The organism is Streptomyces brevispora (assembly GCF_007829885.1).
Taxonomy (GTDB): domain Bacteria; phylum Actinomycetota; class Actinomycetes; order Streptomycetales; family Streptomycetaceae; genus Streptomyces; species Streptomyces brevispora.
Window position 1 is genome coordinate 110997 of the sequence record NZ_VIWW01000001.1, and the last position, 115343, is coordinate 226339.

At 69.5% G+C, this 115343-nt stretch carries 94 protein-coding genes, 3 rRNA genes, 6 pseudogenes and 2 riboswitches (1 of these 105 only partly in view); of the genes and pseudogenes, 42 read left to right on the forward strand and 61 right to left on the reverse strand.

Annotated elements, in window-relative coordinates; all coding sequences use genetic code 11:
• Positions 1-118: 118 nt before the first annotated feature.
• Positions 119-1123 (reverse strand): EamA family transporter, encoded by a 1005-nt coding sequence (locus FHX80_RS00570; protein WP_145762279.1) that lies wholly within the window; start codon positions 1121-1123, stop codon positions 119-121.
• Between the two features lie 428 nt (positions 1124-1551).
• The gene (locus FHX80_RS00575; RefSeq protein ID WP_145762280.1) at positions 1552-2094 is read right to left on the reverse strand and encodes a Clp protease N-terminal domain-containing protein; all 543 of its coding nucleotides are present in this window, start codon (positions 2092-2094) and stop codon (positions 1552-1554) included.
• Between the two features lie 241 nt (positions 2095-2335).
• Here FHX80_RS00575 and FHX80_RS00580 point away from each other — a divergent pair, with 241 nt between their 5' ends.
• Both FHX80_RS00580 and FHX80_RS00585 read left to right on the forward strand, forming a co-directional pair.
• Positions 2336-2530, forward strand: coding sequence for a hypothetical protein (locus FHX80_RS00580; protein ID WP_145762281.1), 195 nt, complete (start codon positions 2336-2338; stop codon positions 2528-2530).
• A 78-nt stretch (positions 2531-2608) separates the two neighbouring features.
• A complete protein-coding gene (locus tag FHX80_RS00585; protein ID WP_145762282.1) occupies positions 2609-3040 on the forward strand; it encodes a type II toxin-antitoxin system Rv0910 family toxin in 432 nt (143 codons plus the stop codon).
• 100 nt (positions 3041-3140) lie between these two features.
• Here FHX80_RS00585 and FHX80_RS00590 read toward each other — a convergent pair whose 3' ends face one another.
• Positions 3141-3767, reverse strand: a complete 627-nt coding sequence (locus FHX80_RS00590) for a PadR family transcriptional regulator (protein ID WP_145762283.1) — start codon at positions 3765-3767, stop codon at positions 3141-3143.
• A 355-nt stretch (positions 3768-4122) separates the two neighbouring features.
• Between FHX80_RS00590 and FHX80_RS00595 the strand changes: the two genes are divergently transcribed.
• Positions 4123-4533, forward strand: coding sequence for an Imm10 family immunity protein (locus FHX80_RS00595; protein WP_145762284.1), 411 nt, complete (start codon positions 4123-4125; stop codon positions 4531-4533).
• Between the two features lie 252 nt (positions 4534-4785).
• The gene (locus FHX80_RS00600) at positions 4786-5301 is read left to right on the forward strand and encodes a DinB family protein (RefSeq protein WP_145762285.1); all 516 of its coding nucleotides are present in this window, start codon (positions 4786-4788) and stop codon (positions 5299-5301) included.
• Between the two features lie 1057 nt (positions 5302-6358).
• On the opposite strand, the gene FHX80_RS00605 is transcribed toward FHX80_RS00600, so the two are convergent.
• From FHX80_RS00605 to FHX80_RS00615, 3 genes are read right to left on the reverse strand one after another with little or no spacing between them, the layout of a single operon-like run.
• Positions 6359-7417, reverse strand: coding sequence for a TniB family NTP-binding protein (locus FHX80_RS00605; protein ID WP_145767010.1), 1059 nt, complete (start codon positions 7415-7417; stop codon positions 6359-6361).
• A 2-nt stretch (positions 7418-7419) separates the two neighbouring features.
• A complete protein-coding gene (locus tag FHX80_RS00610; RefSeq protein WP_145762286.1) occupies positions 7420-9552 on the reverse strand; it encodes a Mu transposase C-terminal domain-containing protein in 2133 nt (710 codons plus the stop codon).
• Positions 9540-10301 (reverse strand): TnsA-like heteromeric transposase endonuclease subunit, encoded by a 762-nt coding sequence (locus FHX80_RS00615; protein ID WP_145762287.1) that lies wholly within the window; start codon positions 10299-10301, stop codon positions 9540-9542. The genes FHX80_RS00610 and FHX80_RS00615 overlap by 13 nt, the downstream gene beginning before the upstream one ends.
• A gap of 865 nt (positions 10302-11166) precedes the next feature.
• Between FHX80_RS00615 and FHX80_RS00620 the strand changes: the two genes are divergently transcribed.
• The 3 genes from FHX80_RS00620 to FHX80_RS00630 all read left to right on the forward strand — a co-directional run bounded on the left by FHX80_RS00620 (position 11167) and on the right by FHX80_RS00630 (position 13946).
• Positions 11167-11841, forward strand: coding sequence for a HEAT repeat domain-containing protein (locus tag FHX80_RS00620; RefSeq protein ID WP_145762288.1), 675 nt, complete (start codon positions 11167-11169; stop codon positions 11839-11841).
• A 3-nt stretch (positions 11842-11844) separates the two neighbouring features.
• Positions 11845-12849, forward strand: a complete 1005-nt coding sequence (locus FHX80_RS00625) for a MerR family transcriptional regulator (protein ID WP_145762289.1) — start codon at positions 11845-11847, stop codon at positions 12847-12849.
• 275 nt (positions 12850-13124) lie between these two features.
• The gene (locus FHX80_RS00630) at positions 13125-13946 is read left to right on the forward strand and encodes a PhzF family phenazine biosynthesis protein (protein ID WP_145762290.1); all 822 of its coding nucleotides are present in this window, start codon (positions 13125-13127) and stop codon (positions 13944-13946) included.
• A gap of 102 nt (positions 13947-14048) precedes the next feature.
• Here FHX80_RS00630 and FHX80_RS00635 read toward each other — a convergent pair whose 3' ends face one another.
• Positions 14049-14828, reverse strand: a complete 780-nt coding sequence (locus FHX80_RS00635; protein ID WP_145762291.1) for a CPBP family intramembrane glutamic endopeptidase — start codon at positions 14826-14828, stop codon at positions 14049-14051.
• A gap of 184 nt (positions 14829-15012) precedes the next feature.
• Between FHX80_RS00635 and FHX80_RS00640 the strand changes: the two genes are divergently transcribed.
• Positions 15013-16158, forward strand: a complete 1146-nt coding sequence (locus FHX80_RS00640; RefSeq protein ID WP_145762292.1) for a VWA domain-containing protein — start codon at positions 15013-15015, stop codon at positions 16156-16158.
• Between the two features lie 166 nt (positions 16159-16324).
• Here FHX80_RS00640 and FHX80_RS00645 read toward each other — a convergent pair whose 3' ends face one another.
• Positions 16325-17830: a glutamate-cysteine ligase family protein gene (locus FHX80_RS00645; protein WP_145762293.1), complete on the reverse strand. Its 1506-nt coding sequence runs from the start codon at positions 17828-17830 to the stop codon at positions 16325-16327.
• A 481-nt stretch (positions 17831-18311) separates the two neighbouring features.
• On the opposite strand from FHX80_RS00645, the gene FHX80_RS00650 reads away from it, so the two are divergent.
• Together FHX80_RS00650 and FHX80_RS00655 are read left to right on the forward strand one after the other, a co-directional pair.
• A complete protein-coding gene (locus FHX80_RS00650) occupies positions 18312-18905 on the forward strand; it encodes a hypothetical protein (protein WP_145762294.1) in 594 nt (197 codons plus the stop codon).
• 316 nt (positions 18906-19221) lie between these two features.
• A complete protein-coding gene (locus FHX80_RS00655) occupies positions 19222-19428 on the forward strand; it encodes a DUF5999 family protein (RefSeq protein ID WP_123528417.1) in 207 nt (68 codons plus the stop codon).
• A 97-nt stretch (positions 19429-19525) separates the two neighbouring features.
• Here the strand turns inward: FHX80_RS00655 and gcvP are convergent, their stop codons facing one another.
• Positions 19526-22411 (reverse strand): aminomethyl-transferring glycine dehydrogenase, encoded by a 2886-nt coding sequence (gene gcvP, locus FHX80_RS00660; protein ID WP_145762295.1) that lies wholly within the window; start codon positions 22409-22411, stop codon positions 19526-19528.
• A 194-nt stretch (positions 22412-22605) separates the two neighbouring features.
• Positions 22606-22702, reverse strand: a riboswitch (glycine riboswitch).
• Positions 22703-22816: 114 nt separating this feature from the next.
• Between gcvP and FHX80_RS00665 the strand changes: the two genes are divergently transcribed.
• The gene (locus tag FHX80_RS00665; protein WP_145762296.1) at positions 22817-23185 is read left to right on the forward strand and encodes a PRC-barrel domain-containing protein; all 369 of its coding nucleotides are present in this window, start codon (positions 22817-22819) and stop codon (positions 23183-23185) included.
• On the opposite strand, the gene FHX80_RS00670 is transcribed toward FHX80_RS00665, so the two are convergent.
• From FHX80_RS00670 to FHX80_RS00730, 13 genes are all read right to left on the reverse strand, one after another.
• A complete protein-coding gene (locus FHX80_RS00670; RefSeq protein WP_145762297.1) occupies positions 23110-24585 on the reverse strand; it encodes a DNA polymerase IV in 1476 nt (491 codons plus the stop codon). The genes FHX80_RS00665 and FHX80_RS00670 overlap by 76 nt on opposite strands.
• A gap of 93 nt (positions 24586-24678) precedes the next feature.
• The gene (locus tag FHX80_RS00675; RefSeq protein WP_375884616.1) at positions 24679-25182 is read right to left on the reverse strand and encodes a MerR family transcriptional regulator; all 504 of its coding nucleotides are present in this window, start codon (positions 25180-25182) and stop codon (positions 24679-24681) included.
• A 283-nt stretch (positions 25183-25465) separates the two neighbouring features.
• Positions 25466-25939: a bifunctional nuclease family protein gene (locus FHX80_RS00680; protein ID WP_006123076.1), complete on the reverse strand. Its 474-nt coding sequence runs from the start codon at positions 25937-25939 to the stop codon at positions 25466-25468.
• Between the two features lie 53 nt (positions 25940-25992).
• Positions 25993-26736, reverse strand: coding sequence for a transcriptional regulator FtsR (gene ftsR, locus FHX80_RS00685; protein ID WP_145762299.1), 744 nt, complete (start codon positions 26734-26736; stop codon positions 25993-25995).
• A gap of 17 nt (positions 26737-26753) precedes the next feature.
• Positions 26754-27533 carry an FHA domain-containing protein gene (locus FHX80_RS00690; protein ID WP_145762300.1) on the reverse strand — a complete coding sequence of 260 codons (780 nt, stop codon included), beginning with the start codon at positions 27531-27533 and terminating at the stop codon, positions 26754-26756.
• A 190-nt stretch (positions 27534-27723) separates the two neighbouring features.
• The gene (locus FHX80_RS00695; protein WP_145762301.1) at positions 27724-28515 is read right to left on the reverse strand and encodes a DUF881 domain-containing protein; all 792 of its coding nucleotides are present in this window, start codon (positions 28513-28515) and stop codon (positions 27724-27726) included.
• Positions 28516-28520: 5 nt separating this feature from the next.
• The gene (locus FHX80_RS00700) at positions 28521-28853 is read right to left on the reverse strand and encodes a small basic family protein (RefSeq protein WP_003970459.1); all 333 of its coding nucleotides are present in this window, start codon (positions 28851-28853) and stop codon (positions 28521-28523) included.
• On the reverse strand, positions 28850-29773 hold the full coding sequence (locus tag FHX80_RS00705; RefSeq protein ID WP_145762302.1) for a DUF881 domain-containing protein: 924 nt from the start codon (positions 29771-29773) through the stop codon (positions 28850-28852). Before FHX80_RS00705 ends, FHX80_RS00700 begins: the two co-directional genes overlap by 4 nt.
• Before the next feature lie 155 nt (positions 29774-29928).
• On the reverse strand, positions 29929-32424 hold the full coding sequence (locus tag FHX80_RS00710; RefSeq protein WP_145762303.1) for a mannose-1-phosphate guanyltransferase: 2496 nt from the start codon (positions 32422-32424) through the stop codon (positions 29929-29931).
• A gap of 113 nt (positions 32425-32537) precedes the next feature.
• Positions 32538-33146, reverse strand: coding sequence for a cardiolipin synthase ClsA (gene clsA / locus FHX80_RS00715; RefSeq protein WP_145762304.1), 609 nt, complete (start codon positions 33144-33146; stop codon positions 32538-32540).
• A gap of 149 nt (positions 33147-33295) precedes the next feature.
• Positions 33296-33412, reverse strand: a 5S ribosomal RNA gene (gene rrf, locus FHX80_RS00720).
• Between the two features lie 79 nt (positions 33413-33491).
• Positions 33492-36616 (reverse strand): 23S ribosomal RNA (locus FHX80_RS00725).
• Positions 36617-36924: 308 nt separating this feature from the next.
• Positions 36925-38450, reverse strand: a 16S ribosomal RNA gene (locus FHX80_RS00730).
• The 16S, 23S and 5S rRNA genes sit together here, the layout of an rRNA operon.
• 701 nt (positions 38451-39151) lie before the next feature.
• Here FHX80_RS00730 and FHX80_RS00740 point away from each other — a divergent pair.
• Positions 39152-39601, forward strand: a complete 450-nt coding sequence (locus FHX80_RS00740; protein ID WP_145762305.1) for a PTS sugar transporter subunit IIA — start codon at positions 39152-39154, stop codon at positions 39599-39601.
• Between the two features lie 76 nt (positions 39602-39677).
• Positions 39678-41348 (forward strand): phosphoenolpyruvate--protein phosphotransferase, encoded by a 1671-nt coding sequence (ptsP, locus tag FHX80_RS00745; protein WP_145762306.1) that lies wholly within the window; start codon positions 39678-39680, stop codon positions 41346-41348.
• 69 nt (positions 41349-41417) lie between these two features.
• Here ptsP and FHX80_RS00750 read toward each other — a convergent pair whose 3' ends face one another.
• Both FHX80_RS00750 and FHX80_RS00755 read right to left on the reverse strand, forming a co-directional pair.
• Complete coding sequence (locus FHX80_RS00750; RefSeq protein ID WP_145762307.1) at positions 41418-42335, reverse strand: hypothetical protein; 918 nt, start codon at positions 42333-42335, stop codon at positions 41418-41420.
• Between the two features lie 67 nt (positions 42336-42402).
• Positions 42403-44379, reverse strand: a complete 1977-nt coding sequence (locus FHX80_RS00755; RefSeq protein WP_145762308.1) for an acetoacetate--CoA ligase — start codon at positions 44377-44379, stop codon at positions 42403-42405.
• A 250-nt stretch (positions 44380-44629) separates the two neighbouring features.
• Between FHX80_RS00755 and FHX80_RS00760 the strand changes: the two genes are divergently transcribed.
• Positions 44630-46981, forward strand: coding sequence for a glycoside hydrolase family 31 protein (locus tag FHX80_RS00760; RefSeq protein WP_145762309.1), 2352 nt, complete (start codon positions 44630-44632; stop codon positions 46979-46981).
• A 6-nt stretch (positions 46982-46987) separates the two neighbouring features.
• Here the strand turns inward: FHX80_RS00760 and FHX80_RS00765 are convergent, their stop codons facing one another.
• Entirely contained in the window at positions 46988-47497 is a 510-nt protein-coding gene (locus tag FHX80_RS00765; RefSeq protein ID WP_145762310.1) for an NUDIX domain-containing protein, read from the reverse strand.
• A 116-nt stretch (positions 47498-47613) separates the two neighbouring features.
• On the opposite strand from FHX80_RS00765, the gene FHX80_RS00770 reads away from it, so the two are divergent.
• From FHX80_RS00770 to FHX80_RS00785, 4 genes are all read left to right on the forward strand, one after another.
• Positions 47614-48420, forward strand: coding sequence for a M15 family metallopeptidase (locus FHX80_RS00770; RefSeq protein WP_145762311.1), 807 nt, complete (start codon positions 47614-47616; stop codon positions 48418-48420).
• Between the two features lie 118 nt (positions 48421-48538).
• Positions 48539-48886: an Mpo1-like protein gene (locus FHX80_RS00775; RefSeq protein WP_145762312.1), complete on the forward strand. Its 348-nt coding sequence runs from the start codon at positions 48539-48541 to the stop codon at positions 48884-48886.
• 49 nt (positions 48887-48935) lie between these two features.
• Positions 48936-49421: a Zn-ribbon domain-containing OB-fold protein gene (locus FHX80_RS00780; RefSeq protein WP_145762313.1), complete on the forward strand. Its 486-nt coding sequence runs from the start codon at positions 48936-48938 to the stop codon at positions 49419-49421.
• A complete protein-coding gene (locus tag FHX80_RS00785) occupies positions 49418-50608 on the forward strand; it encodes a lipid-transfer protein (RefSeq protein WP_145762314.1) in 1191 nt (396 codons plus the stop codon). The genes FHX80_RS00780 and FHX80_RS00785 overlap by 4 nt, the downstream gene beginning before the upstream one ends.
• Positions 50609-50725: 117 nt before the next feature.
• Here the strand turns inward: FHX80_RS00785 and FHX80_RS00790 are convergent, their stop codons facing one another.
• The 4 genes from FHX80_RS00790 to FHX80_RS00805 are packed head-to-tail and all read right to left on the reverse strand — an operon-like array spanning position 50726 to position 55060.
• On the reverse strand, positions 50726-51331 hold the full coding sequence (locus tag FHX80_RS00790) for a GTP-binding protein (protein WP_145762315.1): 606 nt from the start codon (positions 51329-51331) through the stop codon (positions 50726-50728).
• Entirely contained in the window at positions 51312-51734 is a 423-nt protein-coding gene (locus FHX80_RS00795) for a DUF742 domain-containing protein (protein ID WP_145762316.1), read from the reverse strand. Before FHX80_RS00795 ends, FHX80_RS00790 begins: the two co-directional genes overlap by 20 nt.
• Before the next feature lie 9 nt (positions 51735-51743).
• Positions 51744-52187 carry a roadblock/LC7 domain-containing protein gene (locus FHX80_RS00800; protein WP_145762317.1) on the reverse strand — a complete coding sequence of 148 codons (444 nt, stop codon included), beginning with the start codon at positions 52185-52187 and terminating at the stop codon, positions 51744-51746.
• Entirely contained in the window at positions 52184-55060 is a 2877-nt protein-coding gene (locus FHX80_RS00805) for a sensor histidine kinase (RefSeq protein ID WP_167523343.1), read from the reverse strand. The genes FHX80_RS00800 and FHX80_RS00805 overlap by 4 nt, the downstream gene beginning before the upstream one ends.
• A gap of 403 nt (positions 55061-55463) precedes the next feature.
• Here FHX80_RS00805 and FHX80_RS00810 point away from each other — a divergent pair, with 403 nt between their 5' ends.
• A complete protein-coding gene (locus FHX80_RS00810) occupies positions 55464-55958 on the forward strand; it encodes a hypothetical protein (protein ID WP_425281670.1) in 495 nt (164 codons plus the stop codon).
• Positions 55959-56064: 106 nt separating this feature from the next.
• Here the strand turns inward: FHX80_RS00810 and FHX80_RS00815 are convergent, their stop codons facing one another.
• The 5 genes from FHX80_RS00815 to FHX80_RS00835 form a co-directional block, all read right to left on the reverse strand.
• Positions 56065-60996 (reverse strand): hypothetical protein, encoded by a 4932-nt coding sequence (locus FHX80_RS00815; RefSeq protein ID WP_145762318.1) that lies wholly within the window; start codon positions 60994-60996, stop codon positions 56065-56067.
• Between the two features lie 159 nt (positions 60997-61155).
• Positions 61156-62076, reverse strand: a complete 921-nt coding sequence (locus tag FHX80_RS00820; RefSeq protein ID WP_145762319.1) for a hypothetical protein — start codon at positions 62074-62076, stop codon at positions 61156-61158.
• Positions 62077-62290: 214 nt separating this feature from the next.
• Positions 62291-63817, reverse strand: a complete 1527-nt coding sequence (locus FHX80_RS00825) for a hypothetical protein (protein WP_145762320.1) — start codon at positions 63815-63817, stop codon at positions 62291-62293.
• Between the two features lie 251 nt (positions 63818-64068).
• Positions 64069-65487: a HEAT repeat domain-containing protein gene (locus tag FHX80_RS00830; protein ID WP_145762321.1), complete on the reverse strand. Its 1419-nt coding sequence runs from the start codon at positions 65485-65487 to the stop codon at positions 64069-64071.
• Between the two features lie 219 nt (positions 65488-65706).
• The gene (locus FHX80_RS00835) at positions 65707-66099 is read right to left on the reverse strand and encodes an ankyrin repeat domain-containing protein (RefSeq protein WP_145762322.1); all 393 of its coding nucleotides are present in this window, start codon (positions 66097-66099) and stop codon (positions 65707-65709) included.
• Positions 66100-66412: 313 nt separating this feature from the next.
• Between FHX80_RS00835 and FHX80_RS00840 the strand changes: the two genes are divergently transcribed.
• Positions 66413-66607 carry a hypothetical protein gene (locus tag FHX80_RS00840; RefSeq protein WP_123468223.1) on the forward strand — a complete coding sequence of 65 codons (195 nt, stop codon included), beginning with the start codon at positions 66413-66415 and terminating at the stop codon, positions 66605-66607.
• Between the two features lie 37 nt (positions 66608-66644).
• Positions 66645-68237, forward strand: coding sequence for an ATP-binding protein (locus tag FHX80_RS00845; protein WP_145762323.1), 1593 nt, complete (start codon positions 66645-66647; stop codon positions 68235-68237).
• Between the two features lie 73 nt (positions 68238-68310).
• Here FHX80_RS00845 and FHX80_RS00850 read toward each other — a convergent pair whose 3' ends face one another.
• Positions 68311-69810, reverse strand: a complete 1500-nt coding sequence (locus tag FHX80_RS00850; RefSeq protein WP_145762324.1) for an SCO1417 family PLP biosynthesis transcription factor — start codon at positions 69808-69810, stop codon at positions 68311-68313.
• 102 nt (positions 69811-69912) lie between these two features.
• Between FHX80_RS00850 and yczE the strand changes: the two genes are divergently transcribed.
• The 4 genes from yczE (at position 69913) to FHX80_RS00870 (ending at position 73404) form a co-directional block, all read left to right on the forward strand.
• Positions 69913-70575 (forward strand): membrane protein YczE, encoded by a 663-nt coding sequence (yczE, locus tag FHX80_RS00855; RefSeq protein ID WP_145762325.1) that lies wholly within the window; start codon positions 69913-69915, stop codon positions 70573-70575.
• Complete coding sequence (locus tag FHX80_RS00860; RefSeq protein WP_145762326.1) at positions 70572-71336, forward strand: glycerophosphodiester phosphodiesterase family protein; 765 nt, start codon at positions 70572-70574, stop codon at positions 71334-71336. Before yczE ends, FHX80_RS00860 begins: the two co-directional genes overlap by 4 nt.
• A 45-nt stretch (positions 71337-71381) precedes the next feature.
• Entirely contained in the window at positions 71382-72755 is a 1374-nt protein-coding gene (locus FHX80_RS00865; protein WP_145762327.1) for an MFS transporter, read from the forward strand.
• A 274-nt stretch (positions 72756-73029) separates the two neighbouring features.
• On the forward strand, positions 73030-73404 hold the full coding sequence (locus FHX80_RS00870) for an RNA polymerase-binding protein RbpA (RefSeq protein ID WP_003959706.1): 375 nt from the start codon (positions 73030-73032) through the stop codon (positions 73402-73404).
• A gap of 260 nt (positions 73405-73664) precedes the next feature.
• On the opposite strand, the gene fxsA is transcribed toward FHX80_RS00870, so the two are convergent.
• From fxsA to FHX80_RS00890, 4 genes are all read right to left on the reverse strand, one after another.
• Positions 73665-74240, reverse strand: coding sequence for an FxsA family membrane protein (gene fxsA, locus FHX80_RS00875; RefSeq protein ID WP_145762328.1), 576 nt, complete (start codon positions 74238-74240; stop codon positions 73665-73667).
• A gap of 66 nt (positions 74241-74306) precedes the next feature.
• On the reverse strand, positions 74307-75074 hold the full coding sequence (locus tag FHX80_RS00880) for a polyprenol monophosphomannose synthase (RefSeq protein WP_145762329.1): 768 nt from the start codon (positions 75072-75074) through the stop codon (positions 74307-74309).
• Positions 75075-75601: 527 nt separating this feature from the next.
• Positions 75602-77242: an amidohydrolase gene (locus FHX80_RS00885; RefSeq protein ID WP_145762330.1), complete on the reverse strand. Its 1641-nt coding sequence runs from the start codon at positions 77240-77242 to the stop codon at positions 75602-75604.
• Positions 77243-77289: 47 nt separating this feature from the next.
• Entirely contained in the window at positions 77290-77730 is a 441-nt protein-coding gene (locus FHX80_RS00890) for an Lrp/AsnC family transcriptional regulator (RefSeq protein WP_024493538.1), read from the reverse strand.
• A gap of 202 nt (positions 77731-77932) precedes the next feature.
• On the opposite strand from FHX80_RS00890, the gene FHX80_RS00895 reads away from it, so the two are divergent.
• Positions 77933-78334, forward strand: a complete 402-nt coding sequence (locus FHX80_RS00895; protein ID WP_145762331.1) for a hypothetical protein — start codon at positions 77933-77935, stop codon at positions 78332-78334.
• Between the two features lie 473 nt (positions 78335-78807).
• Here FHX80_RS00895 and FHX80_RS00905 read toward each other — a convergent pair whose 3' ends face one another.
• Positions 78808-79980, reverse strand: a complete 1173-nt coding sequence (locus tag FHX80_RS00905) for an acyl-CoA dehydrogenase family protein (protein WP_145762333.1) — start codon at positions 79978-79980, stop codon at positions 78808-78810.
• Between the two features lie 322 nt (positions 79981-80302).
• Here FHX80_RS00905 and FHX80_RS36310 point away from each other — a divergent pair, with 322 nt between their 5' ends.
• Complete coding sequence (locus tag FHX80_RS36310) at positions 80303-80428, forward strand: hypothetical protein (protein WP_280118736.1); 126 nt, start codon at positions 80303-80305, stop codon at positions 80426-80428.
• Positions 80429-80521: 93 nt separating this feature from the next.
• On the opposite strand, the gene FHX80_RS00910 is transcribed toward FHX80_RS36310, so the two are convergent.
• A complete protein-coding gene (locus tag FHX80_RS00910) occupies positions 80522-80863 on the reverse strand; it encodes a DDE-type integrase/transposase/recombinase (protein WP_280118767.1) in 342 nt (113 codons plus the stop codon).
• Positions 80861-80956, reverse strand: a pseudogene (locus FHX80_RS36315) (IS3 family transposase); the annotation flags it as partial. The gene FHX80_RS00910 and the pseudogene FHX80_RS36315, both read right to left, overlap by 3 nt.
• A gap of 20 nt (positions 80957-80976) precedes the next feature.
• On the opposite strand from FHX80_RS36315, the gene FHX80_RS00915 reads away from it, so the two are divergent.
• Positions 80977-81168 carry a hypothetical protein gene (locus tag FHX80_RS00915; RefSeq protein ID WP_145762335.1) on the forward strand — a complete coding sequence of 64 codons (192 nt, stop codon included), beginning with the start codon at positions 80977-80979 and terminating at the stop codon, positions 81166-81168.
• A 120-nt stretch (positions 81169-81288) separates the two neighbouring features.
• Here the strand turns inward: FHX80_RS00915 and FHX80_RS00920 are convergent, their stop codons facing one another.
• Positions 81289-82290 (reverse strand): Acg family FMN-binding oxidoreductase, encoded by a 1002-nt coding sequence (locus FHX80_RS00920; RefSeq protein WP_145762336.1) that lies wholly within the window; start codon positions 82288-82290, stop codon positions 81289-81291.
• A 285-nt stretch (positions 82291-82575) separates the two neighbouring features.
• Between FHX80_RS00920 and FHX80_RS00925 the strand changes: the two genes are divergently transcribed.
• From FHX80_RS00925 to FHX80_RS00935, 3 genes are all read left to right on the forward strand, one after another.
• Positions 82576-83439, forward strand: coding sequence for a universal stress protein (locus FHX80_RS00925; RefSeq protein ID WP_145762337.1), 864 nt, complete (start codon positions 82576-82578; stop codon positions 83437-83439).
• Positions 83440-83521: 82 nt separating this feature from the next.
• Entirely contained in the window at positions 83522-85936 is a 2415-nt protein-coding gene (locus tag FHX80_RS00930; RefSeq protein ID WP_145762338.1) for a phosphoketolase family protein, read from the forward strand.
• A 29-nt stretch (positions 85937-85965) separates the two neighbouring features.
• On the forward strand, positions 85966-86616 hold the full coding sequence (locus tag FHX80_RS00935) for a CBS domain-containing protein (protein ID WP_145762339.1): 651 nt from the start codon (positions 85966-85968) through the stop codon (positions 86614-86616).
• 42 nt (positions 86617-86658) lie between these two features.
• Here FHX80_RS00935 and FHX80_RS00940 read toward each other — a convergent pair whose 3' ends face one another.
• On the reverse strand, positions 86659-87414 hold the full coding sequence (locus tag FHX80_RS00940) for a helix-turn-helix domain-containing protein (protein ID WP_145762340.1): 756 nt from the start codon (positions 87412-87414) through the stop codon (positions 86659-86661).
• 389 nt (positions 87415-87803) lie between these two features.
• Positions 87804-88385: pseudogene (locus FHX80_RS00950) on the reverse strand (zinc-binding dehydrogenase); the annotation flags it as partial.
• A gap of 173 nt (positions 88386-88558) precedes the next feature.
• Between FHX80_RS00950 and FHX80_RS00955 the strand changes: the two are divergent.
• Positions 88559-89986 (forward strand): MBL fold metallo-hydrolase RNA specificity domain-containing protein, encoded by a 1428-nt coding sequence (locus FHX80_RS00955; protein WP_145762341.1) that lies wholly within the window; start codon positions 88559-88561, stop codon positions 89984-89986.
• Positions 89987-90007: 21 nt separating this feature from the next.
• Entirely contained in the window at positions 90008-90676 is a 669-nt protein-coding gene (locus FHX80_RS00960) for a CBS domain-containing protein (RefSeq protein ID WP_145762342.1), read from the forward strand.
• A 122-nt stretch (positions 90677-90798) separates the two neighbouring features.
• Here the strand turns inward: FHX80_RS00960 and FHX80_RS00965 are convergent.
• The 4 genes and pseudogenes from FHX80_RS00965 to FHX80_RS00980 form a co-directional block, all read right to left on the reverse strand.
• Positions 90799-91372, reverse strand: a pseudogene (locus FHX80_RS00965) (glycoside hydrolase family 65 protein); the annotation flags it as partial.
• Between the two features lie 2 nt (positions 91373-91374).
• Positions 91375-91584: pseudogene (locus FHX80_RS35360) on the reverse strand (hydrolase); the annotation flags it as partial.
• A gap of 164 nt (positions 91585-91748) precedes the next feature.
• Positions 91749-92631 (reverse strand): annotated as a pseudogene (locus FHX80_RS00975) (universal stress protein).
• A gap of 71 nt (positions 92632-92702) precedes the next feature.
• Positions 92703-93587: a universal stress protein gene (locus tag FHX80_RS00980; protein ID WP_145762344.1), complete on the reverse strand. Its 885-nt coding sequence runs from the start codon at positions 93585-93587 to the stop codon at positions 92703-92705.
• Between the two features lie 241 nt (positions 93588-93828).
• On the opposite strand from FHX80_RS00980, the pseudogene FHX80_RS00985 reads away from it, so the two are divergent.
• A pseudogene (locus tag FHX80_RS00985) lies at positions 93829-95515 on the forward strand (SulP family inorganic anion transporter).
• Between the two features lie 61 nt (positions 95516-95576).
• Here FHX80_RS00985 and FHX80_RS00990 read toward each other — a convergent pair.
• Positions 95577-96608 (reverse strand): zinc-binding alcohol dehydrogenase family protein, encoded by a 1032-nt coding sequence (locus FHX80_RS00990; protein WP_145762345.1) that lies wholly within the window; start codon positions 96606-96608, stop codon positions 95577-95579.
• Positions 96609-96952: 344 nt separating this feature from the next.
• Between FHX80_RS00990 and FHX80_RS00995 the strand changes: the two genes are divergently transcribed.
• The 5 genes from FHX80_RS00995 (at position 96953) to FHX80_RS01010 (ending at position 100554) form a co-directional block, all read left to right on the forward strand.
• A complete protein-coding gene (locus FHX80_RS00995; RefSeq protein ID WP_208764556.1) occupies positions 96953-97213 on the forward strand; it encodes a hypothetical protein in 261 nt (86 codons plus the stop codon).
• Positions 97189-97425: a hypothetical protein gene (locus tag FHX80_RS35060; protein ID WP_208764557.1), complete on the forward strand. Its 237-nt coding sequence runs from the start codon at positions 97189-97191 to the stop codon at positions 97423-97425. The genes FHX80_RS00995 and FHX80_RS35060 overlap by 25 nt, the downstream gene beginning before the upstream one ends.
• Before the next feature lie 71 nt (positions 97426-97496).
• Positions 97497-97892 (forward strand): DUF6233 domain-containing protein, encoded by a 396-nt coding sequence (locus tag FHX80_RS35365; protein ID WP_425281671.1) that lies wholly within the window; start codon positions 97497-97499, stop codon positions 97890-97892.
• 494 nt (positions 97893-98386) lie between these two features.
• Positions 98387-100204: a multicopper oxidase family protein gene (locus FHX80_RS01005; RefSeq protein ID WP_208764558.1), complete on the forward strand. Its 1818-nt coding sequence runs from the start codon at positions 98387-98389 to the stop codon at positions 100202-100204.
• Entirely contained in the window at positions 100201-100554 is a 354-nt protein-coding gene (locus FHX80_RS01010; RefSeq protein WP_145762346.1) for a hypothetical protein, read from the forward strand. Before FHX80_RS01005 ends, FHX80_RS01010 begins: the two co-directional genes overlap by 4 nt.
• Before the next feature lie 606 nt (positions 100555-101160).
• On the opposite strand, the gene FHX80_RS01015 is transcribed toward FHX80_RS01010, so the two are convergent.
• Complete coding sequence (locus tag FHX80_RS01015; RefSeq protein WP_145762347.1) at positions 101161-102531, reverse strand: peptidase C39 family protein; 1371 nt, start codon at positions 102529-102531, stop codon at positions 101161-101163.
• Between the two features lie 174 nt (positions 102532-102705).
• On the opposite strand from FHX80_RS01015, the gene FHX80_RS01020 reads away from it, so the two are divergent.
• Both FHX80_RS01020 and FHX80_RS01025 read left to right on the forward strand, forming a co-directional pair.
• Entirely contained in the window at positions 102706-103335 is a 630-nt protein-coding gene (locus tag FHX80_RS01020) for a uridine kinase family protein (protein WP_145762348.1), read from the forward strand.
• A gap of 358 nt (positions 103336-103693) precedes the next feature.
• A complete protein-coding gene (locus FHX80_RS01025) occupies positions 103694-105610 on the forward strand; it encodes an AAA family ATPase (protein WP_208764559.1) in 1917 nt (638 codons plus the stop codon).
• 99 nt (positions 105611-105709) lie between these two features.
• Here the strand turns inward: FHX80_RS01025 and FHX80_RS01030 are convergent, their stop codons facing one another.
• The 10 genes from FHX80_RS01030 to ribD all read right to left on the reverse strand — a co-directional run bounded on the left by FHX80_RS01030 (position 105710) and on the right by ribD (position 114245).
• Positions 105710-106807 (reverse strand): hemolysin family protein, encoded by a 1098-nt coding sequence (locus FHX80_RS01030; protein ID WP_145762350.1) that lies wholly within the window; start codon positions 106805-106807, stop codon positions 105710-105712.
• The gene (locus tag FHX80_RS01035; protein WP_145762351.1) at positions 106804-108174 is read right to left on the reverse strand and encodes a hemolysin family protein; all 1371 of its coding nucleotides are present in this window, start codon (positions 108172-108174) and stop codon (positions 106804-106806) included. The genes FHX80_RS01030 and FHX80_RS01035 overlap by 4 nt, the downstream gene beginning before the upstream one ends.
• A 182-nt stretch (positions 108175-108356) precedes the next feature.
• The gene (locus FHX80_RS01040) at positions 108357-108821 is read right to left on the reverse strand and encodes a PH domain-containing protein (protein ID WP_145762352.1); all 465 of its coding nucleotides are present in this window, start codon (positions 108819-108821) and stop codon (positions 108357-108359) included.
• 22 nt (positions 108822-108843) lie between these two features.
• Positions 108844-109692, reverse strand: coding sequence for an ATP phosphoribosyltransferase (gene hisG / locus FHX80_RS01045; protein ID WP_145762353.1), 849 nt, complete (start codon positions 109690-109692; stop codon positions 108844-108846).
• Positions 109693-109751: 59 nt separating this feature from the next.
• Positions 109752-110024, reverse strand: a complete 273-nt coding sequence (locus FHX80_RS01050) for a phosphoribosyl-ATP diphosphatase (RefSeq protein ID WP_145762354.1) — start codon at positions 110022-110024, stop codon at positions 109752-109754.
• A 34-nt stretch (positions 110025-110058) separates the two neighbouring features.
• Complete coding sequence (gene ribH / locus FHX80_RS01055) at positions 110059-110544, reverse strand: 6,7-dimethyl-8-ribityllumazine synthase (protein ID WP_145762355.1); 486 nt, start codon at positions 110542-110544, stop codon at positions 110059-110061.
• Between the two features lie 46 nt (positions 110545-110590).
• Complete coding sequence (locus FHX80_RS01060; protein WP_145762356.1) at positions 110591-111889, reverse strand: bifunctional 3,4-dihydroxy-2-butanone-4-phosphate synthase/GTP cyclohydrolase II; 1299 nt, start codon at positions 111887-111889, stop codon at positions 110591-110593.
• Entirely contained in the window at positions 111886-112530 is a 645-nt protein-coding gene (locus tag FHX80_RS01065) for a nicotinamide mononucleotide transporter family protein (RefSeq protein WP_145762357.1), read from the reverse strand. Before FHX80_RS01065 ends, FHX80_RS01060 begins: the two co-directional genes overlap by 4 nt.
• A complete protein-coding gene (locus FHX80_RS01070) occupies positions 112527-113144 on the reverse strand; it encodes a riboflavin synthase (RefSeq protein WP_145762358.1) in 618 nt (205 codons plus the stop codon). Before FHX80_RS01070 ends, FHX80_RS01065 begins: the two co-directional genes overlap by 4 nt.
• A complete protein-coding gene (ribD, locus tag FHX80_RS01075) occupies positions 113145-114245 on the reverse strand; it encodes a bifunctional diaminohydroxyphosphoribosylaminopyrimidine deaminase/5-amino-6-(5-phosphoribosylamino)uracil reductase RibD (protein WP_145762359.1) in 1101 nt (366 codons plus the stop codon).
• A 154-nt stretch (positions 114246-114399) separates the two neighbouring features.
• Positions 114400-114530, reverse strand: a riboswitch (FMN riboswitch).
• A 265-nt stretch (positions 114531-114795) separates the two neighbouring features.
• Here ribD and FHX80_RS01080 point away from each other — a divergent pair.
• Positions 114796-115343 carry the 5' end (the start) of a chitinase C-terminal domain-containing protein gene (locus FHX80_RS01080; protein ID WP_145767014.1) on the forward strand. Its footprint extends 1789 nt past the window's final position, so only the first 548 of its 2337 coding nucleotides appear in the window; the start codon lies at positions 114796-114798; its stop codon lies beyond the right edge, outside the window.

Sequence of the window (115343 nt, forward strand, 5' to 3'; positions counted from 1 at the left end):
CTCCGCACGCGACCAGCGACGAACCGCTCGGGACTGCCCGAGCCCGGTCTTCGTCAGATGTGGCCGCCCGCGCTAGGCGGCAGGCGGCGGAAGTACGGTCAAACGCATGATCGTCACCCTACGAGGCGGGGCGGTCGGCGGACAACTCCCCCTCCGTCCCGACGAGCTCGCCGCCGGGCCCCGAAGCGAAGGGCCCGGAGGGCCCCTTCGGTGTCGAGGACTGCGCGATGAAGGCGCCGAACAGCACCAGGGCGCCGCCGATGAGCTGCGGGGCGGCCAGATGTTCCCCGAGCAGCACCCAGGCCAGCACGGTCGCGATGACCGCCTCCAGACAGGCCACGACACCCGCGACAGCCGGGGACAGCATCCGCACCGAGATCACGCCGGTGACGTACGCGATCACGGTGGCGAGCAGCACGATCCAGAGGAGCAGCAGCCAGGCGGGCACATCCGTGCCGTTCATGGTGGTGCTTCCGCCGAGCAGGGACCAGTCCATGTCCCACGGCCGGGCCACCACGGTGAGAACGGCGGCGCCGATCAGCAGCCCGTAGGCGATGACCCCGACCGGGTGCGGGGATTCGGCGCCCGCCGCCGACTCGCCGCTGCCCTGATCGGAGAGGACGAAGTAGCCGACCTGGCAGCAGGCGGCGCCGAGTGCGAGGAGCAGTCCGACGACGTCGAAGCTCAGCCCGGCCCACACCTCGACCACGCACGCCAGACCGCCCACCGCCAGGACCACACCGACGGCGGCCGCCCGCGTCACCGGGCGGCGCTGGACGAAGCGCACCCAGCCGAGGACGAGCGCCGGTGCGAGGTATTCGACCAGCAGGGCGACCCCGACCGGGACGCGGGAGATCGCCGCGAAGTAGAAGGCCTGGACGCCCGCGACGGCGAGCAGGCCGAATCCCAGCAGCAGCACGGGCCGGCTGCGTACCAGAGCGCGATGGCGCCAGGCCACGGGCAGCATGACGAGCGCGGCGCCCGTCACCCGTAGCCACACCACATGGAGCGGGTCGAGCCCCGCCTCGATCAGCGGCTTGGCCGCCACTCCGGAACCGCCGAATGCGAAGGCCGAGGCGAGGGCGAGTCCCAGGCCGGCGCTTCTCCCCTGAGACGCGTGCATCGGCACATCATGACAGTTGCAGTCAGGAGCGTCACCCCTATGACGCCTGACGCGGGTAACACTCCGATGTCACTGTCGCCCCTGACATGCACGCCCCGGCAATACACGGACGCCCCACACGGCCCGTCCGTCTCCTACGTGTCGGCGCCCCCGGCGGCCGACGCAACCCGCACGGGCCACACCCGGCGCGTCCATGGAGTCGCGGACCCGCGTGATCAGACCGCCCCCGGCGTCGACGTTCAGCAGCTTGGGGACAAGTGCATGCCCCCCGGCCGCCTCCACCACAGCCGCGCGACCACGACGCCGGGCGTCACCATCGGTCATCGACTGCTGAAGCTCGACGCCCTGCGGGGTGCCCCGCCGACCGCTTCGGCGCCCTGCCCCGCCCGGCCGTCGCCACTCTCGCACCGCCGGACCGATCCCGGCGGTCACTCCCGGCCGGAGGCCTCGCCGATCCGGTCCGCGAGCAGCGCCGCGTCCACGCCCGCCCGCTCCAGCACCTCGACGGCCCGGCACCGCCGGTCCGCGGCCAGTGCGGCGATCAGATCGAGGCCGCAGGCCTGTTCCCTGCCCCGGAGTCGCGCGCGCCGGTGCGCGTCGTCCATCGCGGAGGCCGCGGAGGGAGACCAGTGCTCCACCCCCGTGTCCGGCGTGCCCGACACCACCGGAATCGCTCCGGAGTCCTCGATCGCGCCCTGCCAGCGGAGCCCATAGCCGATGCTGCGCTGGACGAGGTAGCCGAGCACTCTGGCCAACTGCGGTCCACCGGCGAAGGCGGTGCGGACCTCGGGGTCCGATTCGATCAGGGAGTGCAGCAGATGGGCCGTGTCGATCTGCTGGTCGCCGTCGCGGAGCGCGCGCCTGCGCGCACCCGTCACCACGGCGGCCAGCTCCGCGGTGAGTCCGGCATCGGTCTCGGCACGGTGATTCGGTGCGGGCTGCTGAGGAATCCGCGGTGTCCGGTTCTGCACACTCCCACCTCATCAGTCCTTACGGGCCGGAACGTCCCCGGAGAGGCCCATTGACGCATCCCACCCGAGTTGGGCACGGAAGCGCGACTCCTCCTCCTTACGGATGAGATCGCGCCGTTCTGCAATCCGATCCCGGCAATCGGCGCGCGCCGCCTTGCCATGCACGCCCGGAGCAACCGGAGCCCGCCCGTACACGTCCCACAGCCCGGAGCACTGTTGTGGCGGCGGGAGGGTGCGGAAGGTGAGCTGGCTGGTCGCCCTGCCCGCGCTCGACGGGCGCGATTACCTCTACCGGGTTCACGCGCCCTTCGACGCGCTGCCCTCGGACCTCTTCTGGACGGCGTTCCACTGCCACGCCGACGGGCCGCACCCGCGCGCCTCCGACCGCTTCGACTCGGCGCGGATCTGGCGGCCCGGAGCGGAAGCACGAATCTGACGCTTCATCAGCATTGAATGTTCAAGCCGCTGCGGCTACGTTCCGCGACACCGTAACCCGTCGAGAAGGGGTGGTCTCATGGCCGAAGTCAGTGCAGAGGCGCGCATCGAGGCACCGGCCGAGAAGGTCTGGGCCCAGCTGACGGACTTCAGCACGTACGGGGAGTGGAACGCCACCCACACCAGCTTCCCCAAGGGCGGCCCGGCCGTGCTGGAACTGGCGGGCACCTATGAGGAGAACATGAAGCTCATGGGGTTCCCGGCCGAGGTGACCTGGACGGTCTCCGAGCTGGAGGACTGCCGCCTGCTGACGACCACCGGGAAGGGCCCGATGGGCGTCAACCTGAAGATGCGCTATGCGCTGACGCCGGACGGGGACGCCACCACGGTCCGCATCGACGGCGAGTTCACGGGGGCGGCGGTCTCCCTGATGGCCGGCAAGCTCAAGGACTCGGCCACCGCGGCCCTCATCGAGTCACTGCGCAAACTGGACGGACTGATCGTCGCCTGACATCCGGCGGACCGGTCGCCGCACACCGGCGTCGAAAGAGCCCCGCGGCAACCCGCGGGGCTCTTCGACGTACAGCTCATCGGCCAACGCACCGGCCGGCTCAGTGCTCGCCGGCGAGAATCAGATAGAGCTTCTTGCGGGCGTCGTTGATGACCGTGAGCGCCTTCTCGCGCTGATCGGCCGAACCGGTCTTCCAGACCTGGCCGAACGCCTCCATCAGACCGAACCCGGCCTGCCGGATCTCGTTCACGCCCTCCCAGTCGACGCCACGACCGGCCTCCTCCCAGGGCGCCTCGGCGCCCGACTCCGCCTCGGCGCGACCGGTCTCGGTCAGCGTGAACAGCTTCTTGCCGCCCTCGCTGGCGCTGACGATCAGGCCCTCGTCCTCCAGGAGCTGAAGGGTCGGGTACACCGAGCCGGGACTGGGCCGCCAGGCCCCGCCGCTGCGCTCGCCGATCTCCTGGATCATCTCGTAGCCATGCATCGGCCGGTCCTTCAGCAGGGCCAGGATCGAGGCGCGTACGTCACCGCGGCGCGCCCTCCCCCGGCCGCCACCCCGGCCGCGCCCGCCACCGAACGGGCCACCGCCGAAGGGTCCGCCACCGAACGGCGGACCGAACTGCCCGAAGGCCGCGCGGCGCCCCTCGAAGTCACCCCGCCCGCGCTCGCCGGGCCCGCAGGGGCCGTGCACATGTCCGTGTCCATGCTCATGTCCATGCGAACGCATCACTGCACTCCTTCTATCGTTGATCTGTCGCGATGCGTCAACGATATATCGGAACCGGTCGCTTGACAAACCCCTTCCGCACGGCTTCAATGACCTGTCTCAGCGAAGGTTGCTCAGGTCTCACCGAAGCTGCTCAGATCCAGCTTCGTCTCAGCGAGTGCGCTATCTCAGCTGTTCGTCTCAGTGAATCTGCTCTGCCGAGCGGTCCCGGGTGACGCAGCCTCAGGCCCGTTCCAGCACCTTGACCTGCGGGTTTTTGTTGGGGTGACGGTGGTGACGCACTTTCCGCCCATTCCTCTGCTCCTGCCTTGCCCCTGCCTGGAAGCGCAGATGGACGCGCTGATAGAACGCCGTCATGACGTACCGATTCACCGCCCGCGCCGCCAGAACCGAGATCGACCCCGACGGCTACTTCACTGAAGCAGCCCTTGCCGAGCGAGAGGACGGCAGCGGCTTCATCCTGATGTTCATGGCGGGAGAGGACGAGCCCGACGACCAGGAGATAGCCCTCGGGATGGACACGCACTGCCTGGTCACAGCTGGCCAGGGGACCGCATACGGCTGTGTGCGTGAAGCCGTTCTGACGGGCAACGTCCTCCATGTCTCACTGAACCCTGACGCTCTGGAAGACCTGCGATTGGATGACAGCGAGATCGAGGCCGTCATCGAAGCACCGGCCGAAGACGTCGTCCAGTTCCGTGAAGTCCTTGCCCAGGTACTCAACTACGGGCGTGCGGACGCCGTACCCAGCCGCCTCGCCGTCTGAGCCGATGTCCCCGCCGACTGCCCAGGCACCAAGGCGAAGACGAGGCCCCGTGCTCAGTTGCCGCTACTGAGGTTTGATGCGTGATGTCGCTGGGTCGACGCCTTGCACTGCGAAGAGGAGGGCCCGCCCCGCGGCATCATGCGAAGATCACCAGTAACACCCCGATGTCCCCAACCGTGACCGAGATCGTAAATCGCGGAAGAGCCCGTCATCCAGGGCCCCCTCCCGACCGCCCTGGTAGCGTGCGCCGGCATGTCATTGGAACTGGAACGCCCCCCGCGCCAAGCGGACGAACGCACCGCGCTCATCGGCTGGCTGGACCTGCAGCGGCAGATCCTGCGCTGGAAATGCAAAGGGCTGAGCGACAAGGACGCGCGCCGCCCGGTCATCCCGACCTCACCAGCCATGACGATGGCCGGTCTCATCTCCCACATGCGCTGGACCGAGCACATATGGCTGGAAGTGCTGTTCCTCGGCGGCGACAAGAAGCAGAACCCCGCATTCGACGAGTCAAGCAAGAACGCCGACTGGCACACCGACGGCCGCCCCCTCGCAGAGCTCCTCGCGGAGTACAAGGCCCAGTGCGCCCGCAGCAACGAGATCGTTGCCGCGGCCGACCTGGACGACGCCGGCCGCCACCCCGACTTCCGCGACGGCAGCGCCAACCTCCGCTGGATACTGATCCACCTCGTCGAGGAGACGGGGCGACACGCGGGGCACGCGGACATCGTCCGGGAGCTACTCGACGGCACGAAGGGCTACTACTAGCGCAGCTCCGTGAAGCGGGCCCTTCCCTCAGGAGCCAGGCCAACACGCCTCACGACCAATGCGGAGAGCCCGTTACTGGTGATTTTCGCATGATGCCCCGCGGTGAACCCTCGTCTTCGCAGTTCAAGGCGTCGACCCAGCGACATCACGCATCAAATCTCAGTAACAGCGAGTTTGCGACGGCGGCGCTGGGCTTTCTCCCGGCAGCTCCTCGAGCACCATCGACGGACTCGTCCGAACCTGTCGCTCTCGATGGGGTCCTGACAGTGCTCGCAGATCCGGATCCTGTAAGGAGCTGGGTCGAGTCCGCGGCGGGCTCGTTGGCCGCAGAGATATGAACACCAGCGTCGCTGGCCAGCTGTCGGCTTCGCTTTCGGCAGTGGCTCCTGGCAGAACTCACAGGTCTCGGCTGGTGGGCGGAGAAACAGTTCGGGCGAATCGAGTCGACTCCAGCGGCGGGCGTGCTGCCGGCAGGCCGCTGAGCACGTCTGGCGGTGCGATCGCGAGCCCGGAGGCAGCGGTTTTTCGCAGGCTATGCAGCGACGGTCTCCTTGATGGGCAGGTTCATCGTCGCCTCTGGAAACCGTCGAGGAGAGGCGTCCCTGCTGGCGTTGGAGGTAGGCGGTGCGGCGGCATGCCGATGAGCAGAGCCGGTGGCGCTGTCCGGTCTGGATCTTCATCGGCTTCTGGCAGATGCGGCAGGGCTCCGTGGTTTGCCGTCGGCGGTGGGCCCGGGTCCTGCAGCGCATGGAACAGAGGATTGCCCGCCGCCCGAAGGTATCGCTGGGCGGGATATCTGTGCTGCATTCCACGCATTTCTTCGTCTCGAGTGTTGTTCGCAGAAGGTCAGGATCACGGCCGGTGATCGCGGCGAGGCGGGCCCACGACGGTTTGCCCCGAGGGCCAGGCGGTTCGTTGAGGAATTTCCGCAGGTAGGGGGGCGGCAGGTGGTTGGCCTGCGCGAGACGCCGGATGAACATGGGACCGCCCTCTCCCGCCTTCGGCCGGACCTGGAAGGGAAGTAGGACGAGCTGCGGCTCGGCGTCGGCGGGTGCTGTCACCCTGTCCCGCCCGCTGTTGGCGGGTTGTTCGGGCGATTGCGCCCGGAGGCGATGTCCAAGTCGACAGCCAGCAGTCCGCTTTTAGTGATCTTCTCGGTGCCGCTCAGGATGGCGTCGACGGCAGCCCCGCGGATCTGGTGGGCGAGGGTGCCGATCATGCCGCTGGTCCGGGTGTGGAGGAAGCGGTCAAGTCGGGCCAGGGTGCCGCGTTGGTGCCGGTGCAGGAGGAGGGTTTCCTCCATCTGCGCCACAAGCCCTTTCCATTCCTTGTTGTAGGGGAACTGGTGGGTGATCACAGAGGTGAAGCGTCCTGCAATCTGGTCACCGCGGGTGCCGGAGAGAAGCCCCCCGGATTCGATGTCGATTCCGGCGTAGGCGAACGTAGCTGGGATGCGCTCGGAGAAGTATTTGAGGGTGTCGGACGCCTCAGCTCCCGTGCGGGTGTGCAGGGAGATGTTATGGATCTCGTCGACCAGGACCAGGCCGGTGCGGGCGGTGGTGCAGACACCGACCACGGCTTCGGTCAGGTCGGTGAAGTTCAGGCTGCGGGTGACGGGGAGGCCGAGGAAGCGAGCGAACTCGGCGGCGATCATGCGGGAAGTCGCGGATGGCGGGACGGTGACGTAGATGACCGGAATGCGTTCGTCCTGGTCCGGGTGCCGGCGCCGGTCCACGAGTTCGTGGGCCAGGCCGAGTTGGGTGAGAGCGATCGTCTTGCCGGTGTTCGCTGGCCCGGAGACGAGCAGGCCGCGGCGGGCGCTCACCGCGCCGCGGTTCAGGATGATCAGGCGACGTCCGCAGGTCACGCTGTGCCGGACTGTGGACGTGGCGATCACTTGCAGGCGCGCATGATGGTCCAGCCGGTCGTCGTCGTAGGCGTTCTTCTTCTCCTTCGCCGACGGATCCGACTCAGCCGCCGCAACGAGGGCCTCGTACTCGGCCTCGCTCGCGATGGCCATCGGCTGGCCCAGGGATGTCGCGATGAACTTGCGCCATCCGAGCAGGGTGGTCAGATGCCGGCCGAAGTCGTCGCCAGCCTGGCCGGGTATTGGCATGATCACGAACGTCTCCAGGGGTCCTCAAGAGGGTCGAAGAGTCCCAGCGGGATCACCTCGGCCATCTCCTCTTCGTCCATGGGGTCCTCGGTGGCTGGCGCGTCTGCGGGCTGCGGCTCGGGAAGGACGACAGGGGCAGGAGCCGTCACCTTGGTCCGGGCCGCCACTTGACGGTCGCGCTTGGAGGGCCTGTTCTTCTTCCTCTTCCGGCCGGGCTCAGCCGGATCCGGTCCGGCGTTCGCACGGGTCAGCAAAGCGGCCACGGCCTCAGCGAGTTCTTCCTCGGTGGCCTTGGGAAGTTGGTGACTGACGTGGTCCCAGGCGAGGTCACCGAAAGGAACAGGCGTCCGCTTCAGGTACTTCCACGTCGCCTGGACCCACTCGTCTTCACCGCGGTGGTTACGTACCCAGACGCGCGAGACGTCGTAGGGGTCCCGATGGACCTCCCAGAGCCCGCGCTTGGCCGTGACACCTGAATCGCGCCGACGCATGGGCCCGAGTTCCGGAGCGTCGTAGGTGCGGTTATTGATGCGAACGCCGTAGGAGTTGACGGCCCGCCAGGCAGCGGGCAGAAGCTCGGTGTAGTCGTCTGCGCTGAGCGCGACCGGGACGTAGCCGCTGGACTCCACCAGCGCGGCGTACTTCTGGTTCGGAGTGAAAAGCCGCCCGGGGTGGTCGGGTTCTCGCAGCCCGTCGTGTGGGCGGTTCTGCCACTTGGCGATCACCCATTCATCGAGGAGATCCTGCAACTCGGGCAGTGACCACAGGTTTTCCTTCTCCGGGTGTCGGCCGCGTCGGTCAGTGTTTCGGCCGGTGTATCCGGGGAGGAACTGCACGAACATCGTGGCAACCGAGCCCAGCATCTTCTCGATGTGGCCCTTCTCGAAGGGCGAGCCTTTGTGGGTCGGCTGGAACTCGATCTCCAGGAACCTGCACGATGCCCGGAAGTTGTGCGAGATGAACGCCTTGCCGTGATCGCAGACGATCATCTCCGGGACGATCACCGGCTTGGCAGCCGCATGCTCCAGACGCTCATCCAGTGTCAGCAGCCTGCGGTGAGGCAGCACGGAGCGGGACATCTTGAGGGCATCCACCCAGCCCGGCCGCATCAACTCGGGCGTGACCGTCCTGGCCAGCAGCACGCTGGCATCGACGGACTTCGTCGACGGCCGCAGGACAAGCGCCGTCGGGGTCCGGGTCGCGACATCGATCATGCCTGTGAGCTCGACTTTGCCGACCACTCCGTTGTCGAGACGGACCATCACGTCCAGCGGGGTGGAGTCGATCTGCATGACCTCACCCGGAGCGCTCACCGTCAGCTCTCCCAAGGTCGTGCCCGCCGTATGAGCTTTCGACCGGCGCGTCACCGCCGAGCCCAGGGTGTGAGTACCCGCCGTCAGTTTCTCCACCAACCGGTAGAGCGTGGCCCGAGAGGGCCACTCGGGCTCCGCCTGTCCGTCCTCGGTCTCATCCTCGGGCTCGTCCCCGCTCTCCGTCTCGTCTTCGTCCTCGGTCTGCGTGAGGATCTCTCGCGTCCGCCAGATCAGGTAAGACGCGGTCCGAGTAGAGGGGTCGATACCTTCCTCGATGGCCTGGCGCATCGCCTCGACCACTCTGATGTCCACCGCCCCGAACTCCGGCCGCTTGCGGGCCGCCCGGTGATCGGCCAGCCCGGCAACCCCTTCCTTGAGGTAGCGGCGACGCAGCCGGGCGACCGTGTAGGCCGTGACCGGGCGCCCGGACCGGGACAGCTCGGCCGCCTTGGCCTCGTCCCGTGCGGCCACCGATGTGCCGACCCGGTATTCCTCGCGCGGCGTCGCGCCGGGCTCCGCGTCCGGTGGAAGTCCATGTACGACTTCCAAAATGTGGCCCTCCCACCACAGAGCCTGCTTGAGCGCTGCGGCAGGCAGCAGGTCCAAGCCGGATGAGGCAGGCAACGGCATCCGCTCCGCGCCGAACAAGACCTCGAAGTCCTCCGCCGCGAACAGCTCGAGCAAAGCCACCACGCGATGCGGAGCCTCCGCGTCCTCCAGGACCGCGGCCTGCGCGGTCACTTCGAGCACTCCGCGGACCTGCCCGTCGAACCGAACCCGCTTGCCAACTGCCAGAATCGGCGGGCGCCTCAGCCGGCCCATTGCCGCCGCCCCTCCGCCCAGACCAGGCTTCCGGTCTCCAGCAGCCCTCCCGAGAGATCCACCTTCAGCTTCCCCAACCACAACAGGTGGAACAGCACCGGCAAGACCTGGATCCGGTCGCCGACGAGCTCAGCACCATCCCACAGGCGCCTCGGCTCGCTGAATGCCTCCAGGAGTCGCTCAACTACCGCCGCCGGTCGACCGCAGCGTGCCCTGCGATACCGCGCCAGCCACCGGACGTTAGCCATGAGAATCGGCTCCGGACGGCCCGCCCACTCGAACTCCCAGCCCACCGAAGAGCAGGCCCGCTGAGTCGCCGCGAAGGCATCCCGCGTGTCCTCGTCCATGTCGTCCTCGGCGCGGACATCCACAATCCGAGCCTGGCCCGTAGCCAGCCGGACAAAGTAGTCGGGAGCATGACGGCGCCGCCGTTCGCCGTCATGCCAGTGCAGCCAGAACGGCTGCGAAGATATCGCCCTGACCTGTGGATCTTTATCGAGCAGGATCAGCCGGTCTCGCTCGAGCCAAGACTCATAGCCCACATGATCCCGTACGGTCACCGAGTAGTACCAGCCTGCGAAACCCGGTGTTCCCTTGTCCCAACGAAACGGCCGGACAGGCTCGACTGCCTCGAACGGAACCTGCCAACTCGACCCCAGAGCATGCTTGCGACGTTCACCGTTACTGAGAAAGTCCAGCTCAAACGCCGTTAACGCTTCATCGCCGTACGCACGCGACAGCGCCTCCACTGCACCCCCAACCCGGCAGGCCGAGCAGATTCTCAACCTTCGGTGAGACTAACGGGCGTTTCAGCAACTTCGCTGAGATTCACGGAATCTTCAATGAGACAGGTCAGCTTCAACATCGAGGTGCGTCTGGACGCGTTCACGCTCTTCAACCAGCAGGACGACCCACAGACCCTGATCACGGCCGAGCCGATCGGACCCTCGGCCGTGATCAGCCGACGCACCGGTGAGCGGCGGCATCTTCGTCTCCGGAGCCCTGAACGGCGGCCGCGTCGGGGGCACACGCCTGGAGACCGGCGCGATCCACAGCTGTCCTCCGACACTGAACCCGGACCGATGGACACGGAACCTGGGCCACTCCATGGTTTGTGACAGCGAGGTTGGACCGCCGCAGGTCAGCGCGTTGCAGGGACCTTCGATGGAGTGGTGGACCGGCGCTCTGCGTAGGTGGTTCTGCACGCGTGGCATCGGATCCGAGCAGTTGACACGGCGGCACACTCCGAAGGAGGACTACCTCAAGATCGTCCGCTTCACGGAAAGGGCCGAAGACCCAGCGCTGCGATGCCGTCGACACGGTTGCGGAACGACCGCTGGATCGTTCTCGTCAGTGACGATCCGCCCCCGCATCTCTCGCGACAGCGGCCCACCCACCTTGACCTGCGACGGACCATAGGGAGCCGACCATCACCGGGGCACCATTCCCCACGGCATCACCGCACCACGACCCAGGTGACGGACGGCACCAGCAACACGGAACGGCCACGAACGGAGCCGGGTCCAGCACGAGTACCCCCCACACGTGCAGCGGGTCCTGGTTGACCTTGACACGGTGGCAGGGCTTTCACTGCTCGCCAAGGAGGTGATCTCGATGACGATCACAAGACAGGACACGGATGCGGTACGAGCAGCGCTCCGGGGATTGGAGGACGGTCATTCGTCCGTGCGACTGCGGGCTGCTCTGGCGGTCGGCACGACGCCCGACCCGCGCTTCGTCGACAAGCTCATCGAGCGATGTGCGATCGAGCCAGAGTTCTTCGTTCGTGACATGCTGACCTGGGCGCTCACCCGCCACCCGGTGTCCATGACGCTTCCCGAACTGCTCCGCGAAGTCCGCTCGGAGCGTGCGCAGGCACGGAGCCAGGCGCTGCACACGCTGTCCAAGATCGGGGACCGGCAGGCGTGGCCCGCGATCACCCGGACGCTCCTGTCCGACGACGACGACGCGGTGGCACGAAGCGCCTGGCGGGCCGCGGCCGTGCTCGTGCCGGAAGGCGAGGAGTCCGCGCTGGCCGCGGTGCTGGCGACACAACTCGGGCGCGGTGGGCGCGAGACGCAGCTGAGTCTCAGCCGGGTACTGGTCGCACTGGGGGAAACGATCGCGCCTGCTCTGCTTGTCGCGGCAACGGCCCCTGACCCGGGCATGCGCGCGCACGCACTCGCCACCCAACGGCTGCTGCGCGACCCGGACGCCGAATTCGACTTCGCGATCGAGGAGGCGAAGCGCATCGTGGCCCTCGGCGGGTCCGGTCAGGAAGGACGATAGGACGTGTTGATCGGTGAGGTGGCGCGACGGTCCGGGGTCAGTGCCCGCATGCTCCGGCATTACGAGTCGCTCGGTCTGGTGCGTCCCTCGGGTCGTACCGGCTCCGGCTACCGGGAGTACTCCGGGGAGGACGTCCAGCGGATCTTCCATATCGAGAGCCTGCGGTCGCTGGGGCTGTCGCTGCGTGAGATCGGACGCGCGCTCGACGATCCCGGCTTCACGCCCTCGGCGCTCGTCGACGACCTCATCCGTCAGACGCGCGAACGCATCGCGGCGGAGACCGAACTGCTCACGAGGCTGCGCCGGATCGATGCCGTGGACCCCGCCGGCTGGGAGGACGTCCTCCAAGTCGTCGTGCTCCTCCACGCGCTGGGTTCGAAGAGCCCCCACGCGCGCCAACGCGCGGCCCTTTCCTCGGTCGACGAGGCTCCGGTGCCGGTGGAGGCCTTGGTCGAGGCGGCACTGAGCGAGACGGATCCGAACGTCGCCGGGGCCCTTCGATGGGCGCTGGCGCGATCGGGCGGCTGCGGCACGGCGCTGCTGGCGGAGGGCCTCGGTTCACCGGTGGCCGCGGTGCGGGAACGCGCTGTCCGGTCCCTCGCCGAGATGCCCGGCGGTGAGGCCGCCGCGCGGCTGCGGGATGCCCTCGCGAACCCCGACATCGTGGTCCGCCGGTGTGCGGCGTTGGCGCTCGGGACACGTGGTGCGGCCGATGCGGTCCCCACGCTCATCGACATGATCGCAGGGGGATACAACGACACCGACGCGGCCGATGCACTGAGCGTGCTGGCGAGCGACACCGCGACGGCGGACCGGATCGCGAATGGGCTCGTCGCCCGCCTCGCCCACGACACCACGGAAGCACCCGGACGCGGACGGCTGACCCAGGCGCTGGCGGGCATCCCGGGGACGAGAGCATCACGTGCCCTCGTAGAGCTGTCGCATGACGTGGACCGTGCCGTCGCGCTGACCGCGGCATACCTTCTTCAGGTACGCGACGAACGGTGACGGGTCCCTCCCGGGGCGCCGCGCACGCGGCCCGTCCGGGGAGAGAGGGTTCCGGGCTGATCACCGTCCGCCGAACGGGGACTGCGGACCTCGTGTGTCTGATTTCCGCAGCATTGCACCGGAAGTCACAGCGGACGACGTGTTCACGGCCGTCCACTTCCGGGCGCTGCTCCCATGCCCATATCCACCGGACGGTCTCCTCCCGGCCGGCGGCACCCGATGTGGCGGGCCACCCGCGACGGCCTGTTGCTTCGCGGCACGCCTACGGTCGGGGCATGAGGATTCGAATCGTCGACGCGTTCACCGACCGCCCCTTCACCGGCAATCCCGCAGGCGTCCTGCTGCTGGGCCCGGACGGCTTCCCGGACGACAGCCGGCTCCAGCAGGTCGCGACGGAGCTGAACCTGTCCGAAACCGCGTTCGCGCATCCGCTGCCGCCGGGCGGCGCCGCCGACTGGGCGCTGCGCTGGTTCACCCCGGCCACCGAGGTGGACATGTGCGGCCACGCCACCCTCGCCACCGCCCACGTCCTGCGCACCACCGCGGGGGCGGGCGGCACGGTTCGCTTCGCTGCACGGTGCGGGATTCTCATCTCGACCGCGCACCCGGACGGCTCGCTCACGCTCGACTTCCCCACCGCGCCGCTGACCCCCGAAGCCCCGCCGGAGGGGCTGGCCGCCGCGCTGGGCGCGGAGCCCGTGTCCGTACACGACACGGGCCCGCACATCGGCGACCTGCTGGTGGAACTGGCCGACGAGGCGACCGTACGGGCGCTCACCCCGGATTTCGCGGCGCTGGTCGCCCACTCGCGGCGCGGCATCATCGCCACGGCCGCGGCCACCGGCCCCGACTGCGGCTACGACTTCGTGTCCCGCGGCTTCTTCCCCGCCGTGGGCATCGACGAGGACCCCGTGACGGGGAGCGCCCACACCGCCCTGGCGCCGTTCTGGTCGGCCCGGCTCGGCCGGGACGATCTGACGGGCCTGCAGGCGTCCGCCCGGTCCGGGCTGGTCCGCACCTCGCTGCGCGGCGACCGCGCCCTGCTGACCGGGCACGCGGTGACGGTCCTGGACGGGGAACTGCTCGTCACCCTGTAACGGAGCCGGCGGAAACGCCGGGAGGGGGTGTGCGGGTCACCCCGCACACCCCCTCGCACACCCCGTCCCGTGTCCCTTCCCGAAACCCGGTCCCGCGACCGCTCACGGGGTGGGCAGCCAGCCCACCTTCCCGGCCAGCAGCGCGTATCCGACGAACGCCCCGATGTCGAGCAGGGCATGCGCCGCGACCAGCGGCCCCACCCGCTGCCAGCGGCGGTACAGCAGTACGAAGACGACACCCATCACCATGTTGCCGATGAACCCGCCGACACCCTGATACAGGTGGTACGAGCCGCGCAGCACCGAGCTGGCCACCAGAGCAGCCATCGGGGTCCACCCCAACTGCCCCAGCCGGCGCAGCAGATAGCCGACGACGATCACTTCCTCCAGCACGGAGTTCTGGATCGCCGACAGGATCAGGACCGGGAACTTCCACCACACGTCGGGCAGCGACTCGGGGACGACCGTGAGATTGAAACCGGCGGCCCGGACCACCAGATAGAAGGCAAGTCCGGCGCTGCCGATGCCCGCCGCCACCAGCGTGCCCCGCCCCAGGTCCGAACCCGGCCTCGTCCGGTCGAAGCCGATCGCCCGCAGGCCCGCCCCCTCCCTGATCAGCAGATGAGCCACCAGGGCGACGGGCACCAGCGCCGTCGTGATGCCGAAGAGCTGCCAGGCGAGATCCAGCCAGGGACGCCCAGGTGCGTACGAGCTGTTGAGCGTCGCCGCCTGAGCCTTCAAAGCACCCGGTTTCGTCAGCGATCCGACAAAACTGATCAGGGCGGACACCCCGCTGGCCCCCAGCGAGAGAGCCAGTACCAACACCGTCTCGGACCGCAAGATCCGTCGTGACACAGCCTCCTGAGGACAAGAATCAGCCACGCGCCCCGCCTCCACCTGTACACCTGCCCTGAGTTGTGCATTCACGTCCCATGCCGCTCCCCACCCGGCTAGGGTCTCGAATGCAGGTACGAAGATCATGCGCGACAGGCCGGGGGACGAACACCATTGCCGATGGTGTGGTCCCCCTCTTCCTTGTTCATCCTCAAGGAGGGGCACCACCGACATGGGACGTCACAGCTTGCCCGACGACTACACGGCGGACGGAAGCGGGGACCGTCCATCGAGCCGCCGTCGTACCGTGGCCATCGCCACCACGCTCGTTCTCGCCGTGGCGGCGGGAACCGCGGTAGCTGCCCAGGGCGGCCTGCTGTCGTTCTCGAAGTCCTGTGAGGACTCGGCGGTACATCTGTCCATGGTGGCCTCCCCCGACATCGCTCCCGCCGCGCGTGCCGTCGCCGACAAGGCACGCAAGGACAATCTGGGATCCGACGGTCACTGCGTCGACGTGAAGGTGGTGGCCCGCGACTCGTACAAGGTCGCCGATGCACTCGCCGACGGCACCCGCGCACCGGACTACCAGATGTGGCTGCCGGATTCCGATCTCTGGCTGAGCCGTGCGAAGGGGACCGGCGACGCCGTTCCGCTCACTCCTGGCGACTCCGTCGCCACCGCACCGTCCGACGACACACTTCAGGAAACGCTCGGCATGTGGACGATCACTGTGCAGAGCGCGCGGCTCACCACGGTCGTCGACGCCTCGGGGTCGATGGCCACGACCGTGCCGGGCCGCAACCAGTCCCGGATGGACGTCACCAAGGCGTCCCTGATCCAGGCTCTCCGCCAGTTCACCACGAACGACGAGATCGGCCTCTGGGAGTTCGCCACCGGGCTCGACGGTGACAAGGACTACCGCCGGCTGGTGGCGACCAGCCGGCTCGGGAAGCAGGCGAAGGGTGGCGGCACCCATCGCGAGAAGCTCGCCGAGGCGTTCTCGGCCCTGCAGCCGGTGCCGGACGGTGCGACCGGGCTGTACGACACCGCACTGGCCGCCTACAAGGAGGCGCAGCGCACCTATGTGAAGGGCAAGTTCAACGCCGTGGTGATCCTCACCGACGGCTCGAACCAGGACGACCGGTCCATCTCGCGCAGCGCCCTGATCGCCGAGCTCAAGCGGATCGCCGACCCGGAGCGCCCGGTTCCGCTGCTCGCCATCGCGGTCGGCCCCGACGCCGACCGCGAGGAGGTGAACCAGATAGCCGAGGTGACCGGTGGCGGCGGCTACCGGGTCAACGACCCGGCCGAGATCCAGGCGGTGATTCTGCAGGCCGTCATGACCGCCGGACAGAACGGCCGTGCCGCCCAGGAGTAGCGGGCTCACCCGCGACTGGCGGCGGCGTCACGGGTGAGCCCGCAAGGCCCGCGGGGACCATCGGAGGCCGCGCGGCACGGGTGAGCGTGCGCGGTCGGCGGGGCCGTCCCGGTAGGGGCGCTGTGCCATTTACCGGCAGTGTCCGGTCGGGTCGGGCCCCGCCCGCTCACGTCCCCGGGACGCCCACCGGCCAGCTGTGCACGGGTTCGCCGTCCTGCATCAGTTCGGCGTACCGGCGGGTCATGGCGGCGAGCGCAGCGTCCCGCCCCAGTCCGGCCTCCCGCGCCCGGTGGTAGGTGTCCGCCTGCCAGGACGCCCCGTTCGTCCGCCGCTTGCAGCGCTCCTCGATGATCCCGAGGTAGCGGTCGCGGTCCGCGGGCTCGATGTTCCACGCGTCGAGCCCGGCGGCGGCCAGTGGCAGCAGTTCGTCCCGTACGAGCTCGACGGCCGGCACCCGGGTCAGTCCGCCGGAGCGGCCGGGCCGGGGCCAGAGCAGCTCGGCGTCGATGCCCCGGCGGCAGGCGGTTTCGAAGTTCTCGGCCGCGGCGGTGAACGGCATTCTGGTCCACACCGGACGGGACTCCTCGGCGAGGGCCCGCACGAGCCCGTAGTAGAGCGCGGTGTTGGCGATCACGTCGGCGACGGTCGGTCCCGCGGGCAGCACCCGGTTCTCCACCCGGAGGTGCGGGACGCCGCCCGACAGCCCGTACACCGGCCGGTTCCAGCGGTAGACCGTGCCGTTGTGCAGGATGAGTTCCTGGAGCCGGGGCACCCCGCCCTCGTCGAGGACCCGCAGCGGGTCCTCCTCTTCGCAGATGGCCAGCAGTGGGGGGAAGTAGCGCAGGTTCTCCTCGAAGAGTTCGTACGCGGAACCGATCCACCGCTCCCCGAACCAGGTCCTCGGGCGCACCCCCTGGTTCTGCAGTTCGGGCGGCCTGGTGTCCGTGGCCTGCTGGAAGAGCGGCGGACGCGACTCCCGCCACAGCTCCCGGCCGAACAGGAAGGGCGAATTGGCTCCCAGGGCCACTTGGACCGCGGCAACGGCCTGGGCGGCGTTCCACACGTCCGCGAAGCGTTCCGGGGTCACCTGCAGATGCAGCTGGACCGAGGTGCAGGCCGCTTCCGGCGTGATCGAACCGGAGGTGCAGACCAAGTGCTCCACGCCTTCGATATCAAGGGAGAAATCCTCGCCGCGCGCCGCCACCATTTGGTCGTTCAGAAGCGCGTAGCGGTCCACGGCGGAGAGGTTCGCGCGGACCATGTCGGCGCTGCCGACCGTGGGAAGTATTCCGATCATCATGATCCCGGCATCGACCTCGCCGGCCTTCCGGTCGGCATATCCGAGACCGGTCCGCAGCTCTTCGGCCAGCTGATCGAGAACGCGTCCGTCCAGATGGTGGGGAACAATGTTCACTTCCAGATTGAACATCCCGAGTTCCGTCTGGAAATCTCGGCTCGCGATGCGCTCCAGAACCTGTCCATTCATCATCCTCGGCATGCCGTCGGAGCCCGCCAGATTCAGCTCGATCTCCATGCCCATGAGGTTGCGCGGACGGTCGAATCTCCGCTCCGCCAGGAGTCTCTCCAGCCCCTCCAGGCACTGGTGGAGCTTCCGCCGGTACCTCTGCCGATCGGACAGGTCGAAGGCGCCCGCCACGATCTTCTCCCCCATCGAAGGGTCCCTCCTCGAGTGGGCAGCCCGCGGCCCAGGCCGCTCGCGTCACGATCGATAATGCCCAGCCAGGGTGATCCATAACGCCCCGCGGGCGGTGCGCACCCGCTAATCTGATGGACACGGCCCGGGGCACATTCACTCGGCATGACGCAGGGCATAGTTTCCGCCGTTCCGTGCGCCAGGAAAGCACCGACGCGTTTCGGCCTACCGCGTCGCCGGAAAAACCCGAGGCGGCGGCTGCGCCGCTCGCACCGAATCAGCATAATCTCCGCATAATTAAGTCCGGATACCGTCTTGTCGACAATAGCCGCGACGGCTAGTGGAATCACCGCGTGAACACGTGTCGTATAAACTCCGGGACGAGGCAGAGAGTTGACGCACCGGCTCAGTCACCGGCCTCCTCTGGCCCCGCATGCCGACAGCGCCGTCTGCACCCGCCCACGCTCCACCGTGTCTCCGAAGTGAGAGGCGACCCACTATGCCGCTGCATGTTCCCCCGGCTCCCGCGCCCGCGCTGAGAAGCGTACTCGCGGCGCTCGGTTCACCCACCGCGGTCCGCGAGGCCCGTACCCCTGCCCTGCGGTCCGCTCCGGGACCTCTGAGCCCGGAGCACCCGCTCCCCGTCCATGTCCTGGACCGCATCCGACCGGGCGGGCTCGCTCCCACCACCCGGCTCGCCGCCTGGCGCTTCCAGATCCGCAGTGCGGAGCGGGCGGTCGCCGCGGCGGACACCATGCTCACCCCGGACGGCTGGGCCTTCTCGCACTTCTTCGAGGGCCCCTACATCGCCTCGACCGAACTCGCCCTGCGCCAGGCGGAGGCGGCGAGCACGCCCTACCAGCCGAGGCTGCTGTCCATTCCCGAGCTCTACATGCTGGCACTGTGGCTGCACGAGGACACCGAGGCCGACGCGTCCGGCGGGTCACCCGCCCCGGCCGATCTGCTGGTACCGCTGGCTCCCGCCCCACCGGGTATCTCGGCGCATCGTCCGCACCGGGTCTCCGATCTGCTTCCCGTGATCACCACCCGCATCACGCCCGGCCCCGGCCCCCTGCTCGGCTCCCCGGCCTGAGCCCCGGCCGCCCTCCACTTCGCTGTGCCCCGCCGCCGATTCCGGTGGCGGGGCACAGTGCCGCGGGGGCGCATCCACGACCCATCCGGACTAGCCCCATCCGGCCACCCCGAACCACCCGAAGTGACAGGGCAGTTGCGTTGAACCGTCCGCCCGGGTGACGCGTCATGGGAGGAGAAGAAGCGCTGCTGCGAAATCCCTGCGGATTGACGCCCGTGGGGCAACACTGGGACCGGACCGATCGATACGGGGGGCGGCCATGAACACCTCTTCAAGCCGCAGGACACTCAACTCAACGCAGCGAAAGAACCCAGCCATGTGTCAGCACCAGCCACCCTGCCCCACAGCCGACTCAGCCGACAGGGAGGCAGCCCGCCTGGTGGCGCACCATCCGGAACAGGGCTGGAGCCTGCTGTGCAACGGTGTCCTGCTCTTCGAGGACACCGGCGAGCTGCTCCCGGACGGGCAGATCATCGCGCCGCACCGGCCACTGGGAACGGGCCGGGTGATGAAGGCCGCCTGACCGCGGCAGGTACGGAGAGGGGCCGGCCCGGAGAGATCTCCGCACCGGCCCCGACGCAGTTTCGCGTCATGTGGCGACATCCATGTCGCCGGTTTCGTCAGTTGTCGTACTCGTCCAGCGGCGGGCAGGAGCAGACGAGGTTGCGGTCACCGAACGCACCGTCGATCCGGCGCACCGGCGGCCAGTACTTGTCCGCGGCGGTGACCCCGGCCGGGAACACCGCCACCTCACGGCTGTAGCCGTGCTCCCAGTCGCCGCCCAGCGCGGCCGCCGTGTGCGGGGCGTTGCTCAGCGGGTTGTCGTCCGCACTCCACTCTCCGGAGGCAACCTTCTCGATCTCGCCGCGAATGGCGATCATCGTGTCGCAGAAGCGGTCCAGCTCCGCGAGGTCCTCGCTCTCGGTCGGTTCGATCATCAGCGTGCCCGCGACCGGGAACGACATGGTCGGCGAGTGGAAGCCGTAGTCGATGAGCCGCTTGGCCACGTCGTCGATGCTGACGCCGGTCGCCCTGGAGATGGGCCGCAGGTCCACGATGCACTCGTGCGCGACCAGTCCGGCCGGGCCGTTGTACAGGATCGGGTAGTGCGGCTCAAGCCGCTTGGCGACGTAGTTGGCCGCGAGTACGGCGACCTGCGTCGCACGCTTCAGGCCTTCCCCACCCATCAGGCGTACGTACGCCCAGGAGATCGGCAGGATGCCTGCCGATCCCCACGGAGCGGCCGAGATCGGGCCGACCCCGGTCTCCGGACCGGCGGCGGGCTGCAGCGGGTGGTTCGGCAGGTACGGCGCCAGGTGCGCGCGCACACCGACCGGGCCGACGCCGGGGCCGCCGCCGCCGTGCGGGATGCAGAAGGTCTTATGCAGGTTCAGGTGCGAGACGTCGCCGCCGAAGTGGCCTGGCTTGGCGAGGCCGACCAGCGCGTTGAGGTTCGCACCGTCGACGTACACCTGACCGCCCGCGTCGTGCACCTCGGCGCAGATGTCGGCGACATGCTCCTCGAAGACACCGTGCGTCGACGGGTAAGTAATCATGAGCACGGCAAGCTCGTCGCGGTGCTGCTCGATCTTGGCACGGAGATCCTGGATGTCGACCTCACCGTCGTCGGCGGTCTTCACCACGACGACCTTCATGCCTGCCATCACGGCGCTCGCGGCGTTGGTGCCGTGTGCGGAGGACGGGATCAGGCAGACGGTCCGCGCCTCGTCGCCGTTGGCACGGTGGTAGGCCCGGACGGCCAGCAGCCCCGCGAACTCGCCCTGCGAGCCGGCGTTCGGCTGGATGGAGACCGCGTCGTATCCGGTGACCTCGGCAAGTCGCTCCTCCAGCTCACGGATGAGCGTCAGGAAGCCCTGCGCCTGCTCGGCCGGCGCGAAGGGGTGCAGCGCGCCGAACTCGGGCCAGGTGATCGACTCCATCTCGGCGGTGGCGTTCAGCTTCATGGTGCAGGAGCCGAGCGGGATCATGCCGCGGTCCAGCGCGTAGTCGCGGTCGGCGAGCCGGCGCAGGTAGCGCAGCATCGCGGTCTCGGAACGGTGCTGGTGGAAGACCGGGTGAGTCAGTACGGCGTCGGACCGCAGCAGCTGTTCGGGCAGCGCCTCGGCGGTCGTGGCGTCCAGCGCCTCGATGTCACCGGCGGCGCCGAAGGCCGCCCAGACGGACGCGATCTCCGTACGGGTGGTGGTCTCGTCACAGGCGAACGAGACGAGATCGCCGTCGACGAGCCGCAGGTTCACACCCCGCTCGCGGGCGTCGGCGACGACCTCCGCGGCCCGGCCCGGGACCCGGACGGTGAGCGTGTCGAAGAAGGAGCCGGTCACGACGTCGACACCGGCGGCGCGCAGGCCCTCGGCCAGGATCGCGGCGTACCGGTGGGTGCGCCGTGCGATCGTCCGCAGCCCGTCCGGGCCGTGGTAGACGGCGTACATGCCGGCCATCACGGCGAGCAGTACCTGGGCGGTGCAGATGTTGCTGGTGGCCTTCTCGCGACGGATGTGCTGCTCGCGGGTCTGGAGGGCCAGCCGGTAGGCCTTGTTGCCGTCCGCGTCCACGGAGACGCCGACGAGGCGGCCCGGCAGGCTGCGTGCGAACTTCTCGCGCACGGCCATGAAGCCCGCGTGCGGTCCGCCGAAGCCCATCGGCACGCCGAAGCGCTGCGTGGTACCGACGGCGATGTCCGCACCGAGGTCACCGGGCGAGGTGAGCAGGGTGAGTGCCAGCAGATCGGCGGCCACGGTGACGATCGCGCCGAGCTCGTGGGCCTGCTCGATGACGGGCCTGATGTCGCGTACGGCTCCGGAGGCGCCCGGGTACTGCAGCAGTACGCCGAAGACGCCGCGCTCGGCGATCTCGGCCGGGATGCCGTCGGCGAGGTCGGCGACGACGACCTCGACACCGGTCGGTTCGGCACGGGTCCTGATCACGGCGACGGTCTGCGGGAAGGTGTCCGCGTCGACCAGGAAGACGCCGTTCCTGACCTTGCCGACGCGCCGCGCCAGCGCCATCGCCTCGGCGGCGGCGGTGCCCTCGTCGAGCAGCGAGGCACCCGAGGTGGGCAGCCCGGTCAGGTCGGCGACCATCGTCTGGAAGTTCAGCAGGGCTTCGAGGCGGCCCTGGGAGATCTCCGGCTGGTACGGCGTGTATGCCGTGTACCAGGCGGGGTTCTCCATCACGTTACGCAGGATCACCGGCGGGGTGAACGTGCCGTAGTAGCCGAGCCCGATCATCGGGGCCAGCACCTGGTTGCGGTCGGCGAGCACGCGCAGTTCGGCCAGTACCTCGGCCTCGGTACGGGCCGTCGGCAGCTGAAGCGCCTCCGCGCTGCGGATCACATCGGGCACCGCGGCCGCGGTGAGCTCGTCGAGCGAGCCGTAACCGACCTGGGCGAGCATCTTCGCCTGCGCCGCTTCATCGGGACCGATATGGCGCTGCTCGAACGGAATTCCCTGTTCCAACTGGGAGAGCGAAGTGCGACGGGGGGTCATGGTGGAGGCCTCCTGGTCTGTCACGACCTGCGAGGGGCACCACGGCGCGGGGTGCCCGAACGGCCTCCCCCTCTGTCATCTCAACCTGAGAGCTTCACCGGTGCCAACTGCGCGCACCGGCTTTCACCGTCGGTGAGGGAGGGACCCGCCTCGGCACACGGCCTTACGGAACCCGCCCTGCTTTCCAGAGTGACCTCGTCCGTGCGGTACGGGGGCCTGAGAGATTCCGGGGAGGATTTGCTCCTTCGGCGCCTCCGGATTCGATCCGGAGGACTCTCCCGCACGGGGTAAGCAGCCGCCTCCCAGCCTACCAGCGGGGTTCCCGGCGGAATTCTCGAGTGGCCAACCACACGGATCTGCACTTTTGTAGTGCCTGTGGAGTAGCCACGACCCCTGGGAGGGAACGTGCAGACCGATATAGATCCGCGCAGCCTCATCGGCCGCAAGGCGTTCGACCGCGAAGGTACCAAGATCGGAACCGTTGACGAGGTGTACCTCGACGACGCGACCGGCGTACCCGAATGGGCGGCCGTACGTACGGGACTCTTCAGCCGGGACGCCTTCGTCCCGCTGGAGCCCAGCGAATTCGTCGAGGAGGTCCTGCGCATACCCTTCGACCGTGCACTGATCAAGGACGCACCCGACTTCGGGGTCGGCCGGCATCTCTCGCCGGAACAGGAACTCCAGCTCTACCGGCACTACGGTCTGGACACCCCGCCGGCGGCGACCGGCCCGGACCGGGACTTCGGCAGGCTGGCCGGCCAGGACGAGTAGTCGGCCGGGTTCCGCACGAGCGGCAACGGATCGGCCGGCTGGAGTTCCGGATCGTCGATACGGAACGTACGCACCCGGCCGGGCGCCGATTCCGGCTCCTCGAAGCGCACCGTCACCCGGCCGACCCCGCTGCCCTGCACCCAGCCGTGACCGTAGGTGTCATGCCGTACGTCGTGTCCGGCCGGCCAGCGCCGGGCGGCAAGCTGCTCGGCGCTCTCCTGCTCCGGCTCCTCGGGCACCGTCGTCGGGCCCGCATCCGTACCGGCGTCCGCCCCGGCCACCGCTGCCGCCTCCGCGCTCCCGGCAAGCCCGACGGCGGTCCGCTCGTCCGCCGCCTGCGCGAACAGGTCCTCCTGGGTGAAGTCGGCCAGCCCGGTGACGCCCACGCCCAGCAGCCGCACTCCCCCGGTGGTGTCCACGGACTCCAGGAGCCGCGCCGCGGCCTCCCGGACCACCGTGGGGTCGTCGGTGGGCCCGCGCAGCGTCTCGGACCGGGTCAGAGTGGAGAAGTCGTACCGCCGCACCTTCAGCACCACGGTCCGGCCCGAGCGCGCCGCCGCCCGCAGCCGCTGGACGCACCGGTCGGCGAGCCGTTCCACCTCGCTCCTGACCCGGACCCGGTCGTGCAGGTCCGTGTCGAAGGTGTCCTCGACCGAGACCGATTTCGCGTCCCGCTCGGCGACGACCGGCCGGTCGTCCCGGCCGGAAGCCATCCGGTGCAGTGAGCCGCCGTGCGCCTTGCCCAACAGCCGTACGAGCTCCGCCTCGCCGGCCTCGGCCAGGTCGTTCACCGTGGTCATCCCGGCACGGCGCAGATGGTCCGCGGTGGCCGGCCCGACGCCGGGCAGCGTGCGTACCGGCATGGGCGCGAGCAGATCCCGCTCGGTGCCCGGCTCTATCAGCAGGATCCCGTCGGGCTTCGCCTCCTCGGAGGCGATCTTGGCCAGCATCTTGGACCCCGCGAGGCCGACGGAGCCGCTGAGTCCGGTGACCGCCTCGATCGCCTCACGCAGCTGCTCACCGATCGCCAGCGCCGAGGCCGAGTCGTCCGCTACGCCACCGGCCTCCAGGTCGACGAAGGCCTCATCCAGGCTCAGCGGCTCCACCAGCGGCGAGAGCCGGCCCAGCAGCTCCATGACCTGGTCGCTCACGGTCCGGTACAGCGCGAAGCGCGGTACCAGATAGGCGGCGTTCGGTGCCAGGCGTCTGGCCTGCGCCATCGGCATGGCCGAGTGGACCCCGAAACGCCGGGCCTCGTACGAGGCGGTGGCGACGACCCCGCGGGGCCCCAGACCGCCCACCACGACCGGTTTGCCGCGCAGACTCGGCTTCGCCGCCTGCTCCGCAGAGGCGTAGAAGGCATCCATGTCCAGATGCAGGATGGTCGGCGCGGCTCTCACATCAATCGATGCTGCCCTACGGCACTGACAATCGCCGGACGACGACGGCTCGCGGGCCCGGGATCCCCCGGGCCCGTCCGTGATCCCACCCGGTCAGCCGGCCCGGTTGCGCCGTCGGGCGAGCTCGTCGGCGGGGTTGTTCCCGATCAGCGTCTCGCCGGTGTCCACGCGCTCCCCGTGCAGCTGTGACAGTGCGGCGTCGACGTCCCGCCACACCACCCCCACGGCGATGCCGAAGACGCCCTGGCCCCTTTGGAGCAGGTCCACGACCTCGGCGGGCGAGGAGCACTCGTAGACGGTCGCTCCGTCGCTCATCAGCGTCATGCGTTCCAGATCCTGAAAACCGCGGGCCCGTAGGTGCTGGACCGTGGTGCGGATGTTCTGAAGGGCCACCCCGGTGTCGAGGAAGCGCTTCACAATCTTCAGCAGGACGACGTCCCGGAAGCTGTAGAGCCGTTGTGTGCCCGATCCGTAGGCCGGACGGACGCTCGGTTCGACGAGGCCCGTGCGCGCCCAGTAGTCGAGCTGCCGATAGGTGATCCCCGCCGCCGCGCATGCCGTCGGCCCGCGATAGCCGATGTCCTTGGCCGATGCCATACCGTCCCCCGCCACCGCAGCCGGCGCAGCCGGTTGCCTGATGGTGTGGTCGGCTGTACTCCCCTGCTGCGGATACGGCCCACCCACTGCCGCACCGTCGCCGCTGCTGCTCACGCCGACCTCCGTCCTTGACCTGCCCACTCGAAGGTAGGCAGTCACCCGGGGTGCGTCAACGATCGCCACACTCGGCACGCCGAGTGATAATCACCCTGAGGGTGGTTTCCCGTGGCCCTCGACCGGGAAAGGCTTGTCGGATGCGCTGACTACGCGCCCCCTCGGGACGTCACTGGCTGTTCGTGCCGAAGTCCTCCGGCGAGATCTGATCGAGGAATTCACGGAATTTCTCCACCTCGTCCTCCTGCTCGTCCGGAATCGCGATTCCCGCGTCGTCGAGCACCCCGTCACTGCCGTAGATCGGCGTTCCGGTGCGCAGGGCGAGCGCTATGGCGTCGGAAGGCCGCGCACTCACCTCGACTCCGCTCGCGAAGACCAGCTCCGCGTAGAAGACCCCTTCACGAAGGTCCGTGATCCGGACCTCGGTGAGCTCCTGGCCGACGGCCTCGAGCACATCCTTGAAGAGGTCGTGGGTCAGCGGCCTGGCCGGAGCCATGCCCTGCTGAGCGAAGGCGATCGCAGTCGCCTCACCAGGACCGATCCAAATGGGGAGGTACCGGTCGCCTCCCACTTCACGCAGGAGCACGATCGGTTGGTTGGAGGGCATTTCCACCCGGACACCCACAACGTCGAGCTCGTTCACACAGCAACCCTAGGACGTGCTCGGCAGGTTTGGGTAGTCGGGCCCCACCAGGATCAGTGAAGCCGGACCTGGAGCGCGGTCTGTACGAGGGCCGAGTGCAGCCGTACAGAGAGTTCCGCGAGCTCCTTCGCAGTGGCCTCGGCATGGGCTCTGGTCTGCGGATTCCGGTGCCGGCGCAGCGGAGCGACCACCTGTTCGATCAGTCCGGCCTCCCGGTCCGCCGCTGCTCGCATGGCGCGCAGATGCCGCGGTTCCAGACCGAATCGGCCCAGATCCGCGACAAGTCTGGCAATGGTGACCGTCTCGGCGTCGTATCCGCCGTCGGCCGCCGGAACGACCAGGCCGTACGACTCCCAGACGTCGAGGTCGCTCTCGGTGACCTCTGCGGCAGCAAGAAGTTCGGTCCGGCCGATACGGGCGACCGTGGCCCTGCCCTGCCCGCCGGTCCAGCTGCCGTCGATGAGATCACGCTCGCCGTCCGGGGCCGGCAGGGCCGTCTGCTCGCCCCTGGCAACGGCCTCCAGGTGCTCGCGGATGACTTTCAGCGGAAGATAGTGGTCCCGCTGCATCCGCAGCACCTGAGCCAGCCGCTCGACGTCGCCTCGGCGGAACTTGCGGTAGCCGGAGGGCGTCCGCTGTGGTTCGACAAGTCCCTCCGCTTCCAGGAAGCGGATCTTGGAGATCGTGACTTCGGGAAACTCGTCCCGCAGTTGCACGAGCACCGTGCCGATGCTCATCGGGCGGTCGTCGGCGGTGGCGGTGCCGTTTCCGGCACCGCCCGTCGGTGTTCTCAGCATGGACCTTCCCTGACGGGTCAGATGGCCCGCTGGCTTGCGTAGAAGACCAGCCGGTACTTACCGATCTGCACTTCGTCGCCGCTGGACAGCGCGACGGAGTCGATGCGCTCACGATTGACGTACGTGCCGTTGAGGCTGCCGACATCCTCGACCGTGAACCTGCCGTCCGGACCCCGGCGGAACTCCACGTGACGGCGCGACACCGTCACGTCATCGAGGAAGATGTCGCTCTGCGGGTGGCGGCCGGCCGTGGTCAGCTCGCTGTCCAGCAGGAAGCGGCTGCCCGAATTCGGACCACGCCGCACCACCAGGAGCGCCGAGCCGAGCGGCAGAGCGTCCACAGCGGCCTGGGCCTCGGGCGAGAGCGACGGCACGGACGTCTGACCCATCACCTCCGCCTCGTAGGCCTCAAGGCCCGAGATGGAGATGGTCGATGTCGTCTCCGCGGCCCGCTCGGGAACCCCGCCCCTCAGCGGCGCGCCGCAATTGGAGCAGAAACGACTGGCTTCGGCATTGCGATGGCCGCACCTCGTACAGACCGGCATGGACGAACCCTCCTGCCTCGGGGTGAACCCTCCACCCGTACTTGAGGTTGACGGTTCTCCGAAACCTATGCGGCCGGGACCGGCAGGGTCAACAGACGACGCGCCGGAATTGTCACCCTCCGAACCTGTCACCTGATCGCGGAAGAGCGGGCGATCGGAGCCCTGCTCATCGGCTTGGCCATGGCGCGGTGCGCGATGGCGGGCAGCTTCATCGCGTGCGCTCTTGCCGAACAACTTCCCAAACAACTTCACGGGCGATTCCCCTTGACCGAAACAGACCCGCCCGTGGGGCAGGACGAACCCTGAATGAACACACCTGCCGACCCGGACATCTTCACAACGTCCGTATCCACTCGACAGTTTCCACCACGCACCACGAATACGATGCGGCGACCCCCCGCAACCTCCTGCCCGTGTACCTCGACGCCCACGCGTCCCGGGTTCACTGGGCCGACGACCGAGCGTAGCCAGGCCGCTCCGCCGGTCGCAAGGCGTCCACGACAATGTCTTCGGCCTGCGACACATGCACGGTGGCCTGCTCCTTCTCCAGCGTCTGCACGATCCCGCCTGGGATGTTCAGCGCCGGTTCCAGATCCTGCGGCTTTCCGATGACCTTGAAGACGTACGGAGCCGAAATCTTCCGCCCGTCGACCTTGATCGCGCCGCCGTCGCCGGAGAAGTACGTATTGGCCACCACCCGCACGCCGTTGACCTCGATCGCCTCCGCGCCGGCTGCCCGGAGCTCCTGCAGGGCGTCGAGCAGCTTGTCCGCCTCCACGGCGTCACCCGGGTCATTGATCGTAAGGGTGATCCCGGGGCCGTGCGCCGCCACAGTGCCCGCGAGGATGCCGAGTTGACGCTCCTTCTCGACTGTCTGCTTGCGGGCCTCCTCCGCTTGGTCGGAACTGTTCTCCAACTCCGTGCGCTGGTTCTCGAGGCGCTGCTTCTCGTCCTCCAGGCGCTGCGAACGGTCGTCCACCTCGTCGAGGATGCGGACCAGGTCCTCCTGGCGGGCGCCGCGCAGGGCACTGTTGTCACTGTTGGACCGCACCTGAATGGCGAGTCCCAGGCCGAGAACGAACAGCAGCACCGCGACGATGAGTTGGGCGCGGGTGATCCGCGGCGGCCAGACCCCGGCGATCAGCCGCTGTCGTCCGGTGAGCTCCTGGGGGGCGTCCACGGGCTGCTCGCCGGGCTGTTCCCGGCCGCCGGTGAATTCGTCGTCGTTGCTCATCGGCCTCAGGCCCGGAAGACGTGCCGACGGATGGCGGCGGCGTTGGAGAAGATCCGGATGCCCAGGACGACCACCACACCGGTGGAGAGCTGGGCGCCGACGCCCAGTTTGTCACCCAGGAAGACGATCAGGGCGGCCACGACCACGTTCGAGAGGAACGAGACCACGAAGACCTTGTCGACGAAAATGCCGTCGAGCATGGCACGCAGGCCACCGAAGACCGCGTCGAGGGCGGCCACGACGGCGATCGGGAGATAGGGCTCGACCACCGCCGGCACTTCGGGCCGGACCAACAGTCCGACCACGACTCCCACGACGAGGCCCAGTACGGCGATCACGATGTGCCCTTCCCAGTGTCTGCCGCACCACTGCCGGTGTCTGCGGCCTTATATGGCTCTGCTGTCCGTACGATCAGGCTCGGGGCGGCAGGGAGATTCACGTTCTCCTCGGCGGAGATGCTCGACCTGATGTCGAAGGTGTCCTTCAGCGCTTGCAGATACTGTCCGTCGGCGCTGTCCCGGAAGGCGGCGCTGAGCTTCTTCCCGTCGCCCACCGCGAGCACCGAGTAGGGCGGCACGAGCGGTTTGTTGTCGACAAGTATGGCGTCGCCCGCGGCGCGGATCGCCGACAGGGCGGTCAGCCGCTGCCCGTTGATGGCGATCGCCTCCGCACCGGACTGCCACAGCCCGTTGACGACCCGTTGCATGTCCCGGTCCCGGACCCGTCCGGTGTCGGAGAAGCTGCTGGTCTCACGCGGTCCCCCACCGCCCTGGTCGGTGTTCTTCGCATCGTCGACGACCAGCTTCACACCGGGCCCGTGCACGGGCGTCGCGCCGGAGAGCAGAGCCACCAGTTCCGTCTGGTCCCCGCCGTGCTTCTCCAGAGCCTTGCGCTGACGCCTGCCGACGTCGTCGCGGACCATTTCGACCTGTGCCTCGAGAGTGTCTGCCGCGGAGGTCTCCGCGTCGATGCGGTCGATCAGCTCCTCGCGTTCCTTGGCGAGGACCGGTGCCGACACCCGTGCCTGCGCGGCGCCGAGCGTGACAACGAGCGCGGCCAGCACAAGGCAAGCGGCGAAGCCGAGCTTCGCCTTGAGCGTGCGGGGCATTCCGGCACGGCCGTCGGCCTTGCGACGAGCCGATGCCTCGGCGTATCCGTCGTCCAGGCTGTGGTCCATCACGTTGGTCAGCAGCGACATGGACGCGTCGGGACGCGCGGGCGGCGAGGCATTACTCCGATCGGGGGGCTGCTGCGGCATGCCGCACATCGTCGCACGTCGCAGTTGCTACCGCCGAATGGCCCCATCGGTCAGCCGGGAACCGTCGACCCGCTTACTTCGGCAGGCCGGGGGAACCGCTGACCGTCCGGCGCCGCTGCGACGGCGTTCTACCGCCGCCGCAGTGGCCGGGCTCCTCAGTGACCTGCGCTGTCGACGATCGCCGACCACTCGTCCAGGAGGGCCTGTGCCGAGGCGTCGTCCGGCCCTTCCGCCCACAGATGGGTGACCGCTTCCGCCCGGTCCGGCAGCACCATCACCCAGCGTCCGTCCGTCTCGACGACCCGCACACCGTCCGTCGTATCGACATCACGGTCTCCGGCGGCCTCGACGACGCGGCGCATCACCAGCCCCTTCACTGCCCACGGGGTCGCCAGGTCACGGCGCAGGACATGGGCACGCGGGATGCGTGCGTCGATCTGGCTGAGTGTGAGCTGCGTCCTGGCAACCAGCCCGATCAGCCGTACGAAAGCGGCCGAGCCGTCGAAGACGCTGCTGAATTCCGGAACGATGAAACCGCCGCGTCCGTCTCCACCGAAGATGGTGCCTTCCTCGCGCCCGACCCGGGTCAGGTCGTCGGGTGATGTCGTCGTCCACTCGACCTGGGTGCCGTGGTACGCGGCCACCTGCTCGGCAACGCGGGTAGTAGTCACCGGCAACGCCACCCGCCCACTGCGCCGCTCGGCGGCGACGAGGTCGAGCATGACCAGCAGTGCCCGGTCGTCCTCGATGATCCGCCCCCGCTCGTCGACCAGGGAAAGCCGTTCGCCGACCGGGTCGAACCGGACACCGAAGGCCGCCCGCGCCGAGGAGACGATCTCCCCGAGTCGCACCAGCCCCGACCGGCGGGTCTCGGCGGACTCCGTCGGGCGTGACTCGTCCAGGCCGGGGTTGATGGTCAGCGCGTCCACACCGAGCCGTCCCAGCAGGCTGGGCAGAACAAGGCCCGCGCTGCCGTTGGAGGCGTCGACGACGACCTTGAGCCCTGCGTCGGCGACTCCCGTGGTGTCCAGATTCCGCAGCAGCGATCCGGTGTACGAGTCGAAGACACTGGACGGGAAGTGGAGGTCCCCGATCTCCCCGGGGAACGCACGACGGTATTCCTGCCGGGCGTAGACACGGTCCAGCTTTCGCTGCTGTGCCTGGGAGAGGTCCGCTCCGCTTGCGTCGAAGAACATGATGTCGACGGAATCGGGGACGCCGGGCGACGTCCGGATCATGATTCCGCCGGCACTGCCGCGTGCGGTCTGCTGGCGTGCCACGGGCAACGGTACGTTCTCGAGGTCACGGACATCGATGGCACTGGCCTGAAGCGCCGAGATCACCGCTCGCTTCAGCGCCCGGGCCCCACGGGAGTGGTCACGTGCGGTGGTGACCGTTGAGCCTTTCTTCAGGGTCGTGGCGTACGCACCGGCCAGTCTGACTGCCAGTTCCGGTGTGATCTCGACGTTCAGGATCCCGGAGACACCGCGCGCCCCGAAGAGGTGGGCCTGTCCGCGCGACTCCCAGATCACCGAGGTATTGACGAAGGCGCCGGCCTCAATGGTCTTGAAGGGGTAGACGCGGACGTTGCCCTGAATGATCGATTCCTCGCCGACGAGGCATTCGTCGCCGATGACGGCGCCGTCCTCGATCCGGGCCGCGCGCATGATGTCGGTGTTCTTTCCGATCACGCAGCCACGCAAATTGCTGTGGTCACCGATGTACACGTTGTCGTGCACCACGGCCTTGTGCAGGAACGCCCCGCTCTTCACGACGACGTTCGACCCGATGACCGTGTGTTCACGGATCTCGACCCCGGCCTCGACCTTGGCGTAGTCACCGACGTACAGGGGCCCGCGGAGTACCGCGTCAGGATGTACCTCCGCGCCTTCGGCCACCCATACACCGGGCGAGATCTCGAAGCCGTCGATCTCCACGTCGACCTTGCGCTCGAGAACGTCGGCCTGGGCCTTGACATAGCTCTCGTGCGTACCCACGTCTTCCCAGTAGCCCTCGGCGACATAGCCGTAGATGGGCTTGCCCTCCTTCATGAGCTGCGGGAAGACGTCTCCGGACCAGTCCACGGATACATCGGCCTCAACGTAGTTGAAGACCTCGGGCTCCATCACGTAAATGCCTGTGTTGACGGTGTCCGAGAACACCTGCCCCCAGGTGGGCTTCTCCAGGAACCGCTCGACCTGGCCCGCTTCGTCCACAATCGTGATCCCGAATTCGAGTGGATTCGGAACACGGGTGAGGCAGACGGTGACCAGGCCGCCCTTTTCCTTGTGGAAGGCGATGAGGTCGGTGAGATCAAAGTCGGTGAGCGCGTCACCGGAGATGACGAGGAATGTGTCGTCCTTCAATGCCTCTTCGGCATTCTTCACGCTGCCCGCGGTACCGAGCGGTTTCTCCTCGTTGGCGTAGGTGAGCTCCATTCCGAGCTCTTCGCCGTCTCCGAAGTAGTTCTTCACCAGAGACGCGAGAAACTGGACGGTCACGACCGTCTCATTGAGCCCGTGCCTCTTGAGCAGCCGAAGCACATGCTCCATGATCGGCCGATTGGCTACGGGCAGGAGTGGCTTGGGCATGCTTGAGGTCATGGGGCGAAGGCGAGTGCCTTCACCACCTGCCATCACGACGGCCTTCATGTCGGAAACGTCCTCCTCGAAGAGACGACGGTCTAGCCGACTTCACCCGTCAGGGCAGCTTCTGTGTCATCAGCCGCGGGCCGGCCACGCTGCACGGCACCGCATCAACAGGCTCAATCGGCTACTGCATCCGCCTTGACAAGCCGGCGGACCTGAACCACGTAGAGGATCCCTGCCCACCAGTAGAGCGTTGTACCCCATCCTGCGAACGCCCATCCGAAAACGGTGGCCAGCGTTGCCAGCCAACCACCTCCGTCGCTGAGCAGCAACAAGGGAAATGCGTACATCAGATTGAACGTAGCCGCCTTGCCCAGGAAGTTCACTTGGGGCGGTGGATAGCCGTGACGGCGCAGGATTCCCACCATCACGAGCAGCATCAGCTCGCGAGCGAGAAGAGCTGCGGTGAGCCAGAGTGGAAGGATCTCCCGCCAGGTCAGCCCGACGAGAGTCGAAAGAATGTACAGGCGGTCGGCAGCCGGGTCGAGCAGCCGTCCGAGGCTGCTGATCTGGTTCCACCGACGCGCGAGCTTTCCATCGAGGTAGTCGCTGACGCCGCTGAACATCAGTACCAGCAGCGCCCAGCCATCACTCTTGGGGCCGCCGAACTCAGGGCGCAGAATCAGCCACAGGAAAACAGGTACGCCAACAAGGCGAGCCATGCTGAGGATGTTGGGGATGGTGAGTACCCGGTCCGTCTGAACGCGGGTCTCCTGGACCTCCACCCGGGGGCCTCCTGTGAAGAACGTGCCAATGATGCCCCCTGACCCTACCCTCAGCTGTCGCCGGCAGGTACACGGGGGTATCGACGAACGGTCTCGGAACGCAGAAAAGCCCCGTGCCACAAGGGCACGGGGCTTAACTATCAAAAGGAGTTCGGCGGCGTCCTACTCTCCCACAGGGTCCCCCCTGCAGTACCATCGGCGCTGAAAGGCTTAGCTTCCGGGTTCGGAATGTAACCGGGCGTTTCCCTAACGCAATGACCACCGAAACACTATGAAATTAACCAACACCGGAACAAAACACGGCCGTTCGTTATTTCAGAACTAACACAGTGGACGCGAGCAACTGAGGACAAGCCCTCGGCCTATTAGTACCAGTCAGCTCCACCCGTTACCGGGCTTCCACATCTGGCCTATCAACCCAGTCGTCTACTGGGAGCCTTAACCCTTCAAGAGGGTGGGAATACTCATCTCGAAGCAGGCTTCCCGCTTAGATGCTTTCAGCGGTTATCCTTTCCGAACGTAGCCAACCAGCCATGCCCTTGGCAGGACAACTGGCACACCAGAGGTTCGTCCGTCCCGGTCCTCTCGTACTAGGGACAGCCCTTCTCAATATTCCTACGCGCACAGCGGATAGGGACCGAACTGTCTCACGACGTTCTAAACCCAGCTCGCGTACCGCTTTAATGGGCGAACAGCCCAACCCTTGGGACCGACTCCAGCCCCAGGATGCGACGAGCCGACATCGAGGTGCCAAACCATCCCGTCGATATGGACTCTTGGGGAAGATCAGCCTGTTATCCCCGGGGTACCTTTTATCCGTTGAGCGACAGCGCTTCCACAAGCCACTGCCGGATCACTAGTCCCGACTTTCGTCCCTGCTCGACCCGTCGGTCTCACAGTCAAGCTCCCTTGTGCACTTACACTCAACACCTGATTGCCAACCAGGCTGAGGGAACCTTTGGGCGCCTCCGTTACTCTTTAGGAGGCAACCGCCCCAGTTAAACTACCCATCAGACACTGTCCCTGATCCGGATCACGGACCCAGGTTAGACATCCAGCACGACCAGAGTGGTATTTCAACGACGACTCCACAACCACTGGCGTGGCCGCTTCAAAGTCTCCCACCTATCCTACACAAGCCGAACCGAACACCAATATCAAACTATAGTAAAGGTCCCGGGGTCTTTCCGTCCTGCTGCGCGAAACGAGCATCTTTACTCGTAGTGCAATTTCACCGGGCCTATGGTTGAGACAGTCGAGAAGTCGTTACGCCATTCGTGCAGGTCGGAACTTACCCGACAAGGAATTTCGCTACCTTAGGATGGTTATAGTTACCACCGCCGTTTACTGGCGCTTAAGTTCTCAGCTTCGCCGACCCGAAAGTCAGCTAACCGGTCCCCTTAACGTTCCAGCACCGGGCAGGCGTCAGTCCGTATACATCGCCTTACGGCTTCGCACGGACCTGTGTTTTTAGTAAACAGTCGCTTCTCGCTGGTCTCTGCGGCCACCCCCAGCTCACCGAGTAAATCGGATCACCAGTGATGGCCCCCCTTCTCCCGAAGTTACGGGGGCATTTTGCCGAGTTCCTTAACCATAGTTCACCCGAACGCCTCGGTATTCTCTACCTGACCACCTGAGTCGGTTTAGGGTACGGGCCGCCATGAAACTCGCTAGAGGCTTTTCTCGACAGCATAGGATCATCCACTTCACCACAATCGGCTCGGCATCAGGTCTCAGCCTTAATGTGTGACGGATTTACCTACCACACGGCCTACACCCTTACCCCGGGACTACCACCGCCCGGGCTGGACTACCTTCCTGCGTCACCCCATCGCTTACCTAATACAAGTCTGGTTCGTCGGCTCCACCACTACCCTCAACTCCGAAGAGATCGGGCCGGCTTCACGGACTTAGCATCGCCTGATTCAGTATTGGGCGTTTCAAAGCGGGTACCGGAATATCAACCGGTTGTCCATCGACTACGCCTGTCGGCCTCGCCTTAGGTCCCGACTTACCCTGGGCAGATCAGCTTGACCCAGGAACCCTTAGTCAATCGGCGCACACGTTTCTCACGTGTGTATCGCTACTCATGCCTGCATTCTCACTCGTGAACCGTCCACAACTCGCTTCCGCGGCTGCTTCACCCGGCACACGACGCTCCCCTACCCATCCACACAGGCGTTGGCCCTATATGTGTGAATGACACGACTTCGGCGGTACGCTTGAGCCCCGCTACATTGTCGGCGCGGAATCACTTGACCAGTGAGCTATTACGCACTCTTTCAAGGGTGGCTGCTTCTAAGCCAACCTCCTGGTTGTCTCTGCGACTCCACATCCTTTCCCACTTAGCGTACGCTTAGGGGCCTTAGTCGATGCTCTGGGCTGTTTCCCTCTCGACCATGGAGCTTATCCCCCACAGTCTCACTGCCGTGCTCTCACTTACCGGCATTCGGAGTTTGGCTAAGGTCAGTAACCCGGTAGGGCCCATCGCCTATCCAGTGCTCTACCTCCGGCAAGAAACACACGACGCTGCACCTAAATGCATTTCGGGGAGAACCAGCTATCACGGAGTTTGATTGGCCTTTCACCCCTAACCACAGGTCATCCCCCAGGTTTTCAACCCTGGTGGGTTCGGTCCTCCACGAAGTCTTACCTCCGCTTCAACCTGCCCATGGCTAGATCACTCCGCTTCGGGTCTTGAGCGCGCTACTAAATCGCCCTATTCGGACTCGCTTTCGCTACGGCTTCCCCACACGGGTTAACCTCGCAACACACCGCAAACTCGCAGGCTCATTCTTCAAAAGGCACGCAGTCACGACGCACCGAGCAAGCTCGATGCGCGACGCTCCCACGGCTTGTAGGCACACGGTTTCAGGTACTATTTCACTCCGCTCCCGCGGTACTTTTCACCATTCCCTCACGGTACTATCCGCTATCGGTCACCAGGGAATATTTAGGCTTAACGGGTGGTCCCGCCAGATTCACACGGGATTTCTCGGGCCCCGTGCTACTTGGGTGTCTCTTAAACGAGCCGTTGATGTTTCAGCTACGGGGGTCTTACCCTCTACGCCGGACCTTTCGCATGTCCTTCGCCTACATCAACGGTTTCTGACTCGTCTCACAGCCGGCAGACCGTGAAAAAGAGATCCCACAACCCCGCATGCGCAACCCCTGCCGGGTATCACACGCATACGGTTTGGCCTGATCCAGTTTCGCTCGCCACTACTCCCGGAATCACGGTTGTTTTCTCTTCCTGAGGGTACTGAGATGTTTCACTTCCCCTCGTTCCCTCCACACTGCCTATGTGTTCAGCAGTGGGTGACAGCCCATGACGACTGCCGGGTTTCCCCATTCGGACACCCCCGGATCAAAGCTTGGTTGACAGCTCCCCGGGGCCTATCGTGGCCTCCCACGTCCTTCATCGGTTCCTGGTGCCAAGGCATCCACCGTGCGCCCTTAAAAACTTGGCCACAGATGCTCGCGTCCACTGTGCAGTTCTCAAGCAACGACCAGCCACCCACCACCCCACCCTTACCGGGTGAGTTCACTGGGGCCGGTGTTTGAAGGCGACCTTGCGGCCATACCTTCAGACACCCAACAGCGTGCCCAGTACCTGCAATTCACCCGGTTCGTTTTCCACGCCCCGAAGAGCAGTACTTACGACCCGGTTGAACCACCAGGGACTGAATAGTCAACGTTCCACCCATGAGCTGACCACCGTCGATCATTTGCCGACGTAGTGGCTCTGGATTCCTTGCGGAATCTAGATGCTCCTTAGAAAGGAGGTGATCCAGCCGCACCTTCCGGTACGGCTACCTTGTTACGACTTCGTCCCAATCGCCAGTCCCACCTTCGACAGCTCCCTCCCACAAGGGGTTGGGCCACCGGCTTCGGGTGTTACCGACTTTCGTGACGTGACGGGCGGTGTGTACAAGGCCCGGGAACGTATTCACCGCAGCAATGCTGATCTGCGATTACTAGCAACTCCGACTTCATGGGGTCGAGTTGCAGACCCCAATCCGAACTGAGACCGGCTTTTTGAGATTCGCTCCGCCTCGCGGCATCGCAGCTCATTGTACCGGCCATTGTAGCACGTGTGCAGCCCAAGACATAAGGGGCATGATGACTTGACGTCGTCCCCACCTTCCTCCGAGTTGACCCCGGCAGTCTCCTGTGAGTCCCCATCACCCCGAAGGGCATGCTGGCAACACAGAACAAGGGTTGCGCTCGTTGCGGGACTTAACCCAACATCTCACGACACGAGCTGACGACAGCCATGCACCACCTGTATACCGACCACAAGGGGGGCACCATCTCTGATGCTTTCCGGTATATGTCAAGCCTTGGTAAGGTTCTTCGCGTTGCGTCGAATTAAGCCACATGCTCCGCTGCTTGTGCGGGCCCCCGTCAATTCCTTTGAGTTTTAGCCTTGCGGCCGTACTCCCCAGGCGGGGAACTTAATGCGTTAGCTGCGGCACCGACGACGTGGAATGTCGCCAACACCTAGTTCCCAACGTTTACGGCGTGGACTACCAGGGTATCTAATCCTGTTCGCTCCCCACGCTTTCGCTCCTCAGCGTCAGTAATGGCCCAGAGATCCGCCTTCGCCACCGGTGTTCCTCCTGATATCTGCGCATTTCACCGCTACACCAGGAATTCCGATCTCCCCTACCACACTCTAGCCTGCCCGTATCGACTGCAGACCCGGGGTTAAGCCCCGGGCTTTCACAACCGACGCAACAAGCCGCCTACGAGCTCTTTACGCCCAATAATTCCGGACAACGCTTGCGCCCTACGTATTACCGCGGCTGCTGGCACGTAGTTAGCCGGCGCTTCTTCTGCAGGTACCGTCACTTTCGCTTCTTCCCTGCTGAAAGAGGTTTACAACCCGAAGGCCGTCATCCCTCACGCGGCGTCGCTGCATCAGGCTTTCGCCCATTGTGCAATATTCCCCACTGCTGCCTCCCGTAGGAGTCTGGGCCGTGTCTCAGTCCCAGTGTGGCCGGTCGCCCTCTCAGGCCGGCTACCCGTCGTCGCCTTGGTAGGCCATTACCCCACCAACTAGCTGATAGGCCGCGGGCTCATCCTTCACCGCCGGAGCTTTTAACCTTCCCCCATGAGAGGAAAAGTATTATCCGGTATTAGACCCCGTTTCCAGGGCTTGTCCCAGAGTGAAGGGCAGATTGCCCACGTGTTACTCACCCGTTCGCCACTAATCCACCCCGAAGGGCTTCATCGTTCGACTTGCATGTGTTAAGCACGCCGCCAGCGTTCGTCCTGAGCCAGGATCAAACTCTCCGTGAATGTTTTCCCGTAATCGGGATGACACCACGAGAGCGGAACAATCAAGTCGGAATAAGACCGATCGTCCACTGTGTCCTCGCTATGTGCATTGCCTGCCAGACCCGTAAGGAATCTGCCAGGACTTTCAAAGGAACCTCGAACCTGCCGAAGCAGGTCGGGGTATCAACATATCTGGCGTTGACTTTTGGCACGCTGTTGAGTTCTCAAGGAACGGACGCTTCCTTTGTACTCACCGCAGAACATTTTCTGCGGCTTTCCTCCGGGCGCTTCCCTTCGGTCTTGCGTTTCCGACTCTATCAGACTCTTTCGTGTCCGATTCCCGGTCGAAGCGGGATTGTTCTGGTATTACCTTTGGGGAATTTCGCTTTCGCGCTTTTCCCTTTCGGCGAGTCCGACTCTATCAGGCCTTTCCCGTCCGATTGACCAGCCCCAGCAGACATGCCGGTGCCGAGCTCAGGTTAGGGTTTGGGCTAAATAGTCGCCGCCGACCCCCGACTCAATGTCGCGTTGGGGTCAGGCAGGAGTACGACAGTACAGGCTGCCGGGAGTCGAGGCAAATCGTTTCCGGTACACCCCTAGGTCCTCGAACCGGCAGGACTCGGGCGTAACCGGGACTTCTTATGACTTACCCTGCTGAGCAGTACGCCGCCCTCCTACAAGCCGCGGCGGTGCCATTGAAGCTCCACTCTGGGAGGCTCCCCATGACCACTGTGACGTCCCCTCTTACCGGACGCGCCATCGGGCTCGCTGCGGTACCCGACCCGGTCTTCTCCGGCGCGATGGTCGGTCCGGGTACCGCCATCGACCCCGTACGCGAGCCGTCGGAGGCCTTGTCGCCGGTCGACGGAATCGTCGTCTCCCTGCACCCGCACGCCTTCGTCGTGGTGGACAGCGAGGGCCACGGGGTTCTGACCCACCTCGGCATCGACACCGTCCAGCTCAATGGTGAGGGCTTCGAGCTCCTGGTGAACAAGGGTGACACCGTCACACGCGGCCAGAGCATCGTGCGTTGGGACCCGGCCGCTGTCGAGGCGGCCGGCAAGTCTCCGATCTGCCCCATCGTGGCGTTGGAGGCGACTTCCGACTCCCTCTCCGACGTCATCGAGAGCGGCGACGTAAAGGTCGGCGACGCACTGTTCGGCTGGCAGTAACGCGTTCGGCGCAGTGACAGCCGACCGGGAATCCACTGCGGGGGCATCGACCGCCGCACTATCGGAGACAGGTGAAATGGAGACAACGCTGCGGGGCGTGGGCGTGAGCCACGGTGTGGCGATCGGCGAGGTACGGCACATGGGCACAGCAGTGCTCGAACCGCCGGCCAAGCAGATTCCGGCCGAGGACGCGGAGCGCGAACAGGGGCGGGCGCGACAGGCCGTGGAGGCTGTGGCGGCCGACCTCGTCGCGCGCGGCAACCTGGCGGGTGGCGAGGCGCAGCACGTGCTGGAGGCCCAGGCCATGATGGCCCAGGACCCCGAGCTCATGGCTGATGTCGACCGGCGCATCGCTGTCGGCAGCACCGCCGAGCGCGGCGTGTACGACGCCTTCGCGTCGTACCGGGCGTTGCTGGCCAATGCCGGGGAGTACCTCGCGGGCCGCGTCGCCGACCTCGACGATGTGCGCAATCGGATCGTGGCCCGGCTGCTCGGTGTGCCGATGCCGGGCGTACCGGACAGCGACGAGCCCTATGTACTGATCGCACGGGACCTGGCTCCTGCCGACACAGCGCTGCTCGACCCCACGCTGGTGCTCGGCTTCGTCACCGAGGAGGGCGGACCGACCAGCCACAGCGCCATTCTGGCGCGGGCGCTCGGGGTGCCCGCCGTGGTGGCGCTCCCCGGTGCCGGCGAGCTGGCCGAGGGAACCGTGATCGCGGTGGACGGCAGCACCGGCGAGATCTTCGTCGAGCCGAGCGCCGAGAAGCGGGCGGAGATGGAGAGCGCCGCGGCCGCGCGGAAGGCCGCGTTGTCCACGTCGACCGGTCCCGGTGCGACGTCCGACGGCCACAAGATGCCGCTGCTCGCCAATATCGGCGGGCCCGGTGATGTGCCGGCTGCCGTCGAGGCGGGCGCCGAGGGCGTGGGGCTGTTCCGTACCGAGTTCCTCTTCCTTGACGACAGCAAGCAGGCGCCGTCGGAGGAGAAGCAGCTCACGGCGTACCGCGCCGTGCTGGAGGCGTTCCCCGAGGGACGTGTCGTCGTACGGGTGCTGGATGCGGGGGCGGACAAGCCGCTGGACTTCCTGACTCCGGCGGACGAGCCGAACCCGGCACTGGGTGTGCGCGGGCTGCGCAGCCTGCTGGATCACCCCGATGTGCTGCGGACCCAGCTGACCGCTCTGTCGAAGGCGGCCGCGGGACTGCCCGTCTATCTGGAGGTCATGGCGCCCATGGTCGCGGACCGTGCGGACGCCAAGGCGTTCGCGGACGCGTGCCGGGCGGCCGGGCTGAGGGCGAAGTTCGGTGCGATGGTCGAGATTCCGTCGGCCGCGTTGCGCGCGCGTTCGGTGCTTCAGGAGGTGGAGTTCCTGTCGCTGGGCACCAACGACCTGGCGCAGTACACCTTCGCCGCCGACCGTCAGGTGGGTGCGGTCTCACGGCTGCAGGATCCGTGGCAGCCCGCGCTGCTGGATCTGGTCGCGATGTCGGCCGATGCCGCCAAGGCCGAGGGCAAGAGCTGTGGTGTCTGTGGTGAGGCCGCCTCCGATCCGCTGCTCGCCTGTGTGCTCACCGGTCTGGGCGTGACCTCGCTGTCCATGGGTGCCGCGTCCATTCCTTATGTGCGCACCACCCTGGCGAAGTACACGCTCGCCCAGTGCGAGCGGGCCGCGTCCGCCGCACGTGCGGCGGACTCCGCCGAGGACGCGCGGGTTGCCGCGCAGGCGGTGCTTTCGGGCGAGTAGGACCTCAGCGCCCGGACGACGAGGCGAAGGGGCTTCCCGCCGATGGTGGCGGGGAGCCCCTTCGGGCTGTCAGCGGTGGGATTCCGGCTCGTCGGCTCCGATGTCGAAGCCTGCGCAGTACTCAACCCCGGACTCCGGGGAGACGGGTTCCCCGGTGTCGGCGTCGGTGCAGTAGGCGCTGAAGACCTCGCCCGCGGTGAGCGGGGCGAGGCTGCCGCGGGTCAGTCGCCAGCCGTGCACCCGGTCCGCGGTGCCGGGTGCGCTCGTCCGCAGGACGACTCCCCCGCGGCTTTCGAGGGCGATGCCGACGGCGAGGACGGTCACGAATTCGGCTCCCTCCGCCGAGTCGAGGCGGACCGGTCCGTTGGTGTCGCGCTCGGTGTGCAGGGCCGCGAGCAGCTGCTCGTTCTCCGTGGGGGTGCTGCAGACCAGGTGGTGGATGCCGGGGCCCGCTGTCTCCAGGGTGCGCAGCAGCAGGTGGGATGCCCGGTCGAATGCCGCGCGGCCGATGTCCTGGCCGCAGTCGGCACACTCCCCCAGGTCGGCCAGGAGCATCGTGGAGTACTCCCAGGCGGCCCGGCGGACCGCTCGGGAGACGAGGAGCGGGATCAGGGTGTCGAGTGGCTGTCCGGTGTAGGCGACGGTGGCTCCGGCCGCCGCGATCTCCGCGGTGAAGCGGCTGCGGCCGGTCGGGGAGTCGGCTGCGATGCCCGATTCGGCGCAGAACTCGGCGTACTCCTCCGGGTCGAAGAGAGCGACCGTTGTGTGCATGCCCTGCGCGGCAAGGGCTTTGAGCAGGCCTTCCACCTGCTGGAGGTAGACGGAGTGGTCGTCGAAGGTGAAGGTGCGGTAGTGCCGCATCGCCGCGAAGTCCTGTTCGTCGGTCAGGAGGCCGATGATGCTCGGTGCTTCGCGGCGCAGCGAGCGTCGCATGGTGGTGCCGGTCCGGCCTTGGCCGGTGGTCCGCTTGTTCCTGGTCTGCGCCATGATTCCCCCAGTGCGCTGTCGATCATTGCTCACTCAGGGTAATCACGGGTACTGACAGTGCTGTCCGTCAGCGGCGCTTGTGTGCCAGTTCCTCGTAGAAGTGGAGGAGTTCCAGGTTGTCGATCGAGCCGGGGTTGACGGCCTTGGCCAGGGCTGTTCCCTGGAGCAGACGTTTGACCGGAACCTCGATGCGCTTGCCGGTGAGGGTGTGTGGAATGCCCGGGACCTCGATGACCTCGTCCGGGACATGGCGCGGGGAGAGGTTCTCGCGGATGGTGCGTTTGATGCTGTGGCGCAGCTCGTCGTCGAGCGTCGCGCCCTCGGCGAGGTGGACGAAGAGCGGCATCCAGTAGCCGCCGTCGGGCTCCTCCAGTCCGATGACGAGTGATTCGCGGATTTCGGGGAGGCGCTCGACCGCTTCGTAGATGTCGGCGGAGCCCATGCGGACACCCTGGCGGTTGAGGGTGGAGTCGGAGCGGCCGTGGATGACGACGGAGCCGCGGTCGGTGATCGTGATCCAGTCGCCGTGGCGCCAGACTCCGGGGTACATGTCGAAGTAGCTGTCGTGGTAGCGGCTGCCGTCGGGGTCGTTCCAGAAGTGGATCGGCATGGACGGCATGGGCTTGGTGACGACGAGTTCGCCGACCTCGCCGGTCAGCGCGTTGCCCGCGGGGTCCCAGGACTGGAGGTCCGTGCCGAGAGCGGGGGCCTGGAGCTCGCCGATGTGGACGGAGAGGGTGGGGACCGCTCCGGCGAAGCAGCTGCAGACGTCGGTGCCGCCGCTGACGGACGCGATCCACAGGTCGTCGGCCACTTCGTCGTGGAGCCAGCGGAACCCGTCGGGCGGGAGCGGGGAGCCCGTGGTGGCGACGCACTGGATGCGGGAGAGGTCGAAGTCGCGTCCCGGGTGGATGCCGGCCTTGCGGCAGGCCATGACGTAGGCGGCGGAGGTACCGAACAGGGTGGCGCCCGTCTGTTCGGCGACGCGCCACTGCGCGCTGACGTCGGGGTAACCGGGGCTTCCGTCGTAGAGCACGAGTGTGGTGCCGGTGAGGAGGCCGGAGACGAGGAAGTTCCACATCATCCAGCCGGTGGAGGTGTACCAGAAGAAGCGGTCCTCGGGGCCCAGGTCGCAGTGCAGGCCGATCTGCTTGAAGTGTTCGAGCAGGATGCCGCCCTGGGACTGGACGATGGCCTTGGGGAGTCCGGTGGTGCCGGAGGAGTAGAGCACCCACAGCGGATGGTCGAAGGGGACCTGCTCGAAGACGGGTTCGGTGTCCCCGGCGGTGAGGGCGGACCAGTCGAGGGCGCCTTCGGGCGCTTCGGTGCCCAGCAGTGGGATGTGGACGACTGCGCGCAGGGTGGGGAGTTCGCGGCGCAGCTCGGCGACGGTGTCGGTGCGGTGGTGTTCCTTGCCGCCGTAGCGGTATCCGTCGACGGTGAACAGGACGACGGGTTCGACCTGCTGGAAGCGGTCGAGGACACTGCGGGCGCCGAAGTCGGGGGCGCAGGAGGTCCAGACGCCGCCAACTGCGGCGGTGGCGAGGAAGGCGACCACCGCCTCCGGGATGTTGGGGAGGTAGCCGCTGACGCGATCGCCGGGGGTGACACCGAGTGCGCGGAGTTCCGCGGCGAGCGAGCCGACCCGGCGGCGGAGCTCGGACCAGGAGGTGGGGATCTGGGTGTGGGTCTCGTCGACGTGGAGCAGTGCGGGCGCGTCGGCGCGCAGGGGGTCCTCGGCGGTGCGCAGCGCGTGTTCGGCGTAGTTGAGTGTGGCACCGGGGAACCACTGGGCGCCGGGCATGGTGCGGTCGCCGAGGACGGTCTCGTACGGGGTGGAGAACCGTACGTCGAACCATTCGGCGACGGCCTGCCAGAAGGTGTCGAGCTCGTCGACGGACCAGCGGTGCAGCGCCGCGTAGCCGCCCTCGGCCGGTGCTCCGTGGTGCTCGGCCGCCCACTTCTGGAAGCGGGTGACGGCGGCGGCCGCGATGCGGTCCGGGCCGGGCTGCCAGAGGGGGGCTTCGTCGGCTGCTGAGGTCATGGGTCGGCTCCCTGGCTGTACGGGTACGCGGGTCTGCGTGGGTCGCGCGCACGTGCTGGGGTGTGCGCGTGAGGCGGCTTTTACGGACGATGCCATGTGATCGTCCTTCGCACCAGGGCTGCCCGCCCATGGCCTCGTGTCCGGATATGTGGTTCGCCCACGTCCGACCCCGGGCGGGCACGTCCGGCCGTGGGTGAACGGAAGTTGAACAGGACCCGTTCCCGCCTCGCCGGATGGCAGGGTGAGCCGCATGAACGGTCGTGACCTGGTGCGCTCGGTGAAGTTGGTCGGTTCGAAGCGTGGGCTGCGCACGGTGCGCTCGGCGTGGCGGCGCTCGCGGGCGGATGCGCGGGCGCTGCCGTCGCGCGGCGCGGAGCGGGCGAGGGTGCCGGGGGCCCTGGTGGATGCGGAGCCCGGGCCGGGCGGCGGTGTGGTGCGGTTCGCGCGTTCGGAGCTGAGTATCCGGGTGGCGGTGGGGGGTGCGGTCTTCTGGGGGTGGGACGGGGCGGAGCCGCTGCCGTCGTACGCCCTGCCGGGTCCGGCGCCGGAGGCCGATCCGCGGGCCGTTCTGGAGCCGGACAAGGACGGCGGGTGGCAGGTGGTCTCGGAGCGGCTGACCGTCGCGGTGTCCCGGCACGGGGCGGTGGAGCTGCGGACTCCGGGCGGGGTGGTGCTCCGTCGTGAGCTGCCGCCGCGGTGGTGGGAGCCGGTGGCGGGCGGGCCCGCGCGATGGGTGCAGCGGTCCGAGGTCCCGGCGGACGCACGGTTCTTCGGGCTCGGCGGGCGGGCGGCGGGGCCGCGGCTCAGGGACGGGGTGTACGGGCTGTGGAACACCGATCCGGGCGGCCGGTTCGGGCCGGAGGACGATCCGCTGTACGTGACGATGCCGGTGCAGTTGGTGGTCTCGGACGCGGGGACGCATCTGGCGTTCCACGACAACTCCTGGGCGGGGCGGGTGGCGCTGCGTGAGGGGGAGGAGGGCGCCGGTTCGGGTCATGACCGGCCGGGGACGTCCGAGATGCGGGTGGACGGCGGGCCGCTGCGCTGCTGGGTGGTGGTGGGTACGCCGGCCCGGGTGCTCCAGGGCTGGACGGCCCTGACGGGCGCGCCTGCGCTGCCGCCGTCCTGGGCGCTGGGTCCGCAGCACGCCCGCTGGGGGTTCGGGAGCGGGCGGGAGGTGCGGCGGATCGTGTCGGGGTACCGGGAGCGGGGGCTGCCGTTGTCCGTGCTGCATCTGGACATCGACCACTACGACGCGCACCGGGTGTTCACGGTGGATCACGAGCGGTTCCCGGATCTGCCGGGGCTGGCCGAGGAGTTGCGCGGGGACGGGGTGCGGCTGGTGTCGATCGTGGACCCGGCGGTGCCTGCCGCGCCGGGGAACGCGGTGTTCGACAGCGGTGCGGCGGTGGGGAGTTCGGGTGCGTTCGTCCGGGACGGCCGGGGGCGGATCGTGCGCGGGGAGGTGTGGCCGGGTGAGTGCGTGTATCCGGACTTCACCGATCCGGAGGTGCGCGAGTGGTGGGGCGGGCTGTACGCGGAACGGCTGGCGCAGGGGTTCTCCGGTGTCTGGCACGACATGAACGAGCCGGTGTCGTTCGCGGCGTTCGGTGACCCGACGCTGCCCCGTTCGGCGCGTCACTCACTGGAGGGGCGCGGCGGTGATCACCGGGAGGCGCACAACGTGTACGGCCTCGCCATGGCGCGCGCCGGGTACGAGGGGCTGCGCCGGCTGCGTCCGGAGGAGCGGCCGTTCCTGTTCTCGCGTTCGGGCTGGGCGGGGATGCAGCGGTACGGAGGCACCTGGTCCGGTGATGTGGCGACCGGCTGGCCGGGGCTGCGGGCCTCGCTGGCGCTGGTACTGGGTCTCGGGCTGTGCGGGGTGCCGTACTCGGGCCCGGATGTGGGCGGGTTCGACGGGTCGCCGTCGCCGGAGATGTATCTGCGGTGGTTCCAGCTGGGGGCGTATCTGCCGTTGTTCCGTACGCATGCGGCGATCGACGCGGGCCGGCGGGAGCCGTGGGAGTTCGGGCCGCGGGTGCTCGACGCCGCGCGGGGGGTGCTGCTGGAGCGGGAGCGGCTGCGCCCGTACTGGGTGACGCTGGCGCAGCTGGCCCGGCTGACCGGTGCGCCGTATGTGCGTCCGCTGTGGTGGGGTGCGCCGGGCGACCGGGCGCTGCGGGAGTGCGAGGACGCGTTCCTGCTGGGTGATGCGCTGCTGGTGGCGCCGGTGCTGGGGCCGGGGGTGGGTGAGCGGGCGGTCCGGCTGCCGCCGGGGCGCTGGTACGACACGGTGACCGGTGCGGTGCACGAGGGACCCGGTCAGGTCGTGGTCGATGCGCCGTTGTCGCGGGTGCCGGTGCTGGCGCGGGCCGGTTCGGTGATTCCGGTGCGGGGCGCGGACGGCGGGCTGGAGCTGGAGGTCTGGGCTCCGGCGGAGGGGCGCGGGGGTGGCGGTTCGGTGGTCCGTGACACGGGGGACGGCTGGGAGCCGGCGGTGGTCGAGCGGTACACGACGCGGCTGGTGGACGGGCGGGTCGTGGTGGAGCGGGATGGTGAGGAGGGGCTGGTGGACTGCCCGGTGCGGGTCCGGGGGCTGTGAGCGCGGTCAGCGGTAGCGGCCTGCGAACCAGGAGCGGACGGCCTCCGTATGGAGGGGGAAGGCCAGTACTTCCGGGGTGCGCAGCACGTCGTATCCGGAGGTCTCGTCGGTGGGGACGGACGGCGGGAGGGCGGCCGCCGGGCGCGTCGGGAGCAGGCCGAACAGGAGCAGGTGGCCGTCCGGGGAGCTGAGGGCGTCGGCGAGCCGGACGTCGTCCCGGTGGGCCTCGATGCCGGTCTCCTCGTGGAGTTCACGTACGACCGCGTGTTTCCAGTCCTCGGCGTGGTCGACGAAGCCGCCGGGGAGTGCGCGTCCGCCGAGGCAGGGTTCGATGGTGCGGGTGATGACGACCAGTCCGGTGCCGTCCCGGTCGGTGACGGGGAGCAGGGCGATGGCGACCGGCAGCGGGTTGCGGTAGGCGGTGTCGCCGCAGGCGCTGCAGGTGCGTGGCCAGGCGTCCGGGGACGCGAGGGCGGTGTACCGGGTTCCGCAACTGCCGCAGTGCGAGTCCTTCACGGGCTGCTCCGGTTTCCTCGTCGTCTTTCCTGATCGTCTTTCCTCGTCGTCGCGGACACGCGGGGACTGTATCCGATCTCCTGCCCGGCACCGCCTGACTGGTGGACGATGTGCCCATGACAGGTCTTGCTTCCGCTTTCCGTGTCCTGGCAGCCGCTGCCGCCACCCTGCTCGCCGTCACCGCCGCCGCCCCGGTGGCGCAGGCGAAGCCCGAACCGAAGGCTCCCGCCGAGTTCGTCGCGCTGCGTGCGGTGGATCCCACGATCATCCAGGAGATGCGCTACCCCACGGCGCACGACTTCATGGGCGAACCGGTGGACGGCTACCGCGAGTCGCTCTGCATCCTGACCCGGCCGGCCGCGCGGGCGCTGCACCGGGCCCAGCTGCGGCTGCTGCGTCAGGGCTACTCGCTGAAGGTGTACGACTGCTACCGGCCCCAGCGGGCCGTCGACCACTTCGTGCGCTGGGCGAAGGATCTCGACGACGAGACCATGAAGGGCGAGTTCTATCCGCAGGTCGACAAGACCCGGCTGTTCGCGGACGGTTACATCGCGGAGAAGTCCGGGCACAGCCGGGGAAGCACGGTGGACCTGACGCTGGTGAGGCTGCCGGCCCGGCCCACCGCGCCGTACCGGCCGGGTCAGAAGCTGGTGCCCTGCTACGCACCTCAGTCCGACCGCTTCCCGGACAACTCGATCGACATGGGCACCGGATTCGACTGCTTCGACACGCTCTCGCACACGGATGACCCGCGGATCCAGGGGGTGCAGCGTGCCAACCGGCAGTTCCTGAAGAAGACGCTCACCGACGCCGGATTCGTCAATCTGGCCGAGGAGTGGTGGCACTACACCTTCAAGCCGGAGTTGTTCCCCGACACCTACTTCGACTTCCCGGTGGCCCGCGGGTCCGTCGCCGGCCACTGATAACCGGCGGGGAGGAACGGGCGACTGGAACCACCCCCGTGGGTTCCGGCCACCCGTTCTTCCTCTCGGACGCGTATCGGCCGTATCCGGTTGCCGGTCCAGCCATTACGGTGCCCGTATGTCACAGCAGACGTTCGATTCGTACGAGGAGTTCTGGCCGTATTACGTCGCGATGCACTCCAGGGCCGCGACCCGCTGGGTCCATCTGACCGGCACTCTGACCGGCCTCGCGATCACCGCCTACGGGCTGGCGCGCGGCCGTAAGCGGTATGCGGCGGCGCTGCCGCTGATCGGGTACGGGACTGCCTGGCCTGCCCATTTCCTGATCGAGGGGAACAACCCGGCCTCCTTCGGCCATCCCGCCTGGTCGCTCCGCGGCGATGCGCAGATGATCCGCACGATGCTGGCCGGCCGCGACCGGGAGCTCGCGGAGACCGCTGCCAAGTGGCTCGCCGACAACAGCTGACCGTGGCACACTTCTGACGTTCCGTCAGATTCAGTGCTGGGGAGGAACTTTGCCGCGCAAGCGCATACCCGTGGTGGCCGGATGGTTCACCGAGGACGGCCCCGATGAGGAATTCCGACTGCTGGGCACCCGCTGTCCGCTCTGCTCGTCGGTCTTCTTCCCCCGCCAGGACGGCTTCTGCCGCAATCCGGGCTGTACGGGCGGCGAACCGGTCGAGGTCCCGCTGTCCAGGCGCGGCACAGTCTGGTCGTACACCGACGGCCGCTACCGGCCGCCCGCCCCCTACCCCTGCGACCCGGATATGCCCTGGGAGCCGTACACGCTGGTCGCCGTGGAGCTCGCGGCCGAGCGGATGGTAGTGCTCGGGCAGGCCGCGCCCGGGGTCGGTGTCGCTGATCTCGCGGTCGGGATGACGGTCGAGGTCGTGCCGGGGGTGCTCGGTACGGAGTCCGGCGACGGCACGGACGACGGCACGGTGTGGACGACCTGGCACTGGCGACCCGTGGACACCGGTCTCCGGGACGGTGCGCGATGAGCGGGGACGTGGCCGTCCTCGGGGCCGGGATGCACCCCTGGGGCAAGTGGGGGCGCAGCTTCGTGGAGTACGGCAGGGTGGCGGCCCGCAACGCGCTCGCCGATGCGGGCATCGACTGGCCGGACGTGCAGTCGGTGGTCGGCGCGGACACCGTGCGCGGCGGGTACCCGGGGTACGTGGCCGGGGCGACGTTCGCTCAGGCGCTGGGCTGGCAGGGCGCCCGCGTCACCAGCGTGTACGCGGCCTGCGCGTCGGGCGCCCAGGCCGTCAACACCGCCAGGGCGCAGATCCTGGCCGGAATGGCGGACGTGGTGCTCGTGGTGGGTGCGGACGCGGCGCCCAAGGGGTTCTTCGCCCCGGCGGGCGGCGAACGGCCCAACGATCCGGACTGGCTGCGGTTCCGGGTGCTCGGCGCCACGAACCCCACCTACTTCGCGCTCTACGCCCGTCGCCGGATGGCCGTGCACGGGGACACCCCGGAGGACTTCGCGCTGGTCAAGGTGAAGAACGCGGCGGCCGGCGCATTGAACCGTAACGCCCGCTACCGGGCGCCGGTGAGCGCCGAGCAGGTCGCGGCCTCCGCGGTGGTCGCCGATCCGCTGCGGCTGCTGGACATCTGCGCCACCTCCGACGGCGGGGCGGCACTGGTGCTGTCCAGCATGGAGTTCGCCCGGCGTCACGGGGCTGCGGATCCGGTCCGTATCCGTGCCGTTTCGACCGTGACGCCGACGTATCCGAAGGCGGTGCTCGACCTTCCGGACATCGCCACCGATTCGGCGGTCGCCGTGGAACCGGCGACCGCGAGTTTCCGCGCCTCCATCGCACGGGCGGCGTACGAGGAAGCGGGAATCGGGCCTTCGGATCTCTCGCTGGCCGAGGTGTACGACCTCTCCACGGCGCTGGAACTGGAGTGGTACGAGGACATCGGGCTGTGCCCGGCGGGTGGGGGCGCGGCGCTCGTCCGCGAAGGGGCGACGGCGCTCGGCGGGCGCATCCCGGTGAACCCGAGCGGCGGGCTGGCGTCCTTCGGCGAGGCCGTGCCCGCGCAGGCGATCGCCCAGGTATGCGAGCTGACCTGGCAGTTGCGCGGCACGGCGGGAGACCGCCAGGTTCCGGGGGCGCGAGCCGGGATCACCGCGAACCAGGGGCTGTTCGGCCACGGCTCGGCAGTCGTCGCGGTCCGCTGACAGTTCCTATCGGCGGCCGCTGCCTGCCGGTCGCACGACGCGCGGCACGCACCCCTGTGGGCGGGGGTACGTGCCGCGTTCCGCTGTCGGTGTCGTCGGGCCGGCTCGGGGCCGTGCCTACGTGGTGGCCGGTTCGCGGAGTGCGTCCGCGCGGGCCAGCGCGTGTTCGACGACGGCCACCAGTACGTCGCGTACGGACGACCGGTCCCGCGCGTCGCACAGGAGCACCGGTACCTCCGGGTCCAGGTCCAGCGCCGCCTGCACCGTCTCGGTGGGGAACCGGTCGGCGCCCTCGAAGCAGTTGACGGCGACGGCGAAGGGGATCTCCCGGCGTTCGAAGTAGTCGACCGCGGCGAAACAGTCCTCCAGACGCCGGGTGTCCGCGAGGACGACCGCCCCCAGCGCCCCCTGGGCGAGTTCGTCCCACAGGAACCAGAACCGGTCCTGCCCCGGGGTGCCGAAGAGATACAGCACCAGGTCCTCGCGGAGGGTGATCCGCCCGAAGTCCATGGCCACCGTCGTCGTGGTCTTCGCCTCGACACCGTCCAGGTCGTCCACGGGACGTCCTGCCTCGGTCAGGCTCTCCTCCGTACGCAGCGGCCTGATCTCACTGACCGCTCCCACCATGGTCGTCTTGCCCACTCCGAAGCCGCCCGCCACCAGGATTTTCAGGGTAACGGGCTCAACGGGCCGCCTGTTGCGGCTAGAGCGCCCGAAGGCCATTGATCACCTCGCGAAGAATGTTCACGTCCGGCAGCTCGGCCGGCGGAACGGGACGGGTCACATGCACCAGCTCGTCCTCGACGAGATCACCGACCAGCACCCGGACCACCCCGACGGGGAGGTCCAGACCGGCCGCGAGCTCGGCGATCGACTGGGGCATGCCGCTGCACAGTTCGACGATCTCCACGTGTTCCGGGGAGAGCATCTGGTCCCGGCCGGGATCGTCGGCCGCGGGTTCGGGGACGACGATCGCGATCAGGTCGAGACGATGACGGGACGCGCTGCTGGTACGTCCCCGCGTCATCGCGTACGGACGGACGACCGGCCCCGCGTCGGCGTCGTACCAGCGCGAGGACTGCGGACCGCCGGGGCCGGCCGGGGAACGGGAGGAGTCGGCGCTCATGCCATCCACTCACCCTCCGGAGGTCAGACCGGTCGTCCGGGGGGAGTTGGCCAGGTGGGCGCCGACACGCTTGACCATCAGCGTCATCTCGTACGCCACCTGGCCGACGTCCGAGTCGGAGTCGGCGAGCACCGCGAGGCAGCTGCCGTCGCCGGCGGCCGTGACGAACAGGAACGCCTCGTCGAGCTCGACGACGGTCTGGCGGACCCGGCCGGCGTCGAAGTGCCGGCCCACCCCCTTGGCGAGGCTGTGGAACCCGGAGGCCACGGCCGCCAGGTGCTCGCCGTCCTCCCTGGTCAGGTCCTTGGACGCGCCGGTGGGAAGGCCGTCGCTGGAGAGCACCAGCGCTTTGCGGATGCTCGCGACCCGCTCGACGAGTTCATCGAGGAGCCAGTTGAGCTCGCCGGACCCCTGGCGTGCTGAGTTGAGTGCTGTGGCGTTCGGTGCGGTCATCGACCGTCCCCTCCCGGAGTGGTTCCTTGTGCTGTGTCATCGGGGCCGGTCACGTCCTCGGCGTTCTGCAGGCGGCCGCGCTGCCAGCCGCGCTGGAGCGAGGCCATGCGGCTGCGTACCTCGTCGGCGTCGCGTTCGATGTCCTCCGCCGTCTCCACCAGGTCCGGCGCGGCGCCGCCGACGGGCCCCTCGCGGAGCTGATGCGCGAGGCTGGCCTGCCGGATCCGGCGGGGCAGCCCCCCGACCGTCTCGGGGGCGGGAGCCGAGGTGCGGGTGGGTGACGGCGAGCGGGGCCCCGGTACCGAGGGCGTGACGGCCGGAGTCGTGGCGTGCCCGGTGCGTGTCCGCGGACCGTCGGACTGCCGGGGCTCGGGGGGCCGGCCGCGGTCCGCGGACCGGACGGGGCCGGACACCGGGCGGGCGTCGCCCGGATCGGCGGTCGTGGGGTGGGCCCGGCCCGTCTCATTGATCCGGCGGCCCCGGTCGGTGACCAGGGTCGGCGGTTTGCGGCGGGGCAGCGGCCTGGTGTCGTCGGGGCGCAGTTCCCGGACACCGTCCGGGTCCTCGATCTGGTCGGCGGCCTGCTGGTGCTGATCGCGGTCGCCGTCGCGCCGGAGTTCACGGGCCCGGAAGATGCCGCCGCGTTCGCTCTCGGTGTCCTCCAGGTCGGACACCCCGTCGAGTACCGGGTCGAGCCCGGATCCGGCGACGGCTTCCAGTACCGGGTCGCGGTTGAAGTCCAGCGGACCGACCGGGCCTTCGAGCTCGACCGGCCCGTCCAGCAGGGCCGGGTCCGCCCGGCCGGTGGGCACCGGTGCGAGGCCGGCGGGCCTGCCGCCCTGCGTTCGGCTGCCCGCGGGGCGGCCGAACGCGTCGCCGCCGTCCATGCCGCCGCCCGCCGGGTCGCTGCCCGGCCGGCTGCTGGCGATCGCCTTCTCGGACCGGCGGTCGAGGCGGAACCCCGTACCGTGGGCCTCCGGGGCGTCGGTGAGCAGCGCCGCCGGGATGAACACGACCGCGGTGGTGCCTCCGTAGGGGGAGGTCTGAAGCGACACCCGGACGTTCTGCCGCTGGGCCAGCCGGCTGATCACGAAGAGGCCGAGCCGGTCGGTGTCGGACAGCTCGAACTCGGGTGTCTCGGCGAGTCGCAGGTTGGCGTCCAGGAGGAGTTCCGGGGGCATGCCGAGCCCGCGGTCGTGGATTTCGAGGGTGAACCCGTTGGCGACGCGTTCGCCGTGCACCTGGACCGCGGTGTGCGGGGGTGAGAACACCGTGGCGTTCTCCAGGAGTTCGGCGATCAGGTGGGTGAGGTCGGCGACGGCGGGGCCGCCCACACCGATCTTCGGCAGCCTGCGGACCTCGATCCGTTCGTAGTCCTCCACCTCGGCGACGGCGGCACGCACCACATCCATCAGCTGGACGGGCTTGCGCCACTGTCGTGACGGTGCGGCTCCCGAGAGGATCACCAGGCCCTCGGCGTGGCGCCGCATACGCGTGGTGAGGTGGTCGAGGCGGAACAGGTCGGCGAGTTCCTCGGTGTTCTCGGTGCGGCGCTCCATCGTGTCCAGGAGCGTCAACTGGCGGTGCAGCAGCACCTGGTTGCGGCGGGCGAGGTTGACGAACACCTCGGACACCCCGCGGCGCATGTCGGCCTGCCTGACGGCGGCCTCGACCGCGGCCCGTTGCAGGATGTTCAGGGCCTGCCCGACCTGGCCGATCTCGTCACGTTCGTAGTGGAGGTGCGGGGACTCGGTCTCGACGTCGATGTGTTCGCCCGCGGCGAGACGGCGCATCACACTCGGCAGGCGCACGCCGGAGACCTCATGGGCGTCCTTGCGCAGGCGTGAGAGGTCGCGGACGAGCTCGCGGCCGATGCGCACGGAGACGAAGACCGAGACGAGCAGGGCGAGGAATCCCAGGACACCGGCGACGCCCGCCTTGATCAGGACACCGTAGCCGGCGGGCCTGCCGCGGTCCTGGAAGCGGTTGTTCATCTCGGTCGAATCGTTGGCCAGCCGGTCCAGGACGGGCGGGGCCACCTCCTGCCAGCGTGCGGCGTCCACCTCGCGGGGGTCGTGGGTGGGGCCCTGGGCGATGAGCTTGTCCTCGGCGGAGCGCAGCGGCTCGCTGTCCGGGCTCGCCCAGTACTGCTCGACGCGGCGGCGTTCCGACGCGGGGAGCGCTTCGAGGTTGACCTCGTACAGCAGTCCGCGCTTGGCGACGAGGTCGGAGATCTGCCGGAGTTCGGGGGCCGTCAGCCGTCCCGCGAGGAGCCCCGACGCGACGAGTGCGTCTTCCTGGGAGAGCATTTCACGGGCACGCGAGATGCCGGCCAGGGCTCGGACCTGCTTGTCCATCGACACGTTCTCCATGACGTGGAGACCGGTCAGGAAGCGGTAGCACGGGGCGATGAGGCCGTTGTAGTAGTCCATCGCCTTGGCCCGGCCGATGGTGCGCTTGTCGACGGAGTCGCGGAGCGCCTGCAGCCCCTCGACGGCGCCCAGGATCGAGCTGAGCTGGGTTGCGGCGTCGGGGCGCAGCGCGTCGCGGATGTCCTTCTGCCGCGCGCTCCTGTTGACCTGGCCCACGACCCGGTCGGTGGCGGCGCGCTGGCGGCGCAGCACCGGCAGGGCGTCGGAGGCGCGTGGGTCCGCGAGGAAGACGAGAGTCTGACGGCGCTCGTTCTGGATGACCCGGACGGTGTCCTCAAGGGGGTGGCCGATCTTCTCCACCACGGTGCTCGCGCTCATCAGCTGGCGTGCCTCGCGGCCGGTCAGATAGGTGGCGAAGCCCCATAGTCCGGTGAGGGAGACGAGCGGCACCAGAAGCAACGCCACGATCTTCCTGCGGATGGATTTCCCGCGAAAGCGCATGGCCTCCCCCAGCTCGGCCCCGCAGGGCGGTGATGGTGTTCCGTCAACAAACGGCGCGAGCCTACTACCGACACACAGACAACTCGAAGGGTTGTCCGGGCGATTTTCGGCCGCCTTACTGGGAGTTGACCATGAGTTGTCCCGGTATTCCAGGAGATGAAATTCGTGAAAGCGACAGAAGAGACCAGCCAGAGCGCCACATTCCTCCCCGCGCCAGTTGGCTGGAATTCTTCGTTCCGTGATGGTTCGGGGGGAATCTTCACAGCCTGGCACTCGTCTGTCCGTAAGGGGGTAAGGGGACTGCAGGGGCGCAGTCAAGAGGATGGGGCGACCCGTCCGCGTAGAAGCAGCGCATGCCGGGCAGCAACCCTGAAGTCGGACAGCGGTGGGGAGTTGAAAGTCCTTGGAAACGGAAGAGCGTCATGGCGCCGCGCGGTCGGCGCCGGTCCAGGCGGCGAAGGGTGCGATGCCCGCGGCCGCGGCGGCGCGGGAGCGGCCGGTGATTCCGCGGCAGCCGCTCTGGGTCGAGGAGCCGGCGCTGCGGCGGCGGATGCCGGACCCGGTACGCACGGCGGCCGTGCGGGCCGTTCTGATCATGTCGCTGACGATCATCCAGGCGATGGTGGCCTTCCTTGCCACGGTGACGGGCTCCTGGCTGGCCTTCCCGATGGTGCTGAGCAGCGTGGCCAGCACGGTGGGCACGACCTGGTCGGTGCTGGACGTGTGGGTCACCCGGCAGGTGTGGAATCAGCGCAACGGCGTGGTGTCGATGCCGAGCAGTTCCGCCCGGCGGCTGCGCCGCGAGAGGCGCAGGGCGAGGCGGGCCGCCCGGACCGGGCGGCGGGACAGTGCGCGGATACGCCGCCAGGACGCGGGCCGCAGGCTGTCCCGGGCCTGAACCCTCTGGGGCGGGCACGCCGGGCGGATGCCGGATCGCACCCGCCGGGTCGTGGCTGGCGTCTCAGCCCATGCCGGATCGCACCCGCCGGATCGTGGCTGGCGTCTCAGCCTGTGCCGGGCTGAGGGGTCGGGTCCGAATCCGCGCCCGGGTCCGAATCCACGGCCGTGCCCGGCGTGCCGTCGGCGGATTGGCTCGCGGCCCGGGCCGGGAGCGCGTCCGGCGCCGGTGCGGTGCGCTTGAACATGCGGGTGGCGGTGATCTCTCCGTGCACCGTCTCGGCGCCGGGGTCCTGCTGCGGCAGCCCGGGGCGCAGATGCTCCTCGACGCTGATGTACTTCAGCCCGGCCCGCAGGTCCGCGTCATTGCGCAACCTGATCACCAGGGGGAACTCGGCGAGGGCCGTCGTGTCGAACAGCCCTGTGGTGTAGAGCAGTTGCACTCCGAGCGCATCCGACACCGCACGCTGGAGCTCCAGCAGGTAGGTGGCGTTGGCGCGACCGATGGGGTTGTCGAGGAAGAGCGTGCCCGCGTGGTGGTGCTGGTGCCGGTCGCGGCCCCGGTCGTTGCTGCGCAGTGCGGCCATCGTGCAGTACAGGGCGATGGCTGCGGTCAGCAGCTGGCCGCCGGAGAAGACGTCGCCCATCTGCCCGACCGGCACCCGCTCGGCACGCAGCACCGCGTCCGGCTTGAGGATCTCCACGGCGATGCCCCTGGGCTCCAGCGCCGCCTGCACACCTCTCAGCAGCAGGGACATGCCGTCCCTGCGCAGGTCGGAGTTCTTCTTCAGCGCCGCCTTGGTGGCCTCGTCGATGACCTCGCCGAGCCGTTCGGTCAGTGTGACCTGGTCGGGTTCCTCGAAGCGGATCCGGAGGAACTCCTGACCGGACCACTCCCCCAGGCCCTCGGGGAGCCGGGAGAGCCGCTGGGCGGAGCGGAGCGTGGTGAGTGCCGAGTCCACGAGGCCGCGCAACCGGTCGACGATGGAGCCACGGTTGCGTTCCAGCTGGGCCAGTTCGTCGGTGAGGACCCGAAGCCTGGGGGCGAAGGCGAGGGCCCACTTCTCCGCGTGCTCGGGCAGCGCGGCGGCCGGGAGTTCACGGATCTGCTGGCGGGCCGGGGTGCGGACCTGTTCGTAGCGGGTGGAGTTGGCGTGCCGGACCAGCACATCGCTCGCCTCCCGTACGGCCGCTTCCGATGTGGACAGGTCCGCGGCGCAGCCACGCAGTGAGCGTCGGGCCTCGGCAGCGGACTGCCGGGCCTCGTCGAGACTGCCGGGGTACGGGTCCGGTGTCTCGGGGTCGTCGTCGCCGTGGTCCCTGAGGAGGTCGCGCAGGAGGGCCGCGGTCTCGTCGAAGCCGCCTGCCGAGTCCTCGGCGGTGCGATGGGCGTGCAGCAGTTCGGCGTGGGCGGCCCTGGCGGTGTCCAGGGACGCGGTGGCGGCAGCGAGTTCGGCCGTGGCGGTGCGCAGGAGGGCCTGGGCCTGTTCGGCGTCGGCGGGTACCTGCTCGTCGGGGAGTTCCGTGTGGAGGGTCTCGCCGTCGGCGGGGGCCAGCCGCTCGGACTCGCCGCGCAGCCTGCCCAGTTGCTCGCTGGCAGCCGATGCGCGGGTCTCCAGGAGCTGGACCAGGGACTCGGCACGGGCGGCGGCCGCCTGCCGGGACGGGCCGTCGGCGCCGTCCGTTCCTTCCAGGAGCTGGGCGGCCCGGGTGCGGACCTTGTTGGTGAGCCGGTCCAGTTCAGCCAGTGCGGCGCTCTCGTCGCTCTCCGCGCGGGCCTGTTCGGCGCGCAGGTCGGCGCCGACGCCCACCTTCTCGTAGAGCTGGGACGCCGCCCGGTAGGCCTCGCGCAGGGCGGGCAGCGCGGGGCGCGGGGCGTCCGGCGCGGGCTCCGGGAGGTGCTCGGGGGCGCCGGCGATCTCGGCCCGTTCGGCGCGCAGGGCGCGGGCGGTGCGGCGGGCGTCGTCGGCGGCGCGCTGAGCGGCCCTGCGGTCCTCGTCGGCGGCCCTGGCACGCTCCAGAAAGACGGTGGCGCGGGCCTCGGACTCCGCCGCCTCGTCGACCAGCTCGCGCAGTTTCGCCTGCCAGCCCGCCCGTTCCCGGAGGCGGAAGGCGAGTCCGGCGAGCGCGTCGGCGGCCCGGCGAGCGCGCTGGGCGGCCTCCTGACGCTCGTCGCGGACGCGGGCGGTGTCGGCGGCGGCCTCGTCGGCCTCGGCGCGCACGGTACGGGCCTCGGCGAGCGCGGCCTCGGCCGTCTCGGCGGCCGTACGGGCGGTGCCGGCCGCTTCCGCCAGTTCGGCGAGCATGCCGGGCGGGCAGTCCACGCGCCAGGAGCCGATCCGGGCGGCGAGCGCACGGTCCGCGGTGAGGCGGGCCGCGAGGGTGCGGATGTCCTCGTCGCGGGCGGCGGCACGGCTCCTGAGCGCGTGCCGCTCCTCGTCGGCGGCGTGTTCGTCGTGCATGGCCGGGTTGGGCGGGACGAGGAACACGCCGTCGCCGCGTGCGGCGGAGCCGGGGTCCGGGACCGGCGCGAGCAGGGCGGCGGCGGTGCCGACGGCCACGGCCGAGCGCGGCAGCAGGGCGGCGGCACCGAGGACCTCGCGGGCACGGCCGTGCGCGTCCGGGTCGGTGATCACCACCCCGTCGACGAGTTCGGGCCGGGCCGCGAGCACCGCCGCGTGGTCGGCCGGGTCGACGGCCTGGGCGAGGTAGCGCCAGCCGGGCAGGGCGGGGATGCCGTGCTCGCCGAGGTACTCGACGGTGGCGAGGACGTCGGGGCCGGGCGGCAGCAGTCCGCCGTCGCCGAGCGCGCCCAGGATGCGGGAGTCGTCGGCGGCGGCGGTGCGCAGTTCGAAGAGGCGTCGTTCGGCGGAGCTGACGCCTTGGTCGAGGAGGTCGCGCAGCTCGTCGGCGTTGCGGTCGAACTCGGCTGCGGTGAGCGGCTGTTCGGCCGGGCGGAGATGCCTGGTCGTGACGGTGTGGGCGCCGTGAGCGGACAGTTCGGTTCCGTCGGTGCCGGGGGCGGCGGCGGTCCCCTCGGTGTTCGGGGCCTCATGGTGCGGCCCCTGCTCCTCGGCACCGGCGTCCGTTGCGGATTCGGGTCCGGCGTCCGTTGCGGATTCGGGTCCGGCGTCCGTTGCGGATTCGGGTCCGGTCGCGCCCCTCCGTGGCCGGGGTACGCCGCCGCTCTGCGTCGTGGGCAGGCCGAGCAGGTCGGCGAGGCGGTGCTCGGCGGCGATCGACTCGGCAGCCCTGAGTTCGGCCTCGTAGGCCTGTTCGGCGGCCCGTGCGCCGTCGGCGGCCCGCGCCGCGGCGAGTTCGGCGCGGCTCTCGGCGGCCGTTGCCTGCCGGGACCGTTCCGCGGCGGATCCGGCGGCCTCACGCGCGGTGTCCCAGGCGGCCACCGCGGACTGTTCGGCATCGTTCGCCGCGAGGGCCGCGCGGGCCGGGTCCGCGTTCGGTGCGGTGTCGTCGAGCCAGCCCGCCCGGACCGCTTCGGCGGTCTCCTGCTCGACCTCGGCGAGACGCTGGCGGAGGTGGCCGACCTCGCTGCGGGCGCGCTGGGCCTCGGTGGCTGCCGTGGTGGCGTCACGGTGCGCGGCCTCGCCCGCGGTCTGAAGGGTCTCGGAGCGCTCCTCCTCCTCGTTGGCGACGCTCTCGCCCACCTCGGCGGCGGTGTGCAGGGCCCGTACGAGATCGGCAGCGGCGGTGGCGCGTGCGGCCAGCGCCGGGGCCGCGTCCCGCTCGGCCTCGCGGATCGCGACGGCGACGCGCGCGGCGCGGTCGGCGGCGGCGCGGTGGCGCAGCACTGCCTCGGCCGCCTGCCAGGCGGAGTGCAGGGTCCGGGCGTCGCCCAGTTCCCGGCGCTGGGCCGCCGCGCTCTTCTCGGCCGCGGTGAGGGCCAGGGAGGCGTGCCGGTAGGCGAGTTCGGCGGCGATCAGGCCGGCACGGCCGCGGGTCTCCTCGGCACCGGTGACGGTGTGGGCCGCGCCGGTGACCTGCTGGGCGAGCTCCGCGGTCCGGCCGCGCTCCTGGCCGGCGCGGGCGGAGAGCCTGCGGGCCAGCGTGCGGGTGCGGCGCTCGGCGCCGGCGTGGATGTCCCGGGTACGCGAACGTGTTCCGGTGGCCTCCACGATGCGGCCGAGCAGATCGACTGAGCCGGCGGTGAAGTCGCGCTCGGCGGTCAGCTCGGCGCGGCAGCCCAGTTTGTTGCCGAAGCCGCTGACGAGGTCGGCGAGGCCGTCGGTGTCGCGGGTGTCGGTGACGGCGCGCAGCAGCAGGTCGGTGAAGTCGGAGTCCTTCTTGACGGCGAAGAGTCCCGCGGCCTCGCCCTCGTCGGCGTTCATCTCGCGCTGGTAGCGGAAGAGTTCAGGGTCCAGGCCGATGTCGCCGAGGTGCTCGTTCCAGCGGTCGTGGATCTCTTCCCAGTGCACGTCGAGGTGCTGGTAGAACTTGCCCGCCTCGGTGAGCGCGTCGCGGAAGCCCTTCATGGTGCGGCGCCTGCCCCGGGCACCGGAGACCCCTTCGGCGGGGCGGCCCACCGAGGTCGCCTCGGCGACGGGCAGCGAGTCGAGGCTGAGTCCGGGGCCGGGCCGGAAGGAGTACCAGGCCTCGGCGAACCTTCTCGGGTCGTTGGAGACCTGGCGTCCGCGCCATTCACTGACCTTGCCGACGACGACGCATTCGCCGGTCAGGGTGTGCTGCCACTCCAGCGCGACATGCCCGCAGTCCTCGGCGAGCAGGAACTTGCGCAGCACGCCGGAGCTGGCGCCGCCGAGCGTGTTGCGGTGGCCCGGCAGCATCACCGAGAAGATCAGCTTCAGCAGGACGGACTTGCCGCCGCCGTTCTCCAGGAAGAGCACTCCGGCGGGGGCGGGCCGGCGCGGCGGGCCGACCGGTTCCTCCTCGAAGAACTCCGCCTGTGCCGGTGCGGGGTGGGGCACGGGTTCGCCGACCCCGCGCAGGTCAAGCACGGTGTCGGCGTAGCGCGCACCGGCAGGCCCGATGGAGTAGAGGCGGACCCGGGACAGCTCGTACATGGCGGCGGACTCTCGTCGTTCAGGCAGCGGGAGGGAGGCGTCGGTGACGGCCGGCCGTGCGGTGGCCGGGCGGTCGTGTGGCCGGCCGACGGTGGGCCGGGCAGTGGTGCGGTGGCCGACTGTGGGCCGGGCGGCCGCAAGAGGGCAGGCCGGCGTCGGTCAGCTGTGGAAGGGCAGGCCGGCGTCGGCCACCAGCTCCAGGTCGTCGGGATCGGGTGGCGGCAGCAGCGTCGCCGATCCGTCGGTGACCGGTACCACTCCCAGTTCCAGCAGTTCGGCCATGGCGGCACCGCCCGCCATGTCGCGGACCTGGAGCTGATAGCGGGCGGTGGTGCGGAAGGCTCCTCCGGCGTCGTCCCCGGTGCGCTGGAGGAAGCCGGAGTCGGTGAGGAAGGCGACGGCCTTTCCGACGATGCCCGTGGTGGATCCGGCCAGCCGTCGGGCGTCCTTCGTCGCTCCGGTGGAGCTGCGCCGGGCGTAGACCCGCCAGCCGACCTCCAGGCCGGGGGCGTCACTGGCCGGGTCGGTGTTGTCGCCGTGCTCCTCGGCGCGCTCCTCCAGGCGGTGGCATGCCTGGCGTACGAAGGCGTCGACGCCGTTGACCGTGATCCGGCCGATGTACGCGTCGTCGGCGAGGTCCTCGGGGCGCGGGAAGGCCATCGCGGCGACGGCCAGGTGGGCAAGCCCGTGCAGGAAGCGGTCGGCGGAGTCCGGCGAGGCCCGGCGGGCGTAGTCGCCCATGCGTACGGCGAAGACCGAGTCCTCGCCCGCCGCGACGGCCATGCCGGCCCGGGTGGACACCTCAAGCACGACGAGGCCGAGTCCGGTGGCCACGGCGTCGGCGAGCCGGGCGAAGGCCGGCTCCTCCCGGTAGCGGCGCAGCAGTTCGGCGTACTCGGCGTCGCGGGCGGGCAGCAGCTTGGGCTGGAGCCCGAAGGCGACGAGCCGGGCGGCGTCGGCCGCATCGGCCGGGGTGACTGCGGCGGGCGCTGACGGCTGCGCGGACTCGGTCCGGTCGGCGGGGTACGCGGCGCTGTGCTCGCTCCACGCGTCGGCGTGCTCTGCGCGGTGGTCGCTCACGACGGGCGCTCCTTGCTGCGGACGGTCTTCGGTACGGGGTGGACGGGTCGGGCGCTCGCGGCTGCCCCGACCATTCTGTGCGGGCAGGTGCTCGCGGCGGCGAGCCGGAAGGCGACAGCACGAAGGGCGGCAGAACGGAAAGGAGTGATCCGGAAGGAAGTGGTCCGGAAGGAAGCGGTATGGAAGGGAGTGGTCCGGCCGGACCGCGTCGTCCTCATCCCGCCTCCGAGCGGTCCGCGGCCATGCCGGCCGCGTCCAGCAGGGCCGTGCCCACGATCAGGTCGGCCCCGCCGAACTCGGGGTCCTCCAGCTGGGTCCCGTCGTCGACGGAGAACAGCAGCCGGCGCTCGCCCTGCCGGTAGGCGGTGCCGACCGGGGGACTCGCCGCGTGGACCGCGAGCAGGGCGACCAGATAGGGGAGGTCCGGATCACGTCGTCTGGCTTCGGTCAGCAGCCCGGAGAGGCGGCGCGGTGCGTCGTGCTCCAGGTCCAGCAGCTCCATGGCGTTCGCCAGCTGCTCCTCGCTGAATCGGCTGTCGGCGGGGGTGGCGATCAGATCGGGCTCGGGCATCTCGGCGCCCAGGTGTTCGCGCTCCAGCGGCGGGGTCAGCAGCATGTCGACCAGGTCGCCCATCCGTACCGAGGTGGGGGTGCGCAGTCCGGTGCCGTGCGCGAAGAACGCGTCGGTGGCGCGGATCGCCTGCTCGACGGGGAGCGGCAGCAGCGGTGCCAGCAGTTGTCCGTACAGGTCGAGACCGGTCCGGGCGGCCGGTGCGGCGAACGCCTGCCGGTCCTGTTCGGCGCGGAACAGCGGTCCGGCCTCCAGCAGACGGGACTGCAGCTGGGTGTGGCGGCGGATGCAGTCCTTGACGATGTCGACGAGCTCGGCGGCGCGCCGCTTGTGCTCGGGCTCCTCCGCTTCGTCACGGGCCTTGCGGATGTTGGTGAGGATGGCGTTCTCGTGGCGGTAGCGGTCGGCGACGTGCTCCAGCGCCTCGGCGATCATGTCGGGCACGGCGTTGAGCCAGTCGACCGCCCGGACGTTGCGCCGGGTCGCGTCGAGTGTCTTGCGGAGGGTCTCCGCGTACTGCACGGTCCGGTAGCGGGCCTGCTCGGCGGCGAGTTGCGCGTCGGCGAGACGGCCCCGGCTGATCAGGACCTCCAGCTTCACCTCGGCGGCGATCTGGGCGCTGGTGACGTCCGTGTCGAGGGCGCCGACCAGGACGTTGACCGCTTCGTCGGTGGCCCGCAGATAGACGCTGCCGCCGTATCCCGGGACCTCTTCGATCAGTTTGAAGTCGTAGTCGCGCCGGACGTAGGCGCCGTCCGGCCCGAAGGTGCCGTAGACGGCCCGGAAGCCGCGGTCCACACTGCCGACGTTGATCAGGTTCTCCAGCACCCAGCGGGCGACCCGTTCGTGCTCGGCGACCGGGCGGCGCGGGGCCTGCGCGGCGACGCGCGGGAGGAGTCTGGCCACTATCTGGTCGTGGTCCGCGCCGGTGTCGAAGTCCATGTTGAGCGTGACGTGGTCGATCGCGGCGAGCGCGACCTCCGCCATCGCGTAGACGGTGAACTCACCGGCCAGGTTCGCCTTGCGCACGTCCAGGTCGTGCAGCGGCGCCGTGCAGGCGAGCGCGCGCAGCCGCCGCGAGAGCCCCTCGTCGGCGGCCGGGCCCGGTGCGGGCCGCGGCCCCGCGCTGAGCTGGGGCGCAGCGTTTTCCGTGTAGGCAGGCGAAGTCACGCTGCACAGATTAGGTCCTCGCACCGACAACGGTCGAAACGGCGCAGAAGCGGCTGGTTGCCCCGGAGTCGGTCATGCCCCGCCGGACGGCTCCGCGGGGCCCGGGCGGCGGCGCTCCCCGGTCTTCGGCGCGGCTGCCGCATCCCCGTTCGCACATCGCGTCGGGTGGACACCACCGCGGCAGGCCGCCGGTCGGGGGGCGTCGCGTCGCGCGCCCCCCGACGCGCGACGTCCCGTGCTGTTCGTACCGGTCAGACGGCGGGTGCGTCCGGACCGATCCTGCTGCGTACGGCTGTCTGGACCTCGGCCTCCTCGGCCGGGTCGGCGGCCAGCCGGCGCAGGCGCTCGGCCACCCTGATGTCGCCGGTCTCCGCGTGGCGTGCGGCGACCTCGCGGGTCGTCTCCTCGCAGTCCCACAGGCACTCGACGGCGAAGCCGGTGGGGAAGGAGGGGTCGGTGGCGGCCAGTGCGCGGGCGGCTCTGCCCCGCAGGTGGGAGGAGGACGTCTCCCGGTAGACGTGGCGCAGGACGGGAGCGGCGCAGGCGATGCCCAGCCGCCCGGTGCCGTCGACCAGGGTCCACAGGCGGAGGGCGTCGGGTCCGTCCCCGCGCACGGCTTCGCGCAGGGCGCCGAGGACCAGCGGCGCGTCCTGTGCGCCGCCGCGGCTTGCCAGCACACCGGCTGCCGAGGCGCCGAGCGCGTCGGGCCGCCGGGCCCAGCGCCGGGCGCGGTCGACGGCCGCCTCACCGCACATCCGCTCGAAGGCGGCGACGGCCGCGTCGGCGACGGTGCGCGAGGAGCTGACCGCCGCGGCCTCGATCAGGTCGAGCACGACCGGGTCCTGGGCCTCGGTCAGGTAGTGCAGGGCGGCGCACCGGGCGCCTTCAGGGCCGCTGCGGGCAGCCTCGACGATCACGGGCCGGTCCTCGGGTCCCGCGACGGCGGAGAGACAGCGGGCGGCCGGCACATGGAGGTCGCTGCCGCGGTCGAGTCCCTGCTGCGCCCAGTCGAAGACGGCCTGGACGCTCCAGCCGGGGCGGGGTCCGCCGGGGCGCATCTGCCGTTGCCACCGGTCGAACGAGCCCTGTTCGGAGGCGGCTCGCACCCGGGCCCCGACCATTTCGCGCGGGTCGTCGGCCCAGAGCCGCCAGGGCCGGGGTTCGTAGGCGTCGCGTACGGCGGCGGCCAGTTCGGCGGAGCCCTCGGTGTCCGTGCCGAAGCGGGCGAGCACGGGGACGGCGAGGGACCGGAGGCCGGCGTCGTCGTCGCGCAGGGCCAGCTCGTCGAGGGCCCAGGCCCAGTTGGAGCCGGTCGCGGCGTAGCTACGCAGCAGGGCGAGGGCGTCGTCGCGTCCGTACGAGGCGAGGTGGCCGAGTACGGCGAGGGCCAGGCCGGTGCGTGACTCGTCCGTGTCCAGGTGGTCCTCGGGATCAGCGAGATGCCGCTCGATCTCCTCGATCCCGCCGTCGAGGTCGAGATACAGGCGCGCGTAGTAGAGGGAGCGGTTCTCCACCTGCCAGTCGTGACGCGGATCGCTCAGGACGCAGTGGTTGAGAGCCGCCAGGGCCTCGGGGCGTGGTGCGGCGAGCGCGTGGAGCGTGCCGTCGCCACGGCCCCTCTGCAGCAGGCCGAGCAGGGTGCCGCTCGGCGCTATGAACGGATCAAACATGAAAAAAGCCTCACATCAAGCTGTCGACGCAACCGGGGACTGTGCAGTTCCACGTGCCGGGTGGGCACTAGGCCGCGCAGCAACATGATCGGCCGACCGCCGTCTTCTGCCTGGTGTAGACCATCTTCCTCTGCCTCTCGTCGGTGGCCCGAAACGGGCCCGCGACGTCATGATGACCCAGCCATTTCGCCACCGCGACCACATTTACGGCAGACCCGGTCAGCGGGAACCGAAGAGTTCCAGCAGGTCGGCCTTGCCGAACATGCGCGCGGTGTCCAGGGCGGAGGGTGTTCCGGCCGCCGGATCGGCCCCTGCGGCGAGCAGGGCCTCGATCACCGCGTCCTCGCCCTTGAAGACGGCTCCGGCGAGCGGCGTCTGCCCCCGGTCGTTGGCGCGGTCCGGATCGGCGCCGCGGCCGACCAGGGCCGCGACCGCGGGGGCGTGCCCGTGATAGGCGGCGAGCATCAGAAGCGAGTCGCCCCGGTCGTTGGTGAGGTTCACGGGAACCCCGGCGTCGACGTAGGCGGCGAGCCCGTCGGCATCTCCGCGGCGTGCCAGGTCGAAGACCTTGGTCGCCAGCTCCACCACCTCGGGATCAGGGGTTTCGCTCATCGGGGGACCGCCCTTCCGTAATCGATTTCTCCGCCGCCGGCCCGTGGGGGGCATGCGCCTTGAGGCCGTACGAGTGAACCGACAGGGTACTGCCCGGACGCGCACATGACCCGGCCCACCCATGGCAAAAGATCACGTCGAGTGACGACGGAGTGGTGCGCGGCACCGAAAACCCCTCCGGCCCGTGCTCCACCGTCCGCCAGTCCAGTGAAAAAACCCACTTTTCACCCATTTGAAGCTTTTATCCTATAGATACTTCCGGTGAGCCTGGAAGGACTCATGGTGACTGTCCCCCCAACCAGGAGAACCTCTCATGATCCTTTCCATGTCAGGCGTCGTCATCCTCGGAATCATCGTCTTCCTGTTCTTCAGGAAGGACGGTCTCAAGGCTTCGCACGCCCTCATCACCGCCCTGTTCGGCTTCTACCTGGCCGGCACCGCCATCGCACCGAGCATCACCGCGGGCGGTGCGAGCCTCGCCGGCCTCTTGGGCGGGATCAAATTCTGACCCTCCGCTACCGCTCCCACCCCTTCAGGAGACAGACGTGGCCCGGCGACCACTCCCCCGCATTCTGAGCAGCGGCAGCGCTTCGATCACTCGCAGTCGCGAGATCGCGCGCACGGCCGCCGACAGCGCCACCGACGTGCTCCATCCGCTGATCACGATCACCCGTGGTCTGCGGCTGCTGGCAGGTGCAGGACGGCAGAAGTGGGCCGCGACGCCCAAGGACCGGCGCGGCCCCACGCTGTTCCTCGTCGCGGCCTGCGTACTCGTGGTCGCGCTCATCCCGTACGGGTCGTTCATGGCCCTGGTCACGGTGATGTGCGCCGCCGCACGGAAGGGACGGGAACGCTCTCCCGTCAGGACCGGCCCGAACGAGGCGGAGACCGGGCGCCTGCAGGCTCTGTACGACGCGCTCGTGCCGTACTTCTCCACGGCCGACGACCCCAGTCCGCTGTTCGTCCACGGAGGCGACTGGGACCAGGTCTTCAGTGACTACGAGTTCGACGGCGACGGCCGCGTCTCCCGGCTCCGGGTGACGTACCCCGCGTACTTCACCGACAGCGAGGCAGCGTCCCGCGCCCGGATCGAACAGCTGCTGCACGCCAAGTCGGGCCGCGGCCGTGAGTACCGGTTCAGCTGGGACGAGGAGGGCAACCAGCTCGTCATGAGCGTGCTCGGAGCCCTGCCCACCTCGATCACCGCCCAGCACTTCGTCACCGCCCCGGGCGAGACAGTCCTCGGCTTCACGGACGACGACGCGGTGCAGCGCACCGTCCCGGTGAGCGACGGGGACGGGACCCGGGACGCACCAGGAGTCGTCTGGCGGACCGGCGCACGCACCACGGAGCCGCATCTGCTGATCGCCGGACAGCCCGGCAGCGGCACCACCACACTGATGCGCTCCATCGCACTCCAGGCACTCCAGCAGGGCGACATCCTGATCATCGAGGGCAGCGGCATCGGTGAGTACGCCTGCTTCAACGGCCGCGAGGGCGTGCTGGCCGTGGAGTGCGGGCCGGCCGGGGCGCTCGCCACCCTGGAATGGGCGGCGCAGGAGACGGAGCGGCGGCTGATCGAGGCCAGCCGGGCCCGGCAGTCCGGGTACGCCGTCCCCGAGGACACCAGGCGTCCGCTCTGGATCCTGCTGGACCGGCCCAGCGTGCTCGGCCATCTGGCCGCCGTCGGCGGCGGGCCCGACCCCCAGGAGCTGCTTCAGGTGCCGCTGCGGCACGGCAGGGCCGCCAACGTCACCGTGGTGATGACCGAGCAGTTCGACAGCCTGGACGGCCTGAGCGCCACCGTGCGCACCCACACCCGGGCCCGCGTGGTGCTCGGGCACTGCTCCCCCGTCCAGATCGAGTCCGTCCTGGGACTGGAACCGCACACCACCCCGACCCCGGACGTCCCGCCCGGCCGCGGCTACGCACGGCTCGGCGCCGGTCCGGTGCTGCGCATCCAGGTGCCGGCCACGCCTGATCCGTACGACGACACGACCAGCGAGGCGCAGCGCCGGACGGTGCTCGGCCTGTTGCCCGAACGGCGGACGGCGATCGAGGCGACCACGCCCGCCCCGGTTGCGGCGGAGACCGTGACCGCTTCCGTCGCCCTGGAGAGTGTGGCCGTCAGCGACTGACGGCTGCAGCGGTGAGGGAGGGCCCGCGGATCACCGGATCCCGCGGGCCCTCCCCCGTCACCGCGGCGACCGCTCAGGCGACGAACGTCCGGGGCGCCTCCGCGCCCGCGCCCGCCCCCGAGCTGACCAGTCGGGCGGCGGCGGCGAGCCGCAGGGCCGCCTCGTCCGCCACCGGCCCGCCGACCGTGAACGGCAGCCGTACGTATCCCTCGAAGGCACCGTCGACACCGAACCGGGGCCCGGACGGCACCCGCACCCCGACTCGCTCCCCGGCCACCGCGAGCCGCGATCCGGAGAGGCCACCGGTGCGCACCCAGAGCGTCAGACCGCCGCGCGGTACGGAGAACTCCCAGTCCGGCAGCTCCCGGCGCACGGCCGTGACCAGCGCATCCCGGTTGTCCCGCGCCTGTTCCCGGCGGATCTGCACGGCCTGTTCCCAGCCACCGGTGCCCATCAGCCAGTTGACGGCCAGTTGCTCAAGGACCGGGGTGCCCATGTCGGCGTAGGCGCGGGCGGCCACCAGGCTGCGGATGACATCCGGGGCGGCGCGCACCCAGCCGATCCGCATACCGGCCCAGAAGGCCTTGCTGGCCGAACCCACGGTGAGCACGGTGCTGCCCGCCGGGTCGAAGGCGCAGACCCGGCGCGGCATCCGCACGTCGTCGTCCAGGTGCAGTTCGTTCATCGTCTCGTCGACGACCAGGACCGTACCGGCCGAGCGTGCGGCGTCCACCAGTGCGCGGCGCCGGTCCTCGTCGGCCAGGGCCCCGGTGGGGTTGTGGAAGTCCGCGACGACGTAGGCGAGCCGCGGGGCCGCGTCCCGCAGCACCTGGCGCCACCGGTTCATGTCCCAGCCGCCCAGCCCCTCCTCCATGGCCACCGGTACGAGGCGGGCGCCCGCCTCCCGCATCAGCTGGAGGATGTTGGCGTAGCTCGGGGACTCCACCGCGATCCGTTCCCCGCGGCCCGCGAAGAGGTGGCAGATGGCGTCGATCGCGCCCATCGCACCGGTGGTGACCATGATCTGTTCGGGCATCGTCGGGATACCGTCGGCGGTGTACCGGTCGGCGAGCATCTGCCGCAGCGCGGGCAGCCCCGCCGGGTAGTCGCCGTGGGTGTGCGCGTACGGGGCCAGCTCCTCCAGGGCGCCCTGGACGGCCCGGGTCAGCCACGGTTCGGGGGCGGGCAGTGAGGCGCAGCCCAGGTCGATCATCGATCCGAGCGCCTCGGGGGGCAGCGGCTCCAGCCCGCGGGCGGGCAGCGGATTGCCCGCGGGCACCGTCGTCCAGCTGCCGGCTCCGCGCCGGGACCCCAGGAAGCCCTCGGCCCGCAGTGCCTCGTAGGCCGCGGCGACCGTCGTACGGCTGACGGCCAGGGCGAGCGCCAGTTCACGTTCGGCGGGGAGCCGGGCGGCGACCGGGACCCGGCCTTCGAGGACGAGCAGCCGGATGCCGTCGGCGAGCGCACGGTAGGCCGGCGGCCTACGGTTGCCGGGGCCGGTCTGCCTGGGCTGCTGGGCATGGAGCTGCCGGGCGAGCTGAGCCGCACCGACTGCCGAAGTCCACTGCGCCATGAGAATCAGTCCACCTTCCTCGGATTGGCCATGGTTGGCAGCCAATCCCCTGCCACAGAGTGACATGCAGCAGTCCACTACCACCACACCAGGGGGCACCACTTGTCCACGACCGCCACCCCGCGCCGGGCGCACCTCACCCGGCGGCTGATCCAGCTGTACGCAGGTCTGGCGCTGTACGGGGCGAGTTCGGCGCTGCTGGTCGTCGCCGGGCTCGGTCTGGAGCCGTGGGGTGTGCTCCACCAGGGGATCGCCGAGCGCACCGGGATCACCATCGGCGTCGTCTCGATCATCATCGGCGCGATCGTGCTGCTGCTGTGGATACCGATCCGGCAGCGGCCGGGGCTGGGCACCGTCTCCAATGTCTTCGCCGTGGGGATCGCGATGGACGGCACGCTGGCGCTCGTCCCGGATGTGCACGGGCTCGCCGCGCAGGCCGGGGTGATGGTGGCGGGGATCGTGCTGAACGGGGTGGCGACGGGGCTGTACATCGCGGCCCGGTTCGGTCCCGGGCCGCGCGACGGGCTGATGACCGGGCTGCACCGGCGCACCGGCCGCTCCATCCGGCTCGTCCGCACGGCGCTCGAGGTGGCGGTCGTGGTGACCGGGTTCCTGCTCGGCGGTTCCCTCGGGGTCGGCACCGTGCTCTACGCCCTGGCGATCGGCCCGCTCGCCCAGTTCTTCCTGCGCTTCTTCGCGATTTCGGACAACGGCGGCACCACGGTCGCCGCCCCGGCATCGGGGGAGGCCATACTTCCGCAGTGACTTCCGTACGCCATCCCTATCTGGACCACCCCGCCCCGCTCGCGTTCGCCCATCGCGGCGGGGCGGCGGACGGGATCGAGAACACGGCGGCCGCGTTCCGCCGGGCCGCCGACACCGGGTACCGCTACTTCGAGACCGATGTGCACGCCTCGGCCGACGGCCGGCTGGTGGCCTTCCACGACTCCACGCTGGACCGGGTGACGGACGCCCGGGGCCGGATGTCGCAGCTGCCGTGGAGCGAGATACGGCAGGCCCGGGTGGCGGGCCGTGAACCGCTGCCGCTGTTCGAGGAGCTGCTGGAGGCGTTCCCGGAGGCCCGCTGGAACGTGGACATCAAGGCCGGCCCGGCCCTTGAGCCGCTGGTGGACCTGATCCGCCGGACGAACGCCTGGGACCGGGTGTGCGTCGGCTCGTTCTCCGAGGCCAGGGTCGCCAGGGCGCACCGCCTGGCGGGCCCGCGGCTGGCCACCTCCTACGGAGTCCGCGGTGTCCTGGGCCTGCGGCTGCGCTCGTACGGAATCCCGGCGGCGCTGCGGGCCGGAGCGGTGTGCGCACAGGTGCCGGAGAGCCAGGGCGGCGTCCGGGTCGTGGACCGGCGCTTCGTGCGGGAGGCACACGCGCGGGGGCTCCAGGTGCACGTCTGGACGGTGAACGAACCGGAGCGGATGGCAGCGCTCCTGGACCTCGGCGTGGATGGCATCATGACCGATCACATCGAGACGCTGCGTACGGTGCTGAGCGAGCGGGGGGCCTGGGCCTGACGCCGGCCCGGCGACGTCTCCACGGGGAGAGACGAGGGGTACGCAATGAGCGCCGAGACCGCGGACACCGCCGAACCGGCGGAGAGTACGGCCGGGGCGCCCGACCCGGGTGAGCGCCGACGCGAGCAGCGCGGCTGGTACTTCTACGACTTCGCCTGCTCCGTCTACTCGACGAGCGTCCTCACGGTGTTCCTCGGGCCGTATCTGACGTCGATCGCCAAGGCCGCCGCCGACGCCGACGGCTTCGTCCATCCGCTCGGCATCCCGGTCCGTGCCGGATCGCTGTTCGCCTACGCGGTCTCGGCGTCCGTGATCGTCGCGGTGATCCTGATGCCGGTCGTCGGCGCCGCCGCCGACCGCTCGGGCCGCAAGAAGCCGTTGCTGGCGGCAGCCGCTTACGTGGGCGCCACCGCGACGGCCGGAATGTTCTTCCTTGACGGCACCCGCTATCTGCTCGGCGCCTTCCTGCTCATCGTCGCGAACGCCGCGATATCCGTGTCGATGGTGCTCTACAACGCCTATCTGCCGCAGATCGCGGAGCCCGACGAACGCGATGCCGTCTCCTCGCGCGGCTGGGCCTTCGGCTACACGTCGGGGGCACTGGTCCTCGTCCTCAACCTGATCCTCTACACGGGCCACGACTCCTTCGGCCTCTCCGAGTCGGACGCCGTCCGGATCTGTCTCGCCTCGGCCGGTGTCTGGTGGGGCGCCTTCACCGTCGTACCGCTGCGCAGGCTGCGCGACCGGCGGGTGACGCCGGGCGGCCACGGAGCGGTCGGGTCCGGCTGGCGGCAGCTGATGGCGACCCTGCGCGACATGCGCCGCCATCCGCTCACCCTCTCCTTCCTGCTGGCCTACCTCGTCTACAACGACGGCGTGCAGACGGTGATCTCCCAGGCCTCGGTGTACGGCTCCGAGGAGCTGGGCCTGGACCAGACGACGCTGATCACCGCCGTTCTGCTGGTCCAGATACTCGCGGTGGCCGGAGCGCTGGGGATGGGCCGGCTGGCCCAGGTGTACGGTGCGAAGCGCACGATCCTCGCGTCCCTGATCGTCTGGACGCTGATTCTCGTCGCCGGATACTTCCTGCCCGCCGACGCGCCGGTGTTCTTCTACGCGCTGGCCGCGGCGATCGGCCTGGTACTCGGCGGCAGCCAGGCCCTGTCGCGCTCGCTGTACTCACATCTGGTGCCGCGCGGCAAGGAGGCCGAGTACTTCTCGGCGTACGAGATGAGCGACCGCGGGCTGAGCTGGCTGGGGCCGCTGGTGTTCGGTCTCGCATACCAGCTGACCGGCAGTTATCGGGATGCGATCATCTCGTTGGTGATCTTCTTCGTGGTCGGTTCGGTGCTGCTCGCGAGGGTGCCGGTCCGACTCGCTGTGGCGGCGGCGGGGAATCCCGTACCCGAACGGATTTAGACGTTGAAGTGAAAGGCCGGTAGTGTACGCCTTTGGCCTGCCCGGAGGACCGTTACTGCCAGTGGAAGAATCCAAACCGTTGGGTGACAACTTCTGCCAGATGTGACAAACCGGGCGCTGGTGGGTACTTGAACCCTGGCAAACCTGAATACTCAGCGGCACGACGGGCGACGCATGACCGGCAACGGGAATCTTTGCCGCCGACCGGACGTTGACCGGATGACGACGACAGCGACACCTGTCCTGTGGGCGACAAGCCCGGGAGGCACGATTCATGAGTGAGCGAGCTCTCCGCGGCACGCGACTTGTGGTTACCAGCTACGAGACGGACCGCGGCATCGATCTGGCCCCGCGCCAGGCGGTGGAGTACGCATGCCAGAACGGACATCGATTTGAGATGCCGTTCTCGGTAGAGGCGGAAATTCCGCCGGAGTGGGAGTGCAAGGCGTGTGGCGCCCAGGCACTCCTGGTGGACGGGGATGGCCCCGAGGAGAAGAAGGGCAAGCCTGCGCGTACGCACTGGGACATGCTCATGGAACGGCGCACACGCGAGGAGCTGGAGGAGGTGCTGGCCGAGAGGCTGGCGGTTCTGCGCTCCGGAGCCATGAATATCGCAGTGCATCCGCGGGACAGCAGGAAGTCTGCCTGACCGCGCAGCACCGCGCCGAGACAGAGCCGCGGGCCGCGACACACGTTGTGTCGCGGCCCGCGGCTCTGTGCATGGGCCTTGGCGGCCGGCTGCTCCCGGGACGGGTGTGCGACCTGTCGCGACCTCGCCCCGGCGGCATCAAGGATGTCCTCGATGGCCGGACGGGCCCGATCGGTGCCGACCGAACGGCCTGATCGGTGCGGGACAGACTTGATCGGTGCACCCGAACGGCCCTGACCGGCACGGACGCCGGGTACGGGTTACGGCGTCAGGGGCGGTCGGGGGTGCTCGTCGGGGTGGGACGAGTCCTCACGGATTACCTCACCCTGGACGATCTTTCCGTCGGGCCTGTGGATGCGGGCCTGCTGGAAGGCGTCCGAGAGGCCGCCGGGAGCCCCCGCGCGCATCCGGCGTTCCAGCGACCGCTCCGCGTACCGGCTGAGTGCCGACCGGACCGGCGGCACCAGGAGCAGCAGTCCGGCGACGTCCGAGATCATCCCCGGAATCATGATCAGCAGCCCGCCGAGCATCAGGAAGCCGTTGCCCCGGCTGCTCGGCGGAGCGGGCGAGGAGCCGTCGGCGCCCGGCTGTCCCGGCATCTGCTGGAGCGTCTCGGTGAGATTGCGAAAGGCACGGCGGCCGGCGGCCTTCATCACCACGGCGCCGAGCACGACGCCCGCGGCCAGGAGCAGCAGGACGGTGAACCCGCCGGCCGCGCCCGCCACCAGGGTGAGCAGCCAGATCTCCAGCACCGCCCAGGCGGCGACGGCGAGAGGTACGAAGGTCCGGGCGCGTGAGCGCCGACGGGCGGTCGGGGGCGGTGTGCCGGTCGTCATGCCCCCAGTGTGCCTGGCCACGGGTCCGGGCGCCGTAAGGGGGTGGCGGTCACCGGGCCGGAGGCGTCAGGGCGTCCGGCGCCCGAGCACCCGGTTCGTACGGGTGGTGACGCCCCAGGCGGTCACTCGCCAGAGCGCCTCGACGAGGATGTCCCGGCTCATCTTGGAGTCACCGATCTCCCGGTCCACGAAGGTGATCGGGACCTCGACGACGTGGTACCCGGCATCGATCGCGCGGCGTGCCAGGTCGACCTGGAAGCAGTAGCCCTGCGAGGCGACCTCGTCGAGGCCGATGCCCTTCAGGGTCTCCGTACGGAACGCCCGGTATCCGCCGGTGACGTCCCTCGTCCTGAGCCCGAGCATCAGCCGCGAGTACGTGCTGCCGCCGCGGGAGATCATCTCGCGGGACTTGGGCCAGTTGACCACGCGCCCGCCCGGGACCCAGCGGGAGCCCAGCACCAGATCGGCGCCCTTGAGCGCGGTGAGCAGGCGGGGCAGCTCCTCGGGCTGGTGGGAGCCGTCCGCGTCCATCTCGACGAGCACGCCGTAGTCGTGCTCCATCCCCCAGCGGAAACCGGCGAGGTAGGCCGCGCCGAGCCCCTCCTTGCTCTTGCGGTGCAGCACATGGACCCGCTCGTCGGCGGAGGCCAGCTCGTCGGCGAGCTTGCCGGTGCCGTCGGGGCTGTTGTCGTCGGCGACCAGGATGTCGGCCTCCGGCACGGCGGCGCGCACCCGGCTGACGATCGGCTTGATGTTCTCGGCCTCGTTGTAGGTCGGAATGATCACCAAGGTTCTGCCGAGCGGGTCGTATCGCCTCTGACCGCCGTCGTTCACTTACTGCCCCTTAAGTCCGTACGCAGATGCACACCATATCCAGCGTGGCGGGGCCGCAGAGCGTCCGGTCGGGGCGGCTCGGGAAGCGGTGACGGACAGAAGAGCGGAAGTACGGACAGAACTGCGGGTGGGGGCCCGGCGCCCTTCGGGCCGACCTGGGACCCGCCGGCTGCGGGTCGACCTAGAGCCGTTGTCTACTGAACGTCCGGGCCCCACCCGGGTCACACCCTCCGACCGGCTGAAACCTTCCCTCGCCCCCGAGGCGCGGGCGCTGAACCTGGCTGTCAGTGGTGGTGCGCCGGTGCGGCACACCACCCCGTGACCCAGCGGCGTTCGACGACTGCGTGGAGGTTTAACCGGTCGGACGTCCTGTGGTGGACTCCGCCGAACCTACCGGCCGGTGGGCGCATTCTGTCAATAGTTGCCTGACCTGCATCGTTTCCCGAACGTGCCTGGTCAGTACCGAAGATCCCCAGGTAGTGGGAGAACCGGGGCACCTTCGAGCGGCGGTACGAAATGTCCGCACGTCACTCGTTCGGCCGTACGTAGACCGTTTGTCCGAAGACAACCGTGCGCAGGCAGACCGGGAGTTCGGCCCCGGGGCTGAGGTCGGGCAGTCCGGGCGTCCCCGACCGGGGATCGGTCGACCAGCGGGCGACCCGGTCGTCCGGGGCCTGGACCACCAGCTCCGCGGTGCGCCAGACCGCGTAGTCGGCCGGGGCGCCCGGCACCAGGGTTCCCGCGTCGTCGCGGCCGACGGCCCGCCAGCCGCCCCTGGTGTGGGCGGTGAACCCGGCTCGCACGGAGATCCGGTGCTCCGGCGTCCGGTGGAACGCGGCAGCCCGCACGGTCCCCCACGGGTCCAGCGGGGTCACCGGGCTGTCGGAGCCGAACGCGAGGGGCACACCGGCCCGCAGGAGGGCCGCGTACGGGTTGAGGGTCCTCGCCCGCCCGGCACCCAGCCGCTGGGCGTACATGCCCTCCTCACCGCCCCAGGCGGCATCGAAGGCCGGCTGGACGGAGGCGGTGAGCCCCAGTTCCGCGAAAGCGGCGACGGTCTCGGGGGTGAGCATCTCGGCGTGCTCGATCCGGTGCCTGGCGGCGCGCACCCGGCCCAGGCCCACCTTCTCGGCGGCGGCCCTGGTGCCCTCCACGACGGCGGAGAGCGCGGCGTCACCGATGGCATGGAAGCCCGCCTGCAACCCGGCCTCGGTGCACGCGGCGACATGGGCCGCGATCTGCGCGGCGTCCAGATGCGCGGCACCGGTCAGCGGGGCGTCGGTATAGGGCTCGTGGAGGCAGGCGGTGTGCGAGCCGAGCGAGCCGTCGACGAAGAGGTCCCCGGCCGCGCCCACCGCGCCGAGCTCCCGGATGCGCCGGGCGTCCTTCTCGTCGGCGACCTGTTCGGCCCAGTAGCCGAAGACCCGCGGTCCGCGCTGCCCCGCGGCGAGCTTCAGCAGCGCGGTGAAGTCCTCCTCGTCGGAGATGTCGGGGCCGCCGCACTCGTGGACCGTACCGATGCCCAGGGACGCGGCGTTGTGCAGCGCGGCGCGCTGGGCGTCGGCGCGCTGCTGCGGCGAGACGGCGCCGTGGGCGGCCGAGCGCACCGCGTGGTGGGCGGCGGCGGTCAGCGGCGCTTGCGGGTGGTAGCCGGGCAGTGAGGTGATGTTCGGGACCATGTCCAGCAGCGACGTGCTGGCGATGGCCGAGTGCACGTCGATCCGGGGCAGGTAGACCGGCCGGCCGGCGGCCACCTCGTCCAGCTCGGCGCGCGAGGGCGGACGCTGCTCCGGCCAGCGCGTGGCGTCCCAGCCGTGCCCCAGGACCACCCGGTCGGCGGGGTGCGCCGCCACGTAGGTCCGCACGAGAGCGAGGGCATCGCCGAGAGTGCGGGCGCCGGAGAGGTCGAGGCCGGTGAGGGCCAGTCCGGTCGACGTGGTGTGGACGTGGGCGTCGGTGAACGCGGGGGTGACCAGGGCTCCGTCGAGGTCGATCACCTCGTCGACGCCGCCGGCGAAGGCGTCGGCGGCCCCCTCGGAGCCCACCCAGGCGACATGGCCCCGTTCGACCACCATGGCGGTGGCGAAGGGGTCGGCGGGGCTGTGGACGTCTCCACCGCGCAGCAGCACGGTGCGGTGTTCGCTCTGGGGGGCGGTGCTCTCGGTCATGGGGACCAGTCTCCCGCCTGCCGGGGCCCGTCCCGTGCGCGACCCCCTCAGATCTGCGGCGGCCGCGCCTCGTACGGTGTGGAGAGGACGACCGTGGTGCGCGTGGAGACGCCGGCCAGCGAGCGGATCCGCGTCAGCAGGTGCTCGAGCTCCAGCGGGGTCGCGACCCGCACCTTCAGAATGTAGTTCTCGTCGCCCGCGACGCTGTGGCACGCCTCCAGCTCCGGGACGCCCGCGAGCCGCTCCGCGATGTCGTCCGGGGCGCTCGGGTCGAAGGGCTTGACCGAGATGAACGCGGTCAGCGGCAGACCGACGGCCTCGGGGTCGACGACCGCGGCATAGCCCCGGATCACCCCGCGCTGCTCCAGCCTGCGGACCCGCTGATGAACGGCCGAGGTGGACAGGCCGGTGGCCTTGCCCAGGTCGGTGTAGCTCATCCGCCCGTCCTTGACGAGCAACTCCACGATTTGACGGTCCAGCTCCTCCATATGGATCAATCTATGGCCCCCCGTCCCTCCAGGCACAGCCGCGGGAGCCGTCGAAGGGCACCTGCGGCAGTCATGTGATGAATGCCACAGGTTTACGGGTCGGTAGCCGAGCACCTCGCGGTTACGGCCGATCCACGACGGGAAGTGCTTGCTTTGGTCGAGGCCGTGGCGCCTTGTCGGCCCACCCGAGGGGGGAATTCCCATGCAGAGCCTGAAGCTCACCGGACGTACCGAACCGGAGCCCGTTGATCCTTTCGAGGACAACGAACCCGACGCGTACGACACGCTTGAGATGTACCGGGTCACCTGCCCGGACTGCGCACAGCCGATCGCACTCCTGGCCGACGAGGACACGCTCCCGGAGCACGCACTGTGCCCGACTCCGTGGAACCCGTTCGTCCTCACGGTGTGCGCCGGAACCGGCCGCGCGGCGTCGAAGACGCGGCCCGCCGACGAGTCGCCCGCCGTCCAGGAGCAGGAGACGGCCCTGCTGTTGACGCTCCCTCAGGGACTCGACTGGAGGATGCAGCCCTTCTCGCACGCCGGTGGCGCCGGCTCGCGCCCGCTCCGGGTACCGCACCAGCTGCGGCGCGACGCCGCCTGAGCCCGCCTCCGCGAACCGCCTGACGTACCCGCGCTGCACCACGACGGCCCGACCGGCGTGGTGCGGGCAGCGAGCGGGGCTGCGGCGAGCCCTCGCGGGTCCACGCCGACGCCTCCGCCACCCGGGGAAACCTGGCGAACGGGCGCCCGAATCGGCCGGACAGTGACCCGGCCCCGCCTCTCGGCGTTGGCCTGGCATGACCCTGCTGCACTCCACGGCCGGCCCCGGTCGCCGCCGTCTCACCGTTCAGGCCTCCGAAGAATCGGTTCCGCGGCCCGGATCGTCAGCGGCGCCGCGGTCCGGGCCGCCCCGTCCGGCGCCGCGCTCGGTGCCCCAGTCGACCGATCCGCCCATCTACCGGGCGCTGCTCCGGCACTGGGAGGCCACCGGCAGGACCCTGCCGGGCTGCCATGACCAGGAGTGGAACCGGATCATGACGACGCCCGTGTGGTCGGACCGGCCGCCGCTGCGGGTCAGCGTGTCTCGGGACCCGAGAGGTGACGGGCGATGACCATGCGCTGGATCTGGTTGGTGCCTTCGACGATCTGCAGCACCTTGGCCTCGCGCATGAGCCGTTCGACGGGGAAGTCCAGCGTGTAGCCGTATCCGCCGAGCACCTGGACGGCGTCGATGGTGACCCGCATCGCGGCGTCCGTACAGAAGAGCTTGGCCATGGCCGCCTGCCGGGAGAACGGGCTGCCCGCGTCACGCAGCCTGGCGGCCTCCAGATAGAGTGCCCGGCCGGCCTCGATCTGGGTGGCCATGTCGGCGAGCATGAACCGCAGCCCCTGGAAGTCCGCGATGGGGCGGCCGAACTGCTTGCGCCCGGTGGCGTAGGCGACGGCCTCGTTCAGCGCCGCCTGGGCCACACCGATGGCACATGCGGCGATGCCCAGCCGGCCGGAGTCGAGTGCGGACAGTGCGATGGCGAAGCCCTGCCCCTCCTCGCCGATCCGGCGCGCGTCCGGGACCCGGACGCCGTCGAAGTGCATCTGGGCGGTGGGCGAGCCCTTCATCCCCATCTTCTTCTCGGGGACGGCAGCGCTCAGTCCCGCCGCGTCCCCGGGAACGAGGAAGGCGGTGATTCCGCGGGCACCGTCGGCGCCGGTGCGGGCCAGCACGGTGTAGAAGTCGGCGACGCCACCGTGGGTGATCCACGCCTTGGTGCCGGTGATGACCCAGTCTCCCCCGTCCCGTACGGCCTTCGTCCGCAGCGAGGCGGCGTCGGAGCCCGAGGCGGGCTCCGAGAGGCAGTAGGCGCCCAGGAGACCGCCCGCGAGCATCGACGGAAGGTGCTCGGCCTGCTGGTCCTTGGTGCCGTAGCCGGCGAGCGCGTGGCAGGCGAGGGAGTGGACGCTCACGCCGAGCCCGACGGTGAGCCGGGCGGCCGCGAGCTCTTCGAGGACCTGGAGGTACACCTCGTACGGCTGGTCGCCCCCGCCTCGGGCGGAGTCGTAGGGCAGGCCGAGCAGGCCGGATCCGGAGAGCAGTGTGAAGACTTCGCGCGGGAACCGGCCGGCGTCCTCCTCCTCGGCTGCCCGCGGCGCGATCTCCCGCTGGGCGATGTCGCGGACGAGCGCGATGAGCTGCCGGGACTCGTCGGTGGGCAGACGGCGTTCCACCAATTGCGGGGCACGGTCGGACATGACGGCGCTCTCCTCCCTGTCGGGCGTTGCGGCGGTCGCGCGCGCGGGGTGTGAGCGGCGCCGCCGGGGGATCTCCGGGCGGCGCCCGAAAAGACTGCGGCTCAGCCGATGTTGCCCTCCCGGATCACGAGAGGTGCGGGTCAGCGGCTGTGGCGGCTTGAGTATGCCCGATCGGACGGTATCCGTCACTGGGTGACAGAACACTCCGGCGACGGCCACCGGTGGAAGGACCGTGCCGGTCCCGAGTGCCCGCGCGGGAACCAGGACCGCGGAAGGCGCCGAGCCCGATGACGGAAGGGCGGTCCCACGTGAACACGGCGGCGTGCGGCTTCGCCGCGAAGCCGCCGTCAGCACACACATCGGCAGCATCTTCAGCACGCTCGATCTGCCGGTGGACCCGGACGGGCACGGCCGGGTCCTGGCGGTACCGGCGCACCTCAGGGCCTGACGGCTGCCGCCGGCCAGTCAGCAGAATTGGTCCGAACCATTGACCCAACTGGTCTAGTCCATCTACGGTTCCCTGCGCACCGGCTTTCCGCGTTCATGCCAATGATGTGTATTGCGACCCCGCATCCGAGTGATGAATCAACTTTCCTGATTGGATGGGGTGTTGGTCGCGGTCGCGTTGCCAGACGGCCATCTCCAGAGCGTCCAGGACGAAGTCGGTCTCCTTGACGGTGGCGGCCGACCAGCCGACGATCCGGCGGGAGAACGTGTCCACGACGAACGCGACGTAGACCACCGCTGACCAGGTCTTCACGTGGGTGAAGTCCGCCACCCAGCAACGGTTCAAAGCGACAGCGACGAAGTTGCGGTCGACCAGATCCGGGGCCCGCTCGACCTGTCCGCCGGGAATCGTGGTGATGACGCGCTTGCCGCGCACCGCACCCTGGATACCGAGTTCCCGCATCAGGCGCTCGACGGTGCGGCGGGCCACCGCATGCCCCTGCCGGTTCAGCTCCCGCCAGATCTTCCGGGCACCGTAGACAGTTCAGGATGTCGTTGGCCCGCTTGAGCTCGGCGTTCTCCTTCTTCAACGCCTTGAGCTGGGCGGACTCCTCCGATGTCGTGCCCGGGCGCGTGCCCGCGTCGATCTCGTGCTGCTTCAGCCAGTTCCGCAGCGTCTCGCGGGAGCCGATGCCGAGCTTCTCGGTCACCGCCTGCAGAGCGGCCGTCTCGTTCGGGTAGTCGTCGCGCACCTCGGCGACCATGCGCACCGCACGGCGGCGGAGCTCAAGCGAATATCGGAAGGTCGTGCCATGACTCGATCCTTTCATGAAATCGAGTCTCCACCTGACACGGGGTGGTTCAGCCGCCGAAGGTCAGTACCTCGTGCACGGGGCGGCGTGGTGTCTTTGGGCCTTGTGGTCCATATCCGAGGCGGATGACCATCTGGACGTGGCCGGTGCCGGAGATGGGCTCGCGCAGGAGCCAGCGAAGGTCGGGCCATTCGAGGGCCTGGGTGGCGAATGCGGCGACCAGTTCGCGCCGAGTGGCGACGAGGAGGACACGTTCCAGCGCCTGGCCTGCGCGTAGCCAGTCGACGGGCCCGTCGTCCTCCGTGCTCAGGAGGGCGATCTGGGGGTGCCCTTCGAAGTTCGCCACGGGCCGGCCGGGGAGGGCGCTTCGGCCAGCGAAGTCGCGCGTGGCCGCGGCACCGCCTCGTCGGCGTGGTCCGAAGGCGTAGTCGGGGATTCCGTCGGTGGGGGCGTCGGTCTTGGAGTCGCGGGTCCAGTGTCTCGTTTCGGCGTCCCGTTCGTCGTCCATGCGGTTGTAGCCTTCGGCGTCGCGGATCAGGTCCAGCACGTTCCGCAGGTGTTGTTCGGCGGGGAAGGTCAGGGTGGCGTCTTCGTGGTGGGCTGCTTGTATGAGCGTGTCCCGCAGGTACGGCGGCATCTCCTGGTCGGCGAAGGGATAGCGGCTGGTGTGGCGGTGGTGGACTGCCGGGTATAGATCGCCGAGTTCCGCTTCCGGCATCGGAGGGGCCTGCGGCGGTGCGGGGTCGAGCCGCACGGTCGCGAGGAGCCGTGGGGTGCCGGGGTCGGGGAGGAGCGTGGTCGTCGGCTGCCAGCCGTGGTGGGTGACGGCGACGCGCAGGTTGAGAAGGGCGGCGCCGCAGCCCACGTGGAGTCCCCGTGTGGTGGGATCGGTGTGGGGCATAGCGCGCTCGAAGTCGGCCATGAGAGTGAACGTGCGACTCGATGGCGCAAAGTGGAAGCGCCATGGCTGTGCGTTGTGCATGGAGGGTGCGGTGGTGGCGTCGGAGACGAGGCTCGTCACTGTGCGTTCGTCGAGGGTTGGTGAGGACACGGGGCTCCCTGCCGGTTCTGTCGTCTGCCGTCCCGTCCGGCCGTCGGTGTGACCGGGTCGGCCCCCTTTCCAGTCTCGCTCGGTTTCGGTGCCCTGGCATGGGCCCGACGCCTGGGAACAGGGACGCGGGCTTTCTCTTGCGGGGAGGTCGGCGGCTGTTCGTGTCGCAGACCCGGGCGGGCACCGTCACTCTTGAGGTGTGTGCGCACTGCGACGACGGGTAGAGGTCCGGGGCGGCCGTGGCCCCGGGAGGCGGGAAGAGACACAGAGGAGGCAGGCCAGACCATGAAGCCAGTGATCACCGTCGGTCTGGACGGAACGCCCGAGTCCTTGGCCGCAGCGGACTGGGCAGCCCGGGAAGCGGTCCTGCGCGGGGCGACCCTGCATTTGCTGCATGCCTGGGTTCTGCTGTCCTTCGAATCTACCCAATCCTCTCCAGAAGAGGACCAGAACTACTGGGCCAAGCAGATCGTCGATGATGCCCGCGCAACAATCGAGCAGCGCTTCCCTGACCTGCCCATCATCGAGGATCTGGTGCGTGAGGACCCCAGGGACGCGTTGCGGGAGACGGCGGACGCATCGGAGCTTCTGGTCCTCGGCTCCCGGGATATGGCACCCCTGGCCAGCTACTTTCTCGGTGACGTCGGCCTGCAGGTAATGGCACGCTCCCCCGTTCCCACGATTCTCGTGCGTGCCCGGGAACACGGCGCGGCCGTGGTTGACGAGGGTGACGTGGTAGTGGGGCTGAGCCTGCACGGTCCGTGCGACGCGCTGGTCGACTTCGCCTTCGAGAGCGCGGCCAGGCGCGATGCCACTCTCCGGGCCGTCCACGGCGTACGGCTTCCGGTGCCCGCGTACACACGGACGGGCGTCGACTCATATATCTCCGTGAACCTCCTCGAAGGTGCCCAGCGGGACCTGTCCGAGGCGCTGCGCCCATGGCGGAAGGAGTATCCGCGGGTGCGGGTGGAGGAGGTCGTACGGACGGAGAGCCCGGCGCGGGCTGTGGTCCGAGGGGCCTCCGGGGCCGGGCTGCTCGTGGTGGGCCGCAGGCAGGAGCCGCCTCCGCTGCGACCCTGGATCGGCCCCGTGCTTCAAGCGGCGGTGCACCACGCGTCGTGCCCCGTGGCCGTCGTTCCGCACAAGTGAGCCGTCCCGTGGCCGGGAAGACGGTGCTCGGGGCCGTGGCACGGCCAGCTCCTGCAGGCACCGTTCGAGACGGAGGAACGCCATGAGCAAGACGGTGAAGGCGCCGCCGGCCACGGTAGCCGACGACGAACTGGCGGCTCTGGTCGCGCACTGGCAGGCCGCGAACTATCTCGCGGTCGGTCAGATCTACCTCATGAGCAACCCGCTGCTCACCGAGCCCCTGCGCCCCGATCACATCAAGCCCCGTCTTCTCGGGCACTGGGGCACCTCTCCGGGGCTGAACCTCGTCTACACCCATCTCAACCGCGTCATCAGAGCCCGGGAACAGGACACGGTCTGCGTCTGGGGGCCGGGGCACGGGGGCCCTGCGGTACTGGCCAATTCGTGGCTGGAGGGCAGCTACTCGGAGACCTATCCGGATGTCCGCAGGGACGCGGAGGGCATGGCCCGTCTCTTCGGCCAGTTCTCCTTCCCCGGCGGCGTGCCCAGCCATGTCGCGCCCGAGACGCCGGGCTCGGTCCATGAAGGCGGTGAGCTCGGCTACGCCCTCTCCCACGCCTACGGCGCCGCCTTCGACAACCCGGACCTGCTGGTCGCGTGTGTGATCGGCGACGGGGAGGCGGAGACCGGGCCGCTTGCCGCGTCCTGGCACTCGAACAAGTTCCTCGACCCCGTGCACGACGGCGCGGTGTTGCCGATCCTCCATCTCAACGGATACAAGATCGCCAATCCGACCGTACTGGCGCGTATTCCCGAGGCGGAGCTGGACGAGCTGCTGCGCGGGTACGGTCACGACGTGCTCCACGTCAGCGGGAGCGACCCTGCTGTGGTGCACCGGGCCATGGCCGCCGCCCTGGACACCGCGCTGGACCGCATCGGCCTGATCCAGCGCGCCGCCCGTGCGGGAGGAACGGCGGAGCGGCCCCGCTGGCCGGTGATCGTCCTGCGGACGCCCAAAGGCTGGACCGGGCCCACCACGGTGGACGGACTACCGGTCGAGGGTACCTGGCGTGCCCACCAGGTACCGCTGTCCGGCGTCCGGGACAACCCCGAGCATCTGCGGCAACTGGAGGCGTGGCTGCGCTCGTACCGGCCCGGGGACCTCTTCGACTCCGACGGCCGCCCCACCTCGCAGGTCCTCGCCTGTGTTCCCGAAGGCGCTCACCGGCTCGGCTCGACGCCGCACGCCAACGGAGGGCTCCTGCTGCGCGAACTGCCCGTGCCCCAGCTGGAGCGGTTCGCCGTGGACGTCGACGCCCCGGGATCGGCCGTGCACGAGCCGACTCGGGTGCTGGGTGGGCTGCTGGAGGCCGTCATGGGAGCCACGCGTGAACGGCGGGACTTCCGGGTCGTCGGCCCCGACGAGACGGCGTCGAACCGCCTTCAGGATCTGTACCGGGCCACGGGCAAGGCGTGGCAGGCGGGTACCGAGGAAACGGACGAGCATCTGGACCGGCACGGCCGCGTCATGGAAATCCTGTCCGAGCACACCTGCCAGGGCTGGCTGGAGGGCTATCTCCTCACCGGCCGGCACGGCTTCTTCTCGTGTTACGAAGCCTTCGCTCACATCGTGGACTCCATGGTCAACCAGCACATCAAGTGGCTGAAGGTGTCCCGGGGTCTTCCATGGCGCCGCCCGATCGCCTCGCTGAACTACCTGCTGACCTCTCACGTGTGGCGCCAGGACCACAACGGCTTCTCTCACCAGGACCCTGGCTTCGTCGACCACGTCCTCAACAAGGCCCCGGAGGTCGTACGCGTCTACCTGCCCCCGGACACCAACACCCTGCTCTCGGTAGCCGACCACGTGCTGCGCAGCCGCGACTACGTCAATGTGATCGTCGCGGGCAAGCAGCCCTGCTTCGACTGGCTCACCCTCGACGAGGCGCGCGCCCACTGTGCCCGCGGCGCGGGGGTCTGGCCCTGGGCGGGGACCGAGCGCGAGGACGAGGGGCCCGATGTGGTGCTCGCCTGCGCGGGAGACGTCCCGACCCAGGAGATCCTGGCCGCCGCCCAGCTGCTCCGGCTCCATCTGCCCCGGCTCGCCGTCCGGGTGGTCAACGTGGTCGATCTGGCACGCCTGCTGCCGGACACCCAGCACCCCCATGGGCTGTCCGACCGGCAGTACGACGCGCTGTTCACCCGGGACCAGCCGGTGATCTTCGCCTACCACGGGTACCCCTGGCTGATCCACCGCCTCGCCTACCGGCGCACCGGCCATCCCCACCTCCATGTGCGCGGCTATGAGGAGTCGGGCACCACGACGACTCCCTTCGACATGGTGGTCCGCAACAACATGGACCGCTATCGGCTGGTCATGGATGTCATCGACCGGGTTCCGGGACTCGCGGTCCGTGCCGCCGGAGTCCGGCAGACGATGGAGGACGCCCGGCTGAGGCATCACGCCTGGATCCGCGAGCACGGAACGGATCTCCCTGAAGTGGCCGACTGGACCTGGCATCCCGGCCCCCGAGGAACCCGCCCCGCCCCGGCCTGACACGTCACACACCCCTCTTGGAGGCCGCGATGACCGTTTCCCCGCATTCGGTGAGAGACGTCATGACCCGCACGGCGGTTGCCATCGGCCGCGACGCCGGCTACAAGGAGATCGTGGAGCTGATCGAGCAGTGGGAGGTCAGTGCCCTTCCGGTGCTTGCAGGAGAGGGGCGGGTTGTCGGCGTCGTCTCGGAGGCCGATCTCCTCCTCAAGGAGGAACACAGGGACGACGACCCCGCCCGGGCGGCGGAGCCGGGCCCGGACCGGACGAAGGCCGGCGGGATCACCGCCGAGGATCTGATGTCCAGCCCGGCGGTGACGGTGCACGCGGACGCGACCATCGCCGAGGCCGCGAGGATCATGGCGCGGCGCAAGGTGAAGAGGCTGCCCGTGGTCGACTGGGCCGGCCTACTGGAAGGCGTGGTGAGCCGGAGTGACCTGCTCAAGGTGTTCCTGCGCCCCGATGAGGAAATCGCTAGCGAGATCCGCGCCACCGTTCTCGGCAAGGTGCCCGCAGCAGCGGGCGTGAACGCGACGGTGGCGGAGGGGATCGTCACCCTCAGCGGCGATCTTCAGGACCGGTCGCTGATCCCGCTGCTGGCGAGGGCCGTGCGCGCGGTCGAGGGCACGGTCGACATCCGGGTGGCCCTCAGCGGCCCGCCCACGCGAACCGGCGGATAGCAGGGCATCGGCCGCGCCGGGAGATCCCTGCCGGGAGGTTGTTCAGGGCGATTCGCCGGGGTTGCCGTTTTCGGCGTGGAGGGTTCTCGCCTGCCCGCCCAGCGGGGTGCCCAGGGAGTTCACGATGCGGCGGCCCGTGATGCGCCGGGGTGAGATGGCGAGCCAGAGGGGGCGTTCCCCTCCCGCCCAGGCCAGGCCGCGCGCCTTCGGTTCGAGCTCGCGGATGGTGTCGGGGTCGGTGATGCGACGGGCTTCCCCGACCACCAGGACGCTCCATCCCTGGCTGAAGGCGTCGTCGATGTGGTCCACCTCGAACGCGACCTCGGTGGCTTCGGCAGCGGCGGCCGGCACGGTGTCGGAAGCGGTCCGGTAGACGATCTCGTCGTCGGCGACGAGGTAGTTGACCGGTACGACGGAGGGGCCGTCGGAGGCGATGAGGGCAACCCTGCCGACGCCGCCGGGGGAGAGCAGGGCGCGACATTCGTCTTCGCCGAGTTCTCGCAGGCCGGCGTCGCGGAGGGCGGACCCACGGCCCTGCGGACGGTCGACGGTTCCTCCGGTGAGGTCGGGGACCGTGGTCTGCAGGGCGTCCGCGATCCGGAGCATGACACCGATGCCGGGGGCTGATTCCCGGTCTTCGAGGTAGTCGATGTAGGTGGGTGCGGTTCCGCTGCGCTCGGCCAGCTCCTGACGGGAAAGTCCGAGGGCCTCGCGCCGTACGGTGACCCGGCGGCCGAGGTCCGTGCGGCGGGAGCCGTCTCCCTGCGGGCGGGAGGGGAAAGGTATCGGGTCCGGCATGTCATTCGCCTCCATAGGATGCCTGGAAGTATTTGAAATATTGATATAGACCATGAATTCGAAATAATCTCCGAAAAAGACGGAGGGCAAGGCGAGTGATGTCGACGGCTGCCTGACTGCGCTTCGCGGGGAGCGCCGGGTTGCGCTGACCAGGATGTGGCGTCTGTGCCGAGCGGAGCTGGTGGGCTTCGCCGGGGTCATGGCGTACGGGATGCCCGCGTACGAGCGGGACGGGAACCGCCACGGAGCCGAGTGCCGGATGAGCCTTCCGGCGCAGACCCAAAGAGCACCGACCGGGTGCTTCGTGTGCACTGTCCGCCACGGGGCGGCTGTCCTGCTCACCCTCGTACAGCGGACGCTGTGAGCACATCTCGGCACGCCTAGTTCGCTGGCAGAACGGTGTCGTCGACCAGCCCGGTTGTGATGGTCACGTCCTTGATCCACAGATTCTCCAGGTGGAGGGTCGCGGGTTTTCCGTGCACGCCGATGTTGGCGACCCGGCCGCCGGGGCGGACCATCCGGGTGCACAGGTCGAAGGTCTCGGGCAGTCCGACCGCTTCGACGGCCACGTCGGCACCGAGGCCGCCGGTGAGATCGGCGACGAGCCGTTCAGGGTCTTCGGTGCTGAGGACTGTGGCGTCGGCACCTGTCGCCCGTGCGGCGGTCAGTCGGGATTCGGCGAGGTCGACGACGATGATCCGCTCGGGGGTGTAGAGCCGGGCGGCGGCGATGGAGGCGAGGCCGATGGGGCCGGCGCCCACGATGACGACGGTGTCGCCAGGCCGCACTTGGCCGTTGAGTACTCCCACCTCGTAGGCGGTGGGAAGGATGTCGGCCAGCAGTACGGCGTCGGCGCTGTCGACAGCGCTGGTCAGGGGATGCAGGGAGAGGCCGGCGAAGGGGACGCGTACGTACTCGGCCTGGGTTCCGTCGATCAGATGGCCCAGGACCCAGCCGCCGCCTCCCTGGCACACGAGTGCTTTCATCGCGGTGACCTCGCTCTCGGATGTCGCGTTCGGTCACCTTTCAGCTTCTCGCGGGCCGTCGGATCGGGCATCCGGGGCGGGATGGGTCCCGGATGCCCGACCGGGGACCGGCCCGGACACTGGAGGGGAGTGCCCTTGTCGGTGAGGAGGTCGCTGCGATGGAGGAGCCGTCCGTGCGCCCGGCCCCGGGCCGGGTGGTGCCGTCGCTGCTGACCTTCCTCGGCGGGGTGGGCACGGTCACCGGCAGCAAGTTCCTCGTCGAGGGCGCGCGCTCCCGCGTTCTGGTCGACTGTGGACTGTTCCAGGGGCTCGCCGATCTGCGGCGCCGCAACTGGCGTCCGCTGTCCTGCGACGCCCGGGACATCCACGCCGTGGTCGTCACCCACGCCCATCTGGACCACTGCGGCTATCTTCCCCGCCTCGTCCGGCACGGATTCCGGGGCCCCATCCTGACCAGCGCGAACACGGCAAGGTTGGCGGAGATCGTGCTGCGCGACAGCGCCCGGCTTCAGACCGAGGCGGCCCAGCACGCCAATGAGCACGGCTGGTCCAAGCACCGGCCCGCCCAGCCGCTCTACGACGACCTCGATGTCGACCGGACGGTGTCCTTCTTCGACCCGGTGGGCATGGACACCGAGGTCGAGATCATGGCGGGCATCCGGCTGACCTTGCACTCCGCCGGGCACATCCTCGGCTCGGCCTGGGCCCGGCTCGTTCTGGAGGACGGGCACACCCTCGCCGTGAGCGGAGACCTGGGCCGCCCGGGGCATCCGCTGCTGAAGCCGGCGGCGCCCTTCTCCAGCGCGGACGTGCTGCTCATGGAGTCCACCTACGGCAACCGCCGTCACGACGATGCGACCGGCAGGGCCCTCTTCGCCGATGTCGTCGGCCGGACGGTTCGGCGAGGCGGCATCGTGGTGATACCGGCGTTCGCCCTCGACCGGACCGAGGTCGTCCTGCACGAACTCGCCGCCCTGCGCCGAGCAGGCACCCTGCCCGACGCCGTGCCCGTCTTCGTGGACAGCCCCATGGCCTTGGCCGCCCTGGAGGTCTACCGCGACGCCGTCCGAGCCCGAGCGCCCGAGCTGCGGCCCGGTATCTCCGCCGACGGCACGGACACCCTGCACCAGGCGCCCTTCCTCACCGCCCGCACCGTCCAGGAGTCCATCGCCATCAGCGAGGCGACCGGCCCCGCCGTGATCGTCTCCTCCGCCGGCATGGCGACCGGCGGTCGCGTCGTCCACCATCTGCGCCGGCTGCTGCCCGACCCGCGCAACGCCGTCGCCATCGTGGGCTTCGCCGCCGAAGGCACCCGGGCCCGGGACCTGGTCGACGGCGCGCGCACCCTGAAGATGTTCGGCGAGTACGTGCCCGTCCGCGCCGAGGTCGCCGACGTACCCCACTTCTCGGCCCATGCCGACGCCGCACAGATCGTCGAGTGGCTCTGGGGGGCGCCCGCCCCCCAGACGACGTACCTGGTCCACGGTGAGCCCGATGCCTCGGCCGCGCTCCGGCAGCGGATGGACCGTGAACTGGGCTGGACCGCCGTCGTCCCCCGGCCGGGGGAAGCGGTCCTGGTCCGCTGACCCTGAAAGGAGCTGGACCCTATGCCCCGCAGTCCCTACACCGTCGGTGAGGTGATGACCGCACCCGTCGTCGCCCTCTATGCCGGGGCGGGGTTCAAGGAGATCGCCGCCACCTTGAAGAAGTGGAGGATCACTGCCATGCCAGTGCTGGACGGTGAACGGCGCGTCATCGGCGTGGTGTCCGAGGCGGACCTGCTGGCCAAGGAGGAGTTCCACGACCGGCAGCCGGGGATGATCGAGCAGCAGAGGCTCGACCGCACGGCGAAGGCCGGCTCGGTCTCCGCCGGGGATCTCATGACCGCACCCGCGCTGACTGTCCGAGCCGACGCGACCCTCCCTCAGGCGGCTCGGATCATGGCCCGGAACAGGGTCAAGCGCCTGCCCGTGGTAAACGGCGACGGTGTCCTGACGGGTGTCGTCAGCCGCTCCGACCTTCTGAAGGTGTTCCTCCGCCCGGACGACGACATCGCGGCCGAAGTGCGACGCGACGTGGTGGAGCTGGTCTTCCCCGTCTCCCACAGGCACGTTCACGTCACGGTCAGCGAGGGGGTCGTCACCCTCACCGGGACTGTTCCCGAGCGGGACCACATCTCCCTGGCCGAACGGCTCGCACACACCGTCGAGGGCGTGGTCGCCGTGGAATGCGTCCTCAGCAGTCCGCCGTACGTCACCGGTTCACCGGCCCTCTGAGCGCACTCCGTGCCTTGGCCGGTGCGGGCCCACAGCCGACGGTCGGATCCAAGGCCGGGCCACTCGGTGATCACCCGCTTCAGAAGCACCGCTGCGGCGCCTGACCGTGCCCAGGGACACGTCACCCGTGCGGACGTCCGTGAGGTGGCGTCCGGCAAGCTGCTGGTACCGCCTGACACCGCTGTTGGTGACCGTCCCGTCGATCGCGGACTCTACCTCGATGTCGCCGGACCAGCCTTCTGCGCTGAGTTCGGTCCGCAGCAGTGCGAGGTGGGGCATGGCCATGTGGACCAGGCGCAGTTGCCGCACAGCGATCCGGCGGCCGTCCGTCTCATAGCGCAGGGTGCGTTCCAGGATTCCTGAGCGCAGGTCGAGCTCTTGGTGGTGGTCGAGGAGGCAGTGGGTGTCCGGGGTGAGCCAGCCGGTGTCCGGGCCGTCCCGGAGGCGGAAGCGCACAGGGAGCCAGTTGAGCAGGTTGACCATGTCCTCGTTCTCGATCCGGTGTCCGGCCACCTCAGAGGTGAGCCGGTTGTAGCAGCCCGCGGCGTAGGTGCCCGGATAGTGGAAGGCGTCCGCCGCGCATTCGGGGGCGGCACCCCGGATCGCGAAGCACCCGTTGCCGAGGGTGCACAGGGCTTCCCTCAGTCCCTCGTGTTCCGGGTCGTAGCCGTCGTACGCCCAAGTCCAGTCGGCCATGGTCAGTCCCTCGGGGAGAGCAGTTCTGCGAGGTCGTCGACGACGAGGTCCGCGCCGTGGCGCAGCAGCCGGGTCCGGGTGGCAAAAGTGGCCGCCCGGTCCACTCCGACGACGAGGCCAAAGTGCCCGTCGCGGCCGGCCTCGACCCCGGCGACGGCGTCCTCCACGACCGCAGTGCGGGCGGCCGGCACTCCGAGGCGGCGGGCGGCCTCCCCCGCGCAGGAACTCGTCGAAGGCCGTCTGCCACGCGGTGGCGTGCAGGCGTGCGGAGTCGGTGATGACGCCGTCGGTGTCGAAGACAACCGCCCGGATGCCGCGCAGTACGGGCGGTACCTTCCGCTGGTCGTCGGGGCCCCCGCGGCGGCAAACATGGTGTTCACGCCCGCTGCGGAACCACCGCTACGGGGCACAGGGCGTGGTGCAGGAGGGTGTGGGCGACGGGCCCGAGTTGCAGTCCGAAGTGACCTGCGCGGCGCAGAGCGCCGACGACCAGGAGGTCTGCGGTGGATGAGGCGTTCAGCAGGACGTTCCGGGCGGGGCCTTCGCCTGCCTGCCGGTGTGCCTCGACGGACGGGTGGTCCGCGGCGGCGTCATGCAGTGATTTCTCGATGTGGTCCGCGGCCGTCGTCTCGTACCGCCGGGTGGCTTCCTGGTCGGGCATGGAGGAAAGGCCGCCCTCTGTCAGGGGGCAGCGCCAGGCCCGTACGGCCAGCAGGGCCGCTTCCCGGGCCGCCGCCTCGCGGAAGGCGAAGCGGACCGCGGCCTCTCCTTCCCGCCCGTCGGCGACCCCGAGCACGATGCTGCGGTGGATCCCGGGGGGTGGCCTGGCTGTCGTGGCTGCCGCGCAGGACCACGACGGGGCAGTCGGCGCGGGCGGCGACCGCCAGGCTCACCGAGCCGAGCAGCAGGCCGGTGATCTCGCTGCGTCCCCGCGAGCCTGTGACCAGGGTCGACGCGTTACGACCGGCGTTCAGGAGTGCGGCCTCCGGGTCCTCCATCAGAATTTCGGTGGCGATCTTCAGATCGGGGTGCCGGCGCTGAGCGCGCTCCCTCGCGGAGCCGATGATGTTCTCGGCCAGCACGCGTTCGGACGGTCTGCCGAGCGTGTCGGTGAGCGCCGCTCCCTCGTACCGCTCCCCTTTCGAGGCGTGCACGAGCTGCAGCGGGACCTGGTGCAGCTCGGCTTCGTCTGCCGCCCAGTCCACCGCGCGGAGGCTGGAATCCGATCCGTCCACGCCTACCACCACGGGCAACTCCATTGTTCTCACGTCCTTCCTTCTCGCACCGAGTCGGCCCGGTCACCGGCAGAGCCCGGCGAGCGCCGAACCGGTCACGAGTGGGGGATCACCGCCACAGGCGCGGTGGAATGGTGCAGAACGGCGTGGGTGACCGATCCGATACGGACCCCGAGTGACGAGCGCCGGATGCGGCGACCGACCACGAGTAGCGAGGCCTCATGGGCGGCGTCCACGAGACAGTTCACCGCCCGGCCGTGAACCGATTCCTCCACGACGTTTACCGCCGGGTACTTCTGCCGCCACGGCAGCAGCGTCTGGGTGAGGGCCGCGGCCTCGCTGTCACCGAGTTCGGCACCCGGCGACACACTGGACGGCAGCCCGTAGGAGTAGTAGGGCGGCAGGTTCCACGCGTGGATGGCATGCAGTGTCGTGTTCCGGCGCAGAGCCTCGTCCACGGCGAACTCGATCAGCTTGTCGTCGGGGGCGTTCGCGTCGAGGCCGAGGACCACGGGCCGGTACCGCGCACCATCGAGGTCCTGTGGCGGCTCGCCACCGTCCGTCTCGGGGCCTCGGACCAGGACCACGGGCAGCTCGGCCCTGGCGACCACGGCTTGCCCCACAGAGCCGACCAGGAAGCCCCCGAACCCGCTCAGCCCTCGCGAGCCAAGAACCAGCAGGTCAGCCTCCGCCGCCGCCAGAGGGAGCACTTCCCCGGGGTGCCCGGTGCGCTGTTCCATCACGATCTCAAGATCGGGATGGGTCCGCGACAACTGGTCGGCCGCGTCCCGAGGGACGCGCTCCGACCAGTGACGCTGGGTCTCCTTGCCCATGAACGGGGCCTGGCCGAGGGGCACCGGCTCCCATACGTTCACCAGCTTGAGCGGAAGTCGACGCAGATCGGCCTCCCTGGCGGCCCAATGGGCGGCAGCGAGGCTCTCCCGGGAGCCGTCGAGACCGACGGTGACGGTGCGGGGCATGTGAGCCTCCTGAGGCGGCGGCAGGGGGCCGCCTCTTCCAGGATGAACGCCGGGACGCGAACAGGCGAGGCGTCACAGCTCCGCTTGCCCCTTCCGGAGAGGTCAAGCAGTGGGCCGGACGGGGCTCCGGCCTCGCGGCTGCCCGCCCCGGGCGGGATGCTGAAGGCCCGGCTGAAGGAGGCCACCCTTGCCCCAGCGCGCCGACCACGCCGGCGGGAGGCGGTATCGCTTCCTTCCCCGGATGCCGGGAATCACGCTGCTCGCCGCATACCGGCGCTCCTGGCTGCCCAACGACCTGCTGGCCGGGATCACCGTCGCGGTCTACCTTGTACCCCAAGTCATGGCGTACGCGAGCGTCGCGGGACTACCGCCGGTCACCGGACTGTGGGCCGCACTGCCCGCACTGGTGCTCTATGCGCTGCTCGGCTCGTCCCCTCCTGTCCGTCGGCCCCGAATCGACGACCGCGCTGATGACCGCGGCCGTGGTGGGGCCGCTCGCCGCCGGAGATCCCGCACGCTACGGGGCACTGGCCGCCGCACTCGCGGTCGCGGTCGCGCTGCTGTGTCTGGTGGCCTGGGCCGTCCGGCTCGGGTTCATCGCGGATCTGCTGTCGAGGCCGGTTCTCATCGGCTATCTGACCGGGATCGCCCTGATCATGATCGGGGACCAGTTCCCCCGGCTCGCCGGCGGCCAAACGACAGGGGCGGACTTCTTTCCCCAGGTGCTGTCCTTCCTTCGGAATCTTCCCAGTGCCCAGCCGGCGACGGCTTGCTTCAGCGCCGCCGTCCTGGCTTTCCTCTTCACGGCGCCGCGCCTTTGGGAGGCTGTTCCCCGGCCACTGCTGGCCGTCGTCCTCGGCACCGCTGCCGTCGCGCTGTTCAGCTGGGAGAAGCACGGCATCGCGGTGGTCGGGGCGATCCCTTCCGGGCTGCCCGCCCCCACGCTGCCCGACCTGGGCGAGCTTCCCCACCTGCTGCTGCCCGCGCTGGGCGTCCTGCTCGTCGGCTACAGCGACGTCATCCTCACCGGACGCGTCTTCGCCGAACGCGACGACCGCGGGGACCATGACCCGAACCAGGAGCTGCTGGCACTGGGCGCGGCCGATCTCGGCTCGGGCGTCTTCCACGGCTTCCCCGTGAGCAGCAGCGCCAGCCGCACCGCGCTCGCCGCGTCGGCGGGCGGACGCAGCCAGGCGTACTCGGTCACCGCCTGCGCGGCGGTGATTGCCGTGCTGCTGTTCCTGAGCCCCGTGCTCGGCCACATTCCGGTGCCCGTACTCGGGGCGCTCGTCGTCTACGCGGCCGTCCGGTTGATCGACCTGGCGGGGTTCCGACGTCTGGCGGCCTTCCGCCGGCGGGAGCTTCTCCTCGCCGTGGGCTGTCTGCTCGGTGTGCTCGCCCTCGGCAGCCTCTACGGCGTCCTCGTCGCCGTGGGGCTGTCAGTCGCGGAGCTGCTCAGCCGGGTCGCGCGCCCGCACGATGCCGTTGAGGGACTCGTACCCGGCGTGCCCGGCATGCACCACGTCGATGACTTCCCCGAGGCGCGCACTATCGCCGGCCTGCTGGTCTACCGCTACGACTCTCCTCTCTTCTTCGCCAACGCCGCGGACTTCAAGCGCCGGGCCCTTGCCGCAGTGGACGAGCAGACCGAACCCGTGCGCTGGTTCGCCCTCAACACCGAGGCCAATGTCGAAGTGGACATCACTGCCCTCGACTCCGTGGAGGAACTGCGGCGGGAACTGTCCGGACGGGGCATCGTGTTCGCCCTGGCCAGGGTCAAGCAGGATCTGCGCGACCTGCTGGACGCCTACGGGCTGACCGAGTCGGTCGACCCCGAGTTGATCTTCCCGACCCTGCCGGCCGCCGTGACCGCCTACCGGAAGTGGTGCAGTCAACAGCCAGAACCCGCAGACGGCGAACCCGGGTGACGTCAGGAGCGGATACCGCATCGGGAACGCCGGAGCAGCACCTGGTGATCCGGTGCGGACGTCAGCCGGGCACCAGTACGGCGGCACCGTTCACCCGGCCGGCCGCCAGATCGGCAAGCGCCCGGTCGGCGCGGCCCAAAGGATAGGGGCTCACCGTGACCTGGATGCCGACGCGCTCAGCCAGCGCCAGGAAGTCCCGCCCGTCCTGACGGGTGTTGGAGGTGACGCTGCGCAGATTCCGCTCCTGGAACAGATGGCGCTGATAGTTCAGCACCGGAACGTCGGAGAGGTGGATCCCAGCGACTGCGAGAGTGCCCGACCGGTCGAGCGCCTCCAACGCCACCGGCACGAGGTCGCCCACCGGGGCGAAGAGAATCGCCGAGTCCAGCGGCTCGGGCGGCCGGTCGTAGGCACCGCCCGCCGAAGCCGCACCGAGTTCCAGGGCGAGCTTCCGTGCCCTCTCCGACCGGGTCAGCACATGAACCGTGGCGCCCTCGGCAAGAGCCACCTGGGCGGCCAGATGCGCCGACGCACCGAAACCATAGATCCCCAGCCGCCCGCCCTCAGGCAGCTCACTGCGCCGAAGCGCCCGGAAGCCGATGATCCCCGCGCACAGCAGAGGGGCCAGCAACACCGGGTCCCGGTCCGCCGGCAACCGGTAGGCGAACGCCTCCGGAACCACAGCCGTCTCGGCGAAGCCGCCATCCGCGTCCCACCCCGTGTAAGCGGACCGCGGGCAGAGGTTCTCCCGGCCGGCCCGGCAATACCGACAGCTCCCGCAGGTCTCGCGCAGCCACGCCCCGCCCACCCGGTCACCAACACGGAACAGGCCGACCTCTCCACCCACGGCCTCGACCTGGCCGACGATCTCATGACCGGGAATCGTCGACGGGCGGCGCGGTACGAGGTCCCCCTCGGCCAGATGCAGATCCGTACGGCACACACCACACGCTTCCACCCGCAGCAACAGCTCTTCCGGACCGGGTGCCGCGATCTCCCTCCGGATTCGCTCCAACGGCCCGTTCCTGATCGGCCCCGGCGTGCCCACAGCCCAGCCGCTGGACGCGTCCGACACAGACGCGGAAACAGACATGGTTCAAGCCTGCGGCGAACGAGCGGATGCAGCAAGCGGCCCGGAGCCAGGAAGAAGAACTACGGAGAGCCCGGTCGGTGAGCGTCCGGCCCGTACGCGGAGGTGCGCACGGGCCGGAGCCACCGTCGGAAAGATCTCCTTGGCTGCTGTCTGACGTTCCCCGCCGACAGGCGTCCGATTTATTCTCGACTACCCCCCTGTCGGCTGGTTTTGTCCGTGACCGACGCCACAGGCGGCGACTCCGTCCCCGCGTGCGCGTCCTCTGTCCACAGGTCCGCACTCCCAAGGTGTGATCGACAGGCCGGACGCAGCGGGTGCCCGGCCGGCGAACAGAGAGAGCCGTCATGGAGACGACGTCACCGAGGGCCCAGCTCGCCCCGGAGCAGATCCGGCGGGCCGCCGACTACGTGGAGCTGGTCTGGCAGGAGCAGGACAGCGAGGAAGAGCAGGCCGCGCTGGCGCAGTTCCACGCCGACGGGCCCGAGTTGGCTTGGCTGATCGGTGAGTTCGATGCACCTGCTGGCCGACCACCTCACCGTCGTGACTGGCCGAGCACGCCGACTGCGGCTCCGGGTACGTCATGGACAAGCTGGCGGCGGTGGTGAGTTGGTACCTCAAGCGGTGGTGCTACTCGAGCGGCGGAGCACAGGTCGCCCACATCGCGGCGGGCTTCCTGATCGAGTGCATGCAGGAGGTCCACCAGTTCCTCGCCGACGTCCGCGGTGACGCCTCCGCCGGGCGCCGGGCAGCTGGGGAGGCGGGACAGCGCCCAGGAACGGCATGTCTGCCGTGGGACCGTGACCACTCCCTCCGATGACGCGGCCGAGCAGGTGCCGGTGCGGGTCGTGCTGCCCGCCGACCCGGTGCTGGGACATCCGGAGCAGGCGGTTGTGGAGGCGGCGGCAGACCGAGACGGGCTGGCTCTACCTCGTGGGGCTGCCGTCGTACCGGGACCGCGAGGACGGCGCTGTGGAAACGGCGGAGTACCGGGTGTGGGTCCGGGCTGCCGACCATGTGTGGCCGGTCGACGGCGTCGACTACGGCCAGGTCGCCACCGAGCACCTTCCGCCGGTGTCGAAGTCGGTGGTCCGCGAGGTTCTCGGGGAGCGCCGGCCTTCGGGCTGGGCGCTGGCGAAGGTGCGCGAGGGCCGGGGCCCTGCCCGGGGCCGGACTGCAACGAAGTGCCGCGGGGCGCGCCGCTGCTCGATGTACAGCGCACCCTGGACGGCGCGGAGAACCCTGGGACGCGGCTGTGCACGCTGTGCGGGTGCGCTCAGGAGCTGACGCCGATGCCCCTGTTCGGGCCGCCGGGGGCGGCACCCGTCGCAGCCGTCGTGGCACTGCTCGCCGAACGGATCTCGGAAGAAATCGAGCACCACGGCGGTTCTGTCGGCATCTGATGGACCGGAACCAGCTTTGTCCGAAGCCCAGGACGACAGCGCGGTGGTGGCTGGCCCTGCCGGAAGACAGCCGGACCGGGGTCCGTCGACGGCGGTCGAGAAATTCCTCGTCCGGAGTAATCCAGCAACGCACTGATTTGCCGTCTGCGGCAACCTGATGATGCTCGGTCCTTGTCGGCGGCCTCGGGGCACCGCCAAGCAGAGCTGGAGCAGACAGCAGGGCTGGAGTCAGCCCGACGAGTACTGGAGGGCCCGGTGGTCACGAGGCGGCGTGTCGTGCAGGCAGCGGCCGGCGGAATGCTCGCGCTCCTTCCGGCCGGATACATGGCTCCACGGCTCTGGGCGCCGCCCGGTGGGGACCTTCTGGATCCGGGAAAGGTGGACAAGTACGTCACACCGCTCGTCGTCCCGCCCGTCATGCCGCAGGCCGGGGGCGGCATCGCTGATCGCATCGACCACTATGTGATCGGCGTGCGACAGTTCCAGCAGCAGGTGCTGCCCTCCAGCCTGCCGACGACGACCGTATGGGGGTACGGCTCAACTCTGCATCCGCGCAGCTTCCACTACCCTGCGTTCACCATCGAGGCCCGCTTCGGAAAGCCTGTGCGGGTGAGGTGGATGAACCAGTTGCTTGATCGCAAAGGCCGTTACAGGCCACATCTGCTGCCGCTCGACCCCACACTGCACTGGGCGAACCCGCCGGGCGGAGCATCGGCCCGGGATTCACGTCCCGGATTCCGCTCGACACCCGGACCGTACTCGGGCCCGGTGCCGATCGTGACACACCTACATGGCGGGCGGAACACTGAGGAGAGCGACGGCTACACCGAAGCCTGGTACCTTCCCAACGCGGTCGACGTCCCTGCGGGATATGCTGAAGTCGGATCGTTCTACGAGAAGTTCAGGGACAAGTTCGAAGACCGGTTCGGCGATTCCTGGGGCCGAGGGTATGCCGTGTTCCAGTACGCCAATGCGGAGAGAGCCTCGACTTTCTGGTTCCACGATCACGCACTGGGTGTCACGCGGCTGAATGTCTACGCCGGACTGGCGGGGTTCTACCTTCTGCGTGGCGGACCTGCGGACCTTCCCGACGGGGTACTGCCCGGTCCCGCGCCCCGGGCCGGTGATCCACCCGGCCGGAAATACTACGAGATCCCGCTCGCCATCCAGGACCGCTCGTTCCACGTCGACGGCAGCCTTTTCTATCCGGCCGGACGCGCTGCCTTCGACGGGTTCAGGGGCCCCTACATTCCGGACAGCGACATCACTCCGATCTGGAACCCCGAGTTCTTTGGCAACACGATGGTGACCAACGGAAGAACCTGGCCGGTCCTTCAAGTCGAACCGCGCCGCTACCGGTTCCGGCTTCTCAACGGATGCAACTCGCGGTACCTGATCCTGAAGATCGTCACCCGCGCGCTCGCCCACAGGCCCGCGGCCCCCGCACTCCCCTTCTGGCAGATCGGCAGCGAAGGGGGTTTCCTCCCCGCACCCGTGCGACGAGACCAGGTACTCATCGCTCCCGCCGAGCGCGCCGACGTGATCGTCGACTTCGCGTCACTCCCGGTCGGGACCGAGTTGTATCTCATCAACGAGGCCCCGGACAAAGCATTCCAGGGCGGGAAGGCGAGTACGGACTTCTCCCCAGCAGACCCAGCCACCACCGGTCAGGTCATGAAGCTCGTGATCGAAGCGCTCACCACACCCGACACGACCGTGCCACTCTCCCAGCTGTCGCTCCCGTCATTCGAGCCATTAGGGAAAGCAAGTCGCATCCGACGGCTTTCCCTCAGTGAACAGAACTCCGCGTCGCTGCCGCACATCGGCCCCCGGCAAATGCTGCTCGGCACCCTGGACCGAAACGGAGCCGCTGTGCCGATGCGCTGGGACGACCCCGTCACGGAGAATCCGGCCCTGGGTGCGACCGAGATCTGGGAGATCCACAATCTCACGAAGGATGCCCATCCGATCCATATCCACGAGGTCCAGTTCCAGGTCCTCGACCGACAGCAGGCTAACCATGCCGCCCGACCCGCAGAGCCGTGGGAGAGCGGGTTCAAGGACACAGCAATCGCCTACCCAGGTGGCGTGACGAGGCTGAAGGCGACATTCGACCGGGCGGGCCGGTACGTCTGGCACTGTCATATGCTCGAACACGAGGACAACGAGATGATGCGCCCATACACAGTCGGATGACGGCGGAGGTTCTGCCGCTCTCCTGCGCCTTCGGCCGCGCGGAGCACGGCGCAGGGGACGTCAGCGCCATCAGCAACCTCCAGCGCACCGCCCCGGCTCGCCGGGACACGGAGGTGCGGCGGTGGCTGCGCATCGCTGCGGACTGGGGACGCGGCGACGCACGTCACCTCATCGCTTCTCTGCCCGAAAGCGACGAGGCGTCCTGTGCCGGAACCAGTCCTGGTGCGGCAGGGGACACGGGGGCCGCGGCAGGTCAGGATGGCGAGGTGCCCGCGCCCGGCAGGCCCGTGCGGGTGGAGGACACCGAGTTCTACTCCGTGCCCGTGAACCGAGTTGGTGGGTGGTGCTGAACCGCGGCAACTGGCCGGAACTGAGCGCTCCAGTGAACTTCCGGCGCGATGCTGCCCATAGCAGCGCGGGGCCGGCGGATTGCCAGTGCGCGCAGTGCGAGCGGGCCCGGCCCGGCAAGCGTCTGCCGCAGGACGGGCCACGGCCGAGCACCCCGTAGGAGAGGACAGCTCAGTTGGAGGACACAGCGGATGTGAGGGCGGGTGCTCCCACCGCAGCGGGCGGCGCCGGGCCCGGGCGTCAGCGGCGGCCCGTGCCGACGGGGCCGTTACGGACGGGGCCGCTGGCCGGGGAGCTGACGTCGTCCCTGATCGGCCGGATCGCGGGCCGTTACGGGATGGAGCGCGGCGAGGGGCACTGTCACGTTGGTTGACCGGGTGGGATGATCCTCGGGTTGATCATGGTGGAGGGGGTTGTCCGTGGGCAGTACGCCGCCGTCGTACAAGGGACACCGGTGCCATCAAGTTCGAAGACCCCCATTCACGAGGTGTCCCGCTGGCTCGGACATCGCTCGATCAAGGTCACGGTGGACCAGTACGGCCACCTCACGCAGGACGGCCATGAGCGCTGCCGTCAGGTGGTCGAGGTGGCCGTGGGCCCCTACATGCTCACAGCAGGCCGAGTGACCGCAGAGCACGGTGCTGAGTCGGTGCTGGGTTAGACGGCCAGTAGACGTAGCAGACCCCGCCTGTACCACCCCTGACCTGCCCGTTCGCGTCGTAGCGCTTGGTGCGGAGCCAGATGTTCTCCCACTCGTGCCGCCGGTAGACGTGGCGCACCGCCTCGTCGCTCGGTGACGCGGGGTCGTTGGCGATCACGTCGCCTTCCGGGGTGAAGCCGATCACGGTCATCAGGTGACCCGAGGTGCCGTACCCGGCGCCCGTCAGCTCCTCCTTGAGGAACGACTGCGACGTGATGACCGGGATCCCCGCCCGGATCAGGGTCTCCACGTCCTTCAGCGAGCCCAGCCGGGTCACCGCGGCGCTCATGTCGTCGTAGGTGGCGGCATAGGCGGCGTTGAACGGCCAGTTGCCGCAGCCCTCGTACTGGTTGTCGTAGGTGAAGCGTGCCGCATGGCAGACCTGCGGGTCCTGGAGCCCCGGCTTGACCCAGGCGAGGTCCTCGGCGCTGGGCCGGCGGCCCCAGTACTCGATGATCATCTGCGAGGAGGTGGGGCTGCACCACGCCTCGCCGCCGTTGTCGTACTCGGGGTACTGGCCGACGTGCACGTTCTGCGAGTAGCGCGGCACCGGGAGTTCCCTGGCCAGGCCGGGGACGGAGGCGGGCACGGTGAAGCGGTCGGGGATGTCCGAGGCCATCGCGCCCACCCGCCACACCGTGGGGGTGAGCCGGCTGCCCGGGGTGCGGTACAGGGTCAGCCGCAGCCGGTAGGAGAGGAGCCGCAGGCCGCTCGCCGCGTCGTCCACCGAGAAGGTGTCGGTCCAGATGGAGCTCTTGCCGTCGCTCTGGTCGTCGACGGAGGTCCGGCGGATGTCGCCGTCGCCCGCCGCCCAGCGGCCCATGACGTACCAGGGGGTGCCGGTGCCGTCCGAGTAGCCGCCCTGGAGTTCGATCTGGATCCAGGTGCCGGCCGGTGTGTCCGCGTTCCAGGAGGCGATGGCCTCGGTGGCCGGGACGGCGGAGCGGTGGACGGGGGATGTCCAGGTCGCGTACTCCCAGGCCGCCGTCGTGCCGGTGTGCGGGTCGGTGTAGTCGGTACGTCCCAGCGGGTGGCCGATCACCAGGCCCGCCCGGCGGCCCGCTACGGCGCGGGTTCCGGCGCCCGAGCCGCAGCGCCAGTCGGTGTAGGCACTCCAGGAATGGTTGTCCACGAGCGAGGCTGCCGCCGAGGGTGCGCGGTGCGGGGAACGGGATGGAGCGGCGGCCGCCGCGGAAGCGGTGGACGTCACCGCTCCGGCGCCGGCCGCTGCCGCGACGGCGGCGGTGAGCACGGTTCTGCGTGAGGTCGGACTGGGCATGGGCGAGACCCCCGGTCGTAAGCGGAATGGGGCTGCAGGTGCACGACAGTGCGCCAACTATTGCGGGTCGTCACCCGGTTCGGCCAGCGATTCGCCTCGTACCGCAGGACCAATATTGGTCTTGACCACTGGCGTGACCTGCTACAGCTTCACGGCGCCTCGTAGGCTGGGTGAATGAACGACCTCTCCCTCCACGCCGCCCGGCTGCGCACCCTGCCGCCGTCCTGCGGACCGGTCCGGCTGATCGCCGTCGACGGTCACGCGGGATCGGGCAAGAGCACCTTCGCCGCCCGGCTGGCGGCGGTGCTGGACGACGCCCCCGTACTGCACCTGGACGATCTGGCCACCCACGAAGAGCTGTTCGACTGGACGGACAGACTCCGGGACCAGGTCATCGAACCGCTGTCGCACGGGGAGCGCGCACGCTACGAGCCGTACGACTGGACCGCCCGGAGCTTCGGCCCGCCGCGCACCCTGGAACCCGCCCCGGTGGTCCTGGTCGAGGGGGTGGGCTCCGGCCGTCGGGCCCTGCGCCCCTTCCTCGCACAGCTGTTGTGGATGGATCTGCCCGCCACGGAGTCCTGGGAACGGGGCCGGCGACGGGACGGACCGGCCCTGACGGCGTTCTGGGACGACTGGACCGCCGCCGAAAAGGCTCACTTCTCGGCCGATCCCTCCCGCCCCTCGGCCGATGCGTTGGTACGCCAGTTGCCTGTGGGGTACGAGTGGCTGGAGGGATCCCCCGCGACAGCAGGAGTGAACCAATCCGTCACCCAACGTGATCATCCGGTACCGCCATACTGAGCAGTCGGAAATCGGCCCGGAAGTGCCTCAACTCTGCTTGACCCGGGGCGGTACAGGTCTTACGTTCTCAATGTGCGGCTTTTCGGAGCCCCCGCAGACGCGAAGCCCCCGGTTGTTCCCCCGTGATCGGGGGCTTCGTCCTGTGCCCGACGATCATTTCCAGCCGCAGCCCACCCCATTCCGCTTACCGTGGGTCACGGTCCTCCTTCGGCCTGCGGCGCCCTTAGTCGGACTCTCCCTGCGCAGGTACGATGCCTCTCGGTGCGGTCAATTCCCGTCCACGGCACAGTGATTCGGCACGCCTCGGCGGGCGCTCGTGCGGCGGGACATCCTGGGGGCACGGTTTGTGGGGGACCAGATGGACATCGGCACGCAGGGCGCGCAGGCCCCGGCCGACCTCGCCTGGCTACGTGGCGTGGACGCCTACACCATGGGCGCCTATCCGCAGGCCGAAGAGGAATTCAGAGCCGCGGCGCAGCTCGATCCCGGCATGGCGGACGCCTGGCTGGGCCTCCATGCGCTGCGGGTCGACACCACGACGGCGTTGTTGCACATGCACCGCCATCGCGACCGCTTCGGGGAGCAGCGCGGCCGTCATCGCCGCACGCTGAACTCCTGGTACTGGCTGGGCTGGTGGGTACAGCCGGTGCTGGAGAGCCCACGCGATCTGCTGCTGGCGCACGCCTCGCACTGGCTGGACGGACGCCACGTGCCGGAGCTCGACCGGGCGCTGGCCGGGCTGCCGCCGGTGGACGCCGACGCACAGGTCCGCTTCCTGCACGCCTGCCGGTCCTATCTGGTCAAGGACTGGGAGCAACTCGTACGCCATACGGAGCAGCTGATCGACGATCCGCTGCTGGGCATCGAGGCGGGGCTCTTCGGCGGGATGGCGCGGGTACGCCTGGAGATGTACGGACAGGCCGAGCCGCTGCTCTCCACCGCGCTGATGCGCTGCCGCAGCGAGCAGCCGCAGCGCAAGGAGCTGCGCTACTGGCTGGCCCGGGCCCACGAGGGCACCGGTCGCAGTGCGGCGGCGCTGCCCCTGTACCGGGCGGTGCACCGGATCGATCCGGCGTTCATGGACACCTCGGCGCGGCTGGCCGCGATCGCGGACTACGACGGTCTCGACGGCTCCGACGAGCTGTCGGGCCTGGCCGCCGTGTCCCTGACCGGCCTGGGCGCCGACGGCACCTTCGCGGAGACCCAGCCGGACGGCGACTCGATGCTGGGCACCGATCTGGTGGACGGCCGCGAACTGCGCCCCGGCGGCGAGCTGCAGGACCTGCCGGGGATCGGGGTCTCACCGCCGCAGGGCGGGGCGCGGGAGAAGACCGCGGTGCCGGGCCAGTCCACGCCGCAGCCGTTCCCGGCCGGTCCCAGCGATCCGGTGCTGCTGGCGGACGCGCTGGCGGAGCTGGAGCGGATGGTCGGGCTGGAACCGGTGAAACGGCAGGTCAAGGCCTTGTCCGCACAGCTGAACATGGCGCGGCTGCGGGCCGGCCAGGGGCTGCCCGTGCAGCCGCCGAAACGGCATTTCGTCTTCTCCGGACCGTCCGGCACCGGGAAGACCACGGTGGCCCGCATCCTGGGCCGGGTGTTCTACGCGCTGGGACTGCTCGGCGGCGACCATCTGGTTGAGGCCCAACGGGCCGACCTGGTCGGCGAGTTCCTGGGCCAGACCGCGGTGAAGGCCAATGATCTGATCGACTCCGCGCTGGGCGGGGTGCTGTTCGTCGACGAGGCGTACAGCCTCTCCAACACGGGTTACAGCAAGGGCGACGCCTACGGGGACGAGGCCCTGCAGGTCCTCCTCAAGCGTGCGGAGGACAACCGGGACCATCTCGTGGTCATCCTGGCGGGATACCCGGAGGGCATGGACCGGCTGCTCGCCACCAACCCCGGGCTGTCCTCGCGGTTCACCACCCGGGTGGACTTCCCCAGCTACCGCCCGCTGGAACTCACCTCGATCGGTGAGGTCCTGGCCGCGGAGAACGGGGACGCGTGGGACGAGGAGTCGCTGGACGAGCTGCGTTCCATCAGCGGCCACGTCGTCGACCAGGGCTGGCTCGACGAGCTGGGCAACGGCCGGTTCCTGCGCACGCTGTACGAGAAGAGCTGCGCCTACCGCGATCTGCGGCTCTCCGGCTGTGCGACGGTGCCGACGCGGGACGATCTGGCGACGCTGCGGCTGCCGGATCTGATGCAGGCGTACGGCGAGGTGCTGTCGGGGCGGGGGCCGGCGGGGCGGCGGCAGCAGGAGCCGCCGGCCGGGTGAGCGGATCGGTGGGGGGCTTTGTCCCCAATCGCCGGACGGGCCCGGGCTTCCGTCCTGGCGGGCTCGACGGCCCCGGCCGGCGATTGAGGACCGCGGCGCTTACCGGACCAGGGCCGTGAGTTCGTCCGAGACGGTCTTCTTCTCCTCGGTGCGACGCGGCTCCGTGACCCGGTGGGCCGGGTCACGTACCTCGCCGACCAGCATTTCCAGGACGTCCTCCATGGCGACCAGGCCGAGTACCCGGCCCGATGCGTCGGCGACCTGGGCCAGGTGCGTCGCGGCGCGTCGCATCACGGTCAGGGCGTCGTCCAGCGGAAGTTCGGCCCGCACCGTCGCCATCGGGCGCCACACGTGCTGCGGGACCGCCCGCTCGACGTCCTCCAGGTCGAGGACGTCCTTGACGTGCAGGTAGCCCATGAACGGGCCGCCGCCCTCCGCGCAGACGGGGAACCGTGAGTAGCCGGTCCGCACCGTGAGCTCCTCGATCCGGCGCGGGGTGACGGACGGGTCGACCGTCACCAGGGAAGCCCGGCTGAGCAGCACATCGGTGACAGGCCTGCTGCCCAGCTCCAGCGCGTCCTCCAGCCGTTCCTGCGCGTCGGGCCCCAGGAGTCCGGCCTGCCCTGAGTCCTCGACCAGCCGGTTGAGCTGCTCGCTGGTGAAGACGGCCTCCACCTCGTCCTTCGGCTCGACGTCGAAGAGCCGGAGCACCAGCCGGGCGCAGGCGCCCAGCGCGGAGGTGACCGGGCGGCAGAGGCGGGCGAAGCCGACCAGGCCGGGGCTGAGCCACAGCGAGGTCTTCTCCGGGGCCGCCATCGCCAGGTTCTTCGGGACCATCTCGCCGATGACGAGATGGAGGAAGACGACGAAGACCAGCGCCAGCACGTAGCCGAGCGGATGGATCAGCCCCTCGGGGAGGTGCACCGCGCGGAAGACCGGCTCCAGCAGCTGGGCGACGGTCGGTTCCGCGACGGCTCCGAGTGTCAGTGAGCAGATGGTGATGCCGAACTGGGCGGCCGCCATCATCTGCGGCAGGTTCTCCAGGCCGTACAGCACCTGCCGGGCCCGGCTGGACCCGGTTGCCGCGAGTGGTTCGATCTGGCTGCGGCGTACGGAGACGAGGGCGAACTCGGCGCCGACGAAGAAGCCGTTCGCGAGGACCAGGAGTCCGGCGAAGAGCAATTGGACCAGGCTCATCGCGCGGCCTCCAGGACACCGCGGGCCGCCGGTTCGGCGGCGACCGGGTCCAGGACTCCGGCCAGCCGCACGAAGCGGACCTTCTCGGCCCGGTAGTGGCCGACCTGGCGGACCGAGATCCGCCAGCCGGGCAGTTCGGCCCGGTCGCCGGGGGCGGGAATCCGTCCCAGCAGATCGGCCACCAGCCCGGCCACCGTCTCGTACGGGCCGTCGGGTACGTCGAGCCCTATCCGGCGAAGCGTGAGCACCCGGCAGCTGCCTTCGGCGTCCCAGACGGGCCTGCCGTCCTCGGGGGCAGCGGGGGCCAGTTCGGGGCGGTCGGCGCCTTCGGCGTCGTGCTCGTCCCTGACCTCGCCGACGAGTTCCTCGATGATGTCCTCAAGGGTGACGACACCCGCGGTGCCGCCGTACTCGTCGACCACGACGGCGATCGGCTGTTCGTTGCGCAGCCGCCGGAGGAGCTGCTCGACGGGCAGGGTCTCGGGCACCAGCAGCGGGGGCACCGCGATCCGGCCGGCCGGAGTACGCAGCCGCTCCCCCGCCGGAACGGCGAGCGCGTCCTTGAGGTGGATCATGCCGACGACCTCGTCGATGCGCTCCCGGTAGACGGGGAAACGGGAGAGGCCGGTGGCCCGGGTGAGGTTGAGGACGTCGGCGGCGGTGGCGGAGGACTGAAGGGCGCTGACCTTCACTCGCGGGGTCATCACGTGCTGGGCGGTGAGGCCGGCGAGCGACAGGGTCCGTACGAAGAGGTCCGCGGTGTCCTGTTCGAGGGTGCCGGCCTCGGCCGAGTGCCTGGCCAGGGAGACCAGCTCCCCCGGTGTCCGGGCGGAGGCCAGCTCGTCGGTCGGTTCGACGCCGAGCAGCCGCACCAGCCGGTTGGCGACCGTGTTCAGCAGGCCGATCACCGGGCGGAAGGCCCGGGTGAACCGGGCTTGTGGTCCGGCGACGAACCGGGCGACCTGGAGCGGCTTGGAGACCGCCCAGTTCTTCGGTACGAGTTCGCCGATCACCATCTGGACGGCGGCCGCGAGCAGCATGCCGATCACCATACTGATGCCGGGTACGGCACCGTCGGGGAGACCGGTCAGGGTGAGTGGGCTCTCCAGCAGCTGGGCGAGCGCCGGCTCGGCGAGCATGCCTACCACCAGTGAGGTGATGGTGATGCCGAGCTGGGTGCCGGACAGCTGGAAGGAGAGTTCGCGCAGGGCCTCGACGACGGTACGGGCCCGTCGGTCGCCCTCGGCGGCGGCGCGCTCGGCGTCCGCCCGTTCCACGGTGACGAGCCCGAATTCGGCTGCCACGAAGAATCCGTTGGCGAGGATGAGAAGGAATGCCGCGCTGAGCAGCAGCAGGGGGGTGGTCATACCGCCGCCTCCACAGAAGGGGCGGCGCAGGTACTACCGGAAGATCCGTCCATTGCTGGAAGGAGTCACTCCTTGGGTCGCAGGAAAGCCCCGCGGGTCTCGGGGACCACTGGTGGGGGCGGGGCGCACAGGGCGCCGCCGCCCTCCAGAGTAAACAACAAGAGGCCTCACGGGGCAGGGGCTCAGCAGTTGTCCGTGCCCGTGCCGTGGTTCTCGGCGAGGGCGCGGAGCGCGCGGGCGTCGCGAATGGCCTGCTCCTTGGCGATTCCGGGCTGGATGCCGAGGGCGGGCATGCTGGTCCCGTCGCTGAGGTCGAGAAAGACCCACGGGTCGCCGACCCGTAGGTTGACGCGCACGATCTCCGCCCAGGACAGCCGCCGGGTACGTGTGAGGTTGACCACGGTCACCCCGCTGTCGTCCGCGACGATCTTGGGGCGGCTGAGCAGCGCGAGAACGCCGAGGAAGACCAGCGCGGTGAAGACGAAGCTGGTCCGCTCCCCCGCGCTGAGCTGTTCCAGGGTGAAGGCGACGACGGTGATGACGGCGAACATCACCACCCCGACACTCAGCAGGACCACCCGGGTACGGGTCGGCCGGAAGGTGACCGGAAGGGCGGGGGGTTCGGTCCGGGGAGCGGGGGCTGACATGTTCTTCTTCCGTGTCCCGCCGTCAGAGGCGGCAGGCGTGGATGGCCGTGGTGAGGATGGCGCGGGCGCCGAGGTCGTACAGATCGTCCATGATCCGCTGTGCCTCCCTGGAGGCGACCATGGAGCGGACCGCGACCCAGCCCTCGTGGTGCAGGGGGGAGATGGTCGGTGACTCCAGGCCGGGGGTGAGGGCGACCGCGCGCTCCAGGTGCTCGACGCGGCAGTCGTAGTCCATCATCACGTAGCTGCGGGCGACCAGGACGCCCTGCAGCCGGCGCAGGAACTGCTGCACCTTGGGCTCGTCGTCCGGGGCGCCGATACGGCGGATGACGACGGCCTCCGACTTCATGATGGGTTCGCCGATGACCTCGAGTCCGGCGTTGCGCATGCTGGTGCCGGTCTCGACGACGTCGGCGATGATCTGCGCGACGCCGAGCTCGATGGCGGTCTCGACGGCGCCGTCCAGGTGGACGACGGAGGCGTTGACGCCGGCGTCGGCGAGGTGCTTGGCGACGATGCCCTCGTAGGAGGTGGCGATCGTCAGCCCGTCGAAGTCCTGCGGGCCCGCGGCCGTGCCGGGCTTGGTGGCGTAGCGGAAGGTCGAACGGGCGAAACCGAGCTGGAGGATCTCCTCCGACTCGGCACCGGAGTCCTGCAGCAGGTCGCGGCCGGTGATGCCGATGTCGAGACGGCCCGAGCTGACGTAGATCGCGATGTCACGGGGGCGCAGGTAGAAGAACTCCACCTCGTTCTCGGGGTCGACGAGGACGAGCTCCTTGGACTCCTTGCGCTGCTGGTAGCCGGCCTCATGGAGCATCGCCATCGCAGGCCCTGAGAGTGAACCCTTGTTGGGGACGGCGATGCGCAGCATGAGGTCGGATTTCCTTTGCGAAAGGGGTCTGGGACGTGGGGCGGGTGCGGGGGTGGTGCTCAGAGATGGGCGTAGACGTCGTCGAGCGAGATTCCGCGCGCGAGCATCATCACCTGGACGTGGTAGAGCAGTTGCGAGATCTCCTCGGCTGCGGCGTCCTTGCTCTCGTGCTCGGCGGCCATCCACACTTCGGCGGCCTCCTCCACGACCTTCTTCCCGATGGCATGCACGCCCTTGTCCACCAGTTCGGCGGTACGGGAGGTGGAGGGGTCGCCGTTGGCGGCCTTGAGTTGCAGCTCGGCGAAGAGCTCTTCGAAGGTTTTGTTCGCCATGATGTCCTTAGAATACGGGGTCCGGGACCCGCACTCAGCGCCAGGGTTCGCTGACCGAGCGCAGTGTGGTGGCGGTGGCGACGGCCGCGGTGACCGCTTCGTGCCCCTTGTCCTCGTTGGACCCCTCGATGCCCGCCCGGTCGAGTGCCTGCTCCTCGGTGTCACAGGTGAGGACGCCGAAGCCGACCGGTACACCGGTGTCGACCGCGACCTGGGTGAGGCCGTTGGTGACGCCGTGGGACACGTATTCGAAGTGCGGGGTGCCGCCGCGGATGATCACGCCGAGGGCGACGATCGCGTCGTAACCGCGCCCGGCCAGCACCTTGGCGACCACCGGGAGCTCGAAGCTGCCGGGGACCCTCAGCAGGGTCGGCTCGTCGATGCCCAGCTCATGCAGGGCGCGCAGTGCACCGTCGACGAGTCCGTCCATGACCTTCTCGTGCCACTGTGCGGCGACGACCGCCACACGGAGGTCACCGCAGTTGCGTACGGACAGTTCGGGTGCGCCCTTGCCGCTCATGTCTCTCCTACCGCTCGATCGGGTGACTGCTGGAAGTGCTGGTGGGTCACTGGTTGCCGCAGGTCGCCACGGTGGTGGCGTCGAGCCAGGGCAGGTCGTGGCCCATGCGGTCGCGCTTGGTGCGCAGGTACCGCAGATTATGTTCGCCGGCCTGGACGGGCATCGGCTCCCGTCCGGTGACGGCCAGACCGTGCCGCAGGATCGCGGCGGTCTTCTCGGGGTTGTTCGTCATCAGGCGCAGACTGCGGACACCGAGATCCTTGAGGATCTGGGCGCCGGCCGCGTAGTCCCTGGCGTCGGCCGGCAGGCCGAGCTCCAGATTGGCGTCGAGCGTGTCGACGCCGCGCTCCTGGAGTTCGTACGCGCGCAGCTTGGAGACCAGTCCGATGCCTCGTCCCTCGTGGCCGCGCAGATAGACCACGACGCCGCGGCCCTCGTCCGTGACGCGCCGCATGGAGGCGTGCAGCTGGGGGCCGCAGTCGCAGCGCTCGGACTGGAAGATGTCGCCGGTCAGGCACTCGGAGTGGACCCGGACCAGGACGTCGTCGCCGTCCCCGATGTCGCCGTGGACCAGCGCGACGTGTTCCACGCCGTCCACGGTGGAGCGGTAGCCGAAGGCGGTGAAGGCGCCGAAGTCCGTCGGCAGCCTGACCTCGGCCTCACGGCGGACGGTCGGCTCGGAGGTGCGCCGGTAGGCGATCAGGTCCTCGATGGAGATGATCGTGAGCCCGTGCTTGCGGGCGAACGGGACCAGTTGGGGAAGGCGCAGCATGACGCCGTCCTCGCCCGCGATCTCGACGATCGCGCCGGCGGGCCGCAGTCCGGCGAGCCGGGCGAGGTCGACGGCCGCCTCGGTGTGGCCGTTGCGCACGAGCACACCGCCGGAGCGGGCGCGCAGCGGGAAGACGTGGCCGGGGCGCACGAAGTCGCCGGGGCCCGCGGCGCCGCCGGCGAGCAGCCGGAGCGTGGTGGCCCGGTCGGCGGCGGAGATGCCGGTGCTCACGCCGTGCGCGGCCGAGGCGTCGACGGAGACGGTGAAGGCGGTCTTCATCGACTCGGTGTTGTGGTCGACCATCTGCGGGAGTTCGAGCCGTTCCAGCTCGTCGTTCTCCATGGGCGCGCAGATGAGTCCGCGGCACTCGCTCATCATGAAGGCGACGATCTCGGGGGTGGCCTTCTCGGCTGCGATGACGAGGTCGCCCTCGTTCTCCCGGTCCTCGTCGTCGACGACCACGACGGGCCGGCCGGCCGCGATGTCGCGGATGGCCTGCTCCACGGGGTCGAGGCTGAGGTCCTCGTCGGGCGCGTGGTGTTCCCGGTGCAACCAGGTGGGCTGGGCAGTCATGCCGTGGCTCCTTCCAGAGCGGGTGTCCGCGTACGCAGCCACCAGTCGCGCATGCCCCACAGGACGAGGGCGCCGTAGACGACGTAGATGAGACCGGAGAAGGCGAGACCGCTGTGGAAGTTGAGCGGTACGCCGACCAGGTCGACGAGGAGCCAGGCGAACCAGAACTCGACCATGCCGCGGGCCTGGGCGAGCATCGCCACGAGCGTGCCCGCGAATATGTACGCGTCCGCCCACGGGCTCCAGGAGAGCGAGGGGAACGCGGTGAACAGGCCGCCGACCGCGAGGGTGCCGACCGCGGCTCCGCCGAGCAGGTAGCCGCGCTCGCGCCAGGTGGCGAACCGTACGGCGATGGAACCGTCCTGGGCCTGCTGCCTGCCGCGGGTCCACTGCTGCCAGCCCCAGACGGCCACGGCGATGACGATGAGCTGCTTGCCGACGCTGCCCGCCTGCTGCACGGACACGTTGGCGGCGACCAGGACGACGCCGGACAGCAGTTGGGCGGGCCAGGTCCAGATCGAGCGGAGCCAGCCCAGGGTGAGGGCGATCAGACCGATCGTGTTGCCGATCATGTCGGACCAGATGATGTGCTGTCCGAAGACGCTGAAGGCCTCCGAGTTCAGCCAGTGCAGGGCGCTCACTTCACCGGCTCCTCGGACTCCTGCGCGCGGTGGCCGAGCAGCCGCTCGACGTACTTCGCGATGACGTCCACCTCGAGGTTGACCGGGTCGCCGGGCTCCTTGTGGCCGAGCGTGGTCAGGGCGAGGGTGGTGGGGATGAGGCTGATGGTGAAGTAGTCGGGTCCGGCGTCCACGACGGTCAGGCTCACGCCGTCGACGGTGATCGACCCCTTCTCCACCACGTACCGGGTGAGCTCCGCGGGGAGGGAGATCTTCACGATCTCCCAGTTCTCGGAGACCTTGCGCTCGGCGATGCGGCCCGTGCCGTCGACGTGCCCCTGCACGATGTGCCCGCCGAGCCTGCCGCCGACCGCCATGGGCCGCTCCAGGTTGACCCGGGAGCCGGTCCGCAGCGCGCCCAGGCTGGACCGGTTCAGGGTCTCGGCCATCACATCGGCGGTGAACTCGTGCTCGCCGAGGTCGACGACGGTCAGGCACACGCCGTTGACCGCGATCGAGTCGCCGTGCTTGGCGCCCTCGGTGACCACGGGACCGCGCAGGCGGAATCGGGAGGCGTCGCCGAGGTTCTCGACGGCGGTGACCTCACCCAGCTCTTCGACAATTCCGGTGAACACTCAGTTTCCCTTCGGGGCAGGGCGGGGGACAGCGGTGATGCGCAGATCGGGGCCGATACGCACGGTCTCGGTCACATGGAGGCGCAACGCCTGGGTAATGGTGGAGATTCCGGCGTCGGCGAGGGCCGCGGGGCCCGCGCCGAGGAGCACGGGGGCTATGTAGCCGACGATCCGGTCGACCGCTCCCGCCGCGACGAAGGCCCCGGCCAGGGTCGGTCCACCTTCGAGGAGTACGGAGCGGATGCCGCGCCCGTGGAGGGCGGCGAGCAGTGCGGGAAGGTCCAGTCCGGGGCCGGTCGCGGCTCGCGGCAGCCTCAGGACGGCCTCTTCGGGGAGGTGGCGGGCGTCGGCGTCGTCGGCGACCGCGATCAGGGTGGGTGCGCCCGTGTCGAGGACCCGGGCGCCGGGCCGCACGGCGGTGGCGGCGGTGTCGACGACGACCCGCAGCGGCTGGACCGCGCCGTCGATGCCCCGTACCCCGAGCTGGGGGTCGTCGGTGCGGGCGGTTCCGGAGCCGACCACGACCGCGTCCGCCTCGGCGCGCAGCCGGTGGACGTCGGCGCGGGACTCGGCGGAGGTGATCCAGCGGCTGGTGGTGTCGGCGGCCGCGATCCGGCCGTCCAGGGTCGCCGCGTATTTCCAGGTGACGTGGGGGCGGCCGCGGCGCACCGAGGTCAGCCAGGCGGCGTTGCCCTGTTCGGCCTCTTCGGCGAGGAGGCCCTGCTCGGCCTTGACCCCGGCGGCGCGCAGGGTATCCGCGCCGCCGGTGGCCTGCGGGTTCGGGTCGCCGATCGCGTACACGACGCGGGCGATCCCGGCCTCGACGAGCGCCTGGGCGCAGGGGCCGGTGCGTCCGGTGTGGTTACAGGGTTCGAGGGTGACGTAGGCGGTGCCGCCGCGGGCCTTCTCACCGGCCGCGCGCAGGGCGTGGATCTCGGCGTGCGGTTCCCCGGCGCGCTGGTGGAAGCCCTCGCCGACCGGCCGGCCCGTCGCGTCGAGGACAACGCATCCGACGACCGGGTTGGGGCTGGTGGAGCCGAGACCGCGGGCCGCGAGCGAGATGGCTCGGCGCATCGCGGTCGTGTCGGCTGTGGTGTCCACCGGGTCCTCCTGCCTCTTGGGGCACGGACTCCGGGGCCTGTCGATGACGACAGATGAAGCGGAACGCTGAACGGGGACGCCGAATGCCGGAAAACGGATGGATCGGTCGCCCGAAAACCATCCGCCGACGGCGGCGTACCCGCGAAACGGCCCGCCGCGCACTGCCTCCCATCCGGACTTTAACCGTCGGTCCAGGAATCTCACCTGGTCAACCGGCCGCTGGATGCGGACGGGTCGCGGACTATAACCGCCGGTTCGGAATTGCACCGACCCCGGAGTGCGCTGCTACTGGTACACGATCAGTGTGCCACGACTGGCCGTGGCCCATACCGGTGAACGCTGTGGAGTGGGTCACAGACAGCCCGTCACAAGGCCGTTTTCGGACACCTCAAGTTTATTGGTCCAGACCTATTGACTGAATGGTCTAGTCCTTTTAATCTCTGCGTCACCTCCGAGGAGCGGTTCCGGGTGTGCGCACACCCGGGACCCCGCACGACCCACTCCCTTGTCAGTTGTGTTCTGCCGACCTCCCCAGGAGGAACCGAACGTGCTGCTGTCCCCCACCCGCGCGAGAGCAACCCTGCTCGCAGTCGGCGCCACCGTCGCCGCACTGCTCGTCGGATCGCTCACCGCAACCGTGTCGCAAGCCGCCGACCAGGAGTCCTGCCGCCCCGACGGGCTCTACGAGACCCCGGGCGTCGCCGTCCCGTACTGCTCCGTGTACGACTCCGAGGGCCGCGAGAAGATGGGCGCCGACCACCCGCGGCGGGTCATCGGCTACTTCACCAACTGGCGGACCGGCAAGGACGGCACCCCCGCCTACCTCGCCTCCGACATCCCCTGGGACAAGGTCACCCACCTCAACTACGCCTTCGCCCACGTCGACGGCGCCAACAAGCTCTCCGTCGGCAGCGACGGGCCGGACAACGCCTCGACCGGTATGACCTGGCCGGGTGTCGCAGGCGCCGAGATGGACCCCGCACTCCCCTACAAGGGCCATTTCAACCTGCTCACCAAGTTCAAGAAGAAGTACCCGAACGTGAAGACGATGGTGTCGGTGGGCGGCTGGGCCGAGACCGGCGGCTACTTCGACGACAG

Excerpts from the sequence above, each read along its gene's own strand:
- FHX80_RS00570 (WP_145762279.1), bottom strand. The coding sequence starts at position 1,123 with ATGCACGCGTCTCAGGGGAGAAGCGCCGGCCTGGGACTCGCCCTCGCC.
- FHX80_RS00585 (WP_145762282.1), top strand. The coding sequence starts at position 2,609 with ATGGCCGAAGTCAGTGCAGAGGCGCGCATCGAGGCACCGGCCGAGAAG.
- FHX80_RS00590 (WP_145762283.1), bottom strand. The coding sequence starts at position 3,767 with ATGCGTTCGCATGGACATGAGCATGGACACGGACATGTGCACGGCCCC.
- FHX80_RS00595 (WP_145762284.1), top strand. The coding sequence starts at position 4,123 with ATGACGTACCGATTCACCGCCCGCGCCGCCAGAACCGAGATCGACCCC.
- FHX80_RS00600 (WP_145762285.1), top strand. The coding sequence starts at position 4,786 with ATGTCATTGGAACTGGAACGCCCCCCGCGCCAAGCGGACGAACGCACC.
- FHX80_RS00605 (WP_145767010.1), bottom strand. The coding sequence starts at position 7,417 with ATGCCAATACCCGGCCAGGCTGGCGACGACTTCGGCCGGCATCTGACC.
- FHX80_RS00610 (WP_145762286.1), bottom strand. The coding sequence starts at position 9,552 with ATGGGCCGGCTGAGGCGCCCGCCGATTCTGGCAGTTGGCAAGCGGGTT.
- FHX80_RS00620 (WP_145762288.1), top strand. The coding sequence starts at position 11,167 with ATGACGATCACAAGACAGGACACGGATGCGGTACGAGCAGCGCTCCGG.
- FHX80_RS00630 (WP_145762290.1), top strand. The coding sequence starts at position 13,125 with ATGAGGATTCGAATCGTCGACGCGTTCACCGACCGCCCCTTCACCGGC.
- FHX80_RS00640 (WP_145762292.1), top strand. The coding sequence starts at position 15,013 with ATGGGACGTCACAGCTTGCCCGACGACTACACGGCGGACGGAAGCGGG.
- FHX80_RS00645 (WP_145762293.1), bottom strand. The coding sequence starts at position 17,830 with ATGGGGGAGAAGATCGTGGCGGGCGCCTTCGACCTGTCCGATCGGCAG.
- FHX80_RS00650 (WP_145762294.1), top strand. The coding sequence starts at position 18,312 with ATGCCGCTGCATGTTCCCCCGGCTCCCGCGCCCGCGCTGAGAAGCGTA.
- FHX80_RS00655 (WP_123528417.1), top strand. The coding sequence starts at position 19,222 with ATGTGTCAGCACCAGCCACCCTGCCCCACAGCCGACTCAGCCGACAGG.
- gcvP (WP_145762295.1), bottom strand. The coding sequence starts at position 22,411 with ATGACCCCCCGTCGCACTTCGCTCTCCCAGTTGGAACAGGGAATTCCG.
- FHX80_RS00675 (WP_375884616.1), bottom strand. The coding sequence starts at position 25,182 with ATGGCATCGGCCAAGGACATCGGCTATCGCGGGCCGACGGCATGCGCG.
- ftsR (WP_145762299.1), bottom strand. The coding sequence starts at position 26,736 with ATGCTGAGAACACCGACGGGCGGTGCCGGAAACGGCACCGCCACCGCC.
- FHX80_RS00695 (WP_145762301.1), bottom strand. The coding sequence starts at position 28,515 with ATGAGCAACGACGACGAATTCACCGGCGGCCGGGAACAGCCCGGCGAG.
- FHX80_RS00705 (WP_145762302.1), bottom strand. The coding sequence starts at position 29,773 with ATGCCGCAGCAGCCCCCCGATCGGAGTAATGCCTCGCCGCCCGCGCGT.
- FHX80_RS00710 (WP_145762303.1), bottom strand. The coding sequence starts at position 32,424 with ATGAAGGCCGTCGTGATGGCAGGTGGTGAAGGCACTCGCCTTCGCCCC.
- FHX80_RS00740 (WP_145762305.1), top strand. The coding sequence starts at position 39,152 with ATGACCACTGTGACGTCCCCTCTTACCGGACGCGCCATCGGGCTCGCT.
- ptsP (WP_145762306.1), top strand. The coding sequence starts at position 39,678 with ATGGAGACAACGCTGCGGGGCGTGGGCGTGAGCCACGGTGTGGCGATC.
- FHX80_RS00750 (WP_145762307.1), bottom strand. The coding sequence starts at position 42,335 with ATGGCGCAGACCAGGAACAAGCGGACCACCGGCCAAGGCCGGACCGGC.
- FHX80_RS00755 (WP_145762308.1), bottom strand. The coding sequence starts at position 44,379 with ATGACCTCAGCAGCCGACGAAGCCCCCCTCTGGCAGCCCGGCCCGGAC.
- FHX80_RS00760 (WP_145762309.1), top strand. The coding sequence starts at position 44,630 with ATGAACGGTCGTGACCTGGTGCGCTCGGTGAAGTTGGTCGGTTCGAAG.
- FHX80_RS00770 (WP_145762311.1), top strand. The coding sequence starts at position 47,614 with ATGACAGGTCTTGCTTCCGCTTTCCGTGTCCTGGCAGCCGCTGCCGCC.
- FHX80_RS00775 (WP_145762312.1), top strand. The coding sequence starts at position 48,539 with ATGTCACAGCAGACGTTCGATTCGTACGAGGAGTTCTGGCCGTATTAC.
- FHX80_RS00785 (WP_145762314.1), top strand. The coding sequence starts at position 49,418 with ATGAGCGGGGACGTGGCCGTCCTCGGGGCCGGGATGCACCCCTGGGGC.
- FHX80_RS00790 (WP_145762315.1), bottom strand. The coding sequence starts at position 51,331 with ATGGCCTTCGGGCGCTCTAGCCGCAACAGGCGGCCCGTTGAGCCCGTT.
- FHX80_RS00795 (WP_145762316.1), bottom strand. The coding sequence starts at position 51,734 with ATGAGCGCCGACTCCTCCCGTTCCCCGGCCGGCCCCGGCGGTCCGCAG.
- FHX80_RS00800 (WP_145762317.1), bottom strand. The coding sequence starts at position 52,187 with ATGACCGCACCGAACGCCACAGCACTCAACTCAGCACGCCAGGGGTCC.
- FHX80_RS00805 (WP_167523343.1), bottom strand. The coding sequence starts at position 55,060 with ATGCGCTTTCGCGGGAAATCCATCCGCAGGAAGATCGTGGCGTTGCTT.
- FHX80_RS00815 (WP_145762318.1), bottom strand. The coding sequence starts at position 60,996 with ATGTACGAGCTGTCCCGGGTCCGCCTCTACTCCATCGGGCCTGCCGGT.
- FHX80_RS00830 (WP_145762321.1), bottom strand. The coding sequence starts at position 65,487 with ATGTTTGATCCGTTCATAGCGCCGAGCGGCACCCTGCTCGGCCTGCTG.
- FHX80_RS00835 (WP_145762322.1), bottom strand. The coding sequence starts at position 66,099 with ATGAGCGAAACCCCTGATCCCGAGGTGGTGGAGCTGGCGACCAAGGTC.
- FHX80_RS00840 (WP_123468223.1), top strand. The coding sequence starts at position 66,413 with ATGATCCTTTCCATGTCAGGCGTCGTCATCCTCGGAATCATCGTCTTC.
- FHX80_RS00850 (WP_145762324.1), bottom strand. The coding sequence starts at position 69,810 with ATGGCGCAGTGGACTTCGGCAGTCGGTGCGGCTCAGCTCGCCCGGCAG.
- FHX80_RS00865 (WP_145762327.1), top strand. The coding sequence starts at position 71,382 with ATGAGCGCCGAGACCGCGGACACCGCCGAACCGGCGGAGAGTACGGCC.
- FHX80_RS00870 (WP_003959706.1), top strand. The coding sequence starts at position 73,030 with ATGAGTGAGCGAGCTCTCCGCGGCACGCGACTTGTGGTTACCAGCTAC.
- fxsA (WP_145762328.1), bottom strand. The coding sequence starts at position 74,240 with ATGACGACCGGCACACCGCCCCCGACCGCCCGTCGGCGCTCACGCGCC.
- FHX80_RS00885 (WP_145762330.1), bottom strand. The coding sequence starts at position 77,242 with ATGACCGAGAGCACCGCCCCCCAGAGCGAACACCGCACCGTGCTGCTG.
- FHX80_RS00890 (WP_024493538.1), bottom strand. The coding sequence starts at position 77,730 with ATGGAGGAGCTGGACCGTCAAATCGTGGAGTTGCTCGTCAAGGACGGG.
- FHX80_RS00895 (WP_145762331.1), top strand. The coding sequence starts at position 77,933 with ATGCAGAGCCTGAAGCTCACCGGACGTACCGAACCGGAGCCCGTTGAT.
- FHX80_RS00905 (WP_145762333.1), bottom strand. The coding sequence starts at position 79,980 with ATGTCCGACCGTGCCCCGCAATTGGTGGAACGCCGTCTGCCCACCGAC.
- FHX80_RS00915 (WP_145762335.1), top strand. The coding sequence starts at position 80,977 with ATGTCGTTGGCCCGCTTGAGCTCGGCGTTCTCCTTCTTCAACGCCTTG.
- FHX80_RS00925 (WP_145762337.1), top strand. The coding sequence starts at position 82,576 with ATGAAGCCAGTGATCACCGTCGGTCTGGACGGAACGCCCGAGTCCTTG.
- FHX80_RS00930 (WP_145762338.1), top strand. The coding sequence starts at position 83,522 with ATGAGCAAGACGGTGAAGGCGCCGCCGGCCACGGTAGCCGACGACGAA.
- FHX80_RS00935 (WP_145762339.1), top strand. The coding sequence starts at position 85,966 with ATGACCGTTTCCCCGCATTCGGTGAGAGACGTCATGACCCGCACGGCG.
- FHX80_RS00940 (WP_145762340.1), bottom strand. The coding sequence starts at position 87,414 with ATGCCGGACCCGATACCTTTCCCCTCCCGCCCGCAGGGAGACGGCTCC.
- FHX80_RS00955 (WP_145762341.1), top strand. The coding sequence starts at position 88,559 with ATGGAGGAGCCGTCCGTGCGCCCGGCCCCGGGCCGGGTGGTGCCGTCG.
- FHX80_RS00960 (WP_145762342.1), top strand. The coding sequence starts at position 90,008 with ATGCCCCGCAGTCCCTACACCGTCGGTGAGGTGATGACCGCACCCGTC.
- FHX80_RS00980 (WP_145762344.1), bottom strand. The coding sequence starts at position 93,587 with ATGCCCCGCACCGTCACCGTCGGTCTCGACGGCTCCCGGGAGAGCCTC.
- FHX80_RS00990 (WP_145762345.1), bottom strand. The coding sequence starts at position 96,608 with ATGTCTGTTTCCGCGTCTGTGTCGGACGCGTCCAGCGGCTGGGCTGTG.
- FHX80_RS00995 (WP_208764556.1), top strand. The coding sequence starts at position 96,953 with ATGGAGACGACGTCACCGAGGGCCCAGCTCGCCCCGGAGCAGATCCGG.
- FHX80_RS35060 (WP_208764557.1), top strand. The coding sequence starts at position 97,189 with ATGGACAAGCTGGCGGCGGTGGTGAGTTGGTACCTCAAGCGGTGGTGC.
- FHX80_RS01010 (WP_145762346.1), top strand. The coding sequence starts at position 100,201 with ATGACGGCGGAGGTTCTGCCGCTCTCCTGCGCCTTCGGCCGCGCGGAG.
- FHX80_RS01015 (WP_145762347.1), bottom strand. The coding sequence starts at position 102,531 with ATGCCCAGTCCGACCTCACGCAGAACCGTGCTCACCGCCGCCGTCGCG.
- FHX80_RS01020 (WP_145762348.1), top strand. The coding sequence starts at position 102,706 with ATGAACGACCTCTCCCTCCACGCCGCCCGGCTGCGCACCCTGCCGCCG.
- FHX80_RS01025 (WP_208764559.1), top strand. The coding sequence starts at position 103,694 with ATGGACATCGGCACGCAGGGCGCGCAGGCCCCGGCCGACCTCGCCTGG.
- FHX80_RS01030 (WP_145762350.1), bottom strand. The coding sequence starts at position 106,807 with ATGAGCCTGGTCCAATTGCTCTTCGCCGGACTCCTGGTCCTCGCGAAC.
- FHX80_RS01035 (WP_145762351.1), bottom strand. The coding sequence starts at position 108,174 with ATGACCACCCCCCTGCTGCTGCTCAGCGCGGCATTCCTTCTCATCCTC.
- FHX80_RS01040 (WP_145762352.1), bottom strand. The coding sequence starts at position 108,821 with ATGTCAGCCCCCGCTCCCCGGACCGAACCCCCCGCCCTTCCGGTCACC.
- hisG (WP_145762353.1), bottom strand. The coding sequence starts at position 109,692 with ATGCTGCGCATCGCCGTCCCCAACAAGGGTTCACTCTCAGGGCCTGCG.
- FHX80_RS01050 (WP_145762354.1), bottom strand. The coding sequence starts at position 110,024 with ATGGCGAACAAAACCTTCGAAGAGCTCTTCGCCGAGCTGCAACTCAAG.
- ribH (WP_145762355.1), bottom strand. The coding sequence starts at position 110,544 with ATGAGCGGCAAGGGCGCACCCGAACTGTCCGTACGCAACTGCGGTGAC.
- FHX80_RS01060 (WP_145762356.1), bottom strand. The coding sequence starts at position 111,889 with ATGACTGCCCAGCCCACCTGGTTGCACCGGGAACACCACGCGCCCGAC.